96 protein-coding genes, 1 tRNA gene and 1 pseudogene (2 of these 98 only partly in view) are annotated in these 114,022 nt (G+C 71.9%); 36 read left to right on the top strand and 62 right to left on the bottom strand.

All coding sequences use genetic code 11. The annotated features are described in order from the left end of the window. Together opcA and pgl are read left to right on the top strand one after the other, a co-directional pair. Positions 1-845, top strand: the 3' portion of a protein-coding gene (gene opcA, locus ACFZAT_RS07245; RefSeq protein WP_391261316.1) for a glucose-6-phosphate dehydrogenase assembly protein OpcA. 172 nt of this gene lie to the left of the window's left edge; only the last 845 of its 1,017 coding nucleotides appear in the window; the start codon falls outside the window, past its left edge; the stop codon is at positions 843-845. After that, positions 842-1,627, top strand: a complete 786-nt coding sequence (pgl, locus tag ACFZAT_RS07240; protein ID WP_391261314.1) for a 6-phosphogluconolactonase — start codon at positions 842-844, stop codon at positions 1,625-1,627. The genes opcA and pgl overlap by 4 nt, the downstream gene beginning before the upstream one ends. 244 nt (positions 1,628-1,871) lie before the next feature. Here pgl and ACFZAT_RS07235 read toward each other — a convergent pair whose 3' ends face one another. The 6 genes from ACFZAT_RS07235 to ACFZAT_RS07210 all read right to left on the bottom strand — a co-directional run bounded on the left by ACFZAT_RS07235 (position 1,872) and on the right by ACFZAT_RS07210 (position 12,935). Then, positions 1,872-2,183 carry a hypothetical protein gene (locus ACFZAT_RS07235; protein ID WP_391261312.1) on the bottom strand — a complete coding sequence of 104 codons (312 nt, stop codon included), beginning with the start codon at positions 2,181-2,183 and terminating at the stop codon, positions 1,872-1,874. Between the two features lie 88 nt (positions 2,184-2,271). Next, entirely contained in the window at positions 2,272-2,553 is a 282-nt protein-coding gene (locus ACFZAT_RS07230; RefSeq protein ID WP_391261310.1) for a hypothetical protein, read from the bottom strand. Between the two features lie 999 nt (positions 2,554-3,552). Further along, positions 3,553-4,074: a GNAT family N-acetyltransferase gene (locus tag ACFZAT_RS07225; protein ID WP_391261307.1), complete on the bottom strand. Its 522-nt coding sequence runs from the start codon at positions 4,072-4,074 to the stop codon at positions 3,553-3,555. Between the two features lie 87 nt (positions 4,075-4,161). Then, positions 4,162-4,971 (bottom strand): transposase family protein, encoded by an 810-nt coding sequence (locus tag ACFZAT_RS07220; RefSeq protein ID WP_391261305.1) that lies wholly within the window; start codon positions 4,969-4,971, stop codon positions 4,162-4,164. Positions 4,972-7,047: 2,076 nt separating this feature from the next. Further along, entirely contained in the window at positions 7,048-8,715 is a 1,668-nt protein-coding gene (gene pgi / locus ACFZAT_RS07215) for a glucose-6-phosphate isomerase (protein WP_391261303.1), read from the bottom strand. Between the two features lie 176 nt (positions 8,716-8,891). Continuing rightward, positions 8,892-12,935: a hypothetical protein gene (locus ACFZAT_RS07210; RefSeq protein ID WP_391261301.1), complete on the bottom strand. Its 4,044-nt coding sequence runs from the start codon at positions 12,933-12,935 to the stop codon at positions 8,892-8,894. Between the two features lie 227 nt (positions 12,936-13,162). Between ACFZAT_RS07210 and ACFZAT_RS07205 the strand changes: the two genes are divergently transcribed. After that, positions 13,163-14,128, top strand: coding sequence for a LuxR C-terminal-related transcriptional regulator (locus ACFZAT_RS07205; RefSeq protein WP_391261298.1), 966 nt, complete (start codon positions 13,163-13,165; stop codon positions 14,126-14,128). 57 nt (positions 14,129-14,185) lie between these two features. Here ACFZAT_RS07205 and ACFZAT_RS07200 read toward each other — a convergent pair whose 3' ends face one another. From ACFZAT_RS07200 to ACFZAT_RS07150, 11 genes are all read right to left on the bottom strand, one after another. Then, positions 14,186-14,521 carry an RNA polymerase-binding protein RbpA gene (locus tag ACFZAT_RS07200; RefSeq protein WP_391261296.1) on the bottom strand — a complete coding sequence of 112 codons (336 nt, stop codon included), beginning with the start codon at positions 14,519-14,521 and terminating at the stop codon, positions 14,186-14,188. A 109-nt stretch (positions 14,522-14,630) separates the two neighbouring features. Then, on the bottom strand, positions 14,631-14,867 hold the full coding sequence (gene secG / locus ACFZAT_RS07195; RefSeq protein ID WP_018104607.1) for a preprotein translocase subunit SecG: 237 nt from the start codon (positions 14,865-14,867) through the stop codon (positions 14,631-14,633). A gap of 110 nt (positions 14,868-14,977) precedes the next feature. After that, positions 14,978-15,754 carry a triose-phosphate isomerase gene (gene tpiA / locus ACFZAT_RS07190; RefSeq protein WP_391261293.1) on the bottom strand — a complete coding sequence of 259 codons (777 nt, stop codon included), beginning with the start codon at positions 15,752-15,754 and terminating at the stop codon, positions 14,978-14,980. Between the two features lie 6 nt (positions 15,755-15,760). After that, positions 15,761-16,972 (bottom strand): phosphoglycerate kinase, encoded by a 1,212-nt coding sequence (locus tag ACFZAT_RS07185; protein WP_391261290.1) that lies wholly within the window; start codon positions 16,970-16,972, stop codon positions 15,761-15,763. Positions 16,973-17,083: 111 nt separating this feature from the next. After that, positions 17,084-18,094: a type I glyceraldehyde-3-phosphate dehydrogenase gene (gene gap / locus ACFZAT_RS07180; protein ID WP_018104604.1), complete on the bottom strand. Its 1,011-nt coding sequence runs from the start codon at positions 18,092-18,094 to the stop codon at positions 17,084-17,086. Positions 18,095-18,354: 260 nt separating this feature from the next. Then, a complete protein-coding gene (gene whiA / locus ACFZAT_RS07175; RefSeq protein ID WP_018104603.1) occupies positions 18,355-19,344 on the bottom strand; it encodes a DNA-binding protein WhiA in 990 nt (329 codons plus the stop codon). After that, positions 19,335-20,369, bottom strand: a complete 1,035-nt coding sequence (yvcK, locus tag ACFZAT_RS07170; protein ID WP_143618929.1) for a uridine diphosphate-N-acetylglucosamine-binding protein YvcK — start codon at positions 20,367-20,369, stop codon at positions 19,335-19,337. Before yvcK ends, whiA begins: the two co-directional genes overlap by 10 nt. After that, a complete protein-coding gene (gene rapZ, locus ACFZAT_RS07165) occupies positions 20,366-21,331 on the bottom strand; it encodes an RNase adapter RapZ (protein ID WP_391261285.1) in 966 nt (321 codons plus the stop codon). The genes yvcK and rapZ overlap by 4 nt, the downstream gene beginning before the upstream one ends. Further along, a complete protein-coding gene (gene uvrC, locus ACFZAT_RS07160) occupies positions 21,328-23,364 on the bottom strand; it encodes an excinuclease ABC subunit UvrC (protein WP_391261282.1) in 2,037 nt (678 codons plus the stop codon). Before uvrC ends, rapZ begins: the two co-directional genes overlap by 4 nt. 114 nt (positions 23,365-23,478) lie before the next feature. Next, on the bottom strand, positions 23,479-24,351 hold the full coding sequence (locus ACFZAT_RS07155; protein WP_391261280.1) for a hypothetical protein: 873 nt from the start codon (positions 24,349-24,351) through the stop codon (positions 23,479-23,481). Between the two features lie 4 nt (positions 24,352-24,355). Continuing rightward, positions 24,356-25,012, bottom strand: coding sequence for a papain-like cysteine protease family protein (locus ACFZAT_RS07150; protein ID WP_391261277.1), 657 nt, complete (start codon positions 25,010-25,012; stop codon positions 24,356-24,358). Between the two features lie 226 nt (positions 25,013-25,238). Between ACFZAT_RS07150 and ACFZAT_RS07145 the strand changes: the two genes are divergently transcribed. Continuing rightward, the gene (locus tag ACFZAT_RS07145; protein WP_391261275.1) at positions 25,239-26,165 is read left to right on the top strand and encodes a hypothetical protein; all 927 of its coding nucleotides are present in this window, start codon (positions 25,239-25,241) and stop codon (positions 26,163-26,165) included. A gap of 23 nt (positions 26,166-26,188) precedes the next feature. On the opposite strand, the gene ACFZAT_RS07140 is transcribed toward ACFZAT_RS07145, so the two are convergent. Both ACFZAT_RS07140 and uvrA read right to left on the bottom strand, forming a co-directional pair. Next, positions 26,189-26,617: a Rieske 2Fe-2S domain-containing protein gene (locus ACFZAT_RS07140; protein WP_391261272.1), complete on the bottom strand. Its 429-nt coding sequence runs from the start codon at positions 26,615-26,617 to the stop codon at positions 26,189-26,191. A 204-nt stretch (positions 26,618-26,821) separates the two neighbouring features. Then, the gene (uvrA, locus tag ACFZAT_RS07135; RefSeq protein ID WP_391261269.1) at positions 26,822-29,827 is read right to left on the bottom strand and encodes an excinuclease ABC subunit UvrA; all 3,006 of its coding nucleotides are present in this window, start codon (positions 29,825-29,827) and stop codon (positions 26,822-26,824) included. Between the two features lie 176 nt (positions 29,828-30,003). On the opposite strand from uvrA, the gene ACFZAT_RS07130 reads away from it, so the two are divergent. Next, positions 30,004-30,693, top strand: coding sequence for a maleylpyruvate isomerase family mycothiol-dependent enzyme (locus tag ACFZAT_RS07130; RefSeq protein ID WP_391261266.1), 690 nt, complete (start codon positions 30,004-30,006; stop codon positions 30,691-30,693). A gap of 10 nt (positions 30,694-30,703) precedes the next feature. Beyond that, positions 30,704-31,360 (top strand): MBL fold metallo-hydrolase, encoded by a 657-nt coding sequence (locus ACFZAT_RS07125; RefSeq protein WP_391261262.1) that lies wholly within the window; start codon positions 30,704-30,706, stop codon positions 31,358-31,360. Positions 31,361-31,415: 55 nt separating this feature from the next. Here ACFZAT_RS07125 and ACFZAT_RS07120 read toward each other — a convergent pair whose 3' ends face one another. From ACFZAT_RS07120 to ACFZAT_RS07100, 5 genes are all read right to left on the bottom strand, one after another. After that, on the bottom strand, positions 31,416-32,399 hold the full coding sequence (locus tag ACFZAT_RS07120; RefSeq protein ID WP_391261260.1) for a TerC/Alx family metal homeostasis membrane protein: 984 nt from the start codon (positions 32,397-32,399) through the stop codon (positions 31,416-31,418). A 266-nt stretch (positions 32,400-32,665) separates the two neighbouring features. After that, entirely contained in the window at positions 32,666-34,621 is a 1,956-nt protein-coding gene (locus tag ACFZAT_RS07115; protein ID WP_391261257.1) for a TerD family protein, read from the bottom strand. Between the two features lie 148 nt (positions 34,622-34,769). Then, positions 34,770-35,348: a TerD family protein gene (locus ACFZAT_RS07110; protein WP_026171720.1), complete on the bottom strand. Its 579-nt coding sequence runs from the start codon at positions 35,346-35,348 to the stop codon at positions 34,770-34,772. A gap of 137 nt (positions 35,349-35,485) precedes the next feature. Next, positions 35,486-37,654: an excinuclease ABC subunit UvrB gene (gene uvrB / locus ACFZAT_RS07105; RefSeq protein WP_391261253.1), complete on the bottom strand. Its 2,169-nt coding sequence runs from the start codon at positions 37,652-37,654 to the stop codon at positions 35,486-35,488. A 39-nt stretch (positions 37,655-37,693) separates the two neighbouring features. Continuing rightward, positions 37,694-38,572, bottom strand: a complete 879-nt coding sequence (locus ACFZAT_RS07100; RefSeq protein WP_391261251.1) for an MHYT domain-containing protein — start codon at positions 38,570-38,572, stop codon at positions 37,694-37,696. A 221-nt stretch (positions 38,573-38,793) separates the two neighbouring features. On the opposite strand from ACFZAT_RS07100, the gene ACFZAT_RS07095 reads away from it, so the two are divergent. Next, on the top strand, positions 38,794-39,738 hold the full coding sequence (locus ACFZAT_RS07095; RefSeq protein WP_391261248.1) for a glycerophosphodiester phosphodiesterase family protein: 945 nt from the start codon (positions 38,794-38,796) through the stop codon (positions 39,736-39,738). Positions 39,739-39,771: 33 nt separating this feature from the next. Continuing rightward, positions 39,772-40,314 carry a methylated-DNA--[protein]-cysteine S-methyltransferase gene (locus ACFZAT_RS07090; protein WP_391261245.1) on the top strand — a complete coding sequence of 181 codons (543 nt, stop codon included), beginning with the start codon at positions 39,772-39,774 and terminating at the stop codon, positions 40,312-40,314. A 9-nt stretch (positions 40,315-40,323) separates the two neighbouring features. On the opposite strand, the gene ACFZAT_RS07085 is transcribed toward ACFZAT_RS07090, so the two are convergent. Next, a complete protein-coding gene (locus ACFZAT_RS07085) occupies positions 40,324-41,145 on the bottom strand; it encodes a methyltransferase domain-containing protein (protein ID WP_391261243.1) in 822 nt (273 codons plus the stop codon). Between the two features lie 117 nt (positions 41,146-41,262). Here ACFZAT_RS07085 and ACFZAT_RS07080 point away from each other — a divergent pair, with 117 nt between their 5' ends. Together ACFZAT_RS07080 and ACFZAT_RS07075 are read left to right on the top strand one after the other, a co-directional pair. Further along, the gene (locus tag ACFZAT_RS07080) at positions 41,263-42,204 is read left to right on the top strand and encodes a pseudouridine-5'-phosphate glycosidase (protein WP_391261240.1); all 942 of its coding nucleotides are present in this window, start codon (positions 41,263-41,265) and stop codon (positions 42,202-42,204) included. Then, the gene (locus tag ACFZAT_RS07075) at positions 42,201-43,103 is read left to right on the top strand and encodes a PfkB family carbohydrate kinase (protein ID WP_391261237.1); all 903 of its coding nucleotides are present in this window, start codon (positions 42,201-42,203) and stop codon (positions 43,101-43,103) included. Before ACFZAT_RS07080 ends, ACFZAT_RS07075 begins: the two co-directional genes overlap by 4 nt. 85 nt (positions 43,104-43,188) lie before the next feature. Here ACFZAT_RS07075 and ACFZAT_RS07070 read toward each other — a convergent pair whose 3' ends face one another. Next, positions 43,189-43,827 (bottom strand): uridine kinase, encoded by a 639-nt coding sequence (locus ACFZAT_RS07070; RefSeq protein WP_391261234.1) that lies wholly within the window; start codon positions 43,825-43,827, stop codon positions 43,189-43,191. A gap of 84 nt (positions 43,828-43,911) precedes the next feature. Here ACFZAT_RS07070 and ACFZAT_RS07065 point away from each other — a divergent pair, with 84 nt between their 5' ends. Then, positions 43,912-44,277, top strand: a complete 366-nt coding sequence (locus ACFZAT_RS07065; RefSeq protein WP_391261231.1) for a nuclear transport factor 2 family protein — start codon at positions 43,912-43,914, stop codon at positions 44,275-44,277. Positions 44,278-44,305: 28 nt separating this feature from the next. Here the strand turns inward: ACFZAT_RS07065 and ACFZAT_RS07060 are convergent, their stop codons facing one another. Both ACFZAT_RS07060 and ACFZAT_RS07055 read right to left on the bottom strand, forming a co-directional pair. Then, positions 44,306-44,794, bottom strand: coding sequence for a cupin domain-containing protein (locus ACFZAT_RS07060; protein WP_391261229.1), 489 nt, complete (start codon positions 44,792-44,794; stop codon positions 44,306-44,308). 107 nt (positions 44,795-44,901) lie between these two features. Continuing rightward, positions 44,902-45,567: a winged helix-turn-helix transcriptional regulator gene (locus ACFZAT_RS07055; protein ID WP_391261225.1), complete on the bottom strand. Its 666-nt coding sequence runs from the start codon at positions 45,565-45,567 to the stop codon at positions 44,902-44,904. A gap of 85 nt (positions 45,568-45,652) precedes the next feature. Here ACFZAT_RS07055 and ACFZAT_RS07050 point away from each other — a divergent pair, with 85 nt between their 5' ends. Further along, positions 45,653-46,864: an aminotransferase class I/II-fold pyridoxal phosphate-dependent enzyme gene (locus ACFZAT_RS07050; RefSeq protein WP_391261223.1), complete on the top strand. Its 1,212-nt coding sequence runs from the start codon at positions 45,653-45,655 to the stop codon at positions 46,862-46,864. A 360-nt stretch (positions 46,865-47,224) separates the two neighbouring features. Here the strand turns inward: ACFZAT_RS07050 and ACFZAT_RS07045 are convergent, their stop codons facing one another. Further along, a complete protein-coding gene (locus ACFZAT_RS07045) occupies positions 47,225-47,956 on the bottom strand; it encodes a hypothetical protein (protein ID WP_391261221.1) in 732 nt (243 codons plus the stop codon). 205 nt (positions 47,957-48,161) lie between these two features. On the opposite strand from ACFZAT_RS07045, the gene ACFZAT_RS07040 reads away from it, so the two are divergent. Next, a complete protein-coding gene (locus ACFZAT_RS07040; RefSeq protein WP_391261218.1) occupies positions 48,162-48,692 on the top strand; it encodes a DUF3574 domain-containing protein in 531 nt (176 codons plus the stop codon). Between the two features lie 31 nt (positions 48,693-48,723). On the opposite strand, the gene ACFZAT_RS07035 is transcribed toward ACFZAT_RS07040, so the two are convergent. Next, complete coding sequence (locus ACFZAT_RS07035; protein ID WP_391261717.1) at positions 48,724-49,233, bottom strand: HXXEE domain-containing protein; 510 nt, start codon at positions 49,231-49,233, stop codon at positions 48,724-48,726. A 117-nt stretch (positions 49,234-49,350) separates the two neighbouring features. On the opposite strand from ACFZAT_RS07035, the gene ACFZAT_RS07030 reads away from it, so the two are divergent. Continuing rightward, positions 49,351-49,935 carry a TetR/AcrR family transcriptional regulator C-terminal ligand-binding domain-containing protein gene (locus ACFZAT_RS07030; protein WP_391261216.1) on the top strand — a complete coding sequence of 195 codons (585 nt, stop codon included), beginning with the start codon at positions 49,351-49,353 and terminating at the stop codon, positions 49,933-49,935. 18 nt (positions 49,936-49,953) lie between these two features. Here the strand turns inward: ACFZAT_RS07030 and ACFZAT_RS07025 are convergent, their stop codons facing one another. The 3 genes from ACFZAT_RS07025 to ACFZAT_RS07015 all read right to left on the bottom strand — a co-directional run bounded on the left by ACFZAT_RS07025 (position 49,954) and on the right by ACFZAT_RS07015 (position 55,412). Next, on the bottom strand, positions 49,954-51,285 hold the full coding sequence (locus ACFZAT_RS07025) for an SWIM zinc finger family protein (RefSeq protein WP_391261213.1): 1,332 nt from the start codon (positions 51,283-51,285) through the stop codon (positions 49,954-49,956). Next, positions 51,282-54,149, bottom strand: coding sequence for an SNF2-related protein (locus tag ACFZAT_RS07020; protein ID WP_391261210.1), 2,868 nt, complete (start codon positions 54,147-54,149; stop codon positions 51,282-51,284). Before ACFZAT_RS07020 ends, ACFZAT_RS07025 begins: the two co-directional genes overlap by 4 nt. Positions 54,150-54,326: 177 nt before the next feature. After that, positions 54,327-55,412, bottom strand: a complete 1,086-nt coding sequence (locus ACFZAT_RS07015) for an SPFH domain-containing protein (RefSeq protein WP_391261207.1) — start codon at positions 55,410-55,412, stop codon at positions 54,327-54,329. Positions 55,413-55,648: 236 nt separating this feature from the next. On the opposite strand from ACFZAT_RS07015, the gene ACFZAT_RS07010 reads away from it, so the two are divergent. Continuing rightward, positions 55,649-55,996 carry a hypothetical protein gene (locus ACFZAT_RS07010; RefSeq protein WP_391261204.1) on the top strand — a complete coding sequence of 116 codons (348 nt, stop codon included), beginning with the start codon at positions 55,649-55,651 and terminating at the stop codon, positions 55,994-55,996. 3 nt (positions 55,997-55,999) lie between these two features. Here ACFZAT_RS07010 and ACFZAT_RS07005 read toward each other — a convergent pair whose 3' ends face one another. Then, positions 56,000-56,695, bottom strand: coding sequence for a methyltransferase domain-containing protein (locus ACFZAT_RS07005; protein ID WP_391261201.1), 696 nt, complete (start codon positions 56,693-56,695; stop codon positions 56,000-56,002). Positions 56,696-56,735: 40 nt separating this feature from the next. Further along, positions 56,736-57,971 (bottom strand): helix-turn-helix domain-containing protein, encoded by a 1,236-nt coding sequence (locus ACFZAT_RS07000; protein ID WP_391261714.1) that lies wholly within the window; start codon positions 57,969-57,971, stop codon positions 56,736-56,738. Positions 57,972-58,122: 151 nt separating this feature from the next. On the opposite strand from ACFZAT_RS07000, the gene ACFZAT_RS06995 reads away from it, so the two are divergent. The 4 genes from ACFZAT_RS06995 (at position 58,123) to ACFZAT_RS06980 (ending at position 61,006) form a co-directional block, all read left to right on the top strand. Then, positions 58,123-59,025: a GDSL-type esterase/lipase family protein gene (locus tag ACFZAT_RS06995; RefSeq protein WP_391261198.1), complete on the top strand. Its 903-nt coding sequence runs from the start codon at positions 58,123-58,125 to the stop codon at positions 59,023-59,025. 191 nt (positions 59,026-59,216) lie between these two features. Further along, a complete protein-coding gene (locus tag ACFZAT_RS06990; RefSeq protein ID WP_391261196.1) occupies positions 59,217-59,447 on the top strand; it encodes a hypothetical protein in 231 nt (76 codons plus the stop codon). A gap of 38 nt (positions 59,448-59,485) precedes the next feature. Then, entirely contained in the window at positions 59,486-60,565 is a 1,080-nt protein-coding gene (locus ACFZAT_RS06985; protein WP_391261194.1) for a tyrosine-protein phosphatase, read from the top strand. A gap of 159 nt (positions 60,566-60,724) precedes the next feature. Further along, positions 60,725-61,006: a DUF6343 family protein gene (locus ACFZAT_RS06980; RefSeq protein ID WP_391261191.1), complete on the top strand. Its 282-nt coding sequence runs from the start codon at positions 60,725-60,727 to the stop codon at positions 61,004-61,006. 52 nt (positions 61,007-61,058) lie between these two features. Here the strand turns inward: ACFZAT_RS06980 and ACFZAT_RS06975 are convergent, their stop codons facing one another. The 5 genes from ACFZAT_RS06975 to rpsA form a co-directional block, all read right to left on the bottom strand. Beyond that, positions 61,059-61,421 (bottom strand): tetratricopeptide repeat protein, encoded by a 363-nt coding sequence (locus ACFZAT_RS06975; protein WP_391261189.1) that lies wholly within the window; start codon positions 61,419-61,421, stop codon positions 61,059-61,061. Between the two features lie 84 nt (positions 61,422-61,505). Further along, positions 61,506-62,111, bottom strand: coding sequence for a dephospho-CoA kinase (gene coaE / locus ACFZAT_RS06970; RefSeq protein WP_391261186.1), 606 nt, complete (start codon positions 62,109-62,111; stop codon positions 61,506-61,508). A gap of 84 nt (positions 62,112-62,195) precedes the next feature. Next, complete coding sequence (locus tag ACFZAT_RS06965) at positions 62,196-63,134, bottom strand: PAC2 family protein (protein ID WP_391261182.1); 939 nt, start codon at positions 63,132-63,134, stop codon at positions 62,196-62,198. A gap of 85 nt (positions 63,135-63,219) precedes the next feature. Next, positions 63,220-64,743: an FAD-dependent oxidoreductase gene (locus ACFZAT_RS06960; RefSeq protein WP_391261711.1), complete on the bottom strand. Its 1,524-nt coding sequence runs from the start codon at positions 64,741-64,743 to the stop codon at positions 63,220-63,222. 286 nt (positions 64,744-65,029) lie between these two features. Next, positions 65,030-66,538: a 30S ribosomal protein S1 gene (gene rpsA / locus ACFZAT_RS06955; RefSeq protein WP_391261180.1), complete on the bottom strand. Its 1,509-nt coding sequence runs from the start codon at positions 66,536-66,538 to the stop codon at positions 65,030-65,032. Positions 66,539-66,946: 408 nt separating this feature from the next. On the opposite strand from rpsA, the gene ACFZAT_RS06950 reads away from it, so the two are divergent. Both ACFZAT_RS06950 and hrpB read left to right on the top strand, forming a co-directional pair. Next, entirely contained in the window at positions 66,947-67,747 is an 801-nt protein-coding gene (locus ACFZAT_RS06950) for a methyltransferase domain-containing protein (RefSeq protein WP_391261709.1), read from the top strand. A gap of 61 nt (positions 67,748-67,808) precedes the next feature. Beyond that, positions 67,809-70,310 (top strand): ATP-dependent helicase HrpB, encoded by a 2,502-nt coding sequence (gene hrpB, locus ACFZAT_RS06945; protein ID WP_391261177.1) that lies wholly within the window; start codon positions 67,809-67,811, stop codon positions 70,308-70,310. A 55-nt stretch (positions 70,311-70,365) separates the two neighbouring features. On the opposite strand, the gene ACFZAT_RS06940 is transcribed toward hrpB, so the two are convergent. Continuing rightward, positions 70,366-72,093 (bottom strand): lytic murein transglycosylase, encoded by a 1,728-nt coding sequence (locus tag ACFZAT_RS06940; RefSeq protein WP_391261174.1) that lies wholly within the window; start codon positions 72,091-72,093, stop codon positions 70,366-70,368. 223 nt (positions 72,094-72,316) lie between these two features. Here ACFZAT_RS06940 and ACFZAT_RS06935 point away from each other — a divergent pair, with 223 nt between their 5' ends. Further along, complete coding sequence (locus ACFZAT_RS06935) at positions 72,317-73,207, top strand: DUF4184 family protein (protein ID WP_391261171.1); 891 nt, start codon at positions 72,317-72,319, stop codon at positions 73,205-73,207. Here the strand turns inward: ACFZAT_RS06935 and polA are convergent. After that, complete coding sequence (gene polA / locus ACFZAT_RS06930) at positions 73,193-75,904, bottom strand: DNA polymerase I (RefSeq protein WP_391261170.1); 2,712 nt, start codon at positions 75,902-75,904, stop codon at positions 73,193-73,195. The genes ACFZAT_RS06935 and polA overlap by 15 nt on opposite strands. A gap of 169 nt (positions 75,905-76,073) precedes the next feature. Here polA and ACFZAT_RS06925 point away from each other — a divergent pair, with 169 nt between their 5' ends. From ACFZAT_RS06925 to ACFZAT_RS06895, 7 genes are all read left to right on the top strand, one after another. Continuing rightward, complete coding sequence (locus ACFZAT_RS06925; protein ID WP_391261168.1) at positions 76,074-78,347, top strand: FdhF/YdeP family oxidoreductase; 2,274 nt, start codon at positions 76,074-76,076, stop codon at positions 78,345-78,347. Between the two features lie 66 nt (positions 78,348-78,413). Then, the gene (locus tag ACFZAT_RS06920) at positions 78,414-78,884 is read left to right on the top strand and encodes a hotdog fold thioesterase (RefSeq protein WP_391261166.1); all 471 of its coding nucleotides are present in this window, start codon (positions 78,414-78,416) and stop codon (positions 78,882-78,884) included. Positions 78,885-79,530: 646 nt separating this feature from the next. Continuing rightward, positions 79,531-80,748 (top strand): ABC transporter substrate-binding protein, encoded by a 1,218-nt coding sequence (locus ACFZAT_RS06915; protein WP_391261706.1) that lies wholly within the window; start codon positions 79,531-79,533, stop codon positions 80,746-80,748. Positions 80,749-80,848: 100 nt separating this feature from the next. Further along, positions 80,849-81,778 (top strand): branched-chain amino acid ABC transporter permease, encoded by a 930-nt coding sequence (locus ACFZAT_RS06910; protein WP_365686704.1) that lies wholly within the window; start codon positions 80,849-80,851, stop codon positions 81,776-81,778. Between the two features lie 5 nt (positions 81,779-81,783). Continuing rightward, a complete protein-coding gene (locus ACFZAT_RS06905) occupies positions 81,784-83,562 on the top strand; it encodes a branched-chain amino acid ABC transporter permease (RefSeq protein ID WP_391261162.1) in 1,779 nt (592 codons plus the stop codon). A 4-nt stretch (positions 83,563-83,566) separates the two neighbouring features. Next, complete coding sequence (locus tag ACFZAT_RS06900) at positions 83,567-84,448, top strand: ATP-binding cassette domain-containing protein (protein WP_391261159.1); 882 nt, start codon at positions 83,567-83,569, stop codon at positions 84,446-84,448. Beyond that, entirely contained in the window at positions 84,445-85,161 is a 717-nt protein-coding gene (locus ACFZAT_RS06895; protein ID WP_391261156.1) for an ATP-binding cassette domain-containing protein, read from the top strand. The genes ACFZAT_RS06900 and ACFZAT_RS06895 overlap by 4 nt, the downstream gene beginning before the upstream one ends. A gap of 63 nt (positions 85,162-85,224) precedes the next feature. On the opposite strand, the gene ACFZAT_RS06890 is transcribed toward ACFZAT_RS06895, so the two are convergent. Continuing rightward, positions 85,225-85,875: an ANTAR domain-containing response regulator gene (locus ACFZAT_RS06890; RefSeq protein WP_018518762.1), complete on the bottom strand. Its 651-nt coding sequence runs from the start codon at positions 85,873-85,875 to the stop codon at positions 85,225-85,227. Between the two features lie 98 nt (positions 85,876-85,973). On the opposite strand from ACFZAT_RS06890, the gene ACFZAT_RS06885 reads away from it, so the two are divergent. Both ACFZAT_RS06885 and ACFZAT_RS06880 read left to right on the top strand, forming a co-directional pair. Continuing rightward, a tRNA-Leu gene (locus tag ACFZAT_RS06885) sits at positions 85,974-86,048 on the top strand. 109 nt (positions 86,049-86,157) lie between these two features. Next, a pseudogene (locus ACFZAT_RS06880) lies at positions 86,158-86,927 on the top strand (hypothetical protein). Between the two features lie 7 nt (positions 86,928-86,934). Here ACFZAT_RS06880 and pyk read toward each other — a convergent pair. Together pyk and ACFZAT_RS06870 are read right to left on the bottom strand one after the other, a co-directional pair. Next, positions 86,935-88,368: a pyruvate kinase gene (gene pyk, locus ACFZAT_RS06875; protein ID WP_391261152.1), complete on the bottom strand. Its 1,434-nt coding sequence runs from the start codon at positions 88,366-88,368 to the stop codon at positions 86,935-86,937. Positions 88,369-88,514: 146 nt separating this feature from the next. Continuing rightward, the gene (locus ACFZAT_RS06870) at positions 88,515-89,216 is read right to left on the bottom strand and encodes an SIMPL domain-containing protein (protein WP_391261149.1); all 702 of its coding nucleotides are present in this window, start codon (positions 89,214-89,216) and stop codon (positions 88,515-88,517) included. A 192-nt stretch (positions 89,217-89,408) separates the two neighbouring features. Here ACFZAT_RS06870 and ACFZAT_RS06865 point away from each other — a divergent pair, with 192 nt between their 5' ends. Continuing rightward, on the top strand, positions 89,409-91,220 hold the full coding sequence (locus ACFZAT_RS06865) for a 5'-nucleotidase C-terminal domain-containing protein (protein ID WP_391261147.1): 1,812 nt from the start codon (positions 89,409-89,411) through the stop codon (positions 91,218-91,220). 72 nt (positions 91,221-91,292) lie between these two features. On the opposite strand, the gene ACFZAT_RS06860 is transcribed toward ACFZAT_RS06865, so the two are convergent. From ACFZAT_RS06860 to pepN, 3 genes are all read right to left on the bottom strand, one after another. Continuing rightward, a complete protein-coding gene (locus ACFZAT_RS06860; RefSeq protein ID WP_391261145.1) occupies positions 91,293-92,696 on the bottom strand; it encodes a SidA/IucD/PvdA family monooxygenase in 1,404 nt (467 codons plus the stop codon). Further along, a complete protein-coding gene (locus tag ACFZAT_RS06855) occupies positions 92,693-94,096 on the bottom strand; it encodes an aminotransferase class V-fold PLP-dependent enzyme (RefSeq protein ID WP_391261143.1) in 1,404 nt (467 codons plus the stop codon). The genes ACFZAT_RS06860 and ACFZAT_RS06855 overlap by 4 nt, the downstream gene beginning before the upstream one ends. Positions 94,097-94,325: 229 nt before the next feature. After that, entirely contained in the window at positions 94,326-96,827 is a 2,502-nt protein-coding gene (gene pepN, locus ACFZAT_RS06850) for an aminopeptidase N (RefSeq protein WP_391261140.1), read from the bottom strand. Between the two features lie 127 nt (positions 96,828-96,954). Here pepN and ACFZAT_RS06845 point away from each other — a divergent pair, with 127 nt between their 5' ends. Next, positions 96,955-97,467, top strand: coding sequence for a MarR family transcriptional regulator (locus tag ACFZAT_RS06845; protein ID WP_391261137.1), 513 nt, complete (start codon positions 96,955-96,957; stop codon positions 97,465-97,467). 138 nt (positions 97,468-97,605) lie between these two features. Here the strand turns inward: ACFZAT_RS06845 and ACFZAT_RS06840 are convergent, their stop codons facing one another. The 11 genes from ACFZAT_RS06840 to ACFZAT_RS06790 form a co-directional block, all read right to left on the bottom strand. Continuing rightward, positions 97,606-98,655, bottom strand: a complete 1,050-nt coding sequence (locus ACFZAT_RS06840; RefSeq protein WP_391261134.1) for a Rieske 2Fe-2S domain-containing protein — start codon at positions 98,653-98,655, stop codon at positions 97,606-97,608. Between the two features lie 7 nt (positions 98,656-98,662). Next, complete coding sequence (locus tag ACFZAT_RS06835; RefSeq protein WP_073968267.1) at positions 98,663-98,893, bottom strand: recombinase-like helix-turn-helix domain-containing protein; 231 nt, start codon at positions 98,891-98,893, stop codon at positions 98,663-98,665. Between the two features lie 20 nt (positions 98,894-98,913). Beyond that, entirely contained in the window at positions 98,914-99,870 is a 957-nt protein-coding gene (locus ACFZAT_RS06830) for a 2Fe-2S iron-sulfur cluster-binding protein (RefSeq protein ID WP_391261130.1), read from the bottom strand. Then, positions 99,867-101,537, bottom strand: coding sequence for a thiamine pyrophosphate-binding protein (locus ACFZAT_RS06825; protein ID WP_391261128.1), 1,671 nt, complete (start codon positions 101,535-101,537; stop codon positions 99,867-99,869). Before ACFZAT_RS06825 ends, ACFZAT_RS06830 begins: the two co-directional genes overlap by 4 nt. 32 nt (positions 101,538-101,569) lie before the next feature. Beyond that, positions 101,570-102,364, bottom strand: coding sequence for an SDR family oxidoreductase (locus ACFZAT_RS06820; RefSeq protein WP_391261125.1), 795 nt, complete (start codon positions 102,362-102,364; stop codon positions 101,570-101,572). Between the two features lie 109 nt (positions 102,365-102,473). After that, positions 102,474-103,232, bottom strand: coding sequence for an SDR family oxidoreductase (locus ACFZAT_RS06815; protein WP_391261123.1), 759 nt, complete (start codon positions 103,230-103,232; stop codon positions 102,474-102,476). Beyond that, the gene (locus ACFZAT_RS06810; RefSeq protein ID WP_073968262.1) at positions 103,232-103,753 is read right to left on the bottom strand and encodes a cupin domain-containing protein; all 522 of its coding nucleotides are present in this window, start codon (positions 103,751-103,753) and stop codon (positions 103,232-103,234) included. Before ACFZAT_RS06810 ends, ACFZAT_RS06815 begins: the two co-directional genes overlap by 1 nt. A 43-nt stretch (positions 103,754-103,796) precedes the next feature. After that, positions 103,797-104,582, bottom strand: a complete 786-nt coding sequence (locus ACFZAT_RS06805; RefSeq protein WP_391261121.1) for an alpha/beta fold hydrolase — start codon at positions 104,580-104,582, stop codon at positions 103,797-103,799. Next, complete coding sequence (locus tag ACFZAT_RS06800; RefSeq protein ID WP_391261118.1) at positions 104,579-105,418, bottom strand: aspartate dehydrogenase domain-containing protein; 840 nt, start codon at positions 105,416-105,418, stop codon at positions 104,579-104,581. The genes ACFZAT_RS06805 and ACFZAT_RS06800 overlap by 4 nt, the downstream gene beginning before the upstream one ends. Beyond that, complete coding sequence (locus ACFZAT_RS06795) at positions 105,415-106,362, bottom strand: VOC family protein (protein ID WP_391261115.1); 948 nt, start codon at positions 106,360-106,362, stop codon at positions 105,415-105,417. The genes ACFZAT_RS06800 and ACFZAT_RS06795 overlap by 4 nt, the downstream gene beginning before the upstream one ends. Before the next feature lie 38 nt (positions 106,363-106,400). Next, positions 106,401-107,885, bottom strand: coding sequence for an aldehyde dehydrogenase family protein (locus tag ACFZAT_RS06790; protein WP_391261112.1), 1,485 nt, complete (start codon positions 107,883-107,885; stop codon positions 106,401-106,403). A 343-nt stretch (positions 107,886-108,228) separates the two neighbouring features. Between ACFZAT_RS06790 and ACFZAT_RS06785 the strand changes: the two genes are divergently transcribed. Then, entirely contained in the window at positions 108,229-109,665 is a 1,437-nt protein-coding gene (locus ACFZAT_RS06785) for an MFS transporter (protein ID WP_391261109.1), read from the top strand. Between the two features lie 49 nt (positions 109,666-109,714). Here the strand turns inward: ACFZAT_RS06785 and ACFZAT_RS06780 are convergent, their stop codons facing one another. Both ACFZAT_RS06780 and ACFZAT_RS06775 read right to left on the bottom strand, forming a co-directional pair. Next, positions 109,715-110,053 (bottom strand): chorismate mutase, encoded by a 339-nt coding sequence (locus ACFZAT_RS06780; RefSeq protein ID WP_391261106.1) that lies wholly within the window; start codon positions 110,051-110,053, stop codon positions 109,715-109,717. A gap of 19 nt (positions 110,054-110,072) precedes the next feature. Beyond that, positions 110,073-110,951, bottom strand: a complete 879-nt coding sequence (locus ACFZAT_RS06775; protein WP_391261104.1) for a helix-turn-helix domain-containing protein — start codon at positions 110,949-110,951, stop codon at positions 110,073-110,075. A 124-nt stretch (positions 110,952-111,075) separates the two neighbouring features. Here ACFZAT_RS06775 and ACFZAT_RS06770 point away from each other — a divergent pair, with 124 nt between their 5' ends. Together ACFZAT_RS06770 and ACFZAT_RS06765 are read left to right on the top strand one after the other, a co-directional pair. Next, a complete protein-coding gene (locus tag ACFZAT_RS06770) occupies positions 111,076-112,854 on the top strand; it encodes a beta-galactosidase (RefSeq protein ID WP_391261101.1) in 1,779 nt (592 codons plus the stop codon). A 72-nt stretch (positions 112,855-112,926) separates the two neighbouring features. After that, the gene (locus ACFZAT_RS06765) at positions 112,927-113,811 is read left to right on the top strand and encodes a hypothetical protein (RefSeq protein ID WP_391261099.1); all 885 of its coding nucleotides are present in this window, start codon (positions 112,927-112,929) and stop codon (positions 113,809-113,811) included. An 80-nt stretch (positions 113,812-113,891) separates the two neighbouring features. Here the strand turns inward: ACFZAT_RS06765 and ACFZAT_RS06760 are convergent, their stop codons facing one another. Next, positions 113,892-114,022: the 3' end of a DEAD/DEAH box helicase gene (locus ACFZAT_RS06760; RefSeq protein ID WP_391261096.1), read on the bottom strand. Its footprint extends 1,396 nt past the window's final position; the window shows 131 of its 1,527 coding nt (coding positions 1,397-1,527); the start codon falls outside the window, past its right edge — the gene reads right to left on this strand; the stop codon is at positions 113,892-113,894.

Genomic DNA, 114,022 nt, shown 5'->3' with positions numbered 1-114,022 from the left:
ACCCCTCGCGGATCATCGCCGTCATCAAGCGGCTCAGCCGGTCGCCGCGCACCCGCCGCGACGCGCGGCTCGACGCCGAGATCCGGGTCGGTTCCGACTCGGGCTCCGGCGAGACCGTGGTGCTCCGGCTCCACGGCGAGCTGGCCAACCACGCCCAGTCGGTCGTCCTGCCGCTGCTGCTGCCGGACGCCCCGGTGGTGGTGTGGTGGCCGCAGGACTCCCCCGCCGACCCGGCGAAGGACGCGCTCGGTGCGCTGGCCCAGCGCCGGATCACCGACACCTACTCGGCCGAGCACCCGCTCGACGAGCTGGCGGTGCGCGCCGACACGTACCGGCCCGGTGACACGGACCTGGCGTGGACGCGCATCACGCCGTGGCGTTCGATGCTGGCCGCCGCGCTCGACCAGCAGCCGGCGGAGATCGTCTCGGCCACGGTCGAGGGCGAGTCGGACAACCCGAGCTGCGAGCTGCTCGCCATGTGGCTCGCGGACCGGCTCGGGGTCCCGGTGGAGCGCACCACATCGGGCGGACCCGGTCTGACGGCCGTCCGGATGGTGACGAAGAACGGCGACATCGTCCTGGACCGGGCCGACGGCTCGCTCGCCACGCTCTGCATGGTGGGCCAGCCGGACCGCGCCGTGGCGCTCAAGCGGCGCGAGACGGCGGAGCTCCTCGCGGAGGAGCTGCGGCGGCTCGACCCGGACAACATCTACGAGTCGACCGTGAAGTTCGGCGTGGACCGCCTCCAGAAGGCGGGCCCGGGCGAGTCGGCCAAGGCACCGGCCTCCGACAAGGCCCCCGCCGCGAAGAAGGCCGCCCCGGCCAAGAAGGCGGCGGCGAAGTGACCGGAGTACCGCAGCTCGTCGTGCACCGCGACAAGGAGCTGATGGCGCAGGCCGCGGCGGCCCGGCTGATCACGAAGATCGTGGACGCCCAGGCCGCGCGCGGCGACGCCTCGGTGGTGCTCACCGGCGGGCGCAACGGCAACGGCCTCCTTGCCGCACTCGCCGCCGCGCCCGCCCGGGACGCGGTCGACTGGTCGCGGCTCGACCTGTGGTGGGGCGACGAGCGGTTCCTGCCGGAGGGCGACCCGGAGCGCAATGTCACGCAGGCCCGCGAGGCCCTGCTGGACGCCGTGTCCCTGGACCCTTCGCGGGTGCACGTGATGCCCGCTTCGGACGGCCCCTACGGCCCGGACGCCGATGCCGCGGCCGCCGGGTACGCGGCCGAGCTGGCCGCCGCCTCGGCGCCGCAGGACCACGGCCCGGTGCCGGAGTTCGACGTGCTGATGCTGGGCGTCGGCCCGGACACGCACGTCGCCTCGCTCTTCCCGGAACTGCCCGGGGTGCGCGAGACCGAACGCACCGTCGTCGGTGTGCACGGTGCGCCCAAGCCGCCGCCGGTCCGGGTCTCGCTGACGCTGCCCGCCATCCGGGCGGCGCGCGAGGTGTGGCTGCTGGCCGCGGGAGAGGACAAGGCGGAGGCGGTCGCCATCGCCCTGTCCGGGGCCGGCGAGATCCAGGCACCGGCGGCCGGTGCGTACGGCCGTACCCGCACGCTGTGGCTGCTCGACGCGGCGGCGGCCTCCCGCCTCCCCCGCGCCCTGTACCCGCCGGCTTCGGCCTGACCGGCCGTCAGCGGCGGTGCCCACGGGCCCGGCCCGCCCCACGGGGCGGGCCGGGCCCGGCGCGTTTCCGGGGCCGGTACGGCGGCCACAGCGGCACCCTGGTGCAGGAGATCCCACACGCGCTCCCTTCTTGAGTGCAGGGCAACGGACGGAGTCGGGCAAGGTGCTCCAGAGCCCGAGCCAGTTCTCTGCATACGCCGCCGGCCGTAAGCCGGTCACTCGGCCGCCGGCATCGCGGCCATGATCAGATTGCCCAGCAGTCCGGGGACTTCCACGCGGCGGCTCGGCCCATCCGCGACTGCTTGTCGCTGCTGTCGGAGGCGGCATCGTCGGGGTGGGCAACATGCCGCATTCCGGTAGCGCTGATCATCGACGAAGCGTCGAGTGCGCATACATCTGGTTCCCGGGTGGGGATGGCGAATCCAGTTTGCAGCACGCTGCGGGCGATCTTCGGGGCCTCGTAGCGAACAAGGTGTCCCCGATAGGCGAAGTCCACGCCATCGGGGACGTAGCGGCCTTGAGCCGAGGACAACGTCGATGCGGAAGGTTCGCTCACTACCCATGCTCAGCTGGGCGGGCGGAATGTCGCCGCGATGGCGTTCACACCGCCATGCTCGGCATCGCCCGGCTACACAACCTCGCCGTCACGGAACGAGCTGGCTCCGTCTGACGCTGAACTCGTCCTCCCCATTGAGGGCGGTGATGCCATGCACGGAGGTGGGAACAGTGACGACGGCGTCGTCCCCCAATGCCGCTGTCGCGGTCTCGACCACCACGCATGCGACGCTCGCTGCCAGCGGATAGTCAGAAAACGGCCCGAGGTCCTCTGCTGAGCTGAAGACCGGAGCCTTGTCGACCAAAGACCGACGCGTGCCCCCCGCGTCACTGAACTGCACCTCTATCCAGCCCGGAAACGCGTCATCCACCCACCGGACCGCCTCAACCCGCAGGTCAACCCCTAGAACCCCCTTCGCAACCAGCCCAACACCTGCGACCAGTATCCAGCGGTAGATCTGCGGCCTGCTTTACGGGACAGCCCTTAGTCAGCTCGGGGCGCGACGGGTTGCGTAGACGACTCCACGCGCAACACCCGGTCCGTGTTCACTTCCCTGCTGCGCTTCGAACAGCGGCCCCGCGGGGGCAGCTCAGCGCACCCCGGGACAGAGCGCGTGGGCTGCGCGGCATGGGGACACCCCCGCCAGGACGAGGCAAGCGCGCAGGGGCGTTGATCGCTCGGACTCCGACTCCTTACTCATCGGTAACGACTTCAGGGCTGGTAGTAGCAAATTCGCCAGGCTGCGCCAGGGCTCACCGTCTTCCCTGCCGCACCGCACATCGGGTGGGATATAGCCCTCGGCACCAGCACACGAAAGGCAGCCATGACACCCAATCCCGAGGCCCGACCCGCTCTCGAACTCCGATTAGGTGGATTGCATCTGACCGTCCAGCGCGTCCCCGGGTGGCTGGTCACAGCCCTCGCCACGGCAACCGGGAGCGGTCTCGTAGCATGGCTCACAGCCCGCTGACCCTCACTTCGTCCGGGGCTCCCGACAGCACCAAGATGATCTTTGGCGGGTTTGACGTGGATGGTTTGACTTCGGACGGCCATCGAGCACCCAGCGCGGAATACTAGAGCCATGCCTAACGACGTGAAACGCTCGTCCACCCCTCCAGCCTTCGAACTCCGCTGCGGTGGACTCCACTTGACGGTCATCGTAGATGGTGAACGGTCCACGCGGAACGGTGCGTCTATCCAGAACTATGCCGACCCTGATGTTAAACAGCCGGGAAAGCCAAGTGAGCTTTGAGCTGTCGTACAGGACAGCTTGGCGTTCGAGCTTACGGGAAACGGTCCTGTACTTATCACCCAGTGAGGTTTTCTCAGTGGTGATCGTTCGTCTCGGGTGATCTGGTCCCGTGCAGGCTCAACTGAGGTTGTCGGTCGGTTCCCGGACCATGCGCACGTTCGGCAGTTTGCCTTGCCAGAGCTCTCGCTCGTCTGTGGCCTTGAACCCGTAGCGTTGGTAGAAGCGGATCGCGCGCTCGTTGTAGTCGGTGACCCACAGGCGAATAGGTGTGCCCCCTGCCCAGGTGAGGAACTCGCCCATCATTCGGCCTCCGATTCCCCAGCCCTGGGCTTCCTCAAGCAGGTACATCGGCCCGAGGGTGACCACCTCGTCCCGGCGACCGCAGAGGAAGCCGACGATCTCCCTCTCCGAGCGGACGACACGGCAGAACAGCACATCTGGCTGCTGCCTCGCCGCCTCGATGAACTCCCGCCACTGGGAGATTCCCTCCTCCGAGGCAGAAGAGCCGCGGTGTTCACGGATCCAGTTCTCATCGATCCCCGCGTGCTCGCAGGGATACGTCTCCAGCCAGACCCTCAACTGCAGCGGGCCCAGGGAGTCGGCGTCGTCAGCATCGGGAGCTTCGATCACGTGGGTCATGGGGACCATCCTCGACGAAGCTCCCCGAGCGGTTCGCGCGATTTTTCGATCCCGTCGCCGCGAGCCACAGCCCTGACTCGGAGCGGATCACTTCCAGATTCCATTGAGGACGAGGGCTGCGCGGGCGATGTCGCCGATCCGGCTGGGGCTGAGCGTGACGTACTGGAGGGTGCGCCATCGCTGCTTGAGCTCGGCGGCGGTGCGCTCGCCCAGGGCCCGGACGTGCCGGAGCAGGGTGTTGAACATGCGGGTGTCGACGTGAAGTGCCTGTTCGGACTTGCCCTTTGGGCGGCGGACGGGGATCAGGATGCCGATGCCCGCGCCGATGTAGCCCTTGTCCGCCAGGGTCGGCAGGCCGTCGGCGGCCGCCCTGTAGAGGGCAGGGAGTGCGTGGATGCGGGCTGCGGTGATGTCGGGGACGCTGCCGGGCTCGACGTCGGCGACCCACAGCGGGGTGCCGTCCGGCGCGGACAGGAACTGGATGTTGCCGCCGAATGCCTTGTGCTTCTGGCTGAACCACAGATCGTTGCCGATCTCGCGAACACCGGTGAGGCGGTCCGATTCGATCAGGGTGCCGTCGAGGATCACGTGTGTCGTGCCCTCGCGCTGACAACCGTTCAGGACGTCGTGCAGGTCGGGGGCCTGGTCGGCGAGGACGTCGATGCCCTCGTGCAGGTAGCGGTAGCCGGTGGCCTGGGAGACGCCGGCGTCGCGGGCCAGGCAGTGCACGCAGCCGCGCTCGCGGAACCAACGCAGCACCAACACAGCCTGTCGGAAGGGTCCGAGCGCCCGGGAGCCCTTCGGGGTGCCGATCCGGCGGCGGTGGGCGGCCAGGTGACGGGCGAGGAACTCGACGACGTGGCGTGGGACGTCGAGCTCGGCAACATAGGTGACCAACGTGAGGCCTCTGGTTGAGTGGACGATCTTGTGAGAGAGACCTGTCCTACCAAGGGCCTCGCGTCTGTCCGCGACCGGGACCCTGCTCCGTCCACACGGTTCACATCACTTCGCGAAGATCATTTCGTTGAGAAGACCTCAGTGAATGGGTAACGCTTGCCCTCACGTATTCAGGTGTAACCAAAAGGCCGGTGAGCATGGACGGCAGGAAGTAACACATTTCCGTTGATTCGGATTCCAGCGTAGCTAGCTCTGCTGTGACCTTATCCGTCTCGGACTGACTCATTGCACAACGTTCAGCGAGCCGCTCCCCATGGTCAGCGACCGTCGCCGCCGCGCGACCGCACAGCAGACACCACGGATGCCGACGCAGGAAGGCCGTACCAATGCACTGCCAACGCATCTTGTAGCCAGGCTCGTTGGACGTACCACGCTGCTGCTCGGCCTCGCGGCGGTGAGCCTCACACCGGCCGCCACGGGTTCAGACCCGGGCACCCAGGGATCGCACACGGGGGGCGAGGTCTGTGAGGCATGGGGTATCGCCTCCGATGGCAGGTGGGGGTGAAGCTCACACCCTCCCCTGACCTGCTGTTTCCTGGGCTTACATGTTTGAGCCCCTCCAGGGGGTTTGTGTTTTTCCGGGAACCTCGATCCAATAATTTCGTTCACGGATGCTCCAACACAGAGGGAGTCATGTCCGCAGGTCTTGGTGAGCGCGAGAGAGGGCGCCCAGAGCTTGGTCTGCCCCGCGGTGGCGCTAACTTGACGACGCAGCGCATACCCGGGCGGCTAATGCCAACCCTCACCACGGCACGGATAGCGAGCTCGCCTCGTGGGCGACATCTCGATGACGCCTCGGGCCTGCACGTGGCGACGCCGAGCGCAGGCATGAGCACCAGCCTGCCGGTGAGTGTCGCTACGGCGTCGAGGCTTGGACTCCGCAGCAGTGGAGTCCCCTTGCGCGTCCGGCAAAGCGTGTCCGCGCTTGGCGATACGATCGCTCCCTTGGGGGGCGAACTACGCGAGAAGGGAGGTACGTTGACAGACACCGATCCGCCCGAGCGCACTGCTCTCGGCAGATACGGGGTTGGGGTCAAATCGGTCATAGCCACAAACATGCTGAGCGTGGGGGTTGACCTCACCCCGCTTGAACAGCGGCTCGCAGCAAGGCTCTACGGCCCGACATCTCAAGTCGTACTCGCCCCGATTTCTTGCCCTAAATGCGGTGAAGAACCGTTCACCGGCACTGATTGCGCTCTCTGCGGGGGCGATCCGGATGTCGGATACGTCACCGCGCTGCAACTCGCGGGCAGGATACGGCGAGGCCGGGAGTCCGAGGGAGGGGAAGCAAGGTCCGCAAAGGACCGCTTGCGGCAGACGGTAGAGGCGCTACGAAACGCAATTAGCGAGAATGCGCAAGCCCTCGTCGCCGAGTTTCTCGCTGCCCTGGCGAAGGTGCTTGCCTACAGGGTGAGCGATGCACGCCGCAGCCTGCTCATGCTCCTTGCAGCCATTCCGAGCCCACCACAAGACTGCCCTGTCTGGATACCGAAGCCAATCGACACTTCCCCACGGGTCACGCCGCGTGGACCCAACTTCACCGTCCCCATGAGCAATTACCGGGGCGGGCACTGCCGCAGCGCGCTGGGGAGCGTCGTACTAGCTGCGTAGGCAGCCCGCCGACCATGCGCGGTCGGAAGGTTCAAGATCATGTTTTCCCTGCCGGACACGGCCCCGTGGTGGGCTGTCTTGGCTGTTGCTGTCCTCGGCATCATCGTGCTTGGGGTTCGTGGTGTCGTCCGCGCCGTCTGGCCGCAATCGTCCGCTCACCGCAAAGAGCTGTTGCGGGAGTGGCAGCGTCAACGTGAGTTGGAGAGGGAGAGGCAGCGAAAGGAGATCGACAACCGGGAGTAGGGCGTACCGGGGCGGCGCCTAACCGGGTTCCGCCTCGAAGCGCGCGTTCGATCCTGAGTGCTCGCGGACCCGGAGGGCAACCGCTTCTGCGTCATCGACACGACGCACGGCTGAAAGCTTGAGAGGCCCCGCGCCGGAGCGACGGGGCCTCCCGGGCGGGACTCAGCGCCCGCGCAGCTCGCGGTAGGTCGAGACGAGCGCGGCGGTCGAGCTGTCCAGCTGCTCGCCGCCCTTGCCCTCGGTCAGGACGGGCTCGATCTTCTTGGCGAGGACCTTGCCGAGCTCGACGCCCCACTGGTCGAAGGAGTCGATGTTCCAGATGGCGCCCTGGACGAAGACCTTGTGCTCGTACAGCGCGATCAGCTGGCCGAGCACGGACGGGGTGAGCCGGTCGGCGAGGATCGTCGTCGTGGGGTGGTTGCCCCGGAACGTCTTGTGCGCCACCAGCTCCTCGGGGACGCCCTCGGCGCGCACCTCGTCGGGCGTCTTGCCGAAGGCGAGGGCCTGGGTCTGCGCGAAGAAGTTGGCCATCAGCAGGTCGTGCTGGGCGACCAGCCCGGGCAGCAGGTCCTCGACCGGCTGCGCGAAGCCGATGAAGTCGGCCGGGATCACCTTCGTACCCTGGTGGATCAGCTGGTAGTAGGCGTGCTGGCCGTTGGTGCCGGGGGTGCCCCAGACGACCGGTCCGGTCTGCCAGTCGACGGGGTTGCCGTCGCGGTCCACGGACTTGCCGTTGGACTCCATGTCCAGCTGCTGGAGGTACGCGGTGAACTTGGACAGATAGTGGCTGTAGGGCAGCACCGCGTGCGACTGGGCGTCGAAGAACGCGCCGTACCAGACGCCCAGCAGGCCGAGCAGCAGCGGGGCGTTCTCCTCGGCGGGGGCGGTGCGGAAGTGCTCGTCCACCAGGTGGAACCCGTCGAGCATCTCGCGGAACCGGTCCGGGCCGATGGCGATCATCAGCGAGAGGCCGATGGCGGAGTCGTACGAGTAGCGGCCGCCGACCCAGTCCCAGAACTCGAACATGTTGGCCGTGTCGATGCCGAAGTCCGCGACCTTCTCGGCGTTGGTCGACAGCGCCACGAAGTGCTTGGCGACGGCCTCCTGACCGGCCCTCAGGCCGGTGAGCAGCCAGTCGCGGGCGGAGGTGGCGTTGGTGATCGTCTCGATCGTGGTGAAGGTCTTCGAGGCGATGACGAACAGCGTCTCGGCCGGGTCGAGGTCGCGGACGGCCTCGTGCAGGTCGGCGCCGTCCACGTTGGAGACGAAGCGGAAGGTGAGCGAGCGGTCCGTGAAGGAGCGCAGCACCTCGTACGCCATGGCGGGGCCCAGGTCCGAGCCGCCGATGCCGATGTTGACGATGTTCTTGATGGGCCTGCCGGTGTGGCCGGTCCACTCCCCCGACCTGATCCGGTCGGAGAAGGCCGCCATCTTGTCGAGCACCGCGTGCACGGCCGGCACCACGTTCTCGCCGTCGACCTCGATGACGGCCTCGCGCGGGGCGCGCAGCGCGGTGTGCAGGACCGCCCGGTCCTCGGTGGTGTTGATCTTGTCGCCGCGGAACATGGCGTCCCGCAGCCCGAACACGTCGGTGGCCGCGGCGAGTTCGCGCAGGAGCGTCAGCGTCTCGTCGGTGACGAGGTGCTTGGAGTAGTCGAGGTGCAGGTCACCGACCCGGAGCACATAGCCGGATCCGCGCGCCGGGTCCGCGGCGAAGAGCTCGCGCAGCGAGGCGCCTCCCAGCTTCTCCCGGTGCCCGGCCAGGGTCTGCCACTCGGCCGTCTGGGTGAGCCGCGTACGGCTCCCTGCGTGCTTGTCGGACGCGTTCATGTCGGACTTCTGCCTTCTCTCGTACCTGCGTACGGACGGTGCCCCGCGATGTGTCTCCCAACCTAATTGATCAGGACGAATCTCTTCTTCCCTGTCCATGTCGTGGCGGCGAACAGCACACCGGGCCCGCCCCTGGCGGGGGCGGGCCCGGTGTGCTGTTCGGCGTGGTGCGGGGGTCACTTCCAGGCGGAGAGCGCCTTGTCCGTGCCGGCGTTCGGCGAGCCGAGGCCGGTCACCGTGTCGTAGCCCGGTCCGGCGGTGCACTCGGCGCCGCAGTAGCCGTTGCTGCCCGCGGTGATGTCGCGCAGCGCGCCGCCGAGGCCGTAGACCGCGGCGTGGGCGGTGTCGCCCGCCGGGCCTGCCACGGCCAGCGGCTTCTTGCCGGCGGCGGCCCTCAGCTGGTCGGCGGCGGCGATGACGCCCGCCCAGATCGGCGAGGAGAGGCTGGTGCCGCCGACCTGCAGCCAGGTGCCGGTGCCGGTGGCCGAGGTGTAGACGGCGACGCCGGTGTTGGGGTCGGCCACGAAGCTGACGTCCGGGGTGGCCCGGTACGCGGACGGCTGGACGCCGTCCTGGTAGGCCGGGCGCGGCTCGAAGTAGCTCAGGCCGCCGCCGGTGGACGCCCAGGCGGTCTCGCTCGTCGTGTTGCCGTCGGCGTCGAGCACCAGCTTCGTACCGCCGATGGCGAGGGCGTACGGGTTGGTGCTGGAGTAGCCGGCGGGGTGGCCGGCGTCACCGGTGGACTGGGTGCACACCGAGTCGGCCAGCTTGCAGTGCTGGTCGTAGAAGGGCTCCTCGGAGTACTCCCTCATGCCCCAGCTGTTGTTGACGGCGGCCGGATGGTGAGAGGCGGCGACGTCGATGGCCTTCGCCAGGGCGGAGGCGGAGGCATCGGCGGCCTCGACGAGCACGATCTTCGCCTTGGGGGCGACCGAGTGCGCCCACTCGATGTCGAGCGCCGCCTCCTGCGCCCAGCTCGTGTTGGCGGCGGGCTTCGAACCGGTGGCGTAGACCTGCTCGAAGTCGAAGCAGTCGGTGCCCTCGGCGACGGTGTCGCAGGTCTGCGGCAGCCCGAAGTGCTCGGCGAAGTGGTTCAGGTCCGCCTTGGCGCTCGGATAGTCGTAGGCGACGGTGATCGCCACGGTCTGACCGGCGCCGTCACCGGTCAGACCGAGGCGGGTCCGGATCTGCTGCGGCGTGTAGCCCTTGGTGACCTCGTCTGCGGTGGCGCCGGCGGCCGGGGCGCTGGAGTGGATGTCGATCGACGGGGCGGCCCGGCCGATGGGCAGGGCCGGCGTGTCGACGGGGGTGGCCTCTGCTGGGGCGCCGACCGTGGCCGAGCGGGCGGCGGGGGCCTTGGCCGCTCCGGCGGCGGGGGCGTCGGTCAGCTCCAGGACGGAGACGCCGTGCTGGTAGCTGTCCACGGCGAAGGTGTCCGCACCGTAGCCGCCGATGTTCTGGCTGAGGGCGTAGCCGCCCCAGTCGCGCTGGAGGGCGATCAGGTCGGTGGCCTTGTCGCCGTCCAGATCGGCCGGGACGAGGTTGCCCGCCGCCAGTCCGAACTCCCGGAGGCCGGCCTGGACGTAGCCGCCCGCTTTCTTCTCGAACGGCTGGTCGAAGCCGATGATGCCGAGGACACCGGCCAGGAACGTTTCGTCGCCGTCGCCCGTCGTCGCGAATGCGCCCTGGTAGAGAAGGGCGAGGGCACGGGCCAGGTAGGGCGCGGCGCCGTCGGCGGGGTGGACGGTCGCCGCGTTGGTGTGCAGCTCGACCAGGCCCTGGCCGGGCGATGCGGCGAAGTTCTGGAAGGTGGCGGAGCCGGCGGAGTCGTCGCTGGTCAGCACCTCACCGGTGCGCCCGTCGACGGTCTGGACGAGGTGGGTGACCGTGGTGACCTTGTCGCCGCCCCAGGCGAAGGCGACGGCATGACCGTCGGCACCGGGAATGTCCTTGTCGGCGAGGACACCGCCCTGCTGCTCGATCCAGGTGGCGGCGAGGCCCTGGGGCTTCATGGTCCAGAGCTCGGAGCCCTTGGCCGCGTCGAGGGCCACAGCGGTCGGCGCCGGGTCACTGGCGCCGGTGCCGGTCGCCGCGCGGACGCCGCCGTACTCCAGGTAGATCCGGCCGTCGGCCGTGGCGGGCACGGAGTAGACGACGGTCTTGCCGGTCGTGCCCTTGGGCCGGTAGCTCCAGACCGGACGGCCCTCCGCGGTGTACGCGGAGAGCGTGTCACCGGAGGCGATGACATGCCCGTCGGCGACGGCGACTCCGGCCTGGAAGGTGCCGGTGTCCACGTCGGAGAGCGGCTTGCCGTCCTTCGGCACGAGGACCGCGAAGCCGTGCGAGGTGGCGGCGACGATGCGCTGCGCCGCCCGGCCTCGGCTGTCCTTCACCGTTCCGAGCGTCAACTCGCGGATCGAGGCGCTGAGGGGCTGCTTCCACAGGACGCGGGGGCTGGTGCGGTCCATGGTGCGGCCGTCCAGGGCGAAGACGCCCCGGCTCTGGCCGCCGACGACGACGTCCTTCACGCCGTCGCCGTTCACGTCCGTGGCCAGGCCGGTGTAGGCGTCGCCTAGAAGCGGCAGCGGCTTCGCGTCACCGCCCGCGCCGAAGGTGTACGCCGTGAGGTCGTAGCCCACGGTCAGCATGGCGCCCCGGTAGGGCGTCACCTGACTGCCGACGACGGCGCCCTCCCGGACCCACTGGGTACGGCCGCTGGTCGCGTCGATCGCCACGAGCTGGCTGTGCTCCGGCCCGTCGGTACGGGTACGGGTCTGCGCGACCGGATCGGCGACGGCCGCGTAGACCTGGCCGCGGCCGTGCGGGTCGACGGTCAGGGACAGCGTCGGGGCGTTGGGCCGGCCGACGGTGCTGCGGGTGCGGTAGGTCCAGGTGGTGCGGCCGCGCTCGTCCCAGCCGGAGACCGCGCTCGTGCCGTCGGTCAGGTCGGCGTTGATGCCGAGCTCCGCGACGGCGTAGCGGGCCTGCTTGCCGTGGGCGTCCTCATTGACGACGAACGCCTCGGGGATGGTGTTGTCCCGGGAGGTGAGGACGGACCGCTTGCCGGACCTGACGTCGACAGCGGTGAGGTCCCAGCGCACCGCGTCCAGCGGGTCGTTCTGCTCGGCGACCAGGACCCGGTCGGAACCGGGGTCCTTGTGCACGATGCGCGGGTAACCGGGCGTCTTCACATCGGTGAGGACCTTGCCCCTGTCGGTGTCGAGCACCATGACGTGCCCGGCGGCGGGCCGGGGGGTGCCCAGGCCCAACGGCGTGTCGGTCCAGGAGACGGCGACCCGGCCCCGGCCCATGGTCTCGATGTCGGACCAGAGGGCGAAGGGGGCCTCGGTGCTGTACGTCCAGGCGGTGCGGCCGGTGACCGCGCCGTGGGCGCCGCGCTCGAAGGCGTACGCGATGAGCGAGCTGCGGCTGTTCCCGGCCTCGGCCACCGGGTTGTTGCCCCAGTCCGGGCCCGTGACGTTCGCCGCGATCAGCCGGCCGTCCTGGGCGCTCAGCGAACCGACGTACCCGGGCAGCAGCTTGTGCCACAGCATGGTGCCGGAGCGGCCGTCGAGCAGCGAGACGAAGGTGCCCGAGGACAGCTCGGAGCCGGGGCTGGTGAACGGGCGGGCCGGGGAGTCGCCGACGCTGTAGGCGACCGCGATGTCGTCCACGCCGTCGTGGTTGAAGTCGTCCTGGGCGAAGGGGTGGGAGCCGCTGAGCGTCGGCTGGTACGGGTTGTACCCCTGGTGCAGGACCGGGCTGAACTCCTCGGCCTGGTAGACGAGTTTTGGCTTGACCTGCCAGTCGGTGAACAGCGAGTGGCTGGTGCGCTGCCATACGGCGTCGCCGTCGGCGTCGTAGCGGGAGACCGCCCCGCCACTGAAGATGCCCACCCAGTCGTGCGTGCCGCCGAGCGCCAGGGTGCCGGCGGCGCCGCGCGGCGTCTCCCAGCTCGCCTTCGTCTTCAGCGCCTTCGCGGTGCCCTCGGCGGGGGCGGCCGTTCCGCCGCTCCGCTTGCCGGTCTCCGCCGGCTCGTCCCGGGTGCCGGTGCCGGCCTCCCGGGCGGCGGCGACCAGGCCGGGGGTGCCGTCGCTGCGCTGGGTGTACTGCTTGCTGAGGGCGGCGAGGGCGCCGGCGGTCAGCCGGACGGGCCGGTCGGTGCCGGGGGCGGCCTGGGCCGAGGGGGTGCTGAGCAGCGCGCCTGCCGTGGCGAGCACGGCCGCCAGGCAGGCCGCGCGTATGCCTGGCGATCCGCGCCGTATGGGACTCAGTCGTATGGGACTCATGAGAGGGGTGGACTCCACGTGGGTGCTTCGGGGGGTTGTCCGCACTCTTTCAAGGGCTCGCCACCGCGACGAGGGATACGCGTGGCCGGTCCCGGTCAACAGCCGCTCCCGGCCACGGAGTATCGTCCGGGCCACGTCCGGGCGACGAGGAGGCGGACATGCTGGAGCCGGTCGGGCTCGACGAGGGCGCGGAGCGCGCCTACCGACTGCTGCTGCACCGCCTCGGCCTCTCGCCGCAGGAGCTGGCGGACGCCCATGACCTGACTGCCCATCAGGCTCGGCAGTCGCTGGACCGGCTGGTAGCGTCCGGCCTCGCCACGGTCACCGGCCGTCCGGCGCGCTACACCGCGATCGACCCGCGCCACGGCCTCACCGCGCTGATCCGGGCCCGTCAGGCCGAACTGGACGCCGCCACGACCGCGTTGGAGTCGTACGCGGCGGAGTACCACGAGCGCGTGCTGCGCGCCGACCCCCGGCGCCTGGTGGAGGTGATCGAGGGGCCCGCCGCGGTCGCCGACCGGCTGCGCGACCTCGTCGTCGGCGCCGAGCAGGAGATCCTCGCCTTCGACACGCCGCCCTATCTGACCGTGCCCTCCTCGATGGCGGGCATGGAGCGGGACGCACTGGCCCGTGGGGTGACCGTACGGGCGGTGTACGCGGCCGAGGTGCTGCGCCTGCCGGGGCGGGCGGAGCCCGTGAAGGAGCTGGCCGCGCTCGGTGAGCAGGCCCGGGTCGTGCCCCGGGTGCCGCTGAAGATGGTGATGGCCGACCGGCGGGCGGCGATGATCCCGCTGACGTCGAACGAGGAGTCCGTGCGCACCGCCGCGGTCCTGGTCCGGCAGTCCCGGCTCTGCGACGCCCTGGTGGAACTGTTCGAGGCCAAGTGGTTCCAGGGAGCCCCGGTCTTCGCCCCGGCCCCCACCACGGACCGGCCGGACCTCTCCCCCGCCGAGCAGGCGCTGCTGTCCCTGCTGAACTCGGGCTTCAAGGACGAGGCGATAGCGCGGCAGCTCGGGGTGAGCGAGCGGACCCTGCGGCGCCGGACCGCGGAGCTGGTGGAGCGGCTGGGCGCCACGAGCCGCTTCCAGGCCGGGGCGCAGGCCGTGCGGCGGGGCTGGGTGTAGACGCGAGGGAGCCGGGCGCCGGGGTGGCGCCCGGCTCCCTCGAAGGTCCGGCCGTGGTCAGATCTCGCCGCGCAGTTTCGCCAGGGCTTCAGCGAGGATGGCCTCGCCGTCGGCGTCGCTGCGGCGCTCGCGTACGTACGCGAGGTGCGTCTTGTACGGTTCGGTGCGCGGCGGGTCGGGCGGGCTCTCCTGGTCCTGGCCGGCCGGGAAACCGCAGCGCGGGCAGTCCCAGGTGTCCGGTACCTGCGCGTCATGGGCGAAGCTGGGCTGCGTCTCGTGCCCGTTCGAGCACCAGAAGGAGATGCGGAGCCGTGGCGCGGACTCGCCGCGCTCGGCCTCCCCCATCGGCCCCGCCCCGACCCGGCTTCCACGGATCGCGTTGCCACTTGCCACGGTCGTAACTCCCTGCGTGATGGTGCTCGAAGATGCCCCAGTCTACGTAAGGCCCAACGCGCGTCCAGTGAAAGGAGTTACACCGTCACCGGGAAACGCGTACGACGGGTCAGTTGTCCAGCTTGATGAGCAGACCAAGCACCACGATGCACGCGAACCAGCCCAGACCGACCACGACGGTGATGCGGTCGAGGTTGCGCTCGGCGACCGAGGAGCCGCCGACGGAGGACTGCATGCCGCCACCGAACATGTCGGAGAGACCGCCGCCCTTGCCCTTGTGCATCAGCACCAGCAGCATCAGCAGCAGGCTGAAGACGATCAGGGCGATCTCGAACCCCAGAATCACGGCTGGTCCCTACTTTCCGGAAATACCGACTGCTAGTGCGAACTACGGGGGCCGGGAGGCTGCCCTCCCCGGCCCCCGCAAGGGTACGACGGATCCGCGCTACCGCATACTCACTGGTCGCGGAAGCGGACGATCTTGACGAACTCGTCCGCGTCGAGCGCCGCGCCGCCGATCAGGGCGCCGTCGACGTCGGGCTGGGCCATGATCGCGGCCACGTTGCCGGACTTCACCGAGCCGCCGTACTGGATGCGGACCGCGTCGGCCAGCTCCTGCGAGTACAGCTCGGCGAGGCGAGCGCGGATCGCACCGCAGACCTCCTGCGCGTCCTCCGGGGTGGCGACCTCGCCGGTACCGATGGCCCAGACCGGCTCGTAGGCCACGACGATGGACTCGGCCTGCTCGGCCGGGATGTCCTTCAGGGCGCCGTCGAGCTGCGCGAGGGTGTACGCGACCTGCTCGCCGGCCTTGCGGACGTCCAGGCCCTCGCCGACGCAGAGGATCGGGGTCAGGCCGTGCTTGTACGCGGCCTTCACCTTGGCGTTGCAGACCTCGTCGTCTTCGCCGTGGTACTGACGGCGCTCGCTGTGGCCGATGGCGACGAAGGTGCACTTCAGCTTGGCGAGCATGGGGCCGGAGATCTCACCGGTGTACGCGCCGGAGTCGTGCGCCGAGATGTCCTGGGCGCCGTACTTGATCTTCAGCTTGTCGCCGTCGACCAGCGTCTGCACGGAGCGCAGGTCGGTGAAGGGCGGCAGGACGGCGACCTCGACGGCGTCGTAGTCCTTGTCGGCCAGGGCGAAGGCGAGCTTCTGGACGTGGGCGATGGCCTCGAGGTGGTTGAGGTTCATCTTCCAGTTGCCCGCCATCAGCGGGGTGCGGGTGGTCATGAAAGGTCAGTCCTCCAGAGCGGCGAGGCCGGGAAGCGTCTTGCCCTCGAGGTATTCGAGGCTGGCACCGCCACCGGTCGAGATGTGTCCGAACGCGTTCTCGTCGAAGCCCAGGATGCGGACCGCGGCGGCGGAGTCGCCACCGCCGACCACGCTGAAGCCCGAGGAGTCGACAAGGGCCTGGGCGACGGCCCGGGTGCCCTCGGCGAAGTCGGGGTGCTCGAAGACGCCCATCGGGCCGTTCCAGAAGACGGTGGCCGCGTCGGCGAGCTTCGATGCGTAGAGCTTGTTGGTCTCCGGACCGTTGTCCAGGCCCATCTGCCCGGCCGGCATGGCGTCGGCGGCGACGGTCTCCGGGTGGGCCGGGGCCTTGGTCTTCAGGTCCGGGAAGGAGGGGGCGACGACGACGTCGACGGGGAGCACGAACTCCACGCCCTTCGCCTCGGCGCGCCGCAGGTACTCCTGGACCGCCGGGATCTGGTCCTCCTGGAGCAGCGAGCTGCCGACCTCGTGGCCCTGGGCCTTGAGGAAGGTGTACGCCATGCCGCCGCCGATGAGGATGCGGTCGGCGCGCTCCAGAAGGTGGTCGATGACGCCGAGCTTGTCGGAGACCTTGGCGCCGCCGAGGACCACCGCGTAGGGGCGCTGGACGTCCTCGGTGAGCTTCTTCAGGACGCCGACCTCGGTGGCGATCAGGTCGCCGGCGGCGTGCGGAAGGCGGGCCGGGAGGTCGAAGACCGACGCGTGCTTGCGGTGGACGGCGCCGAAGCCGTCGCCCACGTACAGGTCGGCCAGCTCGGCGAGCCGGTCCGCGAAGGCGCCGCGCTCGGCGTCGTCCTTGGAGGTCTCGCCGGGGTTGAAGCGGAGGTTCTCGATGACCGCGACCTGGCCGTCGGTGAGGGCGGCGACGGTGGCGCGGGCGGACTCGCCGACCGTGTCGGTCGCGAACGCCACGTCGGCGCCGAGCAGTTCACCGAGCCGGGTGGCGGCGGGGGCCAGCGAGAACGCCGGGTCCGGGGCGCCCTTGGGGCGGCCCAGGTGCGAGGCGACGACGACCCGGGCGCCGGCCTCGGCCAGCTTGCGGACCGTCGGGGTGACGGCGCGGATGCGGCCGTCGTCGGTGATGGTGGTGCCGCTCAGCGGCACGTTGAGGTCGGCGCGGACGAATACCCGCTTGCCGGCGACCCCTTCGGCGAGAAGTGCGTCGATCGTCTTCATCTGTCTGGACTCCTTGGAGGACGAGTGAGCATGCGAGGGGGCTCGAACAGCGCAGCGTCGCGCTGTTCGAGCCCCGTGCTCACATCGAGATGCCTGCCGGTGCGGCGGTGCTCAGAGCTGGCCGCCGACGAAGACGGTGAGGTCCACGAGACGGTTCGAGTAGCCCCACTCGTTGTCGTACCAGCCGAGGATCTTCACCGTGTTGCCCTCCTGGACCATCGTCAGGGAGGAGTCGAAGGTGCAGGACGCCGGGTCGCTGACGATGTCCGAGGACACGATCGGGTCCTCGGTGTAGTACAGGATGCCCTTGAGGTCGCCGTCGTCGGCGGCCTTCTTGAACGCGGCGTTGACCTCGTCCTTGGTGACCTCGCGCTGGAGGGTCACGACCAGGTCGGTGGCCGAGCCGGTCGGGACCGGGACGCGCATCGCGATGCCGTCGAGCTTGCCCTTGAGCTGCGGCAGGACCAGGGCGGTCGCCTTGGCGGCGCCCGTCGTGGTCGGGATGATGTTCTCGGCGGCGGCGCGGGCGCGGCGCAGGTCCGAGTGCGGGAAGTCCAGGATGCGCTGGTCGTTGGTGTACGCGTGGACCGTCGTCATGAGGCCCTTGACGATGCCGAAGTTCTCGTCCAGAACCTTGGCCATCGGGGCGACACAGTTGGTCGTGCAGGACGCGTTGGAGATGACGTGGTGGTTGGCCGCGTCGTACTTGTCCTGGTTGACGCCCATCACGATGGTGATGTCCTCGTCCTTGGCCGGAGCCGAGATGAGGACCTTCTTCGCGCCACCGGCGATGTGCTTCGCGGCGTCGGCCTTCTTGGTGAAGATGCCGGTCGACTCGATGACGATGTCTACGCCCAGCTCACCCCAGGGGATGTCGGCCGGGTTGCGCTCGGAGAGCACCTTGATGGTGTGGCCGTCGACGGTGATGGTGTCGGCGGTGTGGCTGACCTCGGCCTTCAGACGACCCAGGATGGTGTCGTACTTCAGCAGGTGGGCCGTGGTCGCAGTGTCACCCAGGTCGTTGACAGCCACGATCTCGATGTCCGCACCCTGCTCCAGCAGCGCGCGGAAGTAGTTACGACCGATGCGGCCAAAGCCGTTGATGCCTACGCGGATCGTCACGAACCGATCTCCTCGTTAGGTACGCCGGTTTTCGACGCCGGCGAGTTGTATTGGGATGTCCCCGACCGCCTACGACCCTACCTCTCCGGAGCCGCCGGGGTGACATCGAGCGGGGCCGTAAGAACGCGGTAAGCCCGTACTCCCCAGTAGGAATACGGGCTTCCGAGTGCCTTCCGGCGTTTCCCGCAGCGATTACGCAGCGTCAACGGCCGCGGTCCTGCGGGCCGTTCCCCTCGCGGGGCGCGTACCGCCGGTACGGTTCAGCCGACCAGGCCGTCGGCCAGCTCTTCGCTGAGAGTGGATTCCGTGCCGGGGATGCCCAGGTCCTGGGCCCGCTTGTCGGCCATCGCGAGGAGCCGGCGGATGCGGCCCGCGACCGCGTCCTTGGTCAGCGGCGGGTCGGCGAGGGCGCCCAGCTCCTCCAGCGACGCCTGCTTGTGCTCCATGCGCAGCCGCCCGGCGGCCGCCAGGTGCTCCGGGACCTCCTCGCCCAGGATCTCCAGGGCGCGGCCGACCCGGGCGCCCGCGGCGACCGCGGCCCGGGCGGAGCGGCGGAGGTTCGCGTCGTCGAAGTTGGCGAGGCGGTTGGCGGTGGCCCGGACCTCGCGGCGCATCCGGCGCTCCTCCCAGGCCAGCACCGATTCATGGGCGCCGAGCCGGGTGAGCAGGGCGCCGATCGCGTCGCCGTCGCGGACGACGACCCGGTCCACACCGCGCACCTCGCGGGCCTTGGCGGCGATGGAGAGCCGGCGGGCGGCGCCGACCAGAGCGAGCGCGGCCTCCGGGCCGGGGCAGGTGACCTCCAGGGAGGAGGAGCGGCCGGGCTCGGTGAGCGAGCCGTGCGCCAGGAACGCCCCGCGCCAGGCGGCCTCGGCGTCGCAGGTGGCCCCCGAGACCACCTGCGGGGGGAGGCCGCGGATGGGGCGGCCCCGGCCGTCCACGAGCCCGGTCTGGCGCGCCAGCTGGTCGCCGCCCGCCACCACCCGTACGACGTAACGCGAACCGCGCCGCAGTCCGCCGGGGGCCATCACGATGAGCTCCGAGCTGTGCCCGAAGATCTCCAGGATGTCCCGCTTGAGCCGGCGCGCCGCCATCGCGGTGTCCAGTTCCGCCTCGATCACGATCCGGCCGCTCACCAGGTGGAGCCCGCCCGCGAACCGGAGAATCGCCGAGACCTCTGCCTTCCTGCAGCAGGTCCGGGTCACGGGAAGCCGGGAGACTTCGTCCTTCACCGCCGGCGTCATCGCCATGGGCCGATCCTTCCATGCATCCGAAAAATACGGTCGTACGCGGCGGCCAACAGCTCCGGATCATGGATCGGAACGCCGTCGGGTGAGGCCACGGGCGCCAGCTCGACCGCGGCGCCGAGCCGTTTGGCTGCGTCGGCGAGTGACTCGCGGTCGGGCACGGCGGCCTCGTCGGCCAGCACCACGTCCAGGGCGAGTTTAGGGGCGTGTCGTCCCAAAACCTCCAAATGACGCTGCGGTGAGAAGCCTTCTGTTTCACCGGGCTGCGGTGCGAGGTTCAACGAGAGGACCTTCCGGGCCTTCGTCTCGATCAGCGCGTCCAGCAGTTCGGGGACGAGCAGGTGCGGGATGACCGAGGAGAACCAGGAGCCGGGGCCCAGGACCACCCAGTCCGCGTCCCGGACGGCGGCGACCGCCTCGGGGACGGCCGGCGGGTCGGCCGGGACCAGGTGCACGGACTGCACCTCGCCCGGGGTGAGCGCGACGGTGGCCTGGCCGCGCACGGTGTCCACGTCCTCCGGGCGGTCCGGGTCGTGGCCCTTGACGAGGGCCTGGAGCTCCAGCGGCACGGCGGACATGGGCAGCACCCGGCCGTGCGCCCCGAGCAGCTTGCCGACCAGGTCCAGGGCCTGGACGTGGTCGCCCAGCTGCTCCCAGAGGGCGACGATCAGCAGATTGCCGACCGCGTGTTCGTGCAGGTCGCCCTTGGACTGGAAGCGGTGCTGGATGACCTGGGCCCAGGTCTGGCCCCACTCGTCGTCGCCGCACAGCGCTGCCAGCGCCTTGCGCAGGTCGCCGGGGGGCAGGACGCCCAGCTCCTCGCGCAGCCGGCCGCTGGAGCCGCCGTCGTCGGCGACGGTGACCACGGCGGTCAGGTCGCCGGTGATCCGGCGCAGCGCGGTGAGGGAGGCGGAGAGGCCCCGGCCGCCGCCGAGGGCGACGACCTTGGGCTGGGCGCCGCGCTTGCGCACGGAGAGCGCGGGCGCCGCGCCCCGCAGCCGGCGCAGGCGCAGATTGCGACTGGTCACTCGCGCCCCATGTCCCTGTGTACGAGCACGGTCTCGATCCCCTCCGTGGCGAGCCGGGCCGCCAGCTTCTCGGACATGGCCACCGAGCGGTGCTTGCCGCCCGTACAGCCCACCGCGATGGTCACATAGCGCTTGCCCTCGCGGCGGTAGCCCGCGGCGACGAGCTGGAGCAGTTCGGTGTACTGGTTGAGGAATTCCTTGGCGCCGGGCTGGTCGAAGACGTACGAGGAGACCTCCTCGTTCAGCCCGGTGAAGGGGCGCAGCTCCGGGACCCAGTGCGGGTTCGGCAGGAAGCGGCAGTCGACCACCAGGTCGGCGTCGACCGGCAGGCCGTACTTGAAGCCGAAGGACATCACCGTGGCGCGCAGCTCCGGCTCCTCGTCGCCGGCGAACTGGGCGTCCATCTTGGCGCGCAGTTCGTGGACGTTGAGGCTGGAGGTGTCGATCACCAGGTCGGCGTCGCCGCGCAGCTCGCGCAGCAGGTCGCGCTCGGCGGCGATGCCGTCCACGATGCGGCCGTCCCCCTGGAGCGGGTGGGGGCGGCGGACCGACTCGAAGCGGCGGACCAGCGCGTCGTCGGAGGACTCCAGGAAGACCACCCGGCGGGTGACGCCCTTGGCGTCCAGGTCGGCGAGGGATTCGCGCAGGTTGTCGAAGAAGCGGCGGCCCCGCACGTCGACCACGACGGCGATCCGGGCCACGTTGCCCTGGGAGCGGGCGCCGAGCTCCACCATGGTGGGGATCAGCGCGGGCGGCAGGTTGTCCACGACGAACCAGCCGAGGTCCTCCAGGCACTTGGCCGCGGTGCTGCGCCCGGCGCCGGACATGCCGGAGATGATCACCAGCTCCGGGATGGCCGCGGCGGCGTCGCCCGTCTCGGTCGGGGTGCCCGTACTCACGTGTGCTGCTCCGTCTGCTCGGTCCGTGCGGTCGTGCGCGTGTTCGTGTTCGTGCTCGGTCATGTCGTGCTGCCCCCGTCGTCCTCTTCCATGATCTCTCCTGTGGCCGTGTTCACGGCGGGTGCGGCCGGGGCGGCCGCCGCGAGGGCGACGGCCACGGACTCCGCTGTCCTGCGGCCTATCCCGGGAACCTCGCAGATCTCTTCGATTGTCGCCTGCCGCAGCTTCTTGACGGAGCCGAAATGCTTGATCAGGGCCTGTTTCCGGGTGTCCCCGAGGCCGGGGACGGCGTCCAGCGGGCTGGCGCGGACGCGCTTGGCCCGCTTGGCGCGCTGGTAGGTGATGGCGAAGCGGTGGGCCTCGTCGCGGACGCGCTGGAGGAGATAGAGGCCCTCGCTGGAGCGGGGCAGGACCACCGGGTCGTCGTCATCGGGCAGCCAGACCTCTTCGAGGCGCTTGGCGAGGCCGCAGACCGCGATGTCGTCGATGCCCAGCTCGTCCAGGGCCCGCTTGGCCGCGGCGACCTGCGGCTGCCCGCCGTCCACGACGAGGAGCTGCGGCGGGTACGCGAACCGCTTGGGGCGGCCGTCGTCCTCGCGGGACTCGTCGGCGGCCGGGGCGTCCCCGTCGCCGTCGCCCTGGACCGCCGGGACGGGCCCGGTGGGCGCCGGGGTCTCCTCCCACTCCCCCGTGCGCTCCTTCTCCTGGAGGTAGCGGCGGAAGCGGCGGCTGATCACCTCGTGCATCGAGCGGACGTCGTCCTGGCCCTCGAAGCCCTTGATCTGGAAGCGGCGGTACTCCCCCTTGCGGGCGAGACCGTCCTCGAAGACCACCATGGACGCGACGACGTCGTCGCCCTGGAGGTGGGAGATGTCGAAGCACTCGATGCGCAGCGGTGCGGTGTCCAGGCCGAGGGCTCCGGCGATCTCCTCCAGGGCCCGGGAGCGGGTGGTGAGGTCGGATGCCCGCTTGGTCTTGTGCAGTCCGAGCGCCTGCTGCGCGTTGCGCTGGACGGTGACCATCAGGTCCTTCTTGTCGCCGCGCTGCGGGATGCGCAGACTGACCTGGGAGCCGCGCCGGTCCGCGAGCCACTGGGAGACCGCGTCGGGGTCCTCGGGGAGGGCCGGGACCAGGACCTCCTTGGGCACGGCGTCGCCGCTCTCCTCCCCGTACAGCTGCTGGAGGGCGTGCTCCACGAGGCCGGAGGTGTCGACGTTCTCCACCTTGTCGGTGACCCAGCCGCGCTGGCCGCGGACCCGGCCGCCGCGCACGTGGAAGATCTGGACGGCGGCCTCCAGCTCGTCCTCGGCGACCGCGATGAGGTCGGCGTCGGTGGCGTCGGCGAGGACGACGGCGCTCTTCTCCATCGCGCGCTTCAGCGCCTCGACGTCGTCGCGCAGCCGCGCGGCCCGCTCGTACTCCATCTCCTCGGCGGCCGCCATCATGTCCTTCTCCAGGCGGCGGATGTACGCACCGGTGCGGCCGGCCATGAAGTCGCAGAAGTCGTCCGCCAGTTCGCGGTGTTCCTCGGGGGTGACGCGGCCGACGCAGGGGGCCGAGCACTTGCCGATGTAGCCGAGGAGGCAGGGGCGGCCGGTGCGCGCGGCATTCTTGAAGACCCCGGCGGAGCAGGTGCGTACGGGGAAGACGCGGAGCATCAGGTCGACCGTCTCGCGGATCGCCCAGGCGTGCCCGTACGGACCGAAGTAGCGCACGCCCTTCTTCTTGGCGCCGCGCATCACCTGGACGCGGGGGAACTCCTCGTTGAGCGTGACCGCGAGGTAGGGATAGCTCTTGTCGTCGCGGTACTTGACGTTGAACCGGGGGTCGAACTCCTTGATCCAGGAGTACTCCAGCTGGAGCGCCTCGACCTCGGTGGCGACGACCGTCCACTCCACGGAGGCGGCCGTGGTCACCATCGTGCGCGTACGCGGGTGGAGGCCGGAGAGGTCCTGGAAGTAGTTGGCCAGGCGCTGGCGCAGGCTCTTGGCCTTCCCGACGTAGATCACCCGGCGGTGCTCGTCGCGGAATTTGTAGACCCCCGGGGAGTCGGGGATCTGTCCCGGCTTGGGGCGGTAGCTGGAGGGGTCTGCCATGCTCCCCACCCTACTTGCGGCCGGTGACAGCGCGGGGTGCGCGGATGGCGCCGCGCTCCGGGACAGGGGTGGGGAGCACCTGTCCCGGAGCGCGGGGTCGTGGGGCCGGGCGGGTCACCCGGTCCGGCGGCGGCTGCGCAGGCGCAGGGCGGTGACGCCGCACAGGACGAGTACGGCGACGGCGCCCCCGGCGGCCGCGGTGGAGCCGGCGGTCAGGGCGGTCGCGGTGGTGGCGGAGGCGGCGATGGCGGGGCCCTTGCCGCTGGAGTCCTTCGCGCCGCCCGGCTCCGCCCCGGGCCCGTAGCCGCCGGCCTCGCCCTTGCGGGCGTACGCGGACCCGGGGAGCTTGTCCGCGTAGGCGGCGTGGACCCGGGTGCGGTAGGCGGAGAGCGTCGTGCCCTGCTTGCCGACCACCCGGACGGCGTCCTGGTCGAGCGGGAGGACCCGGTCGCCCTTCTGCACGTACCAGGCGTCGATCTGGGGTTCGTGGAAGACGGTGCCGCCGGGCAGCTTGCGGGCGCCCGCCTCGGTGTAGCGAGCCTCGTCGTCGCCGTTGGCGATGTTCACCACCTGCCAGTCGCCGTCCTTGCCGGGCTCGGGCAGCGTCCAGAGCGACGCCTTCTGGCCGTCCGAGGAGACAGCGGTGCTGGCCAGGTAGTCGAGGGAGGCGACGGGGGCGCCCGGCTCGCCCGCGACGAACCCGGCGGACAGGGTGCGCACGGGCACGGCCTGGCCCTGGATGCGGGGCGCGGCGGCCTTCTCGGTGACGGCCCCTTCGCGGGCGAAGAACCGGGACAGGGTGTTCAGGGTGGTGGCGTCGGTGGCCGCCTCGTGGGCCGCGGCCAGGGCGGCGGGACCGGCCTGGGGTCCGTCGGCGGCGGACGCCTGCGGGGCGGCGGTGAGGAGGGCGGTGCCGGCGAGGACACCGGCCGCGGCCAGGGCGGCGGCGAGGGGGCGGCGGGCGCGCCGGGAACGGATGGTGGTCATGGCGTCACGCCCCGATCCGGTAGAGCGAGTGGGTCCAGGAGAACTCGCTGTTGTTCACGTACCAGGAGTGCGAGGCCCAGTTGTACCGGTTGCTGGAGGGCCAGGGGTCTCCCCAGTAGACGAGGCTGTTGGCGTCGTCGTAGCCGTACAGGACGTGCATGTGGCCGCCGCCGGACGACCACTGGATGCGGGTCTCGACCGGGCGTCCGGCGGCTATCTCGGTCTGCACGGTGGAGTAGCGCAGCCAGCCGCTGACGTACGAGCCCGGGCTGATGCCCGCCCAGTTCAGGGCGTTCTGCACGTTGTCGAGGGCGGCCTGCGAGTTGGGGCAGTCGTAGCCCTGGGCACGGCCGAAGGCGGCGTTGCAGAACTGGTTCTGGCTGTAGGTGCGGCCGTACCAGGTGGCGATGGTGTTGCCGGACGCGGCCCAGCACCAGTTGGTCTTCTGCTGTGCCTGCATCGTGATGTTCAGCCGCTTGGTGGCGGCGAGGGCGGCCGTCGGGGCGGACGCGGCCCGGTCGGCGGCCCGGACCGAGGCGGTGGCGGTGGCGGTGCGGGGCTGATCGGCGGCGGTGGCGGTCGCCGTGGGGACGGCGAGCAGCAGCGCGGCCAGTACGGCTGTCACCGACAGCCGGGCCGGCCTGGTTGCTGGGTTGCGCATGGCGTTCCTCCCGGGGCGGGGGGTGGGGGTTCCGAGGAGCGCGTCCGGACGCTGTGGAGGAGCATCAACCGTTGTCGGGGACGGGTCAACACGCTTGAATGCGGGTGAACACCGCGGTGTGAACGCCCGGGGCCGAGCTGTGAACGCTCGCCCCGGCCACCTGCGGACCGGCACCCGCCGGCACGGCCCCGGGCCCGGCCGGCGTGAACGTTCACCTGGAGGACCCATGCGGCACACCGAGGCCGAACTGGCGCAGGTGCTGCACACCGGACCGTTCCATCTGGCTCTGCGCACCGCGCTGTCGGTGCGCGGGCTGCCGCTCCAGCGGGTCCGGCACCATCTGGCGCACCGGGGGATCAAGCTCGGCGTGACCAGCCTGAGTTACTGGCAGCAGGGCGCCCGCCGCCCGCAGCGCCCGGAGTCGCTGCGCGCCGTGAAGGCCCTGGAGGAAGTGCTCGCCCTGCCGCCCAACTCGCTGCTCGGCCTCCTGGACGCCGAGGAGCCCCGCCCGGACACCGAGCGCCCGCCGGGGCGCACGTACCGCTCGCTGGTGGAGACGTCCGGGGTGGTGGAACGGCTGCTCGCGGACATGGAGTCACCGGCCGACGGCGGGCTGCACACGGTGGGCCATCAGGAGCGGGTACGGATCGGGCCGGGGCGCCAGATGCGGCAGCGGGACTCGCAGCACGTGGTGCGCGCCCACCGGGACGGCATCGACCGCTATCTCGCGGTCTACGTGGGGGATCCGGGCTGCGATCCGGCGCGGGTGGAGGTGCGCGCCCGGGAGAACTGCCGGACGGGCCGGGTCCGCTGGGACCGGGAGACGGGGGTGCTGGTCGCCGAGCTGCTGTTCGACACCCGGTTGCGGACGGGCGACACGTACCTCTTCGGCTACGGCTTCGAGGACGGCACGGGCGGGCCCTGCGGCGAGTACATGCGCGGCTTCACCTTCGGCGGCGGGCAGTACGTGCTCCAGGTCGGCTTCGCCGAGGAGGCGCTGCCGGTGCGGTGCCGGAGCTTCGCCCAGGCGTCGGCGGGCGCGCCCCGGGGCGCGCGGGCGGAGCTCACGCTGACCGGCCGGCACCGGACCGTGCATCTGGTGGAGCAGGGGGTGCGGCCGGGGCTGGTGGGGATCGACTGGGACTGGGAGTAGGTCCTCGGAAGGGCGGAAGCGGGTCAGGCGTCGGGGCCCGCGATCAGCTTTCCGCCCTCGACGCGGACCGGGACGGCGGGCAGCGGCACGGTCGCCGGGCCGTGCACGGCCTTGCCGGTCGTGGTGTCGAAGCGGCTGCCGTGGCAGGGGCAGTGGCCCTCGTTCTTCTCGACCTTGTCCAGCAGGCAGCCGGCGTGGGTGCACTGGGCGCTGAACGCCTTGAACTCTCCCTTGGCCGGGCAGGTCACGACGACGCGCTGCTCGCGGTAGAGCTTGGACTCGCCGACGGGGATCTCGTCGGGCGCGCCGAGCTCGACGGGGGCGGTGGGGGTCGGCGTCCGGGCGTGGCCGAGCTTCGAGTCGGTCGAGCAGGCGGCGGCTCCCAGCCCGGCGACGCCCGCGAGAGCGGCGCCCTTCAGCACGGTGCGGCGGGCGGCGGGCTGGCCGGACATGCGGTCTCCACGGGTCGGGCGGTCAGATCGGGAAACCGTGCCGGAGCTGCCCGGGGCGGCCGCGGCATCGGTGACGTAACCGACGATACCGGCGGAGACGGGCGCCCCCGCGCGCGGGCCGGTCGTGGCTCGCCGGGGCCGGGAACGCGACGAGGTGGCGGCCCCTGGGGAGGGGCCGCCACCTCGTACCGTGTGTCGCCGACGTCAGGCCTTGCGGGCCCGGGCCGTCTTCTTGGCGGCGGTCTTCTTGGCGGCTGCCTTCGTCGCCGTCTTGGCCGTCGCGGTCTTCCTGGCGGCCGGGGCGGACTTCGCGGCCTTCTTCCCGGCCGGCTTGCGTGCGGCCGGCACGGCCGCCTCGCTGACCCGGTCGGTGTCCAGGATGTCCTGGAGGAACTTCCCGGTGTGGCTGGCGGGGACGCCCGCCACGTACTCCGGGGTGCCCTCGGCGATGACCAGGCCACCGCCGCTGCCGCCCTCGGGACCCATGTCCACGACCCAGTCGGCGGTCTTGATGACGTCGAGGTTGTGCTCGATGACGATCACCGAGTTCCCCTTGTCGACCAGGCCGGAGAGCACCTTGATCAGCTTGGAGATGTCCTCGAAGTGCAGACCGGTGGTCGGCTCGTCCAGGACGTAGACCGTGCGGCCGGTGGAGCGCTTCTGGAGCTCGCTGGCGAGCTTGACCCGCTGGGCCTCGCCGCCGGAGAGCGTCGGCGCGGACTGGCCGAGCCGTACGTATCCGAGGCCGACCTCGTTGAGGGTGCGCAGGTGGCGGGCGATCGTGGGGACGGCCTCGAAGAACTCCAGGCCCTCCTCGATCGGCATGTCCAGCACTTCGGCGATGGACTTGCCCTTGTAGTGGACCTCCAGGGTCTCCCGGTTGTAGCGCGCACCGTGGCAGACCTCGCACGGGACGTACACATCGGGCAGGAAGTTCATCTCGATCTTGATCGTGCCGTCGCCGGAGCAGTTCTCGCAGCGGCCGCCCTTGACGTTGAAGGAGAACCGGCCCGGCAGATAGCCGCGGACCTTGGCCTCCATCGTCTCCGCGAACAGCTTGCGGACGTGGTCGAAGACGCCGGTGTACGTGGCCGGGTTGGACCGGGGCGTACGGCCGATGGGCGACTGGTCGACGTGGACCACCTTGTCGACCAGGTCGTCGCCGTCGACCCGGGTGTGCCGGCCGGGCACCGACTTGGCGCCGTTCAGCTCGCGGGCCAGGTGGGTGTAGAGGATGTCGTTGACCAGCGTCGACTTGCCGGAGCCGGAGACGCCGGTGACGGCGGTCAGCACGCCGAGCGGGAAGGAGACGTCGATGTCCCGGAGGTTGTTCTCCCGGGCGCCGTGCACCGTGAGCAGCCGCGAGGGGTCCACGGGCCGCCGCACGTCGGGCACGGGGATGGACCGCTTGCCCGTGAGGTACTGCCCGGTGACGGACTTGTCGTTGGCCAGCAGCTCCTTGAGCGAGCCGGAGTGGACGACCTTGCCGCCGTGCTCACCGGCGCCGGGGCCGATGTCGACGACCCAGTCGGCGACCTTGATGGTGTCCTCGTCGTGCTCCACGACGATGAGCGTGTTGCCCATGTCCCGGAGGCGGACCAGGGTCTCGATCAGCCGGTGGTTGTCGCGCTGGTGCAGCCCGATGGAGGGCTCGTCCAGCACGTAGAGCACGCCGACGAGGCCGGAGCCGATCTGGGTGGCGAGCCGGATGCGCTGGGCCTCGCCGCCGGACAGGGTGCCGGCCGCGCGATTCAGCGAGAGGTAGTCCAGGCCGACGTCGACCAGGAACTTCAGCCGCTCGTTGACCTCCTTGAGGACCCGCTCGGCGATCTTCTTGTCGCGTGCGTTCAGCTTGAGGCGGCCGAGGAATTCGGCGCACTCGCTGATGGACATCGCGGCGACCTCGGCGATGGACCGCTCCATCACCGTGACCGCGAGGACGATCGGCTTGAGCCGGGTGCCCTCACAGGTCGGGCAGGGGACCTCGCGCATGTACCCCTCGAAGCGCTCCCGGCTGGAGTCGCTCTCGGCCTCGGAGTGCCGCCGCTTGACGAACTGGACGGCGCCCTCGAAGGACGGGGTGGTGTAGGCGCGCTCGCGCCCGTACCGGTTGCGGTAGCGGACCTCGGTCTGGATCTTGTGGCCGTGCAGCAGCGCCTTCTTGGCGCGCTGCGGGAGCCCGGCCCAGGGGATGTCCGTACGGAAGCCGAGGGCTTCGGCCAGGGCGTTGATCTGGCGGCCGAAGTACTCCTTGGTGTGGCCGTGGGACCAGGGGTGGATGGCGCCCTCGTCCAGGGACTTCTCCTCGTCCGGAACGATCAGCTCCGGGTCGACCTCCATGCGCGTACCGATGCCGGTGCAGTCGGGGCAGGCGCCGAACGGGGAGTTGAAGGAGAAGGAGCGCGGCTCCAGCTCCTCGAAGGAGAGGTCGTCGTACGGGCAGTAGAGGTGCTCCGAGTACATCCGCTCGCGCTCGGGGTCGTCCTCGGGGAGGTCCACGAAGTCGAGCACGACCATGCCGCCGGAGAGGCCGAGCGCGGTCTCGACGGAGTCCGTCAGCCGGCGCTTGGCGCTGTCCTTCACGGTGAGGCGGTCGATGACGACCTCGATGGTGTGCTTCTCCTGCTTCTTGAGCGTGGGCGGCTCGGAGAGCTGGATCGTGGCACCGTCCACCCGGGCGCGGCTGTAGCCCTTGGTCTGGAGGTCGGAGAACAGGTCCACGAACTCGCCCTTGCGCTCGCGCACCAGCGGCGAGAGCACCTGGAAGCGGCTGCCCTCGGGCAGGCCGAGGACCTTGTCCACGATGGCCTGCGGCGACTGCCGCGAGATCGGGCGGTGGCACTCGGGGCAGTGCGGCTTGCCGATCCGGGCGAAGAGCAGCCGGAGGTAGTCGTAGACCTCGGTGATGGTGCCGACCGTCGAGCGCGGGTTGCGCGAGGTCGACTTCTGGTCGATGGAGACGGCGGGCGACAGGCCCTCGATGAAGTCGACGTCCGGCTTGTCCATCTGGCCGAGGAACTGCCGGGCGTACGAGGAGAGCGACTCCACGTAGCGCCGCTGGCCCTCGGCGAAGATCGTGTCGAACGCGAGCGACGACTTGCCCGACCCGGAGAGCCCGGTGAACACGATGAGGGAGTCGCGGGGGAGGTCGAGCGAGACGTTCTTGAGATTGTGCTCGCGAGCGCCACGGACGATGAGACGGTCGGCCACGCCGGTCCGCACCTTTCTAGAGAGAAGCGGGGGAACTGAGCCCCTGGCCCAGGGTATGGGGGGCGCCACAGCGGTGTACGAAGCTTTCGACTTCGAGCGTATAGCACGCACATTCGAATTGCGGACGGCTGAGAACTCCTTCACCCGAACGAGTGGCCGAGGCTAGGCTCGGCCCCATGACTGATCATGCGCACGACCTGGCAGCACTCCGGGAAGCGACGGACCGGCTGCTCGGAGCCACCGGCGAACTGGACGCCGCAGCACTGTCCGAGCCGTCGCGGCTGCCGGGCTGGAGCCGCGGTCATGTCATCGCGCACCTCTCCCGTAACGCCGACGCGCTCGCAAATGTTCTCCGCGGCCTGCCGATGTACGCAGACAGCGAAACCCGGGACCGCGACATCGAGCGGGACGCCCACCGCTCCCCCGCGCAGCAGCAGACCGACCTGACGGCGAGCGCGGCCGGATTCGTGGAGGCGGCGGCCGAGCCCGCGGACTGGTCGCGCGCGGTGACCCTGCGCAACGGTGTGACGGACACCGCCTCCCGCGTGCCGTTCCGGCGCCGGGGCGAGGTGGAGCTGCACCACGTCGACCTGGGCATCGGCTACGAGCTGGAGGACCTGCCGGACGAGTTCACCGCCCGGGAGATCGGATTCCTGGCCGAGCGGTTCGCCGGGCACCCGGAGGTCGCGCCGACGTCGCTGGCCGACGACACCGGACGGGTGTGGACGACGGGCGGCGGCGCGGAGGGCGGGCCGGTCACGGTCCGCGGCACGGCGTCCGGGCTGCTCGGCTGGCTCAGCGGGCGGCGGGACGGCGCGGCGCTGACGGTCGAAGGCGGACCGCTTCCGGCGCTGCCCCCGCTATAGGCTGAGACACATGACGTACAGCGGAGCGGTCAGGGTCGGCGGGCCCGCCGATGTGCACGAACTGACGGATCTGATGATCTCGAAGGTCGCCGTCGGCCCGATGGACAACAACGCCTATCTGCTGCGCTGCCGGGCCACCGGCGAGCAGCTGCTGATCGACGCGGCCGACGAGGCCGAAACGCTGCTGCGGCTGATCGGTGACGACTCGATCCTGTCCGTCGTCACCACCCACCGGCACCGCGACCACTGGCGGGCGCTGGACGAGGTCGTCGCCGCGACCGGGGCCCGCACCTACGCGGGCCGGTTCGACGCCGAGGGCATCGAGGTGCCGACGGAGGTCCTGGTCGAGGACGGCGAAACGATCCGGGTCGGCGAGGTGGCGCTCACCGCCCGCCACCTGACCGGGCACACCCCGGGGTCGATCTCGCTCCTGTACGACGACCCGCACGGGGCACCGCACCTGTTCACCGGGGACTGCCTCTTCCCCGGCGGCCTCGGGAACACGCACAAGGACCCCGAGGCGTTCGCGAGCCTGCTGCACGACGTGGAGACCAAGCTCTTCGCGCCGCTGCCGGACGAGACCTGGGTCTACCCGGGCCACGGGCGCGACACCACGCTGGGGGACGAACGGCCCCACCTGCCCGAGTGGCGCACCCGGGGCTGGTGAGGCGGGGCCGTCCGTCCCCGTACCCGCGAGCCCGGCATGATCCGAACGAGACCCCCTAGACGCGGTCGCCGGTCTTCGCCTCGCGGGCCTCGGCCTCGGCCTTCTTCTTGTTGGCCATGAGGCTGGTGATCGTGGTGATGATCAGCACCCCGCAGATGACACCGAGCGAGACCGGGATGGAGATCTCGGGGACGTGCACCCCGGACTCGTGCAGCGCGTGCAGCACCAGCTTGACGCCGATGAAGCCGAGGATCACCGACAGCCCGTAGCTGAGGTGGACCAGCTTCTCCAGCAGACCGCCGATCAGGAAGTACAGCTGGCGCAGGCCCATCAGGGCGAAGGCGTTGGCGGTGAAGACGATGTACGGGTCCTGGGTGAGGCCGAAGATCGCCGGGATCGAGTCCAGCGCGAACAGCACGTCGGTGGTGCCGATGGCGAGCATGACGACCATCAGCGGGGTCAGGACGCGCTTGCCGTTGTTGCGGATGAAGAGCTTGGTGCCGTGGTACCGGTCGGCGACGCCGAAGCGGTGCTCGATGCTCTTGAGGAGGCGGTTCTCCTCGAACTCCTCGTCCTCGTCGTCCGCCCGGGCCTCCTGGATGAGCTTCCAGGCGGTGTAGATCAGGAACGCGCCGAAGATGTAGAAGATCCACGAGAAGTTGGCGATGACCGCGGCACCGGCGGCGATGAAGACCGCCCGCAGCACCAGTGCGATCAGCACACCGATCAGCAGCACCCGCTGCTGGAGGTGGGAGGGCACCGAGAACTTCGCCATGATCAGCACGAAGACGAAGAGGTTGTCGACGCTGAGCGACTTCTCGGTGATGTAGCCGGCGAAGAACTCGCCCGACGCCTGGGTCTCGCCGAAGACGAGCAGCCCGAGGCCGAAGAGGGCGGCCAGCACGATCCAGACGATCGTCCAGATCCCGGCTTCCTTGGTCGACACGTCATGGGGCTTGCGCCCGATGAAGAAGTCGACGGCGATGAGGGCGCACAGACCAATGATGGTCAGCGCCCAGAGGGTCCATGAAACGTCCACTGCGCCTCCGGCAGTTCGCTACGGGCTACTGATCAGCGTCGTCGCTGCCGGAGGTCTCTTCCACCCGGGCGCGCGGGCTGCGCACCGGGGCCGACGCCCCGGGACCGGTCACAGTCCGTACTGACGGGAACGCCGCGTATGGGAGTACTCCCCTCCGCTCCATGAACGGTACAGGAAATACCAAAGAAAGGTAAAGAGGAACCTAAAGAATCTCCAAAAGAGCAGGTCGGGTGCGGTTTACCAAAGGCGTTACGGGGCTCGGCGGCTCAGCGGGACCCGGTGCGGCGGGCGTGCGCCACCCGCTCCAGCACCTGCTCCAGGACCGCGCTCCCCGGCGGCGTCCTGGGCGGCTCGTACGTCCACGCGTGACCGACCCAGGGGTCGGCCAGATGGTCGTCGGCGACCGGGGTGACCCGCAGCAGCGAGCGCCACAGCGGGTCCAGGACCGGGCCGTACTCGGACGCCTCCTCCCGGTCCGCCACCATCATCAGGTGGACGCCCACCGCGGGCCCCTCGTCGGCGAGGTAGCGCAGCTGGGTCACCGCGCGGTCGTCGAAGCCGTGCGGGAAGTCGTTGACGATCAGCAGCTGCTCGGCCGGGTCCAGGTCCGGCGGCAGCGAGTCGGCGGCACCGGCCCGGATCGCCATCTGCACCAGGTCCACCCGCCGGGTGAGGTGGGCGAGGACCGAGGAGACGCCCTGTGCTCCGGCGGCGGGCGGTGAGGGCAGCACCCCGGAGCGGACCAGCGGGGCGAGCGCCCCGGCGGCCGATCCGGCCGGGTCGATGACATGGACCGTGAACTCGTTCGGCGGGTAGACCGCGAGCAGCCGGGCCGCGTGCAGCACGGCGGTCTCCATCGCGAGCCTGCGCAGCTGGTCCGGGCCGGTCAGCGCGGCGGCCTCGGAGGCGGTGCGCCCGCTGTCGATCCACATGCCCCGCTCCAGCGGCAGCCGGACGAGGAGCGGGATGCGCAGGTCGGCGCGCTCCGGGAGGTGGAGGTCGCCGATGCGCAGCGCCATGGGGATCTCCATCGGCACCCGGTAGCCGTGCCAGACCGGGTTGTCCCAGCCCGCGTACGGGGCGGGGAGCGCGGGCTCCACGACGGCGGATTCGGCGTCGAGCTGGGCGAGGTCGCGGTCCAGGGACTCGCGGGCACGGGCGGTCAGCTCGTCGCGCTTGGCCCGGGCCTCCTCGCGGGCCCGGTCGCCCGCGCCCCCGATGCGGCTGCGCGGGTCGGACAGGGTGCGCTCCAGCTCCTGGTCCATCCGGGACTCGGCGAAGTCGACGGCGCTGCGGTAGGCGGCGACGGCCCGGGCCAGGTCCTCGAACATGCCCCACACCTGGTTGTACAGGCGCTCGTCCATGGACCAGCCGGTCGCGTCCCCGGCGACGGGCTGGGCGGGCTGCCCCGGCCGGGCGGGCGGCGCGGCCGGGGGCGGCGGCGGGGGCGCGGTGGACTGGCGGCGCGGGTGCGCGTAGTTGATCGGGCCGCCCGGCGCGGCCGGCTCCGCCAGGGGCTCGGGCTGCGCGGGCGCGGCCGGCTGGGGCGTGGCGGGCGGGGGCGGCGGGACGGGCGGCTGTCCGTTGCCCGGGGCGGGGGCCGGGGTGGGCGCGTGCCTGACCCGGTCGCCCTCCGGGGTGCGGGGCGGCGGCGGGGCCACCGAGCGGGCGAGGCCCCGCGCGACGGCCTCCTGGATGGTCCCGGCCAGCTCGGCGGCCCGGTCCACGCCCTGGTCGGCGAGCATGGCGGCGAGGCCGCCCGCGTATCCCTGGCCGACCGCGCGGACCTTCCAGGCGCCCTGGCGGCGGTACAGCTCCAGGGCGGCGACCGCGGACTCGCTGTCGAGGCCGGTCAGGGTGAACGTGGCGATCTCGGCGCCGTCGAGGGCGGTGACCGCGACGAACGGTGAGGCGACGGCGCCGAACCGGGCCGGGCCGCCGGCGCCGAGCGGAAGGGCCAGCAGCACCGTGACCCGGTGGACCCCGTCGGGCAGGGCGTCGAGGTCGACGGCGAGGCGATGGTCGGCAGCGGCCTGCCGGGAGACTTCCAGGCCGTGCAGCTGCGGCGACCCGGGGTGGGCGATCCACTCGATGCCGGCCACCCTGCCGTGCTCGTCGCCGAGCGTGGCACCGGCCACGACGGGCGCCCCGGCCGATATCCGGATCTCCAGACGGGTCTGGGGCAAGGTGTGGTTCTGCCCCCGGACCAGCTCGGCCGTCATTGCCCTGTCCCCTCGACGTATTACCGCTGGTGTTCGTGAAGCTGCGTGTGGTGGTGCGGTGGTGCCGCGATGCGGGCAGCTCCCGGTGGCCGATGCCACCGGGAGCTGCGCGTACCGCGATGCGGACCTCGCGGTCCGGTGTGCCGTCCTACAGGTGCGGCAGGATCGCCGGCATGAGGTCCTGGAAGGTGCGGCCGTTGGCCGGGGTGCCGATGGCGGTCATCTTCCAGGCGTTGCCCGCGCGGTGCACCTTCGCCATGATCTGCGCGGTGTACTGCCCACCGCCGTCCAGCGTGTAGCGGGCGAGCTCCTGGCCGTTGGTCTCGTCCACGATGCGGCAGAAGGCGTTCTGCACCTCCTGGAACGTCTGGCCGGTGAAGGAGTTCACCGTGAAGACGATCTGGTCGATGTGGACCGGTACCCGCTGGAGGTCCACGAGGATCGCCTCGTCGTCGCCACCCGAGCCGGCGCCGCCCACGAGGTTGTCCCCGGTGTGCCGGACCGAGCCGTCGTCGCTGGTGAGGTGCCGGAAGAAGACGACGTCGACCGGCTGCTTGTCGGCGAACAGGACGGCCGATGCGTCCAGGTCGATCTCCCGGGTGCGCGAGCCGAACAGACCGCGGCGCGGTGCCGCCTGCCAGCCGAGCCCCATCCGTACCGCGGTCAGGGTCCCCCCGTCGCTCTTCTGCAGGCTGATGGCCTGACCCTTGGTCATATTGACCGTCACGCGCTGTCCCCTCTCCGCTTTCCCCGCAACCGTACTTGTGCGGTTGCCCAGCACCCTACGCAGTGGTGTCACCCGCGCGGAGGGCCTGGGCCGTTTTGTGTCGGTCCTGCAACATGCGGCCCGGACCGCCCGGCCGGTCAGGCCAGACCGGCCTCGCGCATCTGGCGCAGCTCCTTCTTCAGCTCGCCCACCTCGTCGCGCAGCCGGGCGGCGACCTCGAACTGGAGGTCGGCGGCGGCGGCGCGCATCCGGTCCGTCATCTCCTCGATGATCCCGGCCAGTTCGGTCGCCGGGCGGTCGGTGACCGCCGCCGCGTCCCGGCCGGCCTTGCCCGCCTTGCCCGCCTTCGCGGACTTCCCGGCCGTCGCCGCCTTGCCGTCGCCCGGGACGGCGTGCTTGCCGAGGGCGGGCACGGGGGCCTTGCCCTCCTTCCCCTGGCGGTAGCCGGTGCCGAGCAGTTGCTCGGTGTCGATCTCCTCGCGGGCGATGGTGGCGACGATGTCGTTGATCTTCTTGCGCAGCGGCTGGGGGTCGATGCCGCGCTCGGTGTTGTACGCGATCTGCTTCTCGCGGCGGCGGTTGGTCTCGTCGATGGCCTGCGCCATGGCCGGGGTGACCTTGTCCGCGTACATGTGGACCTGGCCCGAGACGTTGCGCGCCGCGCGGCCGATGGTCTGGATCAGCGAGGTCCCCGAGCGCAGGAAGCCCTGCTTGTCGGCGTCGAGGATGGCCACGAGCGACACCTCGGGCAGGTCCAGGCCCTCGCGCAGGAGGTTGATCCCGACCAGGACGTCGTACTCGCCGGAGCGCAGTTCGCGCAGCAGCTCGATGCGGCGCAGGGTGTCGACGTCGCTGTGGAGGTAGCGGACCTGGATGCCGAGCTCCAGGAAGTAGTCGGTCAGGTCCTCCGCCATCTTCTTGGTGAGGGTGGTGACCAGGACCCGTTCGTCGCGCTCGGCACGGGCCCGGATCTCGTGCACCAGGTCGTCGATCTGGCCCTCGGTGGGCTTGACGACGACCTCGGGGTCGACGAGGCCGGTCGGGCGGATGATCTGCTCCACGAAGCCGTCGCCGCGGGACAGCTCGTAGTTGCCCGGGGTGGCGGAGAGGTAGACCGTCTGGTTGATCCGCTGGAGGAATTCCTCCCACTTCAGCGGGCGGTTGTCCAGGGCGGACGGCAGCCGGAAGCCGTGGTCGACCAGGGTCCGCTTGCGCGAGGCGTCGCCCTCGTACATGGCGCCGATCTGCGGGACCGTGACGTGCGACTCGTCCAGCACCAGGAGGAAGTCCTCCGGGAAGTAGTCGAGGAGGGTGTTGGGGGCGGTGCCGGGGGAACGGCCGTCGAAGTGCATCGAGTAGTTCTCGACGCCGGAGCAGGTGCCGATCTGGCGGAGCATCTCGATGTCGTACGTCGTACGCATGCGGAGCCGCTGGGCCTCCAGCATCTTGCCCTGCTTCTCCAGCTCGGCCAGGCGCTCCTCCAGCTCCCGCTCGATGCCGCTGACGGCCTTCTCCATGCGCTCGGGTCCCGCCACGTAGTGGGTGGCGGGGAAGACGTGGAGGGACTGGTCCTCGCTGATGACCTCGCCGGTCAGCGGGTGCAGCGTGGACAGGGCCTCGATCTCGTCGCCGAACATCTCGATGCGGACGGCGAGCTCCTCGTAGACCGGGAAGATCTCGATGGTGTCGCCGCGCACCCGGAAGGTGCCCCGGGTGAAGGCCAGGTCGTTGCGCGTGTACTGGATCTCCACGAAACGGCGCAGCAGCTGGTCGCGGTCGATCTCCTCGCCCACCTTGAGCTGGACCATGCGGTCCACGTACTCCTGCGGCGTACCGAGGCCGTAGATGCAGGAGACGGAGGCGACGACGACGACGTCGCGCCGGGTGAGGAGGGAGTTGGTCGCGGAGTGGCGCAGCCGCTCGACCTCCTCGTTGATCGAGGAGTCCTTCTCGATGTAGGTGTCCGACTGCGGGACGTACGCCTCGGGCTGGTAGTAGTCGTAGTACGAGACGAAGTACTCGACGGCGTTGTTGGGCAGGAGCTCGCGGAACTCGTTGGCCAGCTGGGCGGCGAGCGTCTTGTTCGGCGCCATGACGAGCGTGGGGCGCTGGAGCTTCTCGATCATCCACGCGGTGGTCGCGGATTTGCCGGTGCCGGTCGCGCCGAGGAGCACGACGTCCTTCTCACCTGCGCGGACGCGCTTCTCCAGCTCGGCGATGGCCGTGGGCTGGTCGCCGCTGGGCTGGTAGGGGCTGACGACCTCGAAAGGCGCCACCGTACGTTCGATCTTCGAGACTGGCCGCATGCAACCACCGTACGACCCGCCACTGACAACGGCCCCGGTTCACCAGTCGACGGGCCCCACGGCGTCGCGCGGGCGGGAGTGGAAGGAGGCGGGGTCGGCGTAGGTGCCGAAGCGCGGGACCTGGCGCTGGGCCGGGATTCCGGGGGGCCGCGCGGCCTGCGGGTCGTCCCAGTCGGGCGTGCCCATGACCACCAGCGGATCGAACATGACCACGACGGCGGCCAGCAGCAGGAAGCAGGCGGGGCCGAGCAGCATGGGCACCAGGAGCGAGCCCGCGCTGTCGCCGGGGGCGTGGGCGGCGGTCGACGCGGCGGGGTGCAGATGGACCCGGAGCGCCGCCATGCCGGTGTAGTGCATGCCGCTCACCGCGACGCCCATCACCACGCTCGCGCCGAGGCTGGGCAGGAAGCCGTGGATGGAGACGGCGGCCCACAGCGCCGCGGTCGAGGCGACGACGGCGATGACCACGGAGAGGGTCACGGTGACCGTGTCGTACTCGAACTGCCCATCAAGGCGCATTCCGGCCATGCCGAGGTAATGCATGGAGGCCACGCCGAGCCCGGTGATCGTGCCTCCCGTCACCAGGGCCATCCGGGTGGCGCCCCGGTACCCGACCAGGAAGATCCCGATGCCGACCATGACGATCGCGACGGCGAGGCTGGCGAAGGTGACCGGTTTGTCGTAGCCGATCGGCACCTCTTCGACGGAGAAGCCCGTCATCGCGATGAAGTGCATGGTCCAGATGCCCGAACCTATGGAGGTCGCCCCGAGAGCCAGCCAGCCGGCCCTGAAGGAACGCTCGGTACGCAGTGACCGCGTGGTGCAGCGCAGGCCCAGCGCCGCGCCGAGGCACGCCATGACGAACGCCACCGCGGGGGTCACCGCCCCATAGCTGAAGCCGTCGATCGTGCCCTGCATCCTTGTACGCCCCTCGCAGCAGCAAGCCCGGGTCAGGACGATCCCAGGGCCCGTCGTCCGGGCGCAAGGCCCGGCAGACACAACAGAAGTGCCGCATCCTATCGACCGTGCCGACAGCGGGTGACGCGGTCCCTTCACACCGTGGCCATCCTGCGCCCGTCCCGTGTTCGGGACCGGCTGGGACGCTCGGGCCGTCCGCAACTCTGACGCAAGGAGTTCACGTGTACGCAGGCACCGCTACCGCTACCGCCTCCGTCGCCGCCGCCGCCGTCATGGGCGCCGGCACGTTGCTGATGCCGCATCCGGGCACCCCGGTCACGGCCACCCCGCTGACCCGGCACCCGGTCCAGCAGGCCGCCCCGGTCCGCCGGGCCGCCGACGCCGCGGCGGACCGTCCACGCGTCTACGCCCACCGGGGCGCCTCGGCGTACGCCCCCGAGAACACGCTCGCGGCCGTGGACCGGGCGGACGCGCTGGGCTTCGACTGGGTGGAGAACGACGTCCAGCTCACCCGGGACGGGGTGGTCGTCGTCATGCACGACACCGACCTCAGGCGGACGACGAACGCCGAGGAGCTGTTCCCGGACCGCGCGCCCTGGGCGGTCAAGGACTTCACGGCCGCCGAGATCTCCCGGCTGGACGCGGGCGGCTGGTTCGGCGCGCGGTACGCCGGGACCCGGGTGCCGACCCTGCGCCAGTACCTGGAGCGGCTCGGCCACAACGGCCAGAACCTCCTGCTGGAGATCAAGAGCCCGGAGAGCTACCCGGGGATCGAGCGGGCGACCCTCCGGGTGCTGGGCGAGGAGGGCTGGCTGGACACGAACCACGTCCGGAGCCGCCTGGTGATCCAGAGCTTCGGTGCCGACAGCGTGCATACGGTGCACTCGCTGCGCCCGGACCTGGTCACCGGCTTCCTCGGCGCCCCGGCCGTCTCCGAGCTGCCCGCGTACGCCGCGTTCGTGGACCAGATCAACCCCTCGTACACCGGCCTGTCGGGCGGGTACGTGTCGGCGGTGCACGCCCTGAAGGGCCCGCACGGCAAGGCGCTCCAGGTGAATTCCTGGACGGTGAACGACGCGGCGGCCGCGCGCCGGGTCGAGGGGATGGGGGTGGACGGGATCATCACGAACACCCCCGATGTGGTGCGCGGGGCCACCCGGGGCTGAGCCGTTGTCAGTGGGCCGCCGTACGGTGGTGGCATGGACAGCAACGGGGTCGTCGAGTGGGCCGTGGTCGAGAGCGACATCGGCCCTTTGATGCTGGCCGCGACGGAGACCGGACTGGTCGGTGTGGTCTTCCACGCCCGCCCGGAGATACGGGACAGGGCGCTGGACCGGCTGCGCGGCCGGCTCGGCACGGAGCCGGTGGAGGCCCCCGGCTCCGCGCGGCTGGCCGAGCCGATGCGCCAGCTCGCGGCGTACTTCTCGGGGACGCTGCGGGAGTTCTCGCTCGACCTGGACTGGTCGCTGACCGCCGGCTTCAACCGCCAGGTGCTCCAGGAGCTGGCGCGGGGCGTGCCGTACGGGTCGGTCGCCGGTTACGGGGAGCTGGCCGAGCGGGTCGGACAGCCGGGCGCGGCCCAGGCGGTCGGCGCGGCGATGGGGTCCAATCCCCTTCCCGTGGTGGTGCCGTGCCACCGGGTCGTGGAGAGCGACGGCGGGATAGGCGGCTTCGGCGGCGGCCTGGAGACCAAGCGGCAGCTGCTGGCGCTGGAAGGGGTGCTGCCGGAGCCGCTGTTCTGAGCGGTGCCGTCAGGCGGCCTCCGGATCCGCGTCCGGCCGGTGCGCCACCATCACCGGCTGGAAGAAGCCCGTCGCCTCCGGCTCGTGCCAGGCGGGCTCCGCCAGGCCGGCCCGCCGGGCGAATCCGGTGAGCCGGTCCTGGCCGAGCGCCCAGTACGAGGTGCGCCGGGTGCGCACGTCCCAGCCTCCGTTCCCCTCCGCCGCGGGGTGCAGCTGGAAGTGCTCCAGGTCGTAGCGCTCGCCGTCCGGGCGCCAGTGCCACAGCTGGAAGGTGACGACCCGGCCGCCGGTCTCCTGCCTCACCTGCGGCGGCGTGGACGCGGGCCGCTCGCGGCGCAGCCGGTCGTACGGCCGGGTGGAGACCAGGAGTAGGCCGCCGGGGCGCAGCACCCTGCGCATCTCGCCGAGCGCCGCCTCCACCGCTTCCGGGGTGAGCAGGTGCGGCAGCGAGTTGTCGGCGCACACGACGACGTCGAAGGAGCGGTCACCGAAGGGCAGCCGCGTCATGTCGGCGGACGTCGTGCGCAGTTCCAGGCCGCGCGCGGCGGCCTCCTTAGCGGCGCGGGCCGCGGCGGCGGGGCTCAGGTCGCTGCCGGTGACGCGGTGTCCGAGCGCGGCGAGACCGAGCGCCTGGGTGCCGATGCCGCAGGCGCAGTCCAGCACGTCGTACGCGGCGCCCTCGCCGAGCGCGGTGGCGATCAGGGCCGACAGCGCGGCGGCCTGGCGCTCGATGCTCGCCTGCCAGTCGGCGTACATGAGGTCGTAGTCGGAAGCGAGGTCGTCGTAGAAGTCACGTACGACGGAAGCGGGTTGGCCGGGCGCGGAAGGCATGGGTCGACCCTATGGCCCGATCGGCGCGGCTGCCGACGGAAAATTTCGCGCCACTCGGCGGGCCGGGCCGGGTCCGCTCACGTTTGAGCCCCGCCCATCCGCGACAGGGATGTGGACATGTCACTCAACGCGCCCCTCGACGCCACCCCCTACGCGCCGGTCCTCTCCGTCGAGGTGCGGGCCGCCCTCGCCGCGCACCGGCCGGTCGTCGCCCTGGAGTCGACGATCATCGCGCACGGCCTGCCCCGCCCCCGCAATCTGCGGGTCGCCGGGGAGTTGGAAGGGCTCGTGCGGTCCGCCGGGGCCGTGCCCGCGACCGTGGCGGTGCTGGACGGGCGGGCCAGGGTCGGGCTGGACAAGGCCGAGCTGGAGCGGGTGGCCGAGGACCCGGGGATGCGCAAGCTGGGCCACCGCGACCTCGCCCCGGCGCTGGCGTCCGGGGCGAGCGGCGCGACGACCGTGTCCGCGACCGCCTTCCTCGCGGCCCGGGCCGGGCTGCGGGTCTTCGCGACCGGCGGGCTCGGCGGGGTGCACCGGGGCTGGACCGAGACGCAGGACGAGTCGGCGGACCTGCGGCTGCTGGCACGGACCGGGATCACCGTGGTCTGCGCGGGCGTGAAGTCGATCCTGGACGTCCCGGCCACGCTGCAACGGCTTGAGACGCTGGGGGTCGGGGTGCTCGGCTACGGCACGGATACGTTCCCCGGGTTCTACCTGAGCAGTTCCGGCGAGCCGGTCGACTGGACGGTGACCTCGCCCGGGCAGGTCGCCGAGGTGATGCGCGCCCAGGACGCGCTGGGCGGCCCCGAGGCCGCGCTGATCGTGGCCAACCCCGTACCGCAGGACGAGCAGCTGGACCCCGCCCTGCACGACCGGGTGCTCGCCGAGGCGCTGGCGGCCTGCCGGGAGCGGGGGGTCACGGGGCAGGCGGTCACTCCGTTCCTGCTGGACCAGCTGGTGCGGCACACCGGGGGCGCCTCGCTGGAGGCCAACCTCGCCGCGGTCCGGGGCAATGTGGCGCTCGCCGCCCGTATCGCCACCGCCTGGACGGCGCGGTGAGCGGCGGTCTCCTCGTCGTCGGGGACGTGGTCACCGATGTGGTGGCCCGGCACGGGTCGGCGCTGGCCCACGGCACGGACACGGCCGCCGTGATCCGGACCCGGGCGGGCGGCGCGGGGGCCAACGTGGCGTGCTGGGCGGCGCGCGCGGGCTGCCGGGACGTGCGGCTGCTGGCCCGGGTGGGCGCGGACTCGGCGGACTGGCACCGGGACCTGCTGCGGCGGGCGGGGGTGCGCGGGCTGCTCGCGGTGGACGAGGAGGCGCCGACCGCGACCGTCGTCGCGCTGGTGGACGCCGCCGCCGAGCGCACCTTCCTCACCGACAGCGGCGCGGTGCTGCGGCTCGCCCCCGAGGACTGGTCGCCCGCACTGCTCGACGGGGTCGCCCACCTCCATCTGTCGGGCTATCTGCTGTTCGCCGCGACGAGCCGGGCGACGGCCCTGCTCGCCCTGCGGGAGGCCGTACGGCGCCACGTTCCGGTGAGCGTGGACCCCGCGTCGGCGGGCTTCCTGGCCGGTCTCGGCGTCGACCGGTTCCTCGCCCTGACCGAGCGGGCGGACCTGCTGCTGCCCAACGCGGACGAGGCCCGGCTGCTCACCGGCCTGCCGGACCCGGCGGACGCCGCCGCGAAGTTGAGCATGCCCGCCCGCCAGGTGGTCGTGACGCTCGGCGAGGGTGGGGCGCTGCTTGCCGGGGGAGGCGCGGTGACCGGCCGGTTCCCGGCGGAGCCGGTGCGGGCGGCGGTGGACTCGACCGGGGCGGGCGACGCGTTCGCCGGCGGCTTCCTCGCGGCGCGGCTGGCGGGCGCGGACGACGCGGCGGCGGCTGCGGCGGGGTGCCGGGCGGGGGCGGAGGCCGTCGCGACGGTGGGCGGGCGGCCGCCGTTGCCGGGCGAGTAACGGGTCTCGAACCCGCAACGCCGCACCGCAGCCCGAATCCGCACCCGCACCCGCACGATCACCCCACCCCGGGCCACCCCCCCGCTCACCGCAGCCCCGTCCACGCCGGGTGTCCCGGGTCGTCCGCGCGCACCACCGCGTCCGCGCCGTCGGCGGGCGCCACCTCGTCCTCGTACCGCTCGAAGGCGGGCAGGGTCCACAGCTGGTCCTCCGCCGTGCGCCGCCGCAGCGCACCCGCCGAAAGGCGCAGGTGGACGGTGAGGTCGAAGGGGAACCAGTGTCCGAGCAGCAGCGGGCCGTGCAGGATCAGCACCCCGCCCTCCGGCAGCCGCTGGTACGGACTGCGGGTGGCCCGGTCCGTCGCCGGGTCCCACAGGTCGGGCAGCACCCGGCCGCTGCCGTCCGGTTCCAGGGGGCCGAACACCTCGCGCCACAGGGCGCCGGTGTCGAACCAGCTGCCGAAGTAGGAGTCCGGGTCCTGCTTTCCGTACTCGTACCGCAGGCTCGCCGGCCGCAGGAATCCGGCGGTGGAGACGAGGAGCACGGCGCGGCCCCGGAGCCGTAGCGCCTCGGCGACGGATTCGGCCAGGTCGGCGGGGCGGGCTGCCGGGGCCCCGTCGACGGCGATCTTCAGCCAGGGCCCGCCGTCGGCCGGGTCCAGCGCGTCGGCGTGCGCGGCGAGCGCGTCCGTCAGCCGGTCCCGGGTGATCGCTTCGAATCGCACCGGTCCATCATCGCGCGTCCCGGCCGGTGGCCGGATGCCGGAATACCGCCGCCCGGATCCGTCGCGAGGATTACGGTCGTGGCCATGGATCTTGAATTCGCTCGTGAGTTCGCGGCGCGCTGGCAGGACGACTGGAACTCCCGCGATCTGGAACGCATTCTGACGCACTATCACGAGGACGTGACCTTCAGCTCCCCGATGATCGCGCGCTTCACCGGCGATCCCTCCGGGACCGTGCGCGGCAAGGACGCCCTGCGGGCGTACTGGAAGCGCGGGCTCGAACTCATCCCGGACCTGGAGTTCGAGGTGATGGACGTCCGGGCGGGCGTCGACACGCTGGTGATCGACTACCGCAACCAGATCGGCGGCCGGGTGTACGAGGTGCTGACCCTCCGCGACGGGCTGGTGATCGCCGGGCTCGGAGCGTACGGGGAGACACTCGCCCGCTGACCTCGGCGGGCGGTGTCCCCCGGGGGTGTCACTTCCCCGGCCCGCACTCCACCGCGTCGGCGTCGTCGGAGAGTTCGCTGCCCTCGGGCAGCAGATACGTCACCCAGAGGACCACGGGCTCGGTGCCCAGGTTGCGTCCGATGTGGCGGTGCTTCTTCCCCGACGGCTCGATGAACGAGGTGCCCGCCGGGGACACCTCCACCGAGCAGTCGTCCAGGGTGCGGGTGAGCGTGCCGGACTTGACGACGGCGATCAGCTGGCCGCTGTGGGTGTGCCAGCCGGTGGAGCCGCCCGGCTCGATGGTGATCGTGCGGAAGGTGACGTCCGCCCGGCCCTTCGGCGCCTTCACCTTCAGCTTGCCCACCGATGTGCCCTTGGCCACGACGGTCGCGGTCACCCCGCTGCCGGGCGTGGCACCGGCCGCCGTGGGCACGAACGCGAGCGCGGCCACGCACCCCGCGACGACGAACCCCCTGCCCAGCCGGCTCTGCCGCACCCGCTGTACGCCGTTCCCCATGGCTCTCTCCCGTCTCGGGTGTCACGGACATCTCAAACGCCCGGACGCTACCCGGAAGAGGACCGCTGGAATCACGCCACCGGCATCCGGCCCAGCCCGGCCGGCTCTCAGCCGCCGCGCAGTTCCTCGGCCAGCGCGCCGTCCCCGGACACCTCGATCCGGCCGTCCTTGACCGCCTGCGCGAACGTCGGCTCACCGCGCCCGAGCGCGAGGCACAGCTCCGCGTCGAGGACGATGCGCGCGTCGGCGCCGGCGGCGGGCCCGCCCCCGTACACCGGCTCACCGGCGGCCACCTCGCCCGTACGGATGTGGAACTCGCCCTCGTCCAGCCGGACATCGAGCACCCCCGTGGCCGCCACCTTCAGGGCGCTCAGCAGCGGGAGCGCGAACCAGTGCGCCCGGACCGCGTCCGTGGGCCGCCGCTCGGTCAGCGCGGGGGCGCCCCACTCGGCGAGCGCGGCAAGCACCGGCAGGAGTCCGTGTCCGCGTGCGGTGAGCGCGTACACCGTGGCGGCGGCCGGGGGCGGGAGCTTGCGGCGCGTGGCGAGGCCGCCCTGCTCCATGTCCTTGAGCCGGGAGGCCAGGACGTCGGTGCTGACGCCGGGCAGGTCGGCGTGGAGATCGGTGTAGCGGCGGGGACCGGCCAGCAGTTCACGGACGATCAGCAACGTCCACCGGTCGCCGACCGCGTCCAGGGCGCGGGCGCCGGCGCAGAACTGGTCGTAACTCCGGCGGCGGGCCGGGCGGGTGGCCGGCTGTGTCTGACGTGGCATGCGACGCAGTCTAGACATGTTGTTGGACTTTCCAAGCCCGAGCTTGGTAAAACCAAGTATCGCAATCGGGTCGGGGAGGCACCGCATGGAATTCCGCCAGTCCAGCAAGCTCAACGAGGTCTGTTACGAGATCCGGGGCCCCGTCATCGAGCACGCCAACGCCCTGGAGGAGGCGGGCCACAGCGTGCTCCGGCTCAACACGGGCAACCCGGCCCTCTTCGGCTTCGAGGCGCCGGAGGAGATCGTCCAGGACATGATCAGGATGCTCCCCCGGGCCCATGGCTACACGGACTCGCGCGGCATCCTGTCCGCCCGGCGCGCCGTGGTCCAGCGCTACCAGGCGATGGGCCTGACCGAGATCGGCGTGGACGACGTCTTCCTCGGCAACGGGGTCTCCGAGCTGATCTCGATGGCCGTCCAGGGGCTCCTGGAGGACGGCGACGAGGTGCTCATCCCGTCCCCGGACTACCCGCTGTGGACGGCGGTCACGACGCTGGCCGGCGGCAAGGCCGTGCACTACACCTGCGACGAGGCGTCCGACTGGAACCCGGACGTCGCCGACATGGCCTCGAAGATCACCGACCGCACCCGCGCCGTCGTGATCATCAACCCCAACAACCCGACCGGGGCCGTCTATCCGCGCGAGGTCCTCTCGGACATCCTCGACCTGGCCCGCAGGCACGGTCTGATGGTGTTCGCGGACGAGATCTACGACCAGATCCTGTACGACGACGCCGAGCACCACAGCGTGGCGGTACTCGCCCCGGACCTGGTCTGCCTCACCTTCAGCGGGCTCTCGAAGACGTACCGGGTGGCCGGATTCCGGTCCGGTTGGATGGTGGTGTCGGGCCCGAAGCAGCACGCCCGCAGCTATCTGGAAGGGCTGACGATGCTGGCCTCGATGCGGCTGTGCCCCAACGCCCCCGCCCAGTACGCCATTCAGGCCGCGCTCGGCGGCCGGCAGTCGATCCGGGACCTGGTGGTGCCCGGGGGCAGGCTGTACGAGCAGCGCGACCGCGCCTGGCAGAAGCTGAACGAGATCCCGGGCGTCTCCTGCGTGAAGCCGAAGGGCGCGCTGTACGCCTTCCCGCGCATCGACCCGAAGGTGCACCCGATCGTGGACGACGAGAAGTTCGTCCTGGACCTGCTGCTGCGCGAGAAGATCCAGGTCGTCCAGGGCACCGGCTTCAACTACCCGCGCCCCGACCACTTCCGCATCCTGACCCTGCCGCACGCGGACGACCTGGACGCCGCGATCAGCCGGATCGGGCGGTTCCTGGCGGGGTACCGGCAGTGAGCCGGCTCCGGATGAGGAGCGGGCCCGGGGGCGTAGCCGGCCCCCGAGCCCTGTGATTGCCGCCTGTGTGGCACGCCGGCACGTTTAAGGTCCCGCATCAGTTTCATGTCGTCGCGTCCTGCCTTTAGACGACCGCGGACCGAAGCTCCACGGGCCGGAGTCGAACCGGCATCTCGACGCCCACGGGCACGGGCCCGTTTGATCCGGCGATAGGCGGCGCATGCTGAGCCTGGAGCGAGAGTCTGAGATTGATCACGGTCTCCACCGGAGAGCCGCTTCGTCACGACAAACTTCAGTTTCAGCTTTGCGCTCCTCGCGCACCCCGACGGCTTCGACGGCCGCCGGGGAATCCATGGTCGGTCACCCGAAGAGGTAACCGAAGACGGCGTCACCCACCCTCTGGTCCGTGACGTCCGCGCCGTTGGCCTCCTCGCGGGCGAACTTGACGGCCTGCTGGAGCTTCTCGACCCGGTCGAGCAGTTCGTTGACCCGGCGCGCGGGCAGCGCCCCGGAGAACTTCACAGTCGTCCAGTAGCCGATCGGCACGTCCTCGTAGTACACCTCGACCTGCGCCGGATGCTTCTCGGTGGCCTCCGCCTTGACGTGGTTGCGGGGCACCTTCTTGGTGCGCAGGGTGCGGACCGGCTCGGTCTTCCAGGCGTCGGTGGACGGGTCCTGGGTCCACGCCTCGGCGGCGTCGAGCACCGGCAGCTTGCGGACGAAGGTGTTCAGGTCGGTGAGCTGCTTCTCCAGGAAGAGCAGGTAGGAGACCGGTACGTCACTCACCAGGACCCGGCCGTCGACCGTCACGTCGGCGCGGGCCGCGCAGTTCGCCCAGTCCTTCGTGGCGGTCACGTCGAAGAGGCGGGTGAGGGTCTTCGCGGTCTCCCTCAGCACGTCCTCGGCCTTGACCTGCACCAGCGTCGACTCGGGCGGCAACTGCTCGCCCTCCTCGTCCTTCGGCTGGTAGGTCCGGGAGATCCCGGCCAGGAGTCCGGCCTTCTGGAGGCCGTGATGCGCCGCCGTCAGGTCCTGGTATGCCTTGGACTTGACGCCCTTCTCCACTGCGATGATCTGATTGAGTTTCGCCACGCCCAGGAAGCTAACAGCGCCAACAGCGCCCGGGCCAAGGGTTTTCCGGTGGTCCGGCCCCGTCCGCGCCCCGGTGTGCGCCCGCCCGATCGGGTGGTTTCCCGGTGCCGCCCGGCTTCCGCCGCCCCGTGCCGGGGCCCGCTTGCGACAGTGAGGCCCGCGCGTCCGCGCGCCTCTCCCCGTATCCGGACCGAAGGGCTCCCCCATGCCTCTCCTGTTCCGCACCGCCGCCGCGAGTGAGCCGGCCGGTTCCCCCGACAGCCGCCGCCCGCACCGGCGGGCCGCGCTCGTCGCCGCCACGGCGGGGCTCGCCGTCCTCGCGGTGGGCACACCCGTCGCGTACGCGACGCTCGGCCCGGGCGCCTCGCCGGAGCCCCGCCCGGCGGTGGCGGAGGCCGTGCGGGGGAAGGACTACGTCGAGACCCGGCTGCTCTTCGGCACCGAACGCCCGGACGGGGGGCCGGAGGTGACCGACCGGCAGTTCCTCGCCTTCGTCGACGAGGAGGTCACCCCGCGCTTCCCGAACGGGCTGACCATCCAGGACGGCCGGGGCCAGTGGCGCGACTCCCACGGCGTCGTCGAACGCGAGCGCAGCTACGAGCTGACCCTGCTCTACCCGGCCTCCGAGGCGCGGTTGCGCGGCCGCCAGATCGAGCGCATCCGCGACGCGTACGAGAAGGAGTACGCCCAGGAGTCGGTCGGCCGGCTGGAGGAGCGGGTGACGGCCGACTTCTGAGGGACCGGCTTCGCGAGCCGGCCCGGTCGTGTCACGCGCCGGTCGTACGAGGCCGGGCCAGCACCCGGGCCGCCGCGTGCGCGCCCGCCACGGCGGCCGGGAGGAGCGCCAGTCCGGCCGCCGCCTCGCGGGCGCCGCCGACCGGAATGCCCGCCGCCCGCAGCCGGCGCAGCGCCCAGAGCGCGTACGGGATGACCACGGTCGGCGAGGTGGCCACGCCCGGGGTGTATCCGCCGTACGCCGCCGACTGGGCGAGGTGCACCACCCCGTGGAGCCCGAATCCGGCCAGGACGGTGCGGAAGAAGGGGCTGCGGCCGCCCGTGCGCGCCCCGTCGGCGGCGGCCGCCGCGATGAGCACGCCCATCAGGCCGATGGCCGTGTTCACCTCGCGCTGCGAGAGGTCCGCCCGGTCCCACACCCGGTCGGGCACCCGGGGCAGCCGCTTCCGGAGCCTCGGCCGGGCGGTCCGGAGCCAGCCCGCCGTGGTGGCGATCTCCTCCAGGTCGTTGGCCGCCCAGGCGGCCAGCAGCCCCCAGGTCACCGCTCCGGAGACCCTGTCGTGGCCTTTCACGGCATCCCCCAACGTGTTGTGTGCCGACGGTCGGCCGCAGCCTATAATGCAACGCAACGTTGCGTTGCACTTTTCTCCGGAGCCGCCATGTCCGCCCCTCCCCCGCACCCCCGCCCCGAGAAGGGCCCCCGCGCCGCCGAGGCGATCTTCGACGCGACGCTGCGGCTGCTCGCCGGGCGCGGGTACGCGGGGCTCACGATCGAGGCCGTCGCCCAGGAGGCGGGGGTCAACAAGACGACGATCTACCGCTGGTGGCCGTCGAAGGCGGCGCTGCTGCGGGCGGCGCTGCTCCGGGCCCCGGTGCTGGACATCGACATCCCCGACACCGGTTCGCTGCGCGGGGACCTGATCGCCCTCACGGAGCAGATGACCGCCCTGGTCACCGGCGTACGGACCCGCGCGATCGTGCGGGCCCTGGCCTCCGGGACCGGGCTGGCCGAAGACGAGCTCGCCGCGCTGGCCCGGGACTTCTTCGCGGACCGGTTCGCGCGCGAGCAGCCCGTTTTCGCCCGCGCCGCCGCACGCGGCGAGCTGCCGCCGGGGGCCGACCCGAAGCTGCTGCTCGACCTGATCGCGGGGGCCGTGTGGGTGCGGGCGGCGCTCAGGAACGAGCCCGTACCGCCCGGGTTCGCCGCCGCCGTGGTCGACGCGGTGCTGCCCGGGACCGGCTGAGCGGGGCGTCGCTGCTCCTCAGGCGCCGGTCAGCTCCAGGAGGGCGCCGACCGGGTCGTGGTCCGGGGCGGCGCGCGGCCACCACTCGTCCTGGCCCGGGTCCGACTCGTAGCCGTACCAGCGGCCGTCCCGGCCGAAGCGGAGCTGGAGGGCGCCGCCGGGGTGCGTGAGGTGGTTGCGCCAGGGCTGGAAGCGGGGGAAACCGGCGGCGGCGAGGGCCGGGCGGGCGCGGTCGAACGGGCCCGCCGGGGGGTCCCACGGGGTCTCCAGGACCGCGAGCCCCTCGGCCCCGCCCTGCCGCCAGGCGGCCACGGCGCGGGCCAGGTCCGTGGTGTTGCGGCCGGTGGCGGAGGCCAGCTCCCGGTAGAGGGCGCGGGTGGTCGCGGTGAGCCCGGCGGTGGGTCCGGCGGCGGCGAGACGGACGGCGTCCTGCCAGGTGGTGAGCCCGGCGAGCGGGTCGTGGCCGGTGGTCAGCAGGGCGTGGGCGCGGGCCGCCGCGTCGGTGGCGAGCTGGTCCAGGGCGAGCGGGTCCCGGGCGCCGGGGAGGGCCGGGTAGGCGGGCGGGCGGCCCGGATGCGGGTCGGTGGGGAGGGGGGCGGGCAGCGGGGGCAGGAAGCGGCCGGCCAGCGCCTCGTCGGCGGGGACGGACGGGGTGTCGGGGGCAGGGGGCCGCTCCCGGGCGGAGTGCGCGGCGTTGCGCCGGGCCAGCTCCTCCAGGAGTGCGCGCTCGCCCCGGCCGCGCAGCAGGAGCAGGACGAACGGGTCGGTGTCCAGCAGGAGGGCCAGCTGATAGCTGAGGGCCGCGACGTGCTTGCAGGGCCTGCCCCGGTCGGGGCAGGTGCAGGCGGGGTCCAGGTCGCCCGGGGCGGGCAGCAGGGTCATGCCGGCGTCGGTCGCCGTGTCGGCCAGGGAGTGCGGCATCTCCTTGGCGAGGAGCGCGGCGAGGTGGCCGGGGCGGGCGGCGACCGCGTCGAGCAGGGTGTCCCAGTCGGGGTCGGCGAAGGTGCGCAGCCGCAGCTCCGCGCGGTACGGGCGGGGGCGGCTGCCGTGCACGTAGGCGACGACGTGCCCCGGTGTCACGGTGATCGCGGCGACGTGGCCGCCGTCCGCGTAGTCCCGGCCCCGGGCGAGGCGGGGGCCGTCCATCGACAGGGATTCGAGCGCCGCCACCCAGGCCCGGCCCCACCAGCTCTCCGCGAACGGCTCGCCCTCCCCGGAGGTGCGGGCCGGCACCGCCTCGAAGGTGCGCCGCAGGTCGTCGGGGCCGGGCCGGGAGCGGGCGCCGGGGCGGGCGGCGAGCGGTCCGGTGGTGGGGCGGGGGGCGCCGGACCGGCGGGCGGCGGGGCTCATGACGGCCTCCGGAGGGAGACGAGGTCGGCCAGGTCGCGGTCGCTCAGCTCGGTGAGCGCGCTCTCGCCGCTGCCGAGGACGGCGTCGGCCAGCGCCCGCTTGGCGAGCAGCATCTCGCCGATCCGGTCCTCCACCGTGCCCTCGGCGATCAGCCGGTGGACCTGGACGGGCTGGGTCTGGCCGATGCGGTAGGCCCGGTCCGTGGCCTGTTCCTCGACCGCCGGGTTCCACCAGCGGTCGTAGTGGATGACATGGGCGGCCCGGGTGAGGTTGAGGCCGGTGCCGGCCGCCTTGAGGGAGAGCAGGAAGACCGGGACCTCGCCGGACTGGAAGCGGTCCACCATCCGTTCCCGCTCGGGCACCGGGGTGCCGCCGTGCAGGAGCTGGGAGGGGATCGCGCGGGCGGTCAGATGGGCGGAGAGCAGCCGGGCCATCGTCACGTACTGGGTGAAGACCAGCACGGAGCCGTCCTCGGCGAGGATCGTGTCGAGCAGTTCGTCGAGGAGGGCGAGCTTGCCGGAGCGTCCGGTGAGCCGGGCGGCGTCCTCCTTCAGATACTGCGCGGGGTGGTTGCAGATCTGCTTGAGCGAGGCGAGCAGCTTCATGATCAGGCCGCGCCGGGCGATGCCCTCGGACGCTTCGATGTACGCCATGGTCTCGCGCACCGTGGCCTCGTACAGCGTGGCCTGCTCACGGGTGAGGAAGACGGGGTGGTCGGTCTCCGTCTTGGGCGGCAGCTCGGGCGCGATCCCCGGGTCGGACTTCTTGCGGCGCAGCAGGAACGGCCGGACGAGACGGGACAGCCGCTCGACCGCCTCGTCATTGCCGAGGCCGGCCGCCGTGCCGGTGTTCTCCACGATCCGGGCGTGCCGGGCCCGGAACGCCTTGAGCGGGCCGAGCAGTCCGGGCGTGGTCCAGTCGAGCAGCGCCCACAGCTCGGAGAGGTTGTTCTCGACGGGGGTGCCGGTGAGGGCGACGCGCGCCGGGGACGGGATGGTGCGCAGGGCCTTCGCGGTGGAGGAGTGGGGGTTCTTGACGTGCTGGGCCTCGTCGGCGACGACCAGCCCCCAGCCGTGGGCGGCCAGCTCGGCGGCGCTGGAGCGCATCGTGCCGTACGTGGTGAGGACGAAGCCCCGGTCCGCCCCGGCGAGGGTGCGGCCGGTGCCGTGGAACCGGCGCACGGGCACGCCGGGGGCGAAGCGGTTGATCTCGCGGTGCCAGTTGCCCAGCAGGGAGGCGGGGCAGATGACCAGCGTGGGCGCGGGGTGGGCGCGGTGGAGGTGGAGGGCGATCAGGGTGATCGTCTTGCCGAGGCCCATGTCGTCGGCGAGGCAGCCGCCGAGGCCGAGGGAGGTCATCCGGTCCAGCCAGGCGAGGCCGCGCAGCTGGTAGTCCCGGAGCGTGGCGTGGAGTCCGGGCGGCGGGGCGAGTGCGGTGTCCTCGGTGAGGAGGCGGGTGCGCAGCTCCGCGAGCGCCCCGGCGGGCACCGCCTCGACCTGCTCGCCGTCCACCTCGGCGCTGCCGGTGAGGGCGACGGCGAGGGCGTCCACGGGGTCGAGCAGGCCCAGCTCCCGCTTGCGGGCCTTGCGGACGAGCGCGGGGTCCACGACGACCCACTGGTCCCGCAGCCGGACCACGGGGCGGTGGGCCTCGGCGAGCACGTCCATCTCGGCATCGGTGAGCCGCTCGTCGCCGAGCGAGAGCTGCCAGTCGAACGCGAAGAGCTGTTCGGCGTCGAAGAACGCGGTGCCGTCCGTGGCCGTCCCCGGCGCGGGCCTGACCACGGCTGCGGCGGTGAGGGTGCGGGCCAGCTCCCGGGGCCAGTGGACGCTCACCCCGGCGGCGGCGAGCCGGCTCCCGGCCTCGCCGAGGAGTTCGTACAGCTCGTCCTCGCCCAGGGCCAGCACATCGGGGACCGGCTGGTCCAGGAGCCGTTCGAGCGGGGCCCAGACACGGGCCGCGCGGCGCAGGGCGAGCGCGGTGTCGACCCGGGCCCGGGGCCCGAAGGGCTCGCCGGTCTCTCCGGCCCACAGGGCGGCGGCGTCGACCACGTAGGTGGGGTCGGCGAGGCTGTGCACCTGGGTGACCGCGGCGGCGGCGTGCCGCTCGGGGCTGCCCGCCGTCCCGTCCTCGTCGGGCCCGGTCGTGTCGAAGAGTTCGTACGCGGAGAGGTCCAGGCGGAGCGACACCCGGACCCCGGCGTCCAGGCCCGAGGCGACCTCGACGGCCCATTCGCGGGCGCCGGGCAGGTGCTGGGGCTCGGCCGCCGCGAAGGGGGCGCCCACGGCGAACGCGGCGGCGGGCGTCCGGGGCAGCGTGTCGGCGACGGCGTCGAGGAAGGCGCCGATCAGCGCCTCCGGGTCGGGCAGCCGGGGCGGGCTCAGGCCGGGCAGCGGGACGGCGTGCCCCTCCCAGGGCAGGGCGGCGGCCACCGCGCGCAGGTGGGCGACGTCCCTCGCGTCGCGCGGTCCTGCCCGCCAGGCGTCCTGGTCGTCGGCGGTCAGCCCGGGGAGCATGCGGCCGCCGGCGACCAGGTGCAGCGCGTGCAGGGCGGCGGCGCCCCAGGCGCGGGTCGCCGGGTGGGCGGAGCGCAGGTGGCGGGCGCGGGCGAGCAGGGGCAGGGCGTCGGCGACGGTGAGCAGGAGCGCGGGCACGGTCTGCGGGCGGAACCGGCCCCCGGGGCCGTGCGGCCGGACGACCGTGATCTCCCCGCTCCGGGCGCCGGCGGTCCCGGGGAGCGGGGCGTCGAGCGGATCCCAGAAGGCGACGCGGCCCCGGCGCGGTGGCGTACCGGGCAGGAAGACCGCGGCGCAGCGCGCCAGACGGCTGTCGTCGGCGTCCCGCGGCGGCGGTGCGGTGCCCATCGGTCCCTCCCCTCGCGTGCTTCGTCCCTGGTCAGCACGGATCGTCCGTACCGGTCCCTCTGCCCGGCGAGTCTAGGCGGGGGGTCTGACAACGACCCGGACACGGGCCCGGCCGCCGCCGTCCCCGCAGCTCGTACGGGTCGGACGACGGCCGGGGAGCGACCGCGCGGAGCGGTGTCAGTGGTGCGCGTACGGCTTCGGGGCGGCGGCCGGACGCGGGTCCGGCGTACCGGGGTCCGGGGTCCATTCGCCGTCCGGGGCGGGCGTACCGGGGTCCGGAGTCCGAGCACCGTCCGGAGCCGGCGTACCGGAGCCCGTCGGCCGCGCGCCGTCCGGGGCGGACGTACCGGAGTCCGTCGGCCGCGCGCCGTCCTGGGCGGACGTACCGGAGTCCGGAGTCCGAGCACCGTCCTGGGCGGACGTACCGGGGTTCCCGGCCGCCCCCACCTGCGCACCGGCGTCCGGCGCCTGCGCGACCTCGGCGGCGGGCGCCCCCGGCGCCCCCTGCTGGGCCCGTTCCAGGAACCGCAGCAGCTCCACCGGGAACGGCAGGACCAGCGTGGAGTTCTTCTCGGCCGCCACGGCGACCACGGTCTGGAGCAGTCGCAGCTGGAGCGCGGCGGGCTGGGTGGACATCTCGGAGGCCGCCTCGGCCAGCTTCTTGGACGCCTGGAGTTCCGCGTCCGCGTTGATGACCCGGGCGCGCCGCTCACGGTCGGCCTCGGCCTGGCGGGCCATGGAGCGTTTCATGGTCTCCGGCAGCGAGACGTCCTTGATCTCGACCCGGTCGATCTGGACACCCCAGCCGACCGCGGGGCTGTCGATCATCAGCTCCAGGCCCTGGTTCAGCTTCTCGCGGTTGGAGAGGAGGTCGTCCAGATCACTCTTGCCGATGATGGAACGCAGGGACGTCTGCGCCATCTGCGAGACCGCGAAGCGGTAGTCCTCGACCTCCACGACCGCGCTCGCCGGGTCGACCACCTTGAAGTAGATGACGGCGTCCACCCGAACCGTGACGTTGTCCCTGGTGATCCCGTCCTGGGCCGGGACGGGCATGGTCACGATCTGCATGTTGACCTTGCGCAGCCGGTCGACGCCCGGGAGCACCATGGTGAACCCCGGTGGGCGCACCTCGTCCCGGAGCCGGCCCAGTCTGAGGACCACGCCCCGTTCGTACTGCCTGACGACCCTGGCGGCCGCCGCCAGGTACAGGGCGCCCACCGCCGCTGCCGCGACCACCGCGATCAAGAGGTCCTGGACCATGACGGCCCCCTGCCAGCCGGACGACCCCGGCTCTCGGCACCGCACCTCTTCGTGCGCTATTACCACGGTATGCCCGGTTCCGCTCCGGGTCGAACCCCTTCGGATCGGCCGGGCGTGGTCGCGCTCCCCCGCCCGGCCGCCTCCCGGATGCCGGGGGCCGGGGAAGCGGGCAGGGTGAGCGGCACCGGCACGTACACCCGCGGTGTGCGTGGTGACGAGAAGACGAGGATCCGCCCATGCCCGTGATCGACCGCCGACGCCGCCGGCTCGGCATCGCCGCCCAGGCCGTGTTCCTGACCCTCACCGTCGCAGGCTGTTCGGGCCTCGGCCGGACCGCGGTCGGCCCGGTCATCTACACGACCGAGCGGGACGCCGTGATCGAGGTGAACAGCCCCTCGGTCAAGGGCTGCCACCGGCTCGCCCCGGCCGGTGCGAAGGAGGTGGCCAACGAGACCCTGGTCGACATCGTGCTGTACCGGACGCCGAACTGCACCGGCCCGGGCACCACGTACCTCGCGACCACCTTCTCGGACGTCAACGCGCCGAACGCGCGCCCCTGGCGCAGCTTCAGCACCATCCACTGACCGCTATACGGGCACCGCCCGCACCCAGACGCCGTCGTCCGTGAGACAGCGGTCCACCTTCAGGCCCGCCGCCGCCAGGTGCCCCTCGAACGCCTCCTTCGTCAGCGGCCGGGCCCGGAAGGTCTGCGTCCACCTGGCGTCCGCGAACTCGTACTCCGCGCGGACCGAGCGCACCCCGTCGCCGACCGGCTCCGAGGAGACGATGCGCACCGTGTAGCCGGCGGGGTGGACGCGTTCGCGCGGGAGCGCGTCGTGGTAGTCCGCCCCCTCGCGCTGGATGAGCACCACGCCTCCGTCGCGTACGTACCGGCGGCAGGTCCGCAGCAGGCCGTCGCGCACCGCGTGGTCGCCCGCGTGCACCAGGAACGACGCGAGCATCACGACGTCGAACGTCTCGTCGCCCAGATCCAGCGATTCGATCGGGCCGCACACCGTCCGCGCGCCGCGCACCCGCTCCAGCATCTGCGGCGACTCGTCCACGGCGGTGATCCGGAAGCCTCGTTCGACCAGCGAGTGCGTCATCCGGCCCGCCCCGCAGCCCAGTTCCAGGATGTGCGCGCCGGCCGGAACCGCCGCCTCGATCACGTCCGGTTCGTCGCCCACGGCCAGTCGGGTGTACAGCTCGACCGCGCAGCCGTCCGGAGTGATCGCACCCGGTCCGGTCCCCGCATAACCCTCGCGTACCAGTCGTCCGCTCATGTCTGCCGAACGACCGTACGGGGGCGGCCGTTCCCGCCCCTCAGACCGAGCGGCGCGCGACCAGGGCGGCGCTCAGGTGCTGGAGGTCGGCGGGGCGGGCCGGGGAGAGGCCGGTGAGGCGGTCGATGCGGCGGATGCGGTAGTCGACGGTGTTGGGGTGGACGTGCAGCGCCGCCGCGGCGGCCCGGCGGTCGAGGCCGTGTCCGAGGTACGTCTCCAGCGTGTGCAGCAGCTCCGGCTTGGCGTCCAGCGGGCTCAGCAGCCCGGCGAGCCCGCGCAGCGCCTCGCTCGGCCGGCTCAGCTGGTACTCCAGGAGCACGTCGGACAGCCGGTAGAGGCCGGGGGCCCGGCCGGTGCGGGCGACCAGGTCCACGATCTCGGCGTTACGGGCCACCGCCGCCGGCACCCCGTCCGGCGAGGCGGTCTCGGCGGCGGCCGTGACCGGGACCCCCGCCGCCCGGGTCGCCTCGGCGATCAGGGCGCGCAGCCCGCCGGGCCCGTCCCACGGCGGCGGCTCCGCGACGGGCAGCAGCACGGTGCCGCCGGACGCGTCCAGGGCGGTCAGCGCGGGGGTCCCGGCGAACCGGTCGAGGGCCGTCCGGATGCGCCGTATCTTCCGCCGGGCGGCCACGCCCGCGCCCGCCCCGGAGCCGGATCCCGCCCCCTGCGCCGGTCCCGCCCCCGCCTCGTCCGGGTGCGGGGCCAGCGCGAGGGTCATCGTCAGGTAGCGGGCGGCCGGGCGCAGGCCGGTGCGGCGGGTGAAGCCGTCCAGGTCCTCACCGGTCAGCAGCGCGGCCATCAGCGCGTGCCGGCCGCCGTGCTCCTGGCTGTCCAGGATCTGCCGGGCCTCCAGGTAGGCGCCGCTCACCGCGGAGGTCAGCTGCTGCTGGAGGACGAGGATGCGGTCCATGATCTCCAGCACGGCGGGCAGGTCCCCGGGCCCGGCGTCCTGCGCGGTCTCCTCCCAGCACATCGCGACGCCGACCTGGTAGGCGGTGAGGATGGCGTCCAGCGGCACGCCCTCCTCGGCGCGCTGGGCCGCCGAGTCGCGCTGCTGGGCGAGTTCGCCGTCGGTGGCGGCCCTGCGGTGTTCGAGTACGTCCGCGAAGAGCCGCAGATTGTGCTGGACGATGTCCGCGATGTCGCCCGCGATCTCCTCGTGCGGCAGCTCCGCGTAGACCGGGAGGTCGCTGAGAAGGCGGGCGACCACCCGGGTGGTCAGGGCGGGGACGCGGGCCCGCAGCCTTACCGCCACCGGACGTCCGGCGATGGCCAACGGCCGCTGCCCGGCGGCCCGTTCTTTGTCACGCGTCACAAAAGCCCCCGGCGAAGTCTGCGTTACCCACCAGTTAAACGACGGCGTTCGAGTCTGCATGATGACCGGCGACACCCGCCATGCCCCCACTCATAGCGCACCGGAGGTCGTCGTGAACTCGTCCAGCAATAAGACGTTCTGTCGTACTGTCAGGGGAGCCGCCACCGCCGTGGCCCTGGCCTCCCTGGCCGTCGGCACCACCGCCTCCGGCGCCTGGGCGGCGAGCGCCGACGCCCCCGTGCAGTACGTGGCGCTCGGTGACTCGATGGCCTCCGGGCCACTCATCCCGGGCATCACCGGACCGCTGGCCTGCGGCCGTTCCACGCACAACTACACGCACGAGCTGGCGGCGAGCATCGGCGCCTCGCTGCGCGACGTCACGTGCAGCGGGGCCCAGTCCAAGCACATGACGGAGAAGCAGCCGCTGTCGCTGCTCGACGTGCCGATGGGCTCGGCGGCGCCCCAGTTCGACGCGCTGCGCGCCGACACCGACCTGGTGACCCTCACCATCGGCGGCAACGACGCCGGGCTCGTCGGCATCGCGCAGGACTGCATGCAGCTCGACCCGACCGCGACCCCGTGCAAGGACAAGCTGACCGAGGGCGGGGTCGACCAGGTGGCGCAGCGGATCGACGCCTTCGCGCCTCGCCTCGCAGCCGTACTCGACGGAATCCACCAGCGGTCGCCGCACGCCAGGGTCCTCGTGACGGGATACGGGCTCTACATCAAGCCGGGCGGCTGCTGGCCGTTGCAGCCCGTGCTGCCGGTCGACGCCGACTTCCTCCAGGGCAGCGTCGACCGGATGAACGCGGTGATCGCCGAGCAGAGCGCCGCGCACGGCGCGGAGTACATCGACGTGGCCACGCCGAGCAAGGGCCACGACGCCTGCCAGGCCCCTGCCGACAAGTGGGTCGAGGGGTACGTGCCGACCGCTTCGGCCGCCCCGCTGCACCCGAACCAGCGGGGCGAGGCCGCCTACGCGCGCATCATCGGCGCCCACCTCCAGGGGAGCTGAGCCGTACGGCAGCGGGTGCTCGACGGGCTGCTCGTGGTGGTGTTCGGCGCAGCCGCGCTGCTCGCCCCGCTCGCCCACGCGGCCCCGGCGGACCCCTCCCCGGCCCGGGGCCGCGCCCCGCCGAGTGCCTGCTGCCGTTCCCCGACGACTGGTACACCCGGCCGGACCCGAGCACCGGCACGGGCCGCCGGGTGGCCTCCGACGCCTCGGTGCCACCCGGGCCCGCGACCGTCCGGGACAGCGGTACGCCCGCGCCCCCGGCGACCGACACCCCGCCCGCCGGACCGGCGTACGGGCACGACTCGCACGAAGATCCCCGCGACTCGCCCGCCGCCCGTCAGCAGAAGGCCACCTTCCTGACCACCGGCCGGGGCATCAATGTCTGCGGCACCACCCCGTGCAGCGCCACCCCGACCTCCTGACGCCTCCCCCGCCCCACAGGGCCACGACAAGGAGCACCATGCGTACGCACCGCATCGCCGGAGCCGTCCTCGCCACCGCCCTCCTCACCGGCACGGTCATGGCCCCGGCCGCCCTCGCCGCGCCCCCGGCGGCCACGGCGTCCGCCACGCAGTCCGCCGTACCGTTCACGGCCGCCACCGCCACCCGCACCGCCGACGGCGGCCACACCCTGTCCTGGGCCTCGCCCGCCGGATCGGTGACCGTCACCGCCGTCACCTCGCCCGACGCCACCACCGGCACCGCGCTCGGGACGGCCTCCGGCACCGGCTCGCTGACCGTCGCCCCGGGCACGCTCCCGGAGGCCGGGCGCTGGTACTTCCGGCTGGTCCCGGACAGCGGCAGCCCGCTCGTCGTCGCCGACCGCTCACTCGGCCTGGCGTCCGCCCGCAACTTCCGGGACATCGGCGGCTACCGCACCACGGACGGGCACTGGGTCCGCCCGGGCCTGGTCTACCGCTCCAACAAGCTGAGCGGTCTCACCGACGCCGAGCAGCAGCGACTGGTCTCCCAGAAGCTCACGCTCGACGTGGACCTGCGCAACGCCCAGGAACGCCACGACGACCCGGACCGGCTGCCCGCCGGAGTGCGCTACCAGGTCGCGGACGTCGTCTCGCTCGCCCACGGCATCCGCTTCCACGACTCCGCCCTGATGACCCTCGCGGAGGCCATCGCCGCCGGGCTCTTCTCCGGCTCCTCGGACCTCGGTCAGTCCATCGGCTACCCGTTCATGGTCAACTTCGTGGGCGCGGACCACGCCTTCCGCGACCTCGTCACGGCGGTCGCCACGAACACCTCCGGCGCCACGGTCTTCCACTGCAGCGCGGGCAAGGACCGCACCGGCTGGGGCACGGCCGTCCTGCTCACCCTGCTCGGTGTCCCCCGGGCCACGGTCGAGGCGGACTTCCTGGCCAGCAACCAGTACACCGGCGACCCGAAGGCCGTGGAGCTGAGCTGGCTGCGCGCCGCGTACGCCGAGGTGGACCAGATCTACGGCGACTTCGACACGTACGTACGGGAGGGGCTGAAGCTCGACGCGGCGACCGTGGCGGCGCTGCGGACGAAGCTGCTGACCGACTGACCGGGGGCCCGTGGCCGGAAATCAGCGCCCCGGGCAGCGGTCCGGCGGCCACGCGACGGCATGCTCGGACTCCAGGCACAGGTCGTCGGCACCCGCCGTCTCACGCCGTCGTGCCGCACCTGGCCGGCCGTGGGTCCATGCTGGTAGGGAGGCGATGCCATGCGTACCGGCAATGAACCGACGACCGCCCGCAGTCCGCTGCGGATGCGGCTCTGGCTGAGCCTGTGGGGGCTGGCCTGGGCCGTCTTCGGGGTGACCGCCTTCGCCGTGAACGGCCGCACCGGCTGGGCGGCGGTCTGCGGAGTGCTGCTCGTGCTGGTCCTGGTGGACCTGTGCGTGGTCGTGCACCGGCTGCGCCAGGGCGCGCACTACCAGCCGGACCGCTCCATTCCCCCGTACGACCCCGACCACGGCCCACGCGGCGGCACGGGCCCGCCGTAGGGCCTTTCCTTTGGATCAGGCCTGGCTCGCGAGCTGATCCAAAGGAAAGGCCCTAGTCCTCGAAGCGGGCGGCGCGCAGATAATCCGGTTTCGGGTCGAGCGCCGCCGCCAGCCGGAAATGGCGGGTGGCGCGCTCGGGGTGACCGGAGCGCTCGAAGGTGCGGGCGAGGGCGAAGTGCGCGAAGGCGTTGTCCGGCTCACGCTCAAGCACCAGCTCGAATTCCAGCTCGGCGGGGCGCAGCTGCGCCGCCGCGAAGAAGGCGCGGGCGCGCAGCAGCCGGGCGGCGGTGTTCTCGGGGTGGGCGGCGATCACCGAGTCGAGCAGCCGCACGGCGCCCCGGGGATCTCGCGCGGCAAGCAGCTGCTCGGCCGCACGGAAGTCGATGACGTCGGTTTCCGGGGTCCTCTCGGGCACGGTGGCATCCTTCCCTGGTCCGTCCCGGGGTGAACACCTGGGCGGCCGCGCGTATTCCGGTGCGCCTCCGGGACCGGCCCCGGCTCAGTCCGTCTCCGCCGCGCGGCGGGTCAGCTCCGCCCAGACCTCGCTGACCCGGGCCGCCAGTTCCTCGACCGGCCCGTCGTTGTCGATGACCAGGTCCGCGATGGCGCGCCGTTGCTCGCGGGTGGCCTGGGCGGCCATCCGGGCACGGGCGTCCTCCTCGGTCATGCCGCGCAGCCGGACGAGCCGGTCGAGCTGGGTCTCCGGGGCGGCGTCGACCACGACGACCAGGTCGTAGAGGGGGGCGAGGCCGTTCTCGGTGAGGAGGGGGACGTCGTGGACGACCACGGAGTCGGGTCCGGCGGCCTTCTCCAGCTCGGCGGAGCGGTCCCGGACCAGGGGGTGGACGATCGCGTTGAGCGCGGCCAGGCGGTCCGGGTCGGCGAAGACGATCGCGCCGAGCGCGGGCCGGTCCAGGGTGCCGTCCGGGGCCAGGATGCCGGGGCCGAACTCCGCGGCCACGGAAGCGAGTCCGGGGGTGCCGGGCTCGACCACCTCGCGGGCGATGCGGTCCGAGTCGATGAGGACGGCACCATGGCCCACGAGCAGCCGGGACACTTCGCTCTTACCGGCTCCGATGCCCCCGGTCAGGCCCACTTTCAGCATGCCCGGCAGCCTAGTGCCCGCTGCCCGTGACCCCCGGCGTCGGGGTCGGGGTCACGGGCAGCGGGCACGGGAGCGGCGCGGCGCTCAGATGTCGCCCTCGCGCTCGGCGAGGAACTTCTCGAATTCGAGGCCGATCTCGTCGGCCGACGGGAGATCCGCCGGTTCGGCGACCAGGTTGCCCCGGGTCTCCGCGCCCGCGACCGCGTCGTACTGGTGCTCAAGGCCCTCGACCAGCGAGACCAGTTCCTCGTCGCCCTGGCCGATCTGGCGGTCGATCTCCGTCTGGGTGCGGTGCGCCTCGGTGCGCAGGGCATGCGCCACGGACGGCAGGACCAGCCCGGTCGCGGCCGTGATCGTCTCCAGGGCGGTGAGCGCCGCGTCCGGGTAGGCGGAGCGGGCGACGTAGTGCGGCACATGGGCGGCGACGCCGAGCACGTCGTGGCCCGCCTCCATCAGCCGGTACTCGACCAGCGCCTCGGCGGAGCCGGGGACCTGCGCCTCCTCGAAGGGGCTGCGGTGGCCGGGCGTGAGGTCGGTGCGGTTGCCGTGCGGGGTGATGCCGACGGGGCGGGTGTGCGGGACGCCCATCGGGATGCCGTGGAAGTTGACCGCGAGGCGGACGCCCAGACGCTCGACGACCTCCTCGACGGCGGCGGCGAACCTCTCCCACTCCACGTCGGGCTCGGGCCCGGACAGCAGCAGGAACGGGGCGCCCGTGGCGTCCTGGACGACGCGGACCTCCAGGGCGGGGGTCTCGTACGCCGCCCAGCGGTCGCGCTTGAACGTCAGCAGCGGACGGCGGGCGCGGTAGTCGACCAGGCGGTCGTGGTCGAAGCGGGCGACGACCTGGTGCGGCAGCGATTCGAGCAGGCCGTCCACGATCTGCTCGCCGGTCTCACCCGCGTCGATGTAGCCCTCGAAGTGGTAGAGCATGACCAGACCGGCCGACTCCTGGGCGAGCGCCATGTCGACCACAGCCAGGCCCTTCGGCTCCCATTCGTACAAACTCTGCGGATCAGGCACGGTTACCGCTCCTCCTTGTGTTCCTGGAGAAGAACGCTCAGGGGGGCATGGTCATTCCCTGTCCACGCCCCCCTTCGTACGGTGTTTACCCAAGAACCCGCGCATGCAGTGCTGTGACGGCCTTGCGGGCGGAGGTGAACGCGCCGTGCTGCCAGGCGTCGGCGTAGCTCAGATAGTCCCCCGCGAAGTACACCCGGCCGGCGGGCCGGTTGAGCGGTGCGAAGACGGGGGCGTCCGGACCGCCGGCCAGGGAGTGCCAGGACGCCTCCAGGTACGGGGTCTGGCGCCAGTGGTGGGAGAACGACGTGGCGAGTTCTGTCCGGTACTTCTCGCCGTGGATCTTCACGCCCTGCGCGACCGCGCGGGCCTCCCGCTCGCGTGGGGAGAGCGCCGCGTACGCGTCCGCGTTGGCGCCGGTGTTGTAGTAGCCGATGATCGTCCCGCGGCGGCCCTGGTGGCCGTAGGACGGGTACCAGATGTGCGCGAGGTCCATGTCGGTCTCGGTGATGCCGCCGTAGATCTGGTGGTCGCTCTCCCACCAGCGGCTGCGGTATTCGAGGCCGATCTTCCCGGCCGAGGAGGGCTTGCACGCCTCCAGGGCGGTCTGGACGGCCGGGCCCAGGTTGTGGGAGGTCTTGGCCAGGATGTTGGGCGGCAGGGCGGCGACGCAGTAGTCCGCGTCGATGCGGTGGGTCCGGCCGGACCGGGTGTAGGTGACGGTGACGCCGTGGGCGGTGTCGGTGATGTCCGTGACGGCGGCTCCGGTCCGGATCCGCCGTTCGCCGACGGCCCGGGTGAGGGCGGCGGGTATCCGGTCCATTCCGCCGACCGGCTGGAACATCAGCATGGCCTGGTCGTACTCGAACTCGAAGGCGAAGTAGCGCCCGATCCCGCTGGCGAAGACCTCGGAGGCGGAGGGGACGGGGCCGAGCAGTTCACCCGGGGTGCCGGCGGCGGCCGGGTCGACGCGGTAGCCCCGGCGGGGGCTGCCGGTGTAGTCGAGGGTGTCGCCGATGTCCCCGAAGTCCTTGAGGAATTCGAGCAGCCGCTCCTGGTCGTCGGCCGTGATCTGCCGGTCGAGCGCACCCTTGTCGGTGGCCTTGGAGAGCAGCTCAGCGACATAGCCGTACACATCGGCCTTGGCGGTGCGGTAGCGCACCGGCGCCTTCATGCCCGCCTTCTCGTTGAAGATATAGGCGTTGGCGTTGACGTTGGTGAAGACCTCGATGGGTACGCCGAGTTCGCGGCAGTAGTCGAGGGTGACCATCCACTGCGGTATCCGGCCGGGCCCGGCGTTCATGTACTGCCCGTCGGAGAAGCGGGCGGTCTGCGTGACGCCGTGGATGTCGGTGGTGGAGTCGCCGCCGCGCACGGTGAAGTTGCGGCCGCCGGTACGGCCCCGGGCCTCCAGGACCGTGCAGTCGTAGCCCGCCTTGCCCAGTTCGTAGGCGGTGGCGAGGCCGGCGATGCCGCCGCCCACGACGACCACCTTGGCGGCGGCCCTGCCCTTGAGGTGGAAGTCGCCCGCGCTGGGCGCACGGTAGGCGGGTTCGCGTCCTGCGGCCTGTGCGGTGGGCGCGAGTCCGAGCGCCCCCATGGTGGCGAACATGGCCCCGGCACCGCCGGTGACTCCGACGTTGCGCAGGAAGGCGCGGCGGCTCGTGCCCGGTGCAGCGGGCGGTTGGTGCGAAGCGTGCGTCATGTCCCGGCTCCCCTTCTGATCTTGAGGTTGCCGGGATCCTGGCAAGGGCGTGTTACATGCCGTCAGCTATTCGTGTATCCCACATGTTTCTCTGTGTTCACGTGCCGAAACACGTGAGGCCCGCTCCCCGAAGGGAGCGGGCCTCACGGTCACTTACCTACCGCAGCCGATGACCGGCCGGAGGGACAGAGCTTCAGCTCTGGCCGCCCGCCAGCTTCTCGCGGAGCGCGGCCAGGGCCTCGTCCGACGCCAGGGCGCCGGAGTTGTCCGAGGACTCCGAGGAGTAGGAGCCGCCGCTGCCGCCCGAGGCGGCCGGGGTGTTGCCGGCGGGGGCGGCAGCGCCCTCGGCGGCAGCGGCCTCGTCGGCCTCGCGGGACTTGATGACCTGAGCCTGGTGCTGCTCGAAGCGCTGCTGCGCCTCGGCGTACTGGGTCTCCCAGACCTCGCGCTGAGCCTCGAAGCCCTCGAGCCAGTCGTTGGTCTCGGGGTCGAAGCCCTCGGGGTAGATGTAGTTGCCCTGGTCGTCGTAGGACGCGGCCATGCCGTACAGGGTCGGGTCGAACTCGACCGAGGCCGGGTCGCCGCCGAACGCCTCGTTGGCCTGCTTCAGCGAGAGGCTGATGCGACGGCGCTCGAGGTCGATGTCGATGACCTTGACGAAGATCTCGTCGTTGACCTGGACGACCTGCTCCGGGATCTCCACGTGGCGCTCGGCCAGCTCGGAGATGTGGACCAGGCCCTCGATGCCCTCGTCCACGCGGACGAACGCACCGAACGGAACGAGCTTGGTGACCTTACCGGGGACGACCTGCCCGATCTGGTGCGTACGGGCGAACTGCTGCCACGGGTCTTCCTGCGTCGCCTTGAGCGACAGCGAGACGCGCTCGCGGTCCATGTCGACGTCGAGGACCTCGACGGTGACCTCCTGGCCGACCTCGACAACCTCGGAGGGGTGGTCGATGTGCTTCCAGGACAGCTCGGAGACGTGCACCAGACCGTCGACGCCACCCAGGTCCACGAAGGCACCGAAGTTGACGATCGAGGAGACGACGCCGGAGCGGACCTGACCCTTCTGGAGGGTCGTGAGGAACGTCTGGCGGACCTCGGACTGGGTCTGCTCGAGCCAGGCACGGCGGGACAGGACCACGTTGTTGCGGTTCTTGTCCAGCTCGATGATCTTGGCCTCGAGCTCCTTGCCCACGTACGGCTGGAGGTCGCGGACGCGACGCATCTCGACGAGCGACGCCGGCAGGAAGCCACGGAGGCCGATGTCGAGGATGAGACCACCCTTGACGACCTCGATGACGGTACCGGTGACGATGCCGTCCTCTTCCTTGATCTTCTCGATGGTGCCCCAGGCACGCTCGTACTGAGCGCGCTTCTTCGAGAGGATCAGGCGGCCTTCCTTGTCCTCCTTCTGGAGAACCAGGGCCTCGATCTCGTCACCGACCTTGACGACCTCGTTGGGGTCGACGTCGTGCTTGATCGAGAGCTCGCGGCTCGGGATGACACCTTCGGTCTTGTAACCGATGTCGAGGAGAACCTCGTCCCGGTCAACCTTGACGATGACACCGTCAACGATGTCGCCGTCGTTGAAGTACTTGATCGTCTCGTCGATCGCCGCGAGGAACGCGTCCGCGTCGCCGATGTCGTTGACCGCAACCTGCGGAGTGGTGGCGGTGGTCTCGGTGCTGCTCGTCATGTGGGAAAGGGCTCCGGTACGGACAGTGAGTCGTAGGTACTGCTACGCCGAAAGCCCGTATCGCCTCTGCCTAAGCCGGACAGCCCGGGAAGCGCCAATTCCGTGACCGGAAGGCGCCTCGTGAACCGAGGGGACTAGCAACAGATGCGAGCGCGGCCTGCTAGGTCTGAGGAGCGCAGGCTCGCAGCGCAACTTGTAGCATACGGGGGCAGCAGGGCACGGTCAATGCGCGAAGGCGGACACCAGGGACCGAAGGCCCCATATCCGGCACAACTCGGGTTCACCGAGGCCAGATCGTGTCCGGCAACGTCCGGACACACCGGTGCAGCGCTGCGCAGGCCCCCCTGGTACGTACCTCGTACGACGGGGTGAAGGCAAACTACAACGACGGACACGATGAGCCAAGAGATGTACGCCGCCGAACCCGAGGCGACCCGCCGAAGCGCCGGGACCGCCGAGAGCAGCCGGGCCAGCCGGGGCTGGTGGGACCGCAACGCCGACGAGTACCAGAGCGACCACGGCGCCTTCCTCGGCGACGACCGCTTCGTCTGGGGCCCCGAGGGCCTGGACGAGGAGACGGCCGGGCTGCTGGGCCCCGCCGCCGCGCTGAAGGGGCTCGACGTGCTGGAGATCGGCGCCGGCGCGGCGCAGTGCTCCCGCTGGCTGGCCGCGCAGGGCGCCCGCCCGGTCGCCCTGGACCTCTCGCACCGCCAGCTCCAGCACGCCCTGCGCATCGGCGAGGACGTCCCGCTGGTCGAGGCGGACGCCGGGCGGCTGCCGTTCCGCACCGCCTCCTTCGACCTGGCCTGCTCCGCCTACGGCGCGGTGCCCTTCGTCGCCGACCCGGTCCAGGTCTTCCGCGAGGTCCGCCGGGTGCTGCGCCCCGGCGGCCGCTGGGTCTTCTCGGTGACGCACCCGGTCCGCTGGGCCTTCCCGGACGAGCCGGGCCCCGAGGGCCTGTCGGTGGCCGCCTCCTACTTCGACCGCACCCCTTACGTGGAGCAGGACGAGCACGGCGACGCGGTCTACGTCGAGCACCACCGCACGCTGGGCGACCGGGTCCGGGACGTGGTCGCGGGCGGCTTCCGGCTGGTGGACCTGGTCGAGCCGGAGTGGCCCGCCTGGAACGACCAGGAGTGGGGCGGCTGGTCCCCGCTGCGCGGCAACCTGATCCCGGGGACCGCGATCTTCGTCTGCGTACGGGACTAGGGGGTGTCCGGCGGATCAGGCCGGTTCGGGGAGCGGGCGGCTCACGTACGAGACTGGGGGCGTGATCCGCACCGACGCCCTCGACCGGCTGCCCGTCCGCACCGCCGTCCCCGCGCTCCGGCAGGCGCTGGACGGCCACGGGACCGCGGTGCTCTGCGCACCGCCCGGCACCGGCAAGACCACCCTCGTCCCGCTCGCCCTGGCCGGGCTGACCGGCGGGGGCCCGGTGCGCCGGGTCGTCGTCGCCGAGCCGCGCCGGATCGCCGCCCGCGCGGCGGCCCGGCGGATGGCGTGGCTGCTGGGCGAGCGGACCGGGCAGCGCGTCGGGTTCACCGTGCGCGGCGAGCGCGTGGTGGGCCCGGAGACCGTGGTGGAGGTCGTCACCACCGGCGTGCTGCTCCAGCGGTTGCAGCGCGACCAGGAGCTGGCCGGGGTGGACGCGGTGATCATCGACGAGTGCCACGAGCGCCATCTCGACGCGGACACGGTGGCCGCGTTCCTGCTGGACGTGCGCGCCGCGCTCCGCCCGGACCTGCGCCTGGTGGCGGCGTCCGCGACGACGGACGCGGAGGGCTGGGCGCGGCTGCTCGGGGACGCCCCGGTGGTCGAGGCGCAGGGGGTTTCGCATCCGGTGGAGGTGGTGTGGGCCCCGCCGTCGCTGCCGGTGCGGCCGCCGCACGGGATGAGAGTCGACCCGGCGCTGCTGGGCCATGTCGCCTCCGTGGTACGGCGGGCGCTCGCCGAGCGGGACGGCGACGTGCTGTGCTTCCTGCCCGGCGTCGGCGAGATCGGCCGGGTGGCCGGGCAGCTCGCGGGCGTGGCGGCCGAGGTGCTCCAGGTGCACGGGCGGGCCCCGGCGGCCGTGCAGGACGCGGTGCTGGCCGGGTCATCGGGTGGGCGCCGGGTGGTCCTGGCGACCTCGGTGGCCGAGTCCTCGCTGACGGTCCCCGGGGTGCGGACGGTCGTCGACTCGGGACTCGCCCGGGAGCCGCGCACCGATCACGCCCGGGGGCTGAGCGCGCTGACGACCGTACGGGCCTCGCAGGCGTCGGGCCGGCAACGCGCGGGGCGGGCCGGGCGCGAGGCGCCGGGCACGGTGTACCGCTGCTGGGACCGGGCCGAGGACGGCCGGCTCGCCCGGTTCCCGGCCCCGGAGATCAGGGTGGCCGACCTGACGGCGTTCGCCCTCCAGACGGCCTGCTGGGGCGATCCGGACGCCTCCGGGCTGGCGCTGCTGGACGCACCGCCGGAGGGGGCGATGGCCGCCGCGCGCGAGGTCCTTGCAGCGGTCGGCGCGGTGGGCCCGGACGGCCGGGTCACCGAGCGGGGTGTGCGGATGTCCCGCCTCGGGCTGCACCCCCGGCTGGCCCGGGCGCTGCTGGACGGGGCGGCCGAGGTGGGCGGGCGCCGGGCCGCCGAGGTGGTGGCGCTGCTGAGCGAGGAACCGCCCCGCTCGTACGGGGACGATCTGGCGGCCGCGCTGCGCACCGCGCGCCGGGGCCAGGACGCCTACGCGGGCCGCTGGCGCCAGGAGGTGCGGCGCCTGTCGTCCGCGCTGAAGGGCGACGGCGGCGGGCGGCCGGTCGCGGAGGACGTGGCCGTCGGTCTGGTGGCGGCCCTGGCGTTCCCGGAGCGGGTGGCGCGGGCGCGGGGCGGCGGGACGTTCCTGATGGCGTCGGGCACCGGCGCGGAGCCGGGCGAGGGCTCCGGGCTGCGCGGGGCGCCCTGGCTGGCCGTCGCCGTCGCGGACCGGCCCGCGCACGCGGCGTCCGCCCGGGTGCGCCTGGCGGCCGTCATCGACGAGGACACCGCGCTCCTGGCGGCGGCGCCGCTGCGGTTCGCGGGCGAGGAGGTCCGGTGGGACGGCCGGGACGTGGTGGCCCGCCGGGTGGAGCGGCTGGGGGCGGTCGAGCTGGCCGCGCGCCCGCTGAAGCAGCCCGGTCCGGGGCTGGTCCGCGACGCCCTGGTGGAGGGGCTGCGGCGGGAGGGTCCGGGGCTGCTGCGGTGGAGCCGGGACGCGGGGCAGCTGCGGGAGCGGCTGGCCTTCCTGCACCGGGTGCTGGGTGAGCCGTGGCCGGACGTGTCGGACGGGGCGCTGCTCGCGGACCCCGGGGCCTGGCTGGAGCCCGAGCTGTCCCGGGCGCGGCGGCGCTCCGAGCTGGCCGCGATCGACGCGGGGCAGGCGCTGCGGAGGCTGCTGCCGTGGGCGACGGGTGAGGCGGTCCGCCTGGACGAGCTGGCGCCGGAGCGGATCGAGGTGCCGAGCGGTTCGCGGATCCGGGTGGAGTACGGCGGGGACCAGCCGGTGCTCGCGGTGAAGCTCCAGGAGCTGTTCGGCCTCCAAAAGACCCCGGAGGTGGCGGGCGTGCCGGTGCTGGTGCACCTGCTCTCCCCCGCCGGGCGGCCCGCGGCGGTGACGGCGGACCTGGCGTCGTTCTGGCGCGACGGCTACAAGGCGGTCCGGGCGGAGTTGCGCGGCCGCTACCCGAAGCACCCGTGGCCGGAGGACCCGACGACGGTGGAGGCGACCCGCTTCACGAAGGCGCGGCTGAAGCGGGAGTAAGACAGGGACAGCCCCTCGGCCGGTGAGCGGCGGAGGGACTGTCCGGCGGATCGCGTCAGGAGCCGGTGTGGACCGGGGGCGCCACGACGGTCAACTCGATGTCGAGCGCGGCGTCGCCGACAACGATGCGCAGCGTGTACGTACCGGCCGGGCCGTCGGCGTAGAACGTCGGCACCTTGTAGACGCCGTTGGCCTCCGTGTACTGCTCGTCGAGGCTGCGGGTGATGTCGCCCGCGCCATTCGTCCAGAACGGGCCCTGGCCGGGCGCGTCCGGGTCGCGGCCGTCGGTGACTACGGAGGGGTAGGTGAGGACCTCGCCCACGGGCTTGCCCTTGTAGGTGGCGGCGACCGTAATGCCCTCGAAAGCCTCACCTGCGACGGCGGTCAGCTTCGGGTTCCCTGTCAGCACCAGGGCGTCGGGCAGGTGGCTGGTGACCGTGCCGGAAAAGGAGACGGAGAGCGTCGAAACGCCGCGGGCATTGGCATTCACCTGGAACGCGCCGGTCTTCTCGCCCGCGCGCACGGCAGGGGCGGTCGCGATGCCGTCGGCTCCGGTCGGGACGACGACGGTCCTGAGGCCGCCTTCGAACGTGACACCGGAGTTACCGGTGATGCTGAAGGTCACGGCTTCCTTGGCCACCGGGCCGCCGCGGACGCTGCGCGTCCGCACCGCTGCGTGCCCTTCGAAGGTCTCACCGGCGACGGCGGTGGACCCGATGGAGGACACCTTCTCCATCGAGGACGCGACGTACGCCGGGCTGGGCTCGGGCTTCGGGGTGTGCGAGGGCGCCGGCGGCTTGGCGGTGCCGGCGGGCTTCGAGGGCTCGGGGGACGGCTCGGCCGGCTTCGTGGGCTCGGGGGACTCGCTGGGCCTCGGCGTTCCGGACGGCGAGGGCGACGGGGACGGGGTGCTCGACGGGCCGCCGACCGGCCGGCTGGGGCCCGGATTCCGGCTCGTTGGGCCGGTCGGGAGGACGCCGGTGCCGTCGGGGACCTCGTGCGTGCCGCGGTTGTAGTACGTGAACCAGGAGCGGACCGTACGCAGGTACACGTCGGAGTGGTTGTAGCTCAGGACCGCCCGGTCCAGGTCGGTGGCGGTCGACAGGTCGCGGTCGCCGGCGCAGAGGTAGCGTCCGGCGGCGAGCGCGGCGTCGTAGACGTTGTTGGGGTCCTTGCGGCCGTCACCGTTGCCGTCCTGGCCCCAGGTCGCCCAGGTGGACGGGATGAACTGCATCGGGCCGACGGCCCGGTCGTGCGTCCGGTCCCCGTCGTAGGCGCCGTTGTCGGTGTCCTTGATCAGGGCGAAGCCGTTGCCGTCGAGGGCGGGGCCGAGGATCGGGGAGAGCGTGGTGCCCTGCGCGTCGACCCGGCCGCCGCGGGCCTGGCCGGACTCGACCTTGCCGATCGCGGCGAGCAGTTGCCACGGCAGCCGGCAGGCCGCGTCCGTGCCCGCGATGGTCCCCTGCGCCTTCTTGTACGCCGCGAGGACGGAGGCGGGTATACCGGACTCGGCGGGGCCGGTCACCGGCAGGTTGGCCGAACCGCCGGGCTTGTCCGGGGTGTTCAGCGGCGGCAGGTCCGTGTAGTACGGCGAGTCGCCGGAGACACCGCCGTTGCCGCCCTGTTCGGTGGGTGTCGCCGCACCGGCGGAGGAGTGGTCACTGTCCGCCGCGACCAGCGGGGACCCCGGGGCCTGCGAGGCGGAAAGCGCCGCCACGGCGACGGCAGCCACGGCGGTGGTGGCCGCTCCTCTGTACAGTCGGCGACCGAATTGCGCTGCCATGAAGTGTGGGCCCTCCCCCTCGTCACCGTCGGCGCTCCCCTGCGCCTGGACTCAGGCGACCCTACGGCAAGTCCTCCGGCCCGCACACAGCGGGCGGGCCGGTTCTTACCGCTTTCTCACCTTCCTGAACACAAGTTGTCCACGTGCGGACATTCCCGTGACGGACCTTCCTGCCCCTCGGGCCACCCCGTCGCTGCCCCTCCGGGTCACGCATACTGCCCGCATGCCCTTCACGCTCAGCCATGCCGCCGCCGTGCTGCCGGGGATCCGGCGCGACGGTACGGGCCGCGGTCCGCTGCTCGCCTCGGCCCTGGTCGCCGGGTCGTTCGCCCCCGACCTGACGTACTTCGCGGACTCGGTGATTCCGGGTGCCATGGAGTTCGGCGAGGTGACCCACGCGGTGTGGGGTGTGGTCACCGCGGACGTCCTGATCACCGCGGTGGCGCTCGGCCTGTGGCTATTGCTGCGCGACCCGCTGGTGGCGCTGCTGCCGCAGCGGTGGCGGGGGCGGGTGCACGCCTGGCTGCGGGGCGGCGGGGCGGCGACGGGCCCCGGACGGCGCGGACTTGGTGCCCGGGACGCCGGGTGGTTCGCGGTGTCGGCGGTCATCGGGTCCGCCACCCATGTCGTGTGGGACGCCTTCACCCATCACGACCGGTGGGGCGTACGGCTGGTGCCGGGGCTCGACGGCAGCGTGGCCGGATACCCCGTCTTCACGCTCGTCCAGTACGGCACATCGGCCCCGGCCCTGCTGCTGCTCGCCTGGTTCACGGCGTCGGGGCTGCGGCGGACCGGGGACCGGCCGGTGCCCGCGTCCGTGCCGGTCCTGACCGCGCGGGTCCGGGGCTGGGCGCTCGCCTCGGTCGGGCTGTGCGCCGTGCTGGGCACCGCCCATCGGTGCGCCCGCTGGTACGCGTACTACGGGCACGTCGACACGCCGCTGGACATCATCCCGACGGCCTGCTTCGGCGCGGGCGCGGGGCTCGCGGCCGGGCTCCTGCTGTACGCGGCGGCGGTGCGGCTCGCCCCCGTACGCCGGGGCCCGGCTCCTCGGACCGGCCGGGGCCCGTCCGCGGAGCCGGGCCCCGGCCGGAAACGGTCAGTGGGCCGCTGACTCCCAGTCGCCGCCGACGCCGACCGACACGTCCAGCGGGGCGCGCAGCCGCACCGCCGTGGACATCTCGTGGCGCAGGATGCGCTCGACCTGCTCCCGCTCGCCCGCGGCGATCTCCAGCACGATTTCGTCGTGCACCTGGAGCAGCATCCGGGACGTGAGCTCCGCCTCGGTCAGTGCCCGGTCGACGTGGAGCATGGCGACCTTGACGATGTCGGCGGCGGTGCCCTGGATCGGGGCGTTGAGCGCCATCCGCTCGGCGGTCTCGCGGCGCTGGCGGTTGTCGCTGTTGAGGTCGGGGAGGTAGCGGCGGCGGCCGAAGACCGTCTCCGTGTACCCGGTCGCCCGGGCCTCCTCCACAACGCGGTGCAGATAGTCCCGGACTCCGCCGAACCGCTCGAAGTAGGTGTCCATCAGGACGCGCGCCTCGCCCGCCTCGATGTTCAGCTGCTGGGAGAGCCCGAAGGCGGAGAGCCCGTACGCCAGGCCGTAGCTCATGGCCTTGATCTTGCGCCGCATCTCCGGGTCGACCGCGGACTTCTCGACGCCGAAGACCTGCGAGGCGACCGTGGTGTGCAGGTCCTCGCCGGAGGTGAAGGCCTCGATCAGGCCCGCGTCCTCGGAGAGATGGGCCATCACGCGCAGTTCGATCTGGCTGTAGTCGGCCGTCATCAGCGTCTCGAAGCCCTCGCCGACGACAAAGCCGCGGCGGATCGCCCGGCCCTCGTCCGTGCGGACGGGGATGTTCTGCAGATTCGGGTCGGTGGAGGAGAGGCGGCCGGTCGCGGCCACCGTCTGGTTGAACGTGGTGTGGATGCGGCCGTCCGCCGCGATCGTCTTCACCAGGCCCTCGACCGTGACCCGCAGCTTCGCCTGCTCGCGGTGGCGGAGCATGAGGACCGGCAGCTCGTGCTCGGTCTGGGCGGCCAGCCAGGCCAGCGCGTCCGCGTCCGTCGTGTAACCGGTCTTGGTCTTCTTGGTCTTCGGCAGGCCCAGCTCGCCGAACAGCACCTCCTGGAGCTGCTTGGGCGAACCGAGGTTGAACTCCCGGCCCACCGACGCGTGCGCCTCCTTCACCGCCTGCTGGACGGCACCGGCGAACTGCTGCTCCATGCCTTCCAGATGGGCCCGGTCCGCCGCGATGCCGTGCCGCTCCAGGCGGGCGAGCAGGATCGACGTCGGGAGCTCCATGTCGTGCAGCAGCTCGGCCGCGCCGACCTCCTTCAGCCGCTCCGTGAACGCGTCACCGAGGTCCAGGACCGCGCGGGCCTGTGCCATCAGGGCGTCGGCCTCCGCCCGGTCGTCGGCGCCGAACGCCAGCTGACCGTCGGCCGCCGCGGCCGGGGCCAGCTCGCGGCCCAGGTACTCCACGGCCAGCGCGTCCAGCGCGAAGGAGCGGCGGCCGGGCTTCACCAGATACGCGGCGAGGGCGGTGTCCATCGTGACGCCGTCGAGGTGCCAGCCGTGCTCCGGGAAGACCCGCATCGCGCTCTTCGCGTTGTGCATGACCTTGGGCCGGGCCGGGTCCGCGACCCAGGCGGCGAACGCCTGCTCGTCGGCCTCGTCCAGCTGCGCCGGGTCCAGCCAGGCGGCGGAGCCGTCGGCGGCGGCGAGGGCGATCTCGGTGACCGTGCCGGCGCCGAGCGACCAGGTGTCGACCGTCGTGACGCCGAGCGGCTGCGCGCCGTGCTCCGCCAGCCAGGGGCCGACCTCGCCGGTGGCGAGCACGGTCCCGTCCAGCTCGATCCCCGCGGCGGGGGCGGGCGGCTCGGCCTCCGCCGCGCCCGGGTCCACGGCGAGGAGCCGCTCGCGCAGGCTCGGGTTGCGGATCTCCAGTATGTCGAGGATGCCGGTGACCGCCGTGCGGTCGTAGGGAGCGCGCTCCAGCCCCTCCGGGGTCTTCGGCAGCTCCACGTCCCGGACCATCTCGGTCAGCACGCGGTTCATCTTCACCGCGTCCAGGTGGTCGCGGAGATTCTGCCCGGCGACGCCCTTGACCTCGTCGGCCCGGGCGATCAGCTCGTCGAACGAGCCGAACTGGTTGATCCACTTCGCGGCGGTCTTCTCGCCGACCTTGGGGATGCTCGGAAGGTTGTCCGACGGGTCACCGCGCAGCGCCGCGAAGTCCGGATACTGCCGGGGGGTGAGGCCGTACTTCTCCACGACCTTCTCCGGGGTGAACCGGGTCAGCTCGGAGACGCCCTTGGTGGGGTAGAGCACGGTCACGTTGTCCGTGATCAGCTGGAAGGAGTCGCGGTCGCCGGTGACGATCAGGACCTCGAAGCCGGCCGCCTCGGCCTGCGTGGCCAGCGTCGCGATGACGTCGTCCGCCTCGAAGCCGTCGACCGCGAACCGGTCCGCGTGCATCGCGTCCAGCAGCTCGCCGATCAGCTCGACCTGGCCCTTGAACTCGTCGGGGGTCTTCGAACGGTTCGCCTTGTACTCCGGGAACTCCTTCGCACGCCACGTCTTGCGGGACACGTCGAACGCCACCGCGAAGTGCGTCGGCGCCTCGTCACGCAACGTGTTCGCGAGCATCGACATGAAGCCGTACACCGCGTTCGTCGGCTGGCCCGCCGCCGTCGTGAAATTCTCCGCGGGCAGCGCAAAGAACGCCCGGTACGCCAGGGAGTGCCCGTCCATGAGGAGCAGGCGCGGTCGGTTGTCTGCCGTCTTCTTCGATGCCGTCTCAGCCACACCCCGATCCTGCCACGGCCCACTGACAATCCGGACCGGCCACCGCCCGCGGCGCCTCACCGGGCACCCGGCCCGGACCGCGTGCCAGGATCGGAGGGAGAAGGAAACACACACGGCGGACCCGCGGGACTCCTCCCGGGGGCCCGCAGCCGGCTCGAAGGGGAGCACCATGGCCAGCAAGCCGCCCGCAGGAGACCCCGTCCAGGACGCCCCCCGGGTCGGACCGGCCCAGCACTCCGCCGCCGGGCTGCCCGCCGTCGCCCAGAGCCTGCGCGTCGCCCAGCAGCAGATGGGCCTGCGCCGCACCGCGCAGACCCTCCTCAAGGTCAACCAGAAGGACGGCTTCGACTGCCCCGGCTGCGCCTGGCCCGAGGGCGACAAACGGCACACCGCCGAGTTCTGCGAGAACGGCGTCAAGGCCGTCGCCGAGGAGGCCACGCTGCGCCGGGTCACCCCGGACTTCTTCGCCGCGCACCCCGTCTCCGACCTCGCCGGACGCAGCGGCTACTGGCTCGGCCAGCAGGGCCGCATCACCCAGCCCGTCTACCTGCCCGAGGGCGCCGACCGCTACGAGGCCATCACCTGGGAGCGGGCCTTCGCCATCATGGCCGAGGAACTGGGCGCCCTCGCCTCCCCCGACGAGGCGGTCTTCTATACCTCCGGGCGCACCAGCAACGAGGCCGCGTTCCTCCTTCAGCTCTTCGCCCGCGAGTTCGGCACCAACAACCTGCCGGACTGCTCCAACATGTGCCACGAGTCCTCGGGCTCCGCGCTCACCGAGACGATCGGCGTCGGCAAGGGCTCGGTGTCCCTGGAGGACCTGCACCACGCCGACCTGATCATCATCGCCGGGCAGAACCCCGGCACCAACCACCCCCGGATGCTCTCCGCCCTGGAGCAGGCCAAGGCCGCCGGCGCGAAGATCATCTCGGTGAACCCGCTGCCCGAGGCCGGTCTCGAACGCTTCAAGAACCCGCAGACCCCGCAGGGCCTGCTCAAGGGCACCCCCCTCAACGACCTCTTCCTCCAGATCCGGATCGGCGGCGACCAGGCCCTCTTCCGCCTCCTCAACAAGCTGATCCTGGAGACCGAGGGCGCCGTCGACCAGACATTCGTCGCCGAACACACCCATGGCTACGAGGAGTTCGCCGCCGCCGCGGCCGAGGCGGACTGGGACACGACGCTCGCCGCGACCGGGCTCGACCGCGCCGCCGTCGAAGAGGCCCTGGCGATGGTCCTGGCCTCGGAGCGCACCGTCGTCTGCTGGGCCATGGGACTCACCCAGCACAAGCACTCCGTGCCGACCATCCGCGAGGTCGTCAACTTCCTCCTGCTGCGCGGCAACATCGGCCGCCCCGGCGCCGGCGTCTGCCCCGTGCGCGGCCACTCCAACGTCCAGGGCGACCGCACCATGGGCATCTTCGAACGGCCCGCACCCGCCTTCCTCGACGCCCTCGACAAGGAGTTCGGGATCACCTCACCGCGCCACCACGGCTACGACGTGGTCCGCGCGATCCGCGCCCTGCGCGACGGCGAGGCCAAGGTCTTCTTCGCCATGGGCGGCAACTTCGTCGCCGCCACCCCCGACACCGACGTCACCGAGGCCGCCATGCGCAACGCGCGCCTCACCGTCCACGTCTCCACCAAGCTCAACCGCTCCCACGCCGTCACCGGCGCCCGCGCACTGATCCTGCCCACCCTCGGCCGTACCGACAAGGACGTCCAGGCGGGCGGCAAGCAGTTCGTCACCGTCGAGGACTCCATGAGCAAGGTGCACGCCTCGCGCGGCAACCTCACCCCCGCCGGCCCGCACCTGCTCTCCGAACCCGCCATCGTCGCCCGCCTCGCCCGCGCCGTGCTCGGACCCGGATCCGCCACGCCCTGGGAGGAGTTCGAGAAGGACTACGCGACCATCCGGGACCGCATCTCCCGGGTCGTGCCCGGCTTCGAGAACTTCAACGCGCGCATCGCCCACCCCGGCGGCTTCACCCTCCCGCACGGCCCGCGCGACTCCCGCCGCTTCCCCACCGCCACCGGCAAGGCCAACTTCACCGCCGCGCCCGTCGAGTTCCCCGAACTGCCCGAGGGCCGGCTGCTGCTCCAGACCCTGCGCTCCCACGACCAGTACAACACCACGATCTACGGCCTGGACGACCGCTACCGGGGCATCAAGGGCGGCCGCCGCGTCGTCCTCGTACACCCGCAGGACGCGGAAGCCCTCGGGCTCGCCGACGGGTCCTACACCGACCTCGTCAGCGAGTGGAAGGACGGCGTGGAGCGCCGCGCCCCCGGCTTCCGCGTCGTCCACTACCCGACCGCCCGGGGCTGCGCCGCCGCGTACTACCCGGAGACCAATGTGCTGGTCCCCCTCGACTCCACCGCCGACACCAGCAACACCCCCGCCTCCAAGTCCGTCGTGGTCCGCTTCGAGCCGGCGGGCTAAGCGCTCGCTCAGGCGTCTGATAGAACGACGTCGGACGAGCACCACACAGCGACGAAAGGCGGACCCATGGGCGAGCAGACCACACCCACGTTCCCCCAGGAGATCATCGACGAGTACGCCGCGCTCGGCGTCGACCTGCCCGCCCTCTTCTCCGCCGGTCACCTCGGCGAGCGCATGGGCGTCCGCATCCTCGAAGCCTCCGCCGAGCGCGTCGTCGGCACCATGCCGGTCGAGGGCAACACCCAGCCGTACGGACTCCTGCACGGCGGCGCCTCCGCCGTCCTCGCCGAGACCCTGGGCTCCGTCGGATCGATGCTGCACGGCGGCCCGTCCAAGTTCGCCGTGGGCGTCGACCTGAACTGCACCCATCACCGAGGGGTACGCAGCGGCCTCGTCACCGGCACCGCAACCCCCGTGCACCGGGGCCGCACCACCGCCACGTACGAGATCGCCATCACCGACGAACAGGGCAAGCGGGTCTGCACCGCGCGCCTCACCTGCCTGCTGCGCGAAGCGCCCGCACCCGAAGCCGCCTGACCCCGCACCACCGCACCACCCCCCTGCCCGGCCGTCACCCAAAACGGCCGGGCAGCGGCATATCCGGGCACAACCACCCTTCCGATCAGGGAAATTGACCAGCACGCGGCATCAATCCCCTTGACCCGGACCGCCGTTCCATGGCCCACTCGTCTGCCGCACCTCACCCACCCCACCACCACACCCCGTCGCCGCACCCTCGCCGCCGTAACGCAGCGTAATCATCGTCCGAGGCGGAGCGCCCCGCCGCGACGCGATCAGCCCGGCCCCGCAGCCACCGGGCCCTCCGGCATGCCCCCACACCCCCACACCGGGCCCCCGCCAGGCGACAGCAGCAAGATCACCTCAAGCCCCTTAGCAGAGCTGCACGTTCTCACATTGCGGTCACTTCACGGTCCGGTAAAAAGCTGGACATGTCCACCCAGCCACCTCAAGCCTTGCTCAAGGGCATAACAAGACAGTCACATCCTTGGCCGGTACCACTCCCGACCCCCACCGCTGCCCTTAGAGTCACGGCCAGTCACCGCGCCGCCGGGCGCGTCTGCAAGCACGGCCCTGTACCAACCCAGTACGGCCCGGCGAACGACACGGCACCTCAAGCGAGGAGGCCGCGCCAGGGAAAGGACCTTTCGTGCGACACCGTTCTTTGCTCATCCTCACCACAGTGCTCACCACCGGTGCACTGACGCTCACCGCCTGCGGGTCGCGCGACGACGACAACAAGAGCGACGGCAACAGCAGCAGCGGCAACACGACCGTCGTCATCGGCGTCGACGCGCCGCTCACCGGTGACCTCTCCGCCCTCGGCCTCGGCATCAAGAACTCCGCCGACCTCGCCGCCAAGACGGCGAACAAGGAGAAGACGGTCCCCGGCATCACCTTCGAGGTGCAGCCGCTCGACGACCAGGCCCAGCCCTCCGTCGGCCAGCAGAACGCCACCAAGTTCATCGACAACAAGAAGGTCGTCGGTGTCGTCGGCCCGCTGAACTCCGGCGTCTCCCAGTCGATGCAGAAGCCGCTCAACGACGCCGGCCTCACCCAGGTCTCCCCCGCCAACACCGGCACCGAGCTGACCCAGGGCGACAACTGGAAGACCGGCGACAAGAAGCGCCCCTTCAAGACCTACTTCCGCACCGCCACCACGGACCAGATCCAGGGCGCCTTCGCCGCGAAGTACCTGTACAACAACGCGAAGATCAAGCAGGTCTACCTCATCGACGACCAGAAGCCCTACGGCGCCGGTCTCGCGGCCTCCTTCAAGGCCACCTTCACCGACCTCGGCGGCAAGATCGTCGGCGCCGACCACGTGAACCCCGACGACCGCGACTTCAACGCCGTCGTCACCAAGGTCAAGAAGTCCGGCGCCAAGGCCGTCTACTACGGCGGCGAGTACCCCGCCGGCGCGCCCCTGAGCCAGCAGCTCAAGGACAGCGTCCAGATCCCGCTCATGGGCGGCGACGGCATGTACAGCGCCGACTTCATCAAGCTCAACAAGAAGGCCCAGGGCGACATCGCGACCTCCGTCGGCAAGCCCGTCGAGGAGCTCGACTCCGCCAAGAAGTTCATCGCGGACTACAAGACCGCCGGCTACAAGGACGCCTACGAGGCCTACGGGGGCGGCACCTACGACGCCACCTGGGCCATCATCGAGGCCGTCAAGCTCGCCGTCTCCGGGAACGACGGCAAGCTCCCCGACGACGCCCGCGCCAAGGTGCTCGACGCCATGAGCAAGGTCAAGTTCGACGGCGTGACCGGCCCGGTCTCCTTCGACGAGTTCGGCGACACCACCAACACCATGATGACCGCCTACCAGGTCGACGGTGGCAAGTGGGTCTCCAAGCTCAGCGAGGCGTACAAGCCGTAACCGCTCCCGGGCACGCCCCGACCTGACCCCAGACCGCGCGGGAGCGCTACGAGCACTCCCGCGCGGTGCCATATCCGAACCACTCCACGGAGGCCCTGCGGTGCACGAACTGCCGCAACAGCTGGCCAATGGACTCATCCTCGGCGCGATGTACGGACTCATCGCGATCGGCTACACGATGGTCTACGGAATCATCCAGCTCATCAACTTCGCCCACGGCGAGATCTTCATGATCGGAGGCTTCGGAGCTCTCACCGTGTACCTCTGGATGCCGGCCGGCTCCAACCTCCTCGCTATCGTCCCCCTCATGATCATCGGCGGCGTCATATGCTCCGTCGCCATCAGCGTCGCCGCCGAACGCTTCGCGTACCGGCCCCTGCGCAACGCCCCCCGGCTCGCCCCGCTGATCACCGCGATCGGGCTCTCCCTCGCCCTCCAGCAGGCCATCTGGAAGTGGTACCCGGACGCCACCAAGGACCACCCCTTCCCGCAGTTCAAGGGCGACGCCTTCGAACTCTTCGGCGCCCACGTCCAGCGCGGTGACCTCTTCGTCCTCATCTCCGCCCCCGTCTGCATGATCGCCCTCGGGCTCTTCGTCTCCAAGACCCGCGCCGGCCGCGGCATGCAGGCCACCTCGCAGGACCCCGACACCGCCAAGCTCATGGGCATCAACACCGACCGCATCATCGTCATGGCCTTCGCCATCGGTGCCGCGTTCGCCGCCGTCGCCGCCGTCGCCTACGGGCTCAAGAACGGCCAGATCGGCTTCCGCATGGGCTTCCTCATGGGCCTCAAGGCGTTCACCGCCGCCGTCCTCGGCGGCATCGGCAACATCTACGGCGCCATGCTCGGCGGCGTCGTCCTCGGCGTCGCCGAATCCCTCGCCACCGGCTACATGAGCGACGTGCCCGGCATGGACCTCTTCGGCGGCGGCGCCTGGAAGGACGTGTGGGCCTTCGTCCTCCTCATCGTCGTCCTGCTGCTGCGGCCCCAGGGCCTGCTCGGCGAACGCGTCGCGGACAGGGCGTGATACGGATGACCACCGCACTGCTCCCGCTCCCCGCGCCCATCGCCCGCATCGCCACCCTCACCGGCGCCGCGGCCGCCCTCGCCGGCACGCTCCTCCCCTGGACCTGGACCTCCGAATTCCCCGGCGACCTCACCGTCACCGGCTACCCCGGCGGCCTCCAGGTCCTCACCCTCACCGGCGCGGTCCTCACCCTGCTCTTCGCCCTCACCGGCTACGGCATCCCCGGACTGCGCTGGCTCACCCCCGCCGGCACCAACAGCCCCGTCCGCCTCCTGGCCCTCGCCACCTTCGGCACCACCGGCTACGCCATGGGCGCCATCTCCTACGAGCTCGGCGGCGTCGTCAACCTCGAACCGGGAGCCTGGGTCAGCGGCATCGGCGCACTCGTCGCCCTCATCGCCTCCCTCGCCCTCCCCCACGACGTCCCCCTCTCCGAGGACGGCCCCGCGCCGAACGCCTGGCAGCGCTTCCGCAACAGCCTCGCCGCCCCCTCCGCACCCCGCGCCAAGGCCCTCCCGGCCTGGGCCGAGATCATCATCATCGCGGTCTCCTTCGGCCTCGCGCTCTACGTCTTCACCTACGGGATCGACATCCCCACCGAGGACTCCGAACAGTTCATCGGCTTCCTCATCACCGCGGGCTTCGCCTTCACCGCGCTCACCCGCGCCGGACTCATCGCCCGGCTCACCGCACTGACCGCCAAGCACCGCAACGTCACCCTCACGGCCGCCCTGGTCGCCGCGCTCTGCTTCCCCTTCACCCAGGACACCGCGGAATACGCCCTCATCGGCGTCAACATCCTCATCTTCGCCACCGTCGCCCTGGGCCTCAACGTCGTCGTCGGCCTCGCCGGCCTCCTCGACCTCGGCTACGTCGCCTTCCTCGGCGTCGGCGCCTACACCGCCGCCCTCGTCTCGGGCGCACCCCTCTCCGCGATCGGCGTCAAGTTCCCCTTCTGGGCCGCCGTCCTCACCGGAGCCGTCGTCTCGATGATCTTCGGCGTCCTCATCGGCGCCCCGACCCTGCGGCTGCGCGGCGACTACCTCGCCATCGTGACGCTCGGCTTCGGCGAGATCTTCCGCGTCACCGTGAACAACCTCAACGGCAACAGCGGCCCCGACCTCACCAACGGCTCCCAGGGCATCCCCAGCATCCCCGACCTCAACCTCTTCGGGATCGACTTCGCCCTGAGCCACGACGTCGGACCCTTCACCCTCAGCAGGCCGGCCAACTACTACCTGCTGATGCTCGTCGTCACCGCCATCGTCGTCCTGGTCTTCCGCCGCTCCGGGGAATCCCGCATCGGCCGCGCCTGGGTCGCCATCCGCGAGGACGAGACCGCCGCCACCGCCATGGGCATCAACGCCTTCCGGCTCAAGCTGCTCGCCTTCGCCCTCGGCGCCACGCTGGCCGGCCTCGCCGGCACCGTACAGGCACACGTCAACTACACCGTGACGCCCGAGCAGTACCAGTTCGCCGGCTCCGTGCCGCCGAACTCCGCGTTCCTCCTCGCCGCCGTCATCCTCGGCGGCATGGGAACCCTCAGCGGACCCTTTGTCGGCGCCGCGCTGCTCTACCTCATCCCGGCCAAGCTCCAGTTCATGCAGGACTACCAGCTGTTCCTCTTCGGGATCGCGCTCGTCCTCCTGATGCGCTTCCGGCCCGAGGGCCTGATCGCCGACCGCAGGAAGCAGCTCGAATTCCACGAGAACGACCAGCTCGACGTGCCCACACCCCGGAAGTCCGACGAGACGGACGCCGGCATCGCCAAGGCGGGGGCGTAACACCATGACCACCACCACCAAGACCGCCACCGGGACGACCGTCCTGGACGCCAGCGGGGTCACCATGCGCTTCGGCGGCCTCACCGCCGTCCGCGACGTCGACCTCCAGGTCAACAGCGGCGAGATCGTCGGCCTCATCGGCCCCAACGGCGCCGGCAAGACCACCTTCTTCAACTGCCTCACCGGCCTGTACGTCCCCACCGAGGGCAAGGTCAGCTACAAGGGCACCGTCCTGCCGCCCAAGCCCCACCTCGTCACCAAGGCAGGCATCGCCCGCACCTTCCAGAACATCCGGCTCTTCGCCAACATGACCGTCCTGGAGAACGTCCTCGTCGGACGCCACACCCGGACCAAGGAAGGGCTCTGGTCGGCGCTGCTGCACCTCCCCGGCTACCACGCCGCGGAGACCGCCAGCCGCGCACGCGCCATGGAACTCCTGGAGTTCATCGGCCTCCAGGACAAGGCCGACCACCTCGCGCGCAACCTCCCCTACGGAGACCAGCGCAAGCTGGAGATCGCCCGCGCGCTCGCCAGCGACCCCGGACTCCTCCTCCTGGACGAGCCCACCGCCGGCATGAACCCGCAGGAGACCCGCGTCACCGAAGAGCTCATCTTCGCGATCCGGGACCAGGGCATCGCCGTCCTCGTCATCGAGCACGACATGCGCTTCATCTTCAACCTCTGCGACCGGGTCGCCTGCCTCGTCCAGGGCGAGAAGCTGGTCGAGGGCACCGCGTCCGAGGTCCAGAGCGACGAACGCGTCATCGCCGCCTACCTCGGCACCCCCTTCGAAGGCGCCCCCGGCGCGGACGAGGTCGCCGAGGTCGAGAAGGCGGAGGCCGCCGCCACCACGACCACGGAAACAGAAGAGGAGGACAACCGATGACCGCACTGCTGGAGGTCGAGGACCTCCGCGTCGCCTACGGCAAGATCGAAGCCGTCAAGGGCATCTCGTTCACCGTCGAGGCCGGCCAGGTGGTCACCCTCATCGGCACCAACGGCGCCGGCAAGACCACCACCCTGCGCACCCTCTCCGGGCTGCTCAAACCGCTGAGCGGCCGCGTCCTCTTCGAGGGCAAACCGCTCACCAACATCCCCGCGCACAAGATCGTCTCCCTGGGCCTCGCCCACTCCCCCGAGGGCCGGCACATCTTCCCCCGGCTGACGATCACGGAGAACCTGCTGCTCGGTGCGTATCTCCGCAACGACAAGGCGGGCATCGAGAAGGACGTCCAGCGCGCCTACGACCTCTTCCCCATCCTCGGGGAACGCCGGAAGCAGGCCGCCGGAACGCTCTCCGGCGGCGAGCAGCAGATGCTCGCCATGGGCAGGGCGATGATGTCCCAGCCCAAGCTGCTCATGCTCGACGAGCCCTCCATGGGCCTCTCGCCGATCATGATGCAGAAGATCATGGAGACCATCGTCGAACTCCGCGCCTCCGGCACGACGATCCTCCTGGTCGAGCAGAACGCCCAGGCCGCGCTCTCCCTGGCCGACCAGGGCCACGTCATGGAGATCGGCAAGATCGTCCTCTCCGGCACCGGAGCGGACCTCCTCCACGACGAGTCCGTCCGCAAGGCGTACCTGGGCGAGGACTGAGCCCTTACGCGCACGAGAAAGGCCCGCGCCTCCGTGGCGCGGGCCTTTCCTGTGCTGTACGGGTTACTCGGCGGCCTTCTTCTTCTCCTCGGCGTCCGCGATCAGGGCCTCGGCGAGCTGCTGCATCGACAGCCGGCGGTCCATGGACGTCTTCTGGATCCACCGGAACGCCTCCGGCTCGGACAGCCCGTAGTCCGTCTGGAGAATGCTCTTCGCCCGGTCCACCAGCTTCCGCGTCTCCAGCCGCTGGGCGAGGTCCGCGACCTCGTTCTCCAGGGCCTTCAGCTCGGAGAACCGGGACACGGCCATCTCGATCGCCGGGACGACGTCGCTCTTGCTGAACGGCTTCACGAGGTACGCCATCGCCCCGGCGTCCCGGGCCCGCTCCACGAGGTCGCGCTGCGAGAAGGCGGTGAGCATGAGCACCGGCGCGATGGACTCCTCGGCGATCTTCTCGGCGGCGGAGATCCCGTCGAGCACGGGCATCTTCACGTCGAGGATGACCAGGTCCGGCTTGTGCTCCCGCGCCAGCTCCACGGCCTGCTGCCCGTCCCCGGCCTCCCCGACGACGGAGTACCCCTCCTCTTCGAGCATCTCCTTGAGGTCGAGGCGAATGAGCGCCTCGTCCTCGGCGATGACGACACGGGTCGTCAGCGGCGGAACGTGCGACTTGTCGTCATCGGCGACGGGCTGGGGCGACTCGGGGGTGGTCACGGGGCTCCTTGGTCCAGGGCAGGTACAGCTCCCTTGAGCCTACCCAGCTGCGGTATGGTGGTCGCGCAGCGGGTCGGAGGAAACCTTCGATTCTGTCAGCCCCGGTAGCCCAATTGGCAGCAGGCGATGGATTCAAAACCCATACAGTGTCGGTTCGAATCCGACCCGGGGCACTTTTCCTTCGATTCCAAGGCCGCAGGGAAATGCCACTGATGCACACCATCGTGTGATTGCACCGTCGTTTCTCCCTCGGAGCATTGCGCTCCGACCAGGCTCGTCCGTGTGTACGACCTGGAAACACGTAAGCACGCGCTTTCGCTCCTTGATCAGGGCCTCAGCCAGAACGCTGTGAGCAAGCAGACCGGTATTTCGCGGGCAGCGATACGCTCCTGGCTCACACGCATCGAGCCACTGCCTCGCATCCTGGGGCACACCGAATGCCCCCGCTGCGCGCCCGTGCCGTTGCCACTCGATGACCCTGCCAACTACGCGTATCTGCTGGGCCTGTACTTGGGCGACGGCTGTATCAGCGCGCACCCACGGGGACGCGGCTACTACTTACGCATTGCCTGCGCCGATGCATGGCGGGTCTCATCGAAGAATGCCGCCGTGCTGTCGCGGCCATCCATCCGTCCGGCTCCGTGTATCTCGCGCAGAAGCAGGGGTGCGTCGCAGTGACCAGCTACAGCAGGCACTGGCCCTGCCTGTTCCCGCAGCATGGTCCCGGCAAGAAGCATGACCGCACCATCGCTCTGGCCCAGTGGCAGCAGAAGATCGTGGACGCACATCCCTGGGAGTTCATCCGCGGCCTCATCCACTCCGACGGCTGCCGCATCACCAACTGGGCCACCCGCCTCGTCCGTGGCGAACGACGGCGCTACGAGTACCCGCGCTACTTCTTCACCAACCTGTCGGCCGACATCCTGAGGCTCTACACCGACACGCTCGACCGGGTCGGCGTCGAGTGGAAGGACACCAACGGCAAGAACATCTCCGTCGCCCGACGGGCGTCCGTCGCTCTCATGGACGCTCACGTCGGGCCGAAATACTGAGCCGCCCCTACTTCGGGCTGTCGTCCTCGCCGATGTGGTGCACGCGCACCAGATTCGTGGAGCCCGCGACACCCGGCGGGGAGCCGGCCGTGATGACCACGACGTCGCCCTTCTGGCAGCGGCCGATCTTCAGGAGCTCCTCGTCCACCTGGGCGACCATCGCGTCCGTGGAGTCCACGTGCGGCCCCAGGAACGTTTCGACGCCCCAGGTCAGATTGAGCTGCGAACGCGTCGCCGGGTCCGGAGTGAAGGCCAGAAGCGGGATCGGGGAGCGGTAACGCGACAACCGCTTCACCGTGTCGCCGCTCTGCGTGAAGGCCACCAGGAACTTCGCGCCGAGGAAGTCGCCCATCTCCGCCGCCGCGCGGGCCACCGCGCCGCCCTGGGTGCGGGGCTTGTTCCGGTCCGTCAGCGGCGGGAGCCCCTTCGCGAGGATGTCCTCCTCGGCCGCCTCCACGATGCGGGCCATCGTGCGGACGGTCTCGATCGCGTACTTGCCGACGCTCGTCTCGCCGGAGAGCATCACCGCGTCCGTGCCGTCGATGATCGCGTTCGCGACGTCGGACGCCTCGGCGCGGGTGGGCCGGGAGTTGTCGATCATCGAGTCGAGCATCTGCGTCGCGACGATGACCGGCTTCGCGTTCCGCTTGGCGAGCTTGATCGCGCGCTTCTGGACGATCGGGACCTGCTCCAGCGGCATTTCGACGCCCAGGTCGCCGCGGGCGACCATGATCCCGTCGAACGCGGCCACGATGTCCTCGATGTTCTCGACGGCCTGCGGCTTCTCGACCTTGGCGATGACCGGGAGGCGGCGGCCCTCCTCGTCCATCACGCGGTGGACGTCCTCGATGTCGCGGCCGCTGCGGACGAAGGAGAGGGCGATGATGTCGGCTCCCGTGCGGATCGCCCAGCGCAGGTCCTCGATGTCCTTCTCGGAGAGCGCGGGGACGGAGACGGCGACACCGGGGAGGTTGAGGCCCTTGTGGTCGGAGACCATGCCGCCCTCGACCACGGTGGTGCGGACGCGGGGGCCGTCGACCTCGGTGACCTCCAGGGTGACGCGGCCGTCGTCGATCAGGATGCGCTCACCGGGGGTGACGTCGGCGGCGAGCCCGTCGTACGTCGTACCGCAGCCGTTGCGGTCGCCGTCCATCGGCTCGACGGTGATGGTGAAGTCGTCGCCGCGTTCAAGGAGTACGGGTCCTTCACGGAAGCGTCCGAGGCGGATCTTCGGGCCTTGAAGGTCGGCGAGGACGCCCACGCTGCGGTGCGCCTCGTCGGACGCTTTGCGCACGCGGTGATACCGCTCTTCGTGTTCGGCGTAACTGCCGTGGCTGAGGTTGAGGCGGGCGATGTCCATTCCCGCCTCGACCAGGGCCTTGATCTGGTCGTACGAGTCGGTGGCGGGTCCCAGGGTACAAACGATTTTGGCTCGGCGCATGGTTCGAGCCTAGACCTTACCTATGGGTAGGTAATTGGCTCTGTATGACTGTCCAACCACCTTTGCATGAAGGGTTATTGACAAGTGTTGAATTGTGCGGCGGCGTGCTCGGATGAGCACGCGCCGGTGTCCCCGTAGCCGGGAATTCAGAGTTTCGGCGGGGTCATGGTGAAGCGGGCGTTCACCTGCGCGTACACGGTCTGCCGCTGCGGTTCGAGGTCGACGGGGGGCGGGCCTCCGGCGGCGGCGCCGGGTGCCTGGGGCGGGGCGCCGTAGCCGCCGGCCCTGGCGTACGCGACCGGCGGGGCGGCGTTCTCCGCGCCTATGTCGGCGAGTTCGACCAGCGCGGCGAGCTCCGCGCCGAGCGCCCCGGCGTATTCGCGGGCGCGCTGGACGGCCTCGCGGACGGCCTGGCGGCGGGCCTCGCCGTGGGCCGGTGAGGTGGGGCGCAGAGCCCACCAGGGTCCGCTGACGTGGGTCATGTCGAGGTCGCCGACGCGGGTGACGAACTCGCCGAGTGCGGTGAAGTCGTTGAGGACGGCGGTGATGTAGACGCGTCCGTGGTAGGCGCGGATCTTCTCGTCGCGGCCGCGCTGGACGAGTTCGGGGTGGATGGAGAGGGCGCCGGTCTCGATCTTCTCGACGGCGTCCCCGTAGGTGCGGGCGAGTTCGAGGACGGTGGCGTTGCGCCGGGTGAGGTCTTCGAGGGCGGCGCGGCGGTCCTTGCCGCGGGCGGTGACGGTGATGGAGAGGCGGGCGATCTCGGGGTCGACTTCGAGGCGGGCTTCGCCGCGGACGGCGAGGCGGGGCTGGTCCGGGGTGCCGTAGGGCTGCGCGGTGTCGGTCATGGGTCCACTCTGGCATCCGGGTGTGACAGCCGGGGTGTTCACCGGGGGACGGCGTCCTGTCGATGTGTGGTCATGGAACGGAAACCTGCCGGGGGTGTTGCCGGGGGTGGTGCGTGGGTGATTATCTACGCGCGTTGTTGGACGGCGTACGACAGAACTTCGCACCAAGTGAACCGGAATGTGGGAGACGAGATGCCGCTGAACCGAAGGACGTTCCTGGGGACATCGGCCGCGGCCGGCGCGAGCGCGGTGGTGGTGGGTGGCGCCGCGTCGCCCGCCCAGGCGCACGGGCGCGGGCACGGTCATGGTCACGGGCGTCCGCAGAAGCGGTACGCGTTCACCGTGATGGGGACGACGGACCTGCACGGGAATGTCTTCAACTGGGACTACTTCACGGACGCCGAGTTCGACGACAAGGACCACAACGACGTGGGTCTGGCGAAGATCTCGACGCTGGTGGAGCAGGTGCGGCGGGAGAAGGGCCGGCACAACACCCTGATGATCGACGCGGGTGACACGATCCAGGGCACGCAGCTTTCGTACTACTACGCGAAGATCGACCCGATCACGGCGAAGCGCGGTCCGGTGCATCCGATGGCGCAGGCGATGAACGCGATCGGCTATGACGCGGCGGCGCTGGGGAACCACGAGTTCAACTACGGGATTCCGGTGCTGCGGAAGTTCGAGGAGCAGTGCGATTTCCCGCTGCTCGGGGCGAACGCGCTGGACGCGAAGACGCTGCGGCCGGCGTTCGCGCCGTATGTGATCAAGAAGCTGCGGACGCCGCACGGGCGTGATGTGAAGGTGGCGGTTCTGGGGCTGACGAACCCGGGGATCGCGATCTGGGACAAGGCGAACGTGAGCGGGAAGATGGTGTTCCCGGGTCTTGAGGAGCAGGCGGCGAAGTATGTGCCTCGGCTGCGTTCGATGGGTGCGGACGTGGTGATCGTGTCGGCGCACTCGGGGAACAGCGGGACGTCGTCGTACGGGGACCAGATTCCGTACGTGGAGAACGCGGCGGGTCTGGTGGCGGAGCAGGTGCCGGGGATCGACGCGATCCTGGTGGGCCACGCGCACCTGGAGATTCCCGAGTACTTCGTGGAGAACAAGGAGACGGGGAAGAAGGTCGTGCTCTCGGAGCCGTTGAAGTGGGGGCAGCGGCTGACGCTGTTCGACTTCGAGGTGGTGTGGGAGAAGGGCCGCTGGGTGGTCGAGAAGGCCGGTTCGCGGGTGCTGAATTCGAACACGGCGGCCGAGGACCGGAAGATCACGAAGCTGCTGGCGGACGAGCACAGGAAGGTCGTGGCGTACGTCAACCAGGTGATCGGTACGGCGGCGTCGGAGATGACCACGGCGGAGGCGGCGTGGAAGGACGAGCCGATCATCGATCTGATCAACGTCGTCCAGGCGGAGACGGTGAAGGCGGCGCTGGCGGGCGGTGAGTACGCGGAGCTTCCGGTGCTGTCGCAGGCGTCGTGCTTCTCGCGTACGGCGCGGATTCCGGCCGGGAACGTGACGATCAAGGACGCGGCGGGTCTGTATCCGTTCGAGAACACGCTGGAGGCGCGTCTGGTGACGGGTGCGCAGATCCTGGACTACCTGGAGTTCTCGGCGAAGTACTACGTGCGGACGGCGGCGGGTGCTCCGGTGGATCCGGAGAAGCTGACGAATGCGGACAACACCCCGGACTACAACTACGACGCGGTGTCGGGTCTGACGTACGACATCGACATCGCGAAGCCGGTGGGTTCGCGGATCGTGAATCTGTCGTTCGAGGGGAAGCCGATCGATCCGAAGGCGCAGTTCGTGCTGGCGGTGAACAACTACCGGGCGAGCGGGGGCGGCAATTTCCCGCATGTTCCGGCGGCGAAGCAGCTGTGGGCGAATTCGGAGGAGATCCGGAACACGATCATCGCCTGGGTGCAGGCGAAGGGTTCGGTGGACCCGGCGGAGTTCGCTTCGGTGGACTGGAAGCTGACGCGGGACGGGGTGCCGGTGTTCTAAGCGCGCGGTCGTCGAGGGCGGTCGTTCCGTCTCCCCATTTCCGGGGAGGCGGGGCGGCCGCCCTTTTGTGCGTCAGGGGCGGGTGAGGGGGACGAGGGTGGGGTGCTGGGCGGGGATGGCGGGCTGGGTGAGGCCGAAGGTGGTGAAGGCGGTGCGCTGCGGGAGGGGGTAGGGGGTGGTGCCGGTGAGGTCGTTGAGGATGGTGGCGCTGCGCCAGGCGGCGAGGCCGAGGTCGGGGGCGCCGACGCCGTGGGTGTGGCGTTCGGCGTTCTGTACGTAGATGTGGCCGGTGACGGCGGGGCCGAGGTCGAGGCGGTGGTGGGCGTCGACGCGGGGGCGGCCGGCGGCGTCGCGGCGGAGGTGGGGGGCGAGGTGGTGGAGCAGGGTGTCGAGGGGGCGTTCGCGGTAGCCGGTGGCGAGGACGACGGCGTCGGTGGTGAGGCGGGTGCGGGTGGATTGCTGGGTGTGTTCGAGGTGGAGTTCGACGCGGGTGTTGGCGACGCGTCCGGCGGTGCGGACGGTGACGCCGGGGGTGAGGGTGGCATCGGGCCAGCCGCCGTGGAGGGTGCGGCGGTAGAGCTCGTCGTGGATGGCGGTGATGGTGTCGTGGTCGATGCCTTTGTGGAGCTGCCACTGCTGGGGGACGAGGGTGTCGCGGACGGTTTCGGGGAGGTCGTGGAAGTAGCGGGTGTAGTCGGGGGTGAAGTGTTCGAGGCCGAGTTTCGAGTACTCCATGGGCGCGAAGGCGGGGGTGCGGGCGAGCCAGTGGAGTCCTTCGTTTCCGGTGGGGCGGGCGCGGAGGAGGTCGAGGAAGATCTCGGCGCCGGACTGGCCGGAGCCGATGACGGTGATGTGGCGGGCCTGGAGGAGGCGGTCGCGGTGGTGGAGGTAGTCGGCGGAGTGGATGACGGGGGCGGTGCCGGTGTCGGTGAGGGGTTTGAGGGGGTCGGGGATGTGGGGTTCGGTGCCGATGCCGAGGGCGATGTGGCGGGTGTGGGTGCGGCCGAGTGATGCGGCTTCGCCGTGGGCGTCGAGCTGGGTGTGGTCGACGTCGAAGCGGGCGGTCTGGGGGTCCCAGCGGATGGCGTCGGCCTGGTGGCCGAAGTGGAGGCCGGGGAGCTGGGTGCTGACCCAGCGGCAGTAGGCGTCGTATTCGGCGCGGTGGATGTGGAAGCGCTCGGCGAAGTAGAAGGGGTAGAGGCGGTCCTGGGTGCGTTGGTAGTTGAGGAAGCTCCAGGGGCTGGTGGGGTCGGCGAGGGTGACGAGGTCGGCGAGGAAGGGGACTTGGAGGGTGGCGCCTTCGATGAGGAGTCCGGGGTGCCAGTGGAAGGCGGGGCGCTGTTCGTAGAAGGCGGTGGTGAGGGGGGTGGGCAGGCCGTGGGCGAGGGCGGCGAGGGAGAGGTTGAAGGGGCCGATGCCGATGCCGACGAGGTCGTGGGTGCGGAGGGGGTCGGGGGTGGCCGGGGCGGCGGTCATCGGAGGGTGCTGCCTTCCTTGAGTTCGGTGGTGAGCCGGGTGACGAGGGCGAGGAGGCGGTGGAGGTCGTCGGGGGTGGTGTGGGGGTTGAGGAGGGTGGCCTTGAGCCAGAGGCGGCCGTGGGTGTGGGTGCGGCCGAGTACGGCGTGGCCGCGGGTGAGGAGGGTGCGGCGGACGGTGGCGACGGTGTGGTCGTCGGCGTCGGTGGGGCGGAAGAGGACGGTGCTGATGGTGGGGCGGTCGTGGAGTTCGAGGCCGGGGGTGGCGTCGACGAGGTCGGCGAGGGTGTGCGCGGCGGTGCAGGTGCGGTCGACGAGGTCGGCGAGTCCGGTGCGGCCGAGGGCGCGGAGGGTGACGGCGATCTTGAGGACGTCGGGGCGGCGGGTGGTGCGCAGGGAGCGGCCGAGGAGGTCGGGGAGGCCGGCTTCGGTGTCGTCGTCGGCGTTGAGGTAGGGGGCTTGGTGGTGGAGGGCGTGGAGGTGGTGGCGGTCGGGGACGGCGAGGATGCCGGCGGAGGCGGGCTGCCAGCCGAGTTTGTGGAGGTCGAGGGTGACGCTGTCGGCGCGGTCGAGTCCGTCGAGGTGGTGGCGGTGGGTGGGGCTGAGGAGGAGGGGGCCGCCGTAGGCGGCGTCGATGTGGAGTTCGGCGCCGTGGCGGGCGCAGAGGTCGGCGATCTCGGGGAGGGGGTCGATCTGGCCGGTGTCGGTGGTGCCGGCGGTGGCGGTGACGAGGAGGGGGCCCTGTGTGTGGTGGCGGGCGAGGCTCTCGTGGAGTGCGGGGATGTCGATGGTGCCGTTCGGGGCGGGCACGGTGAGGGGTTCGGGGAGGCCGAGGAGCCAGGCGGCGCGGGTGATGCTGTGGTGGGCGTTGGCGCCGGTGATGGTCTGGACGGGGCCGTGGCGTTCGCGGGCGAGGAGGAGGCCGATTTGGTTGGCCTCGGTGCCGCCGGTGGTGACGAGGGCGTCGGGCGCGGGGTGGTGGGGGTAGACCTCGGCGGCGAGGGCGGTGGTGGTGTCGGCTTCGAGGGTGGAGGCGGCGGGGGCCTGGTCCCAGGAGTCCATGGAGGGGTTGAGGGCGGAGGCGGCGAGGTCGGCGGCGGCCGCGAGGGCGAGGGGCGGGGTGTGGAGGTGGGCGGCGCAGAGGGGGTCGGCGGGGTCGGCGGCGCCTTCGGCGAGGGCTTGGACGAGGGTGGTGAGGGCGTGGTGGGCGCCGGTGCCCCGGTCCGGGATGAGGGGGGTGAGGGCGGTGCGGGTGCGTGGGGTGACGGTGTCGGGCCCGCCTGCGGGGAGCGGGCCGTCGCGGCGTCGGGCGCCTTCGGCGAGGGCGGCGAGGACGGTGTCGAGGAGGGGGCGCAGGGCGTCGGGTCCGGTGGTGGACCCGGCGAGGGGCGGTACGGGCATGGGGCGGGTGGTCCTTCGGGCGCGCGGGCACGGGGCTGGGGACTTGGGCATGGGTGTGTGTGCCAGCTTGTCCGGGTTTCGGGTGGCGCGGCCGGGGACCGGGTGATCTGAACTCGAAAGGGTGGCGGGGTGCGGGTGGGGGCGCGTTGCCGGGGGCCGGGGTGGTATGCGCGTGCCCGGCGCGCCCCCGGGGGTGGGGGCGGGCCGGGCACGGGTGGTGCGGGTGGGGTCAGTTGGCGTTGCGTACGTTCAGGGCGCGGCGCAGGTCGTCGATCTGGTCGATGAGCTTGCGGCGGAGGGCGGGGATGAGGGCCGGGTCGTTCAGGGCTTCCTCGCCGGCGCGGAGGCTGTCGGCGTCGACGGCGTGGGCGGGGAAGGCGTGGCGTCCGGCTGCTTCGGCGATGGCGGGGCCCCGGCGGGCGGCGAGCTGGGCGGCCTCGGGATAGAAGCGGGGCACGTATGCGCGTACGAGGTCGGTCTGTTCGGGCTGCCAGAAGCCCTGGGCGGTGGCCGTGAAGAGGTAGTTGGAGAGGCTGTCGTCGTGGAACATCGCGTCCCAGGCGGCGGCCTTGGCCTCGGGGGTGGGCAGGGCGGCGCGGCAGCGGGCGGCGCCTTCCTGGCCGGTGGCGCTGGGGTCGTCCTCCAGGGCGGCGTCGATGGCGGCTTCGTCGGTGGCGCCGAGGACGGCGAGGCGGGTGAGGATGCGCCAGCGCAGTTCGGGGTCGAGTTCGGGTCCGCCGGGGACGGTGTCGTCGGCGAGCCAGCCCTGGATGGTGTCGGGCTGGGTGGCGGCGTCGATGAGGTGGCGTACGGCGGTGAGGCGCAGGCCGCGGTGGGTGCCGTCCTCGGTGCGGCGGATGAGGTCGCGGCAGAGGGCGGTGAGGAGGGCGAGGGCGGCGGGCCGGTCCTCGGGGGCGGTGTAGCGGCCGGCGACCTGGGTGTCCGCGAAGGCCAGGACGCCTTGGAGGAGGGCGAGGTCGGTCTCGTACGGGAGGTGGGCGCGGGCGGTTTCGAGGTAGGTGCTGGGGGCGAGTTCGCCGTCCCGGACCATGTCGCGGGCGGAGTTCCAGACGACGGCGCGGGTGAGGGCGTCGGGGACGCCGGAGAGGCTGTCCAGGACGGTGTTCCAGGAGTGCGGGTCGAGCCGGATCTTGGCGTAGGTGAGGTCTTCGTCGTTGGGGACGACGAGGGCGGGGCGGCGGCCGGGGCGGGTGACGGGGGCTTCCTCGGGGATGCCGGTCTCGAAGCGTTCGCGCAGGACGAGGGGGGTGGGCCCGTGCTGGGTGTCGAGGCTGTGGTCGTAGGCGCCGACGCTGATGCGGTGGGGGCGGGTGCCGCGGTGGGCGACGGTGAGCGACCAGGTGGTGTCGTTCTCGGTGGTGTGCGCGGCGAGGGTGTCGACGCCGGTGGTGCGGAGCCATTGCCCGGCCCAGGCGTGGACGTCCCGGTCGGTGGCGGAGGCGAGGTTGTCGATGAAGTCGGCGAGGGTGGCGTTGCCGAACTTGTGGCGGGCGAAGTGGGTGTTGATGCCCGCGAGGAAGTCCTTCTCGCCGAGCCAGGCGACGAGCTGGCGCAGGGCGGAGGCGCCCTTGGCGTAGGAGATGCCGTCGAAGTTGAGGAGCGCGGAGGCGGTGTCGGGGACGGCGTCCGGGTCGGGGGCGACGGGGTGGGTGGAGGGGCGCTGGTCGGCGTCGTATCCCCAGCCCTTGCGGGCGACGCCGAAGTCGACCCAGGTCTCGGTGAACCGGGTGGCTTCGGCGAGGGTCTGGTAGCCCATGTACTCGGCGAAGGACTCGTTGAGCCAGATGTCGTCCCACCAGGCGAGGGTGACGAGGTCGCCGAACCACATGTGGGCCATCTCGTGGGCGATGACCATGCCGCGGGTCTGGCGTTCGGTGTCGGTGACGGCGGAGCGGTAGATGAACTCGTCGCGGAAGGTGACGAGTCCGGGGTTCTCCATGGCGCCGGCGTTGAACTCGGGGACGAACGCCTGGTCGTACGAGTCGAAGGGGTACGGCTCGGTGAACTTCTCCTGGAACCGGTCGAAGCAGGCCCGGGTGATGTCGAGGATCTCGTCGGCGTCGGCGTCGAGGTGGGGGGCGAGGGAGCGGCGGCAGTGGATGCCGAAGGGCAGTCCGGCGTGCTCGGTGGTCACGGAGTGCCAGGGGCCGGCCGCGACGGCGACGAGGTAGGTGGAGAGCGGCGGGGTGGGGGCGATGGTCCAGCGGCCGTCGCCGGTGTGTTCGGTGACGCCGTTGCCGAGGACGGTCCAGCCGTCGGGGGCGGTGACGGTGAGCGCGAAGACCGCCTTGAGGTCGGGCTGGTCGAAGGCGGGGAAGACGCGCTGGACGTCCTCCATGAAGAGCTGGGTGTAGACGTATGTCTCGTTGTCGCTGGGGTCGGTGAAGCGGTGCATGCCTTCGCCGGTGCGGGAGTAGCGCATGGCGGCGTCGACGCGGATCTCGTGCGGTCCTTCGGTGAGGCCGGTGAGGAGGTACCGGTTCTCGGTGAGGTGCGCGGGGTCCAGCGGCTGCCCGTCGAGGCTGATCGAGCGCAGGGTGGCGGGCTTGACCTCGATGAAGGTGTCGCCGGCCGTGCGGGCGGTGAACTCGATGACGGTACGGGAGTCGAAGGTCTCCTCCCCCGCGGTGAGATCGAGTTCGATCGTGTATCGCTGAACGTCGAGGATCTGGGCTCGGGCCTGCGCTTCATCGCGCGTCAGTACGGACATGGGGACATGCTGCCGTATCGCCCGGGCGGCGCGCAGTCGGGTTCCGCCGGGGGCGGACGGTCCGTACGGGGTCCTTGAGGGCTAAGATTCTTACCCCATTGTGTACCTGCACGGAGGTGTGCCCGGGATGGCGGAGCAGGCGGACGCGGTGGCGTCGATCGTGGCGGACTGGCGGCGGGAGCGGCCGGAGCTGGATACGGCTCCGCTGGAGGTCTTCGGCCGGCTGCACCGGGCGTTCCTGCGGTACAGCGCGGCGATTTCGCGGCCCGTGGAGCGCAAGGGTCTGTCGATGGCCGGTTTCGATGTCCTGACGGCGTTGCGCAGGGCGGGGGCGCCGTTCCGGCGGACGGCGGGCGAGCTGGCGGATTCGGGGCTGATCAGCTCGGCGGGGGTGACGCTGCGGATAGACCGGCTGGAGAAGGACGGGCTGATCCGGCGGGAGCGGGATCCGCAGGACCGGCGGGTGGTGCACTCGCGGCTGACGGACGAGGGGTTGTCGCTGATCGACGCGCTGTTCTCGGAGCATCTGGAGAACGAGCGGCGGATGCTGGCGGGGCTGTCGGAGGCGGAGTGCGTGGAGCTTGCGCGGTTGCTGGGGAAGCTGGAGCGGTCGGTGCTGTCCGCGGAGGGCGGGGAGTAGGCGCTCCGCGGGCGCCGGGGTCCCGGCGGGGGGATGTCCTCGATCGGGGGACGGGCTTGCCTTCGGGCGCCGTCGCCCCGTGCGGAGGGGGTGTCCTCGATCGCCGGACGGGCTTGAAAGGAGGACACCCCGCTGGTGTCAGGCCGTCGTCGCCTGGGACTCCGCCTCCGTGCGGTACATGCGGCGGACGCGGACCACGCCCAGGTCGTGCTGGTAGAGGTTCTCCGCCTGGTCGGCGTCGGCGCGCAGGTCCTCCAGCATGACGCGGTCCTGTTCGAGGACCTCCCAGTGGCGGTCCTCCAGGAGCGTCTTGTACAGGAAGCGCCAGGTGTCGCGCTCCCAGCCGGTGACCTTGCGGTAGCGCCAGAAGAAGACGGCGCAGCGGTCCGCGTCGATGGGGGTGGCCATGCCGACGATGCCGAAGGGTCCGCCGGGGCCGGCGGTCGGCGGGTAGGGGATGGTGAGGTCGACCCAGTCGACGCCGGTGCGGCAGAGCTCGACCCAGTCGAAGTTGACGCCGCTCTGGTCGGTCTTCTCGAAGAAGAAGCCGCGTTCGGTCTCGCGGATGCGGAAGCGGGCGGTGGTCTGGCCCTCGGCCATGCTGTGCGAGTCCCGGTGGAGGAACGAGCCGTGCATGGGGTCGAGCAGGTTCTCGACGGCGTAGCGCCAGTTGACGTTCCACTCGGCGTAGCAGAGGAACGCCGAGGTGCCGGGGTCGGTGAGGGGTTCGGGCAGGGTGAGCGGGACGGGTTCGGCGTGGGCGTGGTCGCCGAAGTAGGCGAGGACCGCGCCGCCGGTCTCGATGAGGTGGGGGGCGGCGACGAGCTGCCTGCCCTCCAGGTTGCAGCCGGGGAGGCCGGGGACGGCGGCGACGGTGCCGGTGCCGTCGACCTGGACGCCGTGGTACCAGCAGGCGATGCGGTCGCCGAGGTGTTTGCCGAGGGAAAGGCGGGCGCCGCGGTGGGGGCAGCGGTCCTCCAGCATGTGGAGGGTGCCGTCGGCGCGGCGGAAGAGGAGCCATTCCTCGCCGAGGAGGGTGAGCCGTTTCATGCCGCCCGCGGGTACGAAGTCCGAGGGGCAGACGGCGTACCACTGGTTGCGGATGCCGGTGGCGAAGAGGCGGTCGGCGGTGCGGTCGCCGGGGCGGGCGACCTCGGAGGGGCGGGTCGGGGTGCTGGCGGTGGTCATGGCTGTCTCACGCTCCCAGTCGGCGCATCTCGGCGCGGAAGGTGTCCTCGGTCCAGGGGCTGCCGTCGGGGGCGGGCAGGTCGCGGGCGTTGAGTCCGGCGACGAGTCCGGGCAGGTCGTGGGCCCCGCCGCCGAAGACCTCCTCGATCACGGCGGCGAGCTTCTTCTCGTACGGGGTGGGCTCGGCGGTGCGGGCCTGGTGCGGGTCGAGGTACTGCGGGCTGGTCGGGCCGGTCATGTCGGCTCCCTTCGGGCGGTTCACAGGTCGAGTACGAGGCGGGGGGTGCGGGAGCGGGAGACGCAGAGCATCATCGAGGCGCCGGTCTCGCGTTCGCCCTCGCTGAGGAGGAAGTCGCGGTGGTCGGGGGTGCCTTCGAGGACCTTGGTCTCGCAGGTGCCGCAGATCCCGTCGCGGCAGGAGGAGGCGACGGGGATGCCGGCGTTCTCCAGGGCGTCGAGCGCGGAGGTGCCGGGGGCGACCTCGACGGTGCGGCCGGTGCGGGAGCAGACGAGGTCGAAGCCGGTGTCCTCGCCGTCGCGGGGTGCGGCGGCGGGTGCGGCGAAGCGTTCGGTACGGGCGTCGGGGCGGCGTTCCTCGACGGCGGCGAGCAGGGGTTCGGGGCCGCAGCAGTAGACCTGGGTGCCGGGTGCGAGGCCGGTGAGGAGGGTGTCGAGGTCGGGGTGGCCCTGTTCGTCCTGGGGGATGAAGTCGACGCTGCCGCCGGGCTGTCCGGCGAGGGCGGTGAGTTCGGCGGTGAAGGCCATGGAGGCGCGGGTGCGGCCGCCGTGGACGAGCCGCCAGGGGGTGCCGGTGCGGGCGGCCTCGCGGGCCATGGCCAGGAGCGGGGTGATGCCGATGCCGCCGGCGACGAAGAGGTAGCCGGGGGCGTCGGGGTCGAGCGCGAAGTGGTTGCGGGGGCCCTGGACGTGGACGGTGCGGCCGGGGCGGAGCTCGCTGTGGATGTGCGCGGAGCCGCCCCGGGACGCGGGTTCGCGCAGGACGCCGATGCGCCAGCGTGCGGTGTCGTCGGGGTCGGAGCACAGCGAGTACTGGCGGACGTGGCCGCCGGTGTGGACGTCGATGTGGGCGCCGGGCCGCCAGGTGGGGAGGGGTTTGCCCTCGGGGTGGGTGAGTTCGATGCTCAGGACTCCGTCGGCCTCCCACGTCATGCGGTGGACGAGCAGGTCGAGCCGGGGCTCCTCGGCGGGTGTCATGACGGGTCGCCTCCTTCTGCGGGGGTGCCGGTGGCGGCGGCGGGGAGTTTGACGGGCGGGATGAACGGGGTGTTCATCGGGCCGAGCGCGGTGAGGTCGATCTCCACGAGGGTGGGGCCCGGGGTCGCGACGGCGTCCTTGATGACGGGCCCGGCGTCGGCCTCGGCGGCGATCCGGGCGTACGGGATGCCGGTGGCGGCGGCGAGCAGGGCGAAGTCGGGGGTGGCGAGGTCGACGCCGGAGCGGCGGGGGAAGTGGTTGTCCTGCATGTTGCGCAGGACGCCGTAGCCGCCGTCGTTGAAGACGAGGAGGGTGAGGTCGGGCTTCTCCTGGGCGAGGGTGAGGAGTTCGCCGAGGTGGACGGCGAGGCCGCCGTCGCCGGCGATGACGACGGTGGGGGTGTCGGGGCGGCCGAGTGCGGCGCCGATGCCCATGGCGAGCCCCTGGCCGATGCCGCCGCCGCGCGGGAAGACGTTGGTGGCCGGGTCCGTGATCTCCAGGAGCCGGTTTCCCCAGGTGGAGGACGGGATGGTGACGTCCCGGGCGATGACGGACCCGGGCGGGCAGGCGTCGCGTATCGCGTCGTTGATCGCGGCCTGCGGGCCGATGGCGTGGCGCTGTGCGGCCCGGGCGGCGGTACGGGCCTCGCGTACCCGGCCGGGCCAGCTCGTCTCCGTACTCCCGCTGGTGACACGGCCGAGGAGGGCGGCGAGGACGGCGGAGGCGTCGCCGTGGAGGGCGACGGTCGCCGGGTACACGCGGCCGGGGGCGGCCGGGTCCAGGTCGATCTGGATGTGCGTGGCGGGGAGTTCGAGGCCGTAGTCGGCGGTCTCGTTGGAGCGGAAGTGGGTGCCGATGGTGAGCAGGACGTCGGCCTCGGCGAGCAGGGCGCGGCCGGCCGGGGCGGTGGCGTAGTTGCCGAGTACCCGCTCGTCGGACTCGGGTACGGCGCCGCGCCCGGAGTTGGAGGTGACGAGCCCGGCGCTCAGGGCTTCGAGGAGTGCGGCGACCTCGGGGCGGGCGGTGTGGGCGCCGCCGCCGGCCCAGAGGAGGGGGCGGCGGGCGGCGGACAGCAGGGCGGCCGCCTCGTCCAGGAGCGCCGCGTCGGGCAGGGCCGGGGCGGCGGGCGCGGGGACGGGGGTGCCGGTGAGCCGTTGGGGGGCGAACTGGAGGTCGATGGGCCACTCGACGCTGACCGGGCCGTGCGGGGCGGTCAGGGCGCGGGCGGCGGCCTCGCGCAGCAGGTCGCCGGCGCTCTCGGCGTCGGTGACGGTGACGGCGTGCGCGGAGACCGCGCGGAGCATGCCGAGCTGGTCCTTGGTCTCGTGGATGAAGCCGCGCCCGGAGCCGAGGTACGCGCTGTCGATCTGCCCGGTGACGTGCAGGACGGGGGTGCCGGAGCTGAGGGACTCGATGAGGGAGCCGGCCGCGTTGCCCGCTCCCGTGCCGGTGCTGGTGAGGGCGCAGCCGAGCCGGCCGGTGGCGCGGGCGTAGCCGTCGGCGGCGTTGACCGCGGCGGCCTCGTGGCGGACGGGGACGAAGCGCAGGTCGCGGTCGACGGCTTCGACGAGCGGCAGGTTGTGCACGCTGACGATGCCGAACACCGTGTCGACGCCCAGTCCTCGTAGCGTCTCGACGAGCAGGTCGCCGCCGTTGGGTCGGGTCATGTCGGGTGCTCCTGAGGGGGTTGGGGGATGAGTCAGGCGACCGCGCGGTTCACGCCGCCGCAGACGTCGACGGTGGTGCCGGTGATGTACGAGGCGCGGGGCGAGAGGAGGGCGGTGACGGCGTACGCGACTTCGTCGGCGTTGCCGAGGCGGCCGAGGGCGATGCCCCGGTCGGCGGCGAGTTCGGCCTGCCAGGCGGGGTAGTCCAGCGGGGAGCCGGAGGCGGCGTACCGGCGTTCCCACTGCCCGGTGTCGATGAGGCCGAGGCAGACGGAGTTGACGCGGATGCCGTCGGGGGCCAGTTCCTTGGACAGCGAGGTGGAGAGGTTGAGGATGCCGGCGCGGGCGGCGCTGGTGGTCATCAGCCGGGTCTCGGGCTGTTTGGCGAGGACCGCGTTGATGTTGACGACGGAGGCGGCGCGGACGGCGCCGGCGGCGCGGAGGTGGGGCAGGGCGGCGTTCAGCGGGTTGAGGACGCCGAAGAACTTGAGCTCCAGCTCCTCGCGCCAGTCGGCGGCGGTGGTCTCGGCGAAGGGTTTCATCCGGGAGGCGCCGGCGTTGTTGACGAGGCCGTCGAGTCCGCCGAAGTGGGCGGCGGCGGCGTCGGTGAAGGCGCGTACGGCGGCCTCGTCGGTGACGTCGCAGGGGGCGTGGTACAGCGTGTCGGGTCCGGCGAGGCCGTCCAGGGCGGCGGCGAGGGCGTCGGGGCGGCGGCCGCAGGTGGCGACGCGGGCGCCCTCCGCGAGGAGCGCGCGGACCGTGGCGAGGCCGACGCCGGAGCTGCCGCCGGTGACGAGGACGCGGTGGCCTTCCAGGTGGAGGTCCATGGGGTGCGGGCTCCTTGCGGGTGGTGCGGGCGGTGGGGTGGTGTCCTCAATCGCCGGACGGGCTTGGAGGTGGCGGACGGGCGTGATGAGGGCGCTGCCGCCCGCAGGGCTACTGCATGGTGAAGCCGCCGTTCACGGCGAACGTCTGGCCGGTGATGTAGCCGGACTCCTCGCCGATGAGGAAGGCGATGAGGCCGACCAGGTCGGACGGTTGCTGGGGGCGGGAGATCGCCCGGTTCAGCCGGTACAGCTCGTGGCGTTCGGCGGGGATGTCCACGGCGGACTCCCCTTCCGTGAGGCCGGGTGCCACCGCGTTGACGGTGATGCCGAGGTCGCCCGTCTCGCGGGCCATCGCCCGGGTCAGGGAGATCACGGCGCCCTTGGACGCGATGTAGTGGGCGAGCCGGGGCGATCCGTAGAGCGCGGCGTCCGAGGCGAGGTTGACGATGCGTCCGGCGCCGTGGTCCCGCATGAGCGGGAGGAGGGCGCGGGCGACGAGCCAGGGTCCGCGCGCGTTGACCGTCATGATGCGGTCCCACGCCTCGACGTCGATCTCGTGGAACGGCTTGCCGCCGACCGCGTTGGCCAGTCCGGCGTTGTTGACCAGCCCGTACAGCCGGGTGCCGTCACCGGCGAGGGTGTCGGCGAGGGCGGTGACGGAGTCCGGGTCGGCGACGTCGAGCGGGTGGTAGTCCGCGGTGATGCCGTCGGCGCGGAGTTCCCCGGCCGCCTGCCGGCCGGTGGCCTCGTCCAGTTCGGCGATGACGACGCGGTGTCCGTCGCCGCCGATCCGGCGGGCCGCGGCCAGTCCGAGGCCGCGGCCGGCGCCGGTGACGACGACCGTGCGGGGGGTGTCGTCGGCGGCCATCAGTCGCGGGTGACGCCGTGCATCGGCGAGTGCTCGGGGTAGGTCGGCACCTGCGGCTTCCGTGTGCCGATGATGACGCAGAACAGGGCGTCGGTGTCGCCCTCGTTCTTCAGGGAGCGGGCGACTCCGGCGGGGACGACGATCATGTCCCGGTAGCCGAGGGTGCGGTACTCGGTCTCGTCGGCGCCCCGGTGGATGCCGACCCTGACCTGCCCCTCCAGGACGAAGAACGCCTCCTCCACGTCGTGGTGGGTGTGCTCGGGGCCCTCGGCGCCCGGCGGGAGCAGCATGTTGGAGAGGGTGAAGCCGCCCGAGGGCAGGATGCGGTTGTCGCTCTCGTGGTTGCCGGTGGCGCCGGAGCCGACGTACCGGATCTGGGCGCGGCGGTACTGCGCGCCGGCCTTCTCCTGGAAGGAGAGGGTGTCCCAGTCGGGCTCGCGGGAGTCCTTGGTGGCGATGAGGGAGTCGGTGAACTTCGCGAGGTCGCCGTTGTTCTCGTACGGGGTCTTGTCGATGGGCACGGGATGCTCCTGGGTTCGGTCGGGGTGGGTGGGGGGTTCGTCGTTACGCGGGTACGCGGGCGACGACGTGGAGGTGGGCGCGGACCCAGGCGTTGAACGCCTCGGGGCGTTCCTGGTTGGCGAGGTGTCCGGCGCCGGAGAGGGTGACGTAGACGGATTTCTCCAGGCCCCCGGCGATGGCCTGGGACTCGGCGGTGCCGGTGACCGTGTCCTGTTCGCCGCAGAGGACGAGGGCCGGTGCGGTGATGGCGGGCAGCTCGTCGGTGAGGTCGGCGTCCGCCATGGCCTCGGCGGCGTGGCCGTAGCCGGGGGCGCGGACGGACGCGGCCATGGTGGCGACGACGCGGGCGACGAGTTCGGCGGGTGCGCCGTCCGAGACGAGCCGGGGTCCCCGGGCGGCGGCGAACGCCTCGGGCCCTTCGGCGGCGAGCTGGGCCGCCCGGGCGCGCATGGCCTTCGCCCTGTCCGGGTCGGTTCCGGAGCCCCGGCTGGAGTCGGCGACGATCAGGGAGGCGACGAGGTCCGGGTGGCGGGCGGCGAGGCGCAGGGCGATGACGCCGCCCCAGGAGACCCCGAGGACGTGGGCGGGGCCGCCGCGTTCGCGGATGAGGGCGGCGGCGGTGTCCGCGTAGCCGTCGAGGCCGGGGGCGTGGGCCGGGTCGGCGGAGTCCGCGTAGCCGGGGGCGTCCCAGGCGACGACCCGTACCTGGTCGGCGAGGCCGTCGAGCTGGGGGGCGAAGGCGGCGGAGGAGGAGCCGATGCCGTGCAGGCAGAGCAGCAGCGGGGCGTCCGGGTCGCCTGCCTCGCGGGTGTGGATCGCGGCGGTCACAGGATCTGCCCCGCCCGTCCGACGACGGCGCCGAGGCTGCGGAGCACGGCGTGCGGGACGACCTGGCTGGTGGCGGGGTTGGCGGCGTCGGGGCGGTGGGCGACCTCGAAGCGGTAGCTGCCGTGCGGGCCCGCCGCCTCGATGACGTGGCGGGTGAGGGTGGCGTCCGGGTCCGCGACGACGACGACCTCCACCAGGTCCGGGTCGCCGGTGGCGAGGGCGACCGAGGCGGCGACGTTGGTCGACCTGGGGAACTTCACCGGGACGTCGCGGGCGGTGCCGCGCATGACCTCGACGGGTTCGGTGGTGGTGCGCAGCCGGGCCGTCAGCTCCTCGTCCATCCAGGGCTGGTGGAGGGTGGCGGGGAGCTTGGTGGTGGTGAGGGTGACGGAGCTGAGGGGGCCGAGTCCGCGCACGGCCTGGAGGAGGTCGAGGCCGCCGACGGCTCCCCCGGTGAAATAGACGCGGCCGGGTCCGGCGGCGCGCAGGCGTGCGGTGAGTGCGGGGTCGACGAGGGCTCCGGTGGAGGCGATGAGCAGGTCGGCGCCGCTGGTGAGGACGCGCTCGGCCCATTCCCGTACGACGGCCTGGCCGGCGGCTTCGACGACGAGGTCGCAGACGGCGAGGGCGTCCTCGAAGGACAGCTGGGGCGCGGGGGCGTCCACCAGGGGCCGGTTGTCGATGACGCAGGTGAGTTCGGCGCCGGGGACACGGCCCTCGGCGAGGGCGGTGCCGACGACGCGTCCGATGGCGCCCCAGCCGACGAGGGCGACGCGGCGGACGGCGGGTCCGGGTCGGGCGGGGGTGTCCGGGCGGGGGTGGAGGACGGTGGTCATGCGGTCACCTCCTGGGGTGCGGTGGCGAGGGGTCCGGGGTCGGGGGTGCCGGCCATGTGGCGGCGGATGACGGGGGACGGGGGTCCGGCGGTGCCCCAGAGGTCGGAGAGGTCGGGGGTGCGGCGCCAGACCTTGGCGATCCAGGCGTCCTCCACGATCTGGGCGACGTCGGAGGTGTATTCGCAGACGAGTCCGGCCGGGTCGGTGAAGTAGGAGAAGGTGTTGTTGCCGGGTCCGTGCCTACCGGGCCCCCACTGGGGGGTGATGCCGTGGTGGCGGAGCCGGCCGAGGCCGCGCATGAAGTGGTCGACGGACGGCATCTCGTAGGCGACGTGGTTGAGGGAGGCCCACTCGGCCTGGTTGAAGGCGATGCAGTGGTGGTCGGCGTTGCAGCGGAGGAAGGCCATCTGGTGCTCGGACCAGTCGGAGACGCGCAGTCCGAGCACGGAGGTGTAGAAGGCGACGGCGGCGTCGATGTCCGTGGTGTTGAGGACGGTGTGGGTGACGCCGACGGGGACGGCGCCGTCCCTGCCGCGGGGGGTGACGGCGTGGGTCTGGGCGCTGAGTTCGATCAGCCGGCCCTCGGGGTCGGTGAAGCGCAGTCCGTAGCCGCCGCCGACCTGGTCGAGGGGGCCGGGTCCGGCGACGGGGACGATGCCCCGGGCCAGGAGGCGGCGGGCGGCCTCGTCGATCTCGGCGGGGGTGGCGACGGCGAAGCTGATGCGGCCGAGGCCGGTGCGCTCGGCGCGGGTGAGGTGCAGGACGTGGTGTTCCTCGCCGGTGCCGCGCAGCCAGGTGGCGCCGGTGTCGCGTTCGACGGGTTCCAGGCCCCAGACCTCCGCGTAGAAGTCGGCGGACTCGGTGAGCGCGGGCGTGTGGAGTTCGACGGAGCGCAGGGCGCGGAGCCGGGCTATCGGCCGGTCGTGGGGGTGGTCGTGGGGCATGGTGTCCTCCCGCTCGGGTGGGTGGGGCGCGTGCGGTGTCAGTGGGCGGCGGCCCAGGGCAGCGGGGTGGTGTCGGTGGCCCAGTAGAGGGACTTCTGCCGCTGGTAACCGCGGATGAGGTCGCGGCCCTTCTCGGTGCCGATGCCGCTGTCCTTCAGCCCGCCGAACGGGGTGGCGATGCTGAACTGCTTGTACGTGTTGATCCAGACGGTGCCCGCGTCGATCCGGCGGGCGAGCCGCCAGGCACGGGCGTGGTCGCGGGTCCAGATGCCGCAGGCGAGGCCGTACACGCTGTCGTTGGCCTGGGCGACGAGGTCGTCGTCGTCCTCGAAGGGCAGGGCGACCAGGACCGGTCCGAAGATCTCCTCCCGGCAGACCCTGGCCGTGTTCGGCAGGCCGTCCAGGACGGTGGGCAGGTAGTAGGCGCCGTCCCGGTAGCGCTCGCCCTCGGGGGCCGCTCCCCCGCACCGGACGGTGGCGCCCTCCGCGCGGGCCAGGTCGACGTAGGCGGCGACGCTGTCGCGGTGGCGGTGGTGGACCAGCGGGGCGACCTGGGTGTCCGGGTCGGTGCCGGGGCCGACGCGCAGCTTCTCCGTGCGGGCGACGAGTTCGCCGAGGAACTCCTCGTAGCGGGAGCGGTGCACGAAGAGGCGGGAGCCGGCGATGCAGCTCTGGCCGCTGGACGAGAAGATCCCGTACATCACGCCGGCGAGGGCCTGTTCGAGGTCGGCGTCCTCCAGCACGATCGTCGGGGACTTGCCGCCGAGTTCGAGCGAGACCGGGATCAGCTTGTCGGCGGCCGCGTGGGCGAGGGTGCGGCCGGTCTCCGTGCCGCCGGTGAAGGTGACCTTGCCGACGGCCGGGTGGCGGACGATCGCGTCGCCGATGACGCTGCCCCGGCCCGGCAGGACGGAGAGCAGGGCGGTCGGCAGTCCGGCCTCGGTGAGGGCCCGGTGCACCAGGCGGCCGAGCGCGAGGGCGACGAGCGGGGTCCACTCGGCGGGCTTGAGGAGGACCGCGTTTCCGGCGGCGAGGGCGGGGGCGAGCTTCTGGGCGTCGCTGGCGATCGGCGAGTTCCAGGGGGTGATCGCGCCGACGACGCCGATGGGTTCGTGGACGCTCATCGTGAGGTACGGGCCGCGGGCCGGGGTGAGCGCGTCCTCGGCGGTCTCCAGGGCGGCGGCGGTGTAGCGGAAGGTGCCGGCGGCGCTGAGCACGAGGGCCCGGGTCTCGGCGCGGCACTTGCCGGTGTCCGCGGTCTGGAGCGCGGAGAGCCGGTCGGCGTCCTGCTCGACGAGATCGGCGACGCGGTGCAGCAGCCGGGCCCGGAGGTGGGCGGGCAGCTCGCGCCAGGCGGGGTCGTGGGCGGCCCGGGTCGCCGCGGCGGCGGCCTCCTCGACGTCTTCGAGGGACGCGGCGTGCACCGTGGCGATGACCTGGCCGGTGGCCGGGTCGACGGTCTCGATGGGGGCGCCCCGGCCCTGGCGCCACTGTCCTGCGACCAACACCTCGTCGGCAAGCATCGGTTGGCCTCCTGCGGTCGTGATCGGTTCCCGGTCCGGCCGGAGCCGGTACCTCAGGGCTTAAAAGCTAAGCACTTAAGTAATTGCCCGCAAGCCCCCCTGGACGAAAAGCCCCGGCAAAAAGTCTTTTGCTCCGCGGCCCTTGACGGCCGCCACCCCCGGACCGATAGAACTTAAGCCCTAAGAAGCTAGGTGCTTACAGAGGTTCGTGGGCGATGTCACCGCCTCACGGGCACCGCGTACCGCTCCCCCACCCGTACGCTCGGCTCACCGCATCCTCTGCATACACGTACACCTGGCTCCCCCAACCGCTCCGGGCCCCGCGGAGCAGGAGGAACCCTGGATGAGCACCGACATCTCACAGGACGCCGCACCGGGCCCCTCGCCCGCCGGCACCACCCGCACCGCCATCGCGGCCCGGTTCGAGCGGCTGCCGCCCTCCCGCTGGCACGTCACCGTCCGCCTGATCGTGGGCGTGGTCACCTTCTTCGAGGCGTTCGACCAGCTGCTGATCGCCTACGCGCTGCCCGAGCTGCGCGACGAGTGGCACCTGAGCACCGGCGACGCCACGGCCGTCCTGACCGTCGGCTCGGTCGGCATGCTCGTCGGCGCCCTGCTCTCCGGGCGGCTGGCCGACCGCTACGGCCGGGTGAAGGTCATCGCGTACTGCATCGCCGTATCCGGCGTGGTGAGCCTGGCCCTCACCGCCTGCACCTCGCTCACCCCGTTCCTGGCGCTCCGGTTCGTGCAGGGGCTCGCGATCGGCGGCGAGGTGCCGGTGGCGGCGGCCTTCATCAGCGAGATCACGCGCAGCTTCAAGCGCGGCCGCTTCGTCCTGCTGTACGAGCTGGTCTTCCCGGCCGGCCTCACCGTCGGCGCCCTGGTCGCGGCCTGGGTCGTCCCGGCCGCGGGCTGGCGCACGATGTTCGTGGTCGCCGCCGTCCCCGGCCTGCTGGCCTTCCTGGTGCAGCGCCGCGTCCCGGAGTCCCCGCGCTGGCTCGCGGACCGGGGGCGGCTCGCGGAGGCGGAAGCGGTGATGGCCGGGATCGAGGCGAAGGTGGCGGCCGCGACGGGCCGGCCGCTCCCGGCGCCGGGCGCTGCGCAGGCTCCGGACGCTCCGGGGAAGGCGTCCGCCGCGGCCACCGACGCGGAGCGGGCGGCGACCGGTCTGCGCGGCCTGTTCACCGGCCGCTACCGGCGCCGCACCCTGGTCGTCGGCGCGATCTGGTTCACCGGCTACTTCGTGAACTACGGCGTGACGTCCTGGCTGCCCAGCATCTACAAGGACGAGTACGGCCTCGGCCTCTCCGACGCCCTCCTCTACTCCACGGTCACCTCGGTCGCCGGTCTGCTCGGCTGTCTGATCGTGGCGCTCACCGTGGACGTCCTGGGCCGCCGCAAGGTCTTCGCGATCTGCCTCGGCGCCTCGGCGGCCCTGCTGTTCACCCTGGCCGCGCTGGGCGCCGGTTCCCCGGTCCAGGTGCTGATCTGGACCTCGCTGTCGGCGGTCGGCTTCTTCGGCTCCAACATCTGCCTGTACCTGTACACGCCGGAGCTGTACCCGACCCGGATGCGGGCGCTCGGGTGCAGCGTCGGCGGCGCGGTCAACCGCCTGGGCGTGATCCTCGGCCCGATCCTGGTGGGCCTCGTCTACGCGGCGAACGACAGCGTGGTCGCGGTCTTCGTGATGCTCGCCGCGGTGGCGGTGCTCGGCGCGGTGGTCGCCGGCACCCTGGCGGAGGAGACGGCGAACCGGCCCCTGGAGGAGATCTCGCCCTGACGGGAGCGGAAGCGAGCGCGGAGGCGGCCGGGGTCAGGGCGAGCAGCCCTCAACGCCCCCCGGCCGCCTCCGCGCCGTTCGCGGACTCCTCCGCGATGCGCTCGTGGTGGCGGATGACCTCCGCGACGATGAAGTTGAGCAGCTTCTCGGCGAACGCCGGATCGAGGTGGGCACTCTCCGCCAGCTCGCGGAGCCGGGCGATCTGACGGGCCTCGCGGGCCGGGTCGGCCGGGGGCAGCTGATGGGCGGCCTTGAGGTGGCCGACCTGCTGGGTGCACTTGAAGCGTTCGGCCAGCATGTGGACGACGGCGGCGTCGATGTTGTCGATGCTCTGGCGCAGCCGGTCGAGTTCGACGCGTACGGAGGCGTCGATGTCGTTCGTGGTCATGGGCAGCGAGCTTACGGGGCTACGAGGAGATCGTCGGCGGGTGTTCGGGGTCCGGGACGCGGTCGCTCCAGCCACCCGGGACCGTACGCCCCTGCTGTTCGCGGAAGCGGACCGGGGCGATGCCGACGCGCCGCGCGAAGAGTCGCGAGAAATAGGCCGGGTCGTCGTAGCCGACGCGGCGGGCGACGGCCGCGACCGGCAGGTCGCTGGTGGCGAGGAGTTCCTTCGCGCGCCCCAGCCGGATCGTGAGGAGGTAGTCCTTCGGGCTGCATCCCGCGCCCCGGCGCACCGCCGTCCGCAGTTCGGCGGAGGTCATCCCGTGCCGGGCGGCGTGCTCGGCGACCGACAGCGGCTGGAAGGCGTCCCGGGCGAGCGCCTGGAGCACCGGGTCGCCGTCGGGGCCGACGTCGGCGCGGGCCCGGCGCAGGGCGACCAGGAGTTCGTGCACGGCGGCCCCGGTCTCGACCTCCAGGAGCGGGTTGCCGCGCCGGGCGGCCCGGACCATCCGGCCGATCGCGGCGCGCGGGGCCGCGGTGTCGGAGAGCGGGACCAGGGGGCGGTCGGGCTCGATGTAGCCGAGCTCGGTGTACGTGGCGGTGGCGGGCCCGGTGAAGTCGACGAAGCTCTCGTCCCAGCCCGTCGCGGGGTCGGCGCCGTAGTGGTGCGGGGTGCCCGGGGTCAGCCAGATGAGGCTGGGCGCGGTGACCGGGACCCGCCGCCCGTCCGGCCCGGCGAACCAGCCGCCGCCCGAGTGGACGACGACGGCCACGTGGTGGTCCAGGGTGCGCGGGCCCACGGTCGGCAGGGTGCCGTGCTGGAGGCCGACGCCGAGGCAGACGAGGCCGAGGCGGTGATGGAGCGGGCTGGGCGTGAAGAAGCGCATCCAGGTGTGGTACATGGGCTCCCTCTCGCCCGGTCCGGGCAACTCGCGTCCAAACAGCCAAGATCTTTGTCCATGGACCGGCCGCACGCCAGGGCTGAGGCTGGACCGAGACATTCCGCGCATCAGGAGAACGGGCACCATGGCTGACTTCACCGTCGGGGACGACGGCTTCCGGATCGACGGGAAGCCCGTACGGCTGCTGTCCGGGGCCCTGCACTACTTCCGGGTGCACGAGGGCCAGTGGGACCACCGGCTCGCGATGCTGCGCGCGATGGGCCTGAACTGTGTGGAGACGTACGTCCCGTGGAATCTCCACGAGCCCCGGCCCGGCCGCTTCCGGGACACCGGGGCGCTGGGCCGCTTCCTGGACGCCGCGCACCGGGCCGGCCTGTGGGCGATCGTGCGCCCGGGCCCGTACATCTGCGCGGAGTGGGAGAACGGCGGACTGCCCGCCTGGGTGACCGGCCGGTTCGGGCGCCGGGTGCGGACCCGGGACGAGGGGTATCTCGACGCGGTCCGGGCCTGGTTCGCCGAGCTGCTGCCGCAGGTCGCCGAGCGGCAGATCGACCGCGGCGGCCCGGTGGTCATGGTGCAGGCCGAGAACGAGTACGGGAGTTACGGCACCGACGCGGTCCATCTGCGCCGGGTGACGGAGCTGCTGCGCGCGCACGGGGTGGACGTGCCGCTGTTCACCTCGGACGGGCCGGAGGACCACATGCTCACCGGCGGCTCGGTGCCCGGCCTGCTCGCCACCGCCAACTTCGGTTCGGGCGCCCGCGAGGCGTTCCGGGTGCTGCGCCGCCACCAGGCGTCGGGTCCGCTGATGTGCATGGAGTTCTGGTGCGGCTGGTTCGAGCACTGGGGCGCGCCGCCGGTCGTACGCGATCCGGCGCAGGCGGCCGGTGCGCTGGCGGAGATCCTGGAGTGCGGGGCGTCGGTCAACGTCTACATGGCGCACGGCGGCACCAACTTCGCCGGCTGGGCGGGCGCGAACCGTTCCGGGCCGCTCCAGGACGAGGAGCTGCTGCCGACGGTGACGTCGTACGACTACGACGCGCCGGTCGACGAGTACGGCCGGGCGACGGAGAAGTTCCGGCTGTTCCGGAAGGTCCTCGCCGGGTACGCGGACGGGCCGCTGCCCCCGCTGCCGCCGGAGCCGGCCGGGCTCGCCGCCCCGGTCCGGGCGGAGCTGACCGAGTGGGCGCCGCTGAACACGGTGCTGGAGGCGCTGGGCGACGAGGAGGCCGCGGAGTCCGGGGTGCCGCCGACGTTCGAGGAGCTGGGGGTGGACCGCGGCCTGGTCCGCTACCGGGTCGCGGTGCCGGGTCCGCGCCGCCCGTACACGCTGGCCGTCGCGGGGCTGCGGGACCGTGCGGTGGTGTACGTGGACGGGGTGCGCCGGGGTGTCCTGAGCGAGGGGGCCGCCGCGCTGGAGGAGCCGGTGGCCGGGCCCGCCGAGGTGGAGCTGTGGGTGGAGTCGCTGGGCCGGGTCAATTACGGGCCGCGGCTGGGCGAGCCGAAGGGCGTCACCGGGGGCGTGCTGCACGAGCGCCAGTATCTGCACGGGGTGCGGGCGCGGGCGCTGCGGCTGGACGCGTTCGAGGAGCCGGGCGCGGTGGCGGGTGTGCCGTTCGCGCCGGTGGACGGGGAGTGCGGGACGGGCCTGTACCGGGGCGCGTTCGAGGTGGCGGCCCGGGCGGACCACGCGGGGCTCGAACTCCCGGGCTGGACGCGGGGGTTCGTCTGGGTGAACGGCTTCTGCCTGGGCCGGTACTGGTCGGCGGGCCCGCAGCACACGCTGTACGTGCCGGGTCCGGTGCTGCGGGAGGGCGTCAACGAGGTGTGGGTGCTGGAGACGGAGGGCGCGGGCGCGCCGTTCGTCGAGCTGGGCCCGGGTCTGCCGGTCCGTACCGGCTGACAACCACGGGACGCCCTCCCAGGTCTACATTGGTGAGGAGTCGGGCCCGGAGCGAGGAGCGGGGGTACGGACATGCCGGACAGCTCCCGCCGCAGCCCGGTCGAGCACGGGTTCCCGCATCTGGAGACGGTCCGCTCGTCGATCACCGCGCTGTACCGGAGGCTGTCGGCGGACGGCGTCCGGCGGTTCGCGACGAGCCTCGCCCCGGTCGACGCCGCGTTCGCCGACGCGGACGACCTGCATCTGGGCGCGCAGCGGGTGGCGCGGGCGATGGTGCACCACTACCGGCTGCCGGACGCCCGGGTGATCGTGGCGTTCCGGTCGATGGAGCACGCGGGCAGCGTCGAACTCGCGGCGGGGCCGGAGTACTTCGTGGAGCTGAACGACCGCTTCCGCACCCATCGCCGGGACATCGGCGCGGCCCTGTCGCACGAGGTGGCGCATGTGCTGCTGCACCGGCTGGGCCTGGAGTTCCCCAGCACCCGCGACAACGAGATCCTCACGGATACGACGGCCGCCTATCTGGGCGCGGGGTGGCTGCTCCTCGACGCGTTCCGCGAGGACGCGACGTCCAGCCAGAAGCTGGGGTACCTGACGCCGGAGGAGTTCGGGTACGTGCTGGCCGAGCGGGCGCTGGTGTTCGGCGAGGACCCGTCGCCGTGGTTCACCAGTCCGCAGGCGTACACCGCGTACGAGGAGGGGCGGGCGCGGGCCCTGCGCGATGCCGGACAGCCGCCGCTGACGGCTGCGGGGTGGGCGGGGCGGCGGCGGTACGCGCGGGACCGGCGGGCCGCGTCGGGGGTGACCGGGGGGCCGTACGCCTTCGAGGCGGCGGCGGACGGGTTGCGGGTGGCGTTCCCGTGCCCGGTCTGCCATCAGCGGAACCGGGTTCCGGTGCGGGGGCGGGTGCGAGTGCGGTGCGCGCTGTGCCGCGCGGTGCTGGACTGCACGACGTGACCGGTCACGCGCCGGAGGGGCGAAAACAAGCCCCTCCGGCGATTGAGGAGCGGGGGTCCGGGGGCAGCGCCCCCGGGGTGCTACGCGGCGCGGCGGCTGCGCTGCGCGGTGCCCCGCGAGGCACCGGCGCTGCGGGACGCACCGGTGCCGCGGGACGCACCGGCCCCCCGCCCCCGGCCGCGGCTGCCCGAGCGGGCTCCCGCCGGCCTCG

This window comes from Streptomyces sp. NPDC008163, from assembly GCF_042956885.1.
Taxonomy (GTDB): Bacteria; Actinomycetota; Actinomycetes; order Streptomycetales; family Streptomycetaceae; genus Streptomyces; species Streptomyces drozdowiczii_A.
The sequence above is the reverse complement of the archived record's forward strand: the minus strand, read 5'-3'. Positions and strand labels throughout refer to the sequence as shown.

Excerpts from the sequence above, each read along its gene's own strand:
- ACFZAT_RS06785 (WP_391261109.1), top strand. The coding sequence starts at position 108,229 with ATGAGCACCGACATCTCACAGGACGCCGCACCGGGCCCCTCGCCCGCC.
- pepN (WP_391261140.1), bottom strand. The coding sequence starts at position 96,827 with ATGTCCGTACTGACGCGCGATGAAGCGCAGGCCCGAGCCCAGATCCTC.
- ACFZAT_RS07140 (WP_391261272.1), bottom strand. The coding sequence starts at position 26,617 with ATGTCCGGCCAGCCCGCCGCCCGCCGCACCGTGCTGAAGGGCGCCGCT.
- ACFZAT_RS07050 (WP_391261223.1), top strand. The coding sequence starts at position 45,653 with ATGGAATTCCGCCAGTCCAGCAAGCTCAACGAGGTCTGTTACGAGATC.
- ACFZAT_RS06820 (WP_391261125.1), bottom strand. The coding sequence starts at position 102,364 with ATGGACCTCCACCTGGAAGGCCACCGCGTCCTCGTCACCGGCGGCAGC.
- ACFZAT_RS07115 (WP_391261257.1), bottom strand. The coding sequence starts at position 34,621 with ATGACGGCCGAGCTGGTCCGGGGGCAGAACCACACCTTGCCCCAGACC.
- ACFZAT_RS07005 (WP_391261201.1), bottom strand. The coding sequence starts at position 56,695 with ATGAGCGGACGACTGGTACGCGAGGGTTATGCGGGGACCGGACCGGGT.
- rpsA (WP_391261180.1), bottom strand. The coding sequence starts at position 66,538 with ATGACGAGCAGCACCGAGACCACCGCCACCACTCCGCAGGTTGCGGTC.
- whiA (WP_018104603.1), bottom strand. The coding sequence starts at position 19,344 with ATGGCGATGACGCCGGCGGTGAAGGACGAAGTCTCCCGGCTTCCCGTG.
- pgi (WP_391261303.1), bottom strand. The coding sequence starts at position 8,715 with ATGAACGCGTCCGACAAGCACGCAGGGAGCCGTACGCGGCTCACCCAG.
- ACFZAT_RS06920 (WP_391261166.1), top strand. The coding sequence starts at position 78,414 with ATGGGCGAGCAGACCACACCCACGTTCCCCCAGGAGATCATCGACGAG.
- ACFZAT_RS07025 (WP_391261213.1), bottom strand. The coding sequence starts at position 51,285 with ATGAGCCCCGCCGCCCGCCGGTCCGGCGCCCCCCGCCCCACCACCGGA.
- ACFZAT_RS07055 (WP_391261225.1), bottom strand. The coding sequence starts at position 45,567 with ATGCCACGTCAGACACAGCCGGCCACCCGCCCGGCCCGCCGCCGGAGT.
- ACFZAT_RS06925 (WP_391261168.1), top strand. The coding sequence starts at position 76,074 with ATGGCCAGCAAGCCGCCCGCAGGAGACCCCGTCCAGGACGCCCCCCGG.
- ACFZAT_RS07205 (WP_391261298.1), top strand. The coding sequence starts at position 13,163 with ATGCTGGAGCCGGTCGGGCTCGACGAGGGCGCGGAGCGCGCCTACCGA.
- ACFZAT_RS07085 (WP_391261243.1), bottom strand. The coding sequence starts at position 41,145 with ATGCCTTCCGCGCCCGGCCAACCCGCTTCCGTCGTACGTGACTTCTAC.
- ACFZAT_RS07040 (WP_391261218.1), top strand. The coding sequence starts at position 48,162 with ATGCCTCTCCTGTTCCGCACCGCCGCCGCGAGTGAGCCGGCCGGTTCC.
- ACFZAT_RS06870 (WP_391261149.1), bottom strand. The coding sequence starts at position 89,216 with ATGACCGACACCGCGCAGCCCTACGGCACCCCGGACCAGCCCCGCCTC.
- ACFZAT_RS07100 (WP_391261251.1), bottom strand. The coding sequence starts at position 38,572 with ATGCAGGGCACGATCGACGGCTTCAGCTATGGGGCGGTGACCCCCGCG.
- ACFZAT_RS06860 (WP_391261145.1), bottom strand. The coding sequence starts at position 92,696 with ATGACCGCCGCCCCGGCCACCCCCGACCCCCTCCGCACCCACGACCTC.
- ACFZAT_RS06905 (WP_391261162.1), top strand. The coding sequence starts at position 81,784 with ATGACCACCGCACTGCTCCCGCTCCCCGCGCCCATCGCCCGCATCGCC.
- ACFZAT_RS06790 (WP_391261112.1), bottom strand. The coding sequence starts at position 107,885 with ATGCTTGCCGACGAGGTGTTGGTCGCAGGACAGTGGCGCCAGGGCCGG.
- ACFZAT_RS06940 (WP_391261174.1), bottom strand. The coding sequence starts at position 72,093 with ATGGCAGCGCAATTCGGTCGCCGACTGTACAGAGGAGCGGCCACCACC.
- ACFZAT_RS07125 (WP_391261262.1), top strand. The coding sequence starts at position 30,704 with ATGACGTACAGCGGAGCGGTCAGGGTCGGCGGGCCCGCCGATGTGCAC.
- ACFZAT_RS06855 (WP_391261143.1), bottom strand. The coding sequence starts at position 94,096 with ATGCCCGTACCGCCCCTCGCCGGGTCCACCACCGGACCCGACGCCCTG.
- ACFZAT_RS06935 (WP_391261171.1), top strand. The coding sequence starts at position 72,317 with ATGCCCTTCACGCTCAGCCATGCCGCCGCCGTGCTGCCGGGGATCCGG.
- ACFZAT_RS06830 (WP_391261130.1), bottom strand. The coding sequence starts at position 99,870 with ATGACACCCGCCGAGGAGCCCCGGCTCGACCTGCTCGTCCACCGCATG.
- pyk (WP_391261152.1), bottom strand. The coding sequence starts at position 88,368 with ATGCGCCGAGCCAAAATCGTTTGTACCCTGGGACCCGCCACCGACTCG.
- ACFZAT_RS06775 (WP_391261104.1), bottom strand. The coding sequence starts at position 110,951 with ATGTACCACACCTGGATGCGCTTCTTCACGCCCAGCCCGCTCCATCAC.
- ACFZAT_RS07130 (WP_391261266.1), top strand. The coding sequence starts at position 30,004 with ATGACTGATCATGCGCACGACCTGGCAGCACTCCGGGAAGCGACGGAC.
- ACFZAT_RS06985 (WP_391261194.1), top strand. The coding sequence starts at position 59,486 with ATGCGTACGCACCGCATCGCCGGAGCCGTCCTCGCCACCGCCCTCCTC.
- ACFZAT_RS06815 (WP_391261123.1), bottom strand. The coding sequence starts at position 103,232 with ATGGCCGCCGACGACACCCCCCGCACGGTCGTCGTCACCGGCGCCGGC.
- ACFZAT_RS06840 (WP_391261134.1), bottom strand. The coding sequence starts at position 98,655 with ATGACCACCGCCAGCACCCCGACCCGCCCCTCCGAGGTCGCCCGCCCC.
- ACFZAT_RS07185 (WP_391261290.1), bottom strand. The coding sequence starts at position 16,972 with ATGAAGACGATCGACGCACTTCTCGCCGAAGGGGTCGCCGGCAAGCGG.
- ACFZAT_RS07015 (WP_391261207.1), bottom strand. The coding sequence starts at position 55,412 with ATGGTCCAGGACCTCTTGATCGCGGTGGTCGCGGCAGCGGCGGTGGGC.
- uvrB (WP_391261253.1), bottom strand. The coding sequence starts at position 37,654 with ATGCGGCCAGTCTCGAAGATCGAACGTACGGTGGCGCCTTTCGAGGTC.
- uvrC (WP_391261282.1), bottom strand. The coding sequence starts at position 23,364 with ATGGCAGACCCCTCCAGCTACCGCCCCAAGCCGGGACAGATCCCCGAC.
- ACFZAT_RS06770 (WP_391261101.1), top strand. The coding sequence starts at position 111,076 with ATGGCTGACTTCACCGTCGGGGACGACGGCTTCCGGATCGACGGGAAG.
- ACFZAT_RS07060 (WP_391261229.1), bottom strand. The coding sequence starts at position 44,794 with ATGGGGAACGGCGTACAGCGGGTGCGGCAGAGCCGGCTGGGCAGGGGG.
- ACFZAT_RS07225 (WP_391261307.1), bottom strand. The coding sequence starts at position 4,074 with ATGACCCACGTGATCGAAGCTCCCGATGCTGACGACGCCGACTCCCTG.
- ACFZAT_RS06825 (WP_391261128.1), bottom strand. The coding sequence starts at position 101,537 with ATGACCCGACCCAACGGCGGCGACCTGCTCGTCGAGACGCTACGAGGA.
- ACFZAT_RS06900 (WP_391261159.1), top strand. The coding sequence starts at position 83,567 with ATGACCACCACCACCAAGACCGCCACCGGGACGACCGTCCTGGACGCC.
- ACFZAT_RS07065 (WP_391261231.1), top strand. The coding sequence starts at position 43,912 with ATGGATCTTGAATTCGCTCGTGAGTTCGCGGCGCGCTGGCAGGACGAC.
- ACFZAT_RS06980 (WP_391261191.1), top strand. The coding sequence starts at position 60,725 with ATGCGTACCGGCAATGAACCGACGACCGCCCGCAGTCCGCTGCGGATG.
- ACFZAT_RS06845 (WP_391261137.1), top strand. The coding sequence starts at position 96,955 with ATGGCGGAGCAGGCGGACGCGGTGGCGTCGATCGTGGCGGACTGGCGG.
- ACFZAT_RS06800 (WP_391261118.1), bottom strand. The coding sequence starts at position 105,418 with ATGACCACCGTCCTCCACCCCCGCCCGGACACCCCCGCCCGACCCGGA.
- ACFZAT_RS07010 (WP_391261204.1), top strand. The coding sequence starts at position 55,649 with ATGCCCGTGATCGACCGCCGACGCCGCCGGCTCGGCATCGCCGCCCAG.
- ACFZAT_RS07150 (WP_391261277.1), bottom strand. The coding sequence starts at position 25,012 with ATGCGCAACCCAGCAACCAGGCCGGCCCGGCTGTCGGTGACAGCCGTA.
- ACFZAT_RS06780 (WP_391261106.1), bottom strand. The coding sequence starts at position 110,053 with ATGACCACGAACGACATCGACGCCTCCGTACGCGTCGAACTCGACCGG.
- ACFZAT_RS06960 (WP_391261711.1), bottom strand. The coding sequence starts at position 64,743 with ATGTTCGCCACCATGGGGGCGCTCGGACTCGCGCCCACCGCACAGGCC.
- ACFZAT_RS06795 (WP_391261115.1), bottom strand. The coding sequence starts at position 106,362 with ATGCCCCACGACCACCCCCACGACCGGCCGATAGCCCGGCTCCGCGCC.
- ACFZAT_RS07020 (WP_391261210.1), bottom strand. The coding sequence starts at position 54,149 with ATGGGCACCGCACCGCCGCCGCGGGACGCCGACGACAGCCGTCTGGCG.
- ACFZAT_RS06950 (WP_391261709.1), top strand. The coding sequence starts at position 66,947 with ATGTACGCCGCCGAACCCGAGGCGACCCGCCGAAGCGCCGGGACCGCC.
- ACFZAT_RS07030 (WP_391261216.1), top strand. The coding sequence starts at position 49,351 with ATGTCCGCCCCTCCCCCGCACCCCCGCCCCGAGAAGGGCCCCCGCGCC.
- ACFZAT_RS07080 (WP_391261240.1), top strand. The coding sequence starts at position 41,263 with ATGTCACTCAACGCGCCCCTCGACGCCACCCCCTACGCGCCGGTCCTC.
- ACFZAT_RS07145 (WP_391261275.1), top strand. The coding sequence starts at position 25,239 with ATGCGGCACACCGAGGCCGAACTGGCGCAGGTGCTGCACACCGGACCG.
- rapZ (WP_391261285.1), bottom strand. The coding sequence starts at position 21,331 with ATGACCGAGCACGAACACGAACACGCGCACGACCGCACGGACCGAGCA.
- ACFZAT_RS06765 (WP_391261099.1), top strand. The coding sequence starts at position 112,927 with ATGCCGGACAGCTCCCGCCGCAGCCCGGTCGAGCACGGGTTCCCGCAT.
- coaE (WP_391261186.1), bottom strand. The coding sequence starts at position 62,111 with ATGCTGAAAGTGGGCCTGACCGGGGGCATCGGAGCCGGTAAGAGCGAA.
- ACFZAT_RS06865 (WP_391261147.1), top strand. The coding sequence starts at position 89,409 with ATGCCGCTGAACCGAAGGACGTTCCTGGGGACATCGGCCGCGGCCGGC.
- ACFZAT_RS07155 (WP_391261280.1), bottom strand. The coding sequence starts at position 24,351 with ATGACCACCATCCGTTCCCGGCGCGCCCGCCGCCCCCTCGCCGCCGCC.
- ACFZAT_RS06835 (WP_073968267.1), bottom strand. The coding sequence starts at position 98,893 with ATGACCGGCCCGACCAGCCCGCAGTACCTCGACCCGCACCAGGCCCGC.
- ACFZAT_RS06895 (WP_391261156.1), top strand. The coding sequence starts at position 84,445 with ATGACCGCACTGCTGGAGGTCGAGGACCTCCGCGTCGCCTACGGCAAG.
- ACFZAT_RS07090 (WP_391261245.1), top strand. The coding sequence starts at position 39,772 with ATGGACAGCAACGGGGTCGTCGAGTGGGCCGTGGTCGAGAGCGACATC.
- tpiA (WP_391261293.1), bottom strand. The coding sequence starts at position 15,754 with ATGACCACCCGCACCCCGCTGATGGCGGGCAACTGGAAGATGAACCTC.